Raw genomic sequence first — 112,804 nt, forward strand, 5'->3', positions numbered from 1 at the left:
ACGTCAAATTCTTTGCCGTCAGCGGTTTTCAGTTCCACTTCGTACTCATAGTTATTGAAGTGGTTGTCCAAGTCCGTGTCGGTGATGGTCGCACCCGGGTGCAACTGCAGCGCGGCCTGGTTCATTTCTTCCAAAGGCTTGATTTTGCCGCTCTTGACCAGCTCAGGGATCTGGTCGACGCGAACATCGGCCTGGGCCAGACCAGCGGTGAGGGTCAGGGCAGCGGCAGTGAAGAGGGCAGTCAGGGTTTTCATGAAGTTCTTTCCTTGGGGTGATCTGTTTAAGTGGGATCAGGTTAGCTTGCGCAACTTAATTCACCCTTAATTCCTTTGGGCGCTTCTCGCAGTGTTCAATAACCGTTGTTTTGCAGCAATTGCGCAACACTGGCAGCCGCCGGGCGTTTGTAGAACTTGAGCAGTTCGCTGGCGCGGTTGGTGAAGATGCCGTCGACGCCGGCGTCCATGACTTTCTGGTAATCCACGGCATCGTCGATGGTGTAGACGTGCACCAGCAAGCCCTGATCGTGGGTGTACTGGTTCATCCAGGGTTGCACCAGGTCCGAGTAGCTCTGATCGCCACCCTTGGTCAGCGCGGCAGAAGGGCCGGTGCCGATCGCGCCCTGGGCTTTGGCGTACTCGACCCATTGCTGGAATTCGGCTTTGTCTTTCGGTTGTTGTTTGGCGTAATAAGTGGCTTTGTCTTTGTCACCGGATTCAGCAAACGTCACCTTGGATTTCGGTTCGATGCTGCCTTCGCCGACCCACAGCAGGAGGATTTTCGGCACTTTCGGCATTTCCTTCTCGAGCAGTTCGAGGCTGCTCTTCTCGAAAGTTTGCAGCACAACTTTGCCTTTGCCCTGGCCAACCGCCAGATTGCTCTTCGCCAGTTTCGAACCGGCCGGGCTCAGCCAGCCGCGATCTTGCAATTTATCCTTGAGGTCGCGCTCAATGCCGGGAAATTGCTTCGGCTCTTTGGTTTCGATGTACAGGCCCGGCTTGTGCAGCGGGTTGCCTTGGGCGATGTCGATGATTTCATCGAGGGTCAGGATTTTCAGACCGGCGTAGGAAGGACGCGCGCGATCCGGGTAGGCGGAGTTGAACCAGCTGCCAGCATCCAGGGTTTTCAGCTCGGCGATAGTGAACTCGTTGGCCGGGCGGTCCTTGCGCTCAGGGAATTTGCTGGCGACGTCGGTGGTGCGTTGCAGGTTGTCGTCGTGCAGGGCGAAAAGCACGCCATCCTTGCTGCGTTGCACGTCCATCTCCAGGTAGTCGACACCCAGATCGCGGGCCAGTTTGTAGGCTGCTGCGGTGGATTCCGGTGCATCGAAAGACGCACCACGGTGGGCGATCACTGCCGGGTGCGGGATGCCCGTGCGGGTTGCCAGTGCAGTGGAGCTTGGCTCGCTGGCGGCCTGTGCCTGGCCGAGGCCCAGCATCAGACTCAGCAACAGGGCGCTCTTGGTGAAGGTAACAGGCATGGTCGAGGTCCTTTCGCAGATTTACAAAGACGTATCTTTTAACAACTGAGCGCCGCTTGCGCTATCGCCAGACCGACATAAACGTGTTTAAAGCTGATTTTTTCCGCACTTTTGTGCGGTTCTTTGCAGTACTCTTGGCCCCGGCAATTTCCCCGGCAGAGGGAAATCCATTCGCTTGCCCTGCGTGTAAACCATCGATCACCGGTCCATTACGACCTTTTGTGAGGTTTATCATGCGCATCACTTCCGAGCTCATCTGCCAGGCCGCCGACCAACTCAAAGGCTTCGTCGGCCTCAATCGCAAGACTGGCCAGTACATCGTTCGTTTCAGCGAAGACTCGTTCGGTATGGACGTGGCGGATGACGGCATTATTCCCACCAGTGAATTCGTCTGGACCTCGGGTTCCGGGCAGGCCATGACGCTCAAACGTGAGTTGATTCAGTTGTTGCTGGATCAGAACATCGATGACCGGATCAACATCACCGAACCGTTGCGGGTGTACATGAATCGGCGGGAAGTGCCGGAGATTTCCGCGGTTCGCAGTCTGGTGCAGAGCTGAGTTTTGCGGTGACTGTGCTGGCCCAGTAGGACACCGTAATCCCGAGTCCATCTTCACCCCGAGCCGATTCCACACCCAGGAAACCGGGTTGCTCACGGGCCAGTTCGACCATGCGCCTGGCGGCCTGCTCGTAACCGTGATCACCGTCGGTGCGCAGGGCGGTAAAAATCACTGCGTAGTAAGGCGCTGGCGGCGTCTTGGCGATCATGATTTCTGCCTTGTGCAGGCTGCGATCAACGCACGGACCAGCGGCGGCAGCTTGCCTTTGAGCGCTGCGCGTTCAGGTTGGAACAGCGTCGCGACGAAGAACGGGTGCCCGCGTAATTCCACTGCCCGCAAGTCGCCCGAAGAATCGTGTCCGACGGCGCACAGCTGTTGGGTCAACAACTCACGTTCGAACTCAGGGTTAACGCCGTAGCGGCAGCGATACCCTTCGACAACCTCAGCGCTTTCGTACGCCTCGGCGATCAACGAGCCTTCAACCAGATGAATGCTCTCGACCGCTTCCACCAGCGAACAGGTCAGTGGCGTGAGCAGCGCTCGCGCCGCATCGGGCGATGTCTCGCCATGTTCGGCATCGTCCCAGCCTAGAACATGTCGGGCGTATTCGAGTATGGCGTGTTGAAACCCGCCACAGGTACCCAGGAAGGGTCGCTGCTGTTCGCGGGCAAAACGAATCGCCCGTAATGCACCGTCCATATCGCGGTAAGGGCTGGCGGGCACGCACCAGAAACCGTCGAAGTCAGCCAACGACGCATCGGCGCTGATGCTATCGGTGGCCAGCCACTGGAACTGCACGTCTCGGCCTGCGTGTTCAGCAGCCATGCCGAGGGCGACGGGAATGGCTTGGTGAGCGGTGACGTGCGGGTCGTGATCGCCGATCAGGGCGATGCGGATTGGGCGGGTTTCCATGTGTGCGCTCCACGCTTGTTGATTCCTGGCACCCACTATAGATTGGCGTTCACGCACTCAATATTGGCGTTATCCCAATTGATCAATGCACCGATGCACTATCGACTGGATTATCCCGACCTGTCCCTGATCCTCGCGCTGGTGCGCGGCGGCTCTCTGGCGCGGGCGTCGACGCTGTTGAAAGTCGACGTCTCGACGGTGTTTCGCGCCGTGCGCCGACTGGAAGCCGCGCTGGGCCAGCAGTTGTTCGAAAAGAGCCGCGCCGGTTACTTGCCCACCACCTTGGCGCAGACCCTGGCCGAGCAGGCTGAGCGGGCCGAACAGGCACTGGAGGCGGCGCGCATTGGCGTGGAGCAGGGCGGTGAAGTCATCAGCGGCACCGTGCGCCTGACCTGCACCGATTCGGTCCTGCAAGGTTTGCTGTTGCCGGCGTTGGCGCGGTTCATGCCGTCCTACCCGGCGCTGACTATCGAGTTGAGTACCTCCAACGACTTCGCCAACCTCAGCCGCCGGGATGCGGATATCGCCTTGCGCCTGACCCGCACACCGCCCGAGCATTTGGTTGGCCGGCGATTGGCCCAGGTGTCGTATCGAGTCTGTGCCAGCGCGGCATACCTGAAATCGGTCAATTGCGAAGACCTGGCCTCGCTGACCTGGATCGCCCCGGACGACTTCCTGCCCGATCACCCCACGGTCGCGTGGCGCCGTCAGCAGTTGCCCGGCGTCACGCCGGGTTATCGCTGCAACAGCATGTTGTCGGTGACTGCGCTGGTGCGGGCCGGGCTCGGTGTCGCGGCGTTGCCGGACTTCCTCATCGGTGACGGGCTGCAACCGTTGAGCGAGCCGCTACACGGTTACGACACGGCGCTCTGGTTGCTGACCCGCCCTGACTGCCGCGCCTTGCGTTCGGTGGTGACGTTGTTTGATGAGTTGGGGCGGGCGTTGAAATTGCCTTGATGGGTGTCAGGCCTTCGGCTGATCCTTGCCCACAAAGTGCTGATGCATTTCCGAGGTCAGGCTTTCGATCGGCAGACCTTGTCATTTATTGCAGCCCGATTCAGAGCTGATAGCAGGCCAGGAACATGTCCAGCGCCGACGCCACAACAGTGGTCTGCATCTCGTCTGACAGGCCGGGCAAACCCATGGAAATCTGTGGCCAGAACGCAAAGGATTTGAGCATTCCCTGAATCTGTTGAGCGGCGAATTCGGGGGCGACCGGTTTCAAGCGACCATCAGCCTGGGCGGAGCAGATCCACACGGCCAGGCCTTCTTCACGTTCGCCCATTCGGGCGACCATATTTTGCGCGCGCTCGGGGGAATGGATCGTAGCGGCGATGGCCACTCGCGCCAGGTCGAGAAAATTGTCATCGCCCAGCATCTGCATTTTCGCCATTAGCATCCGGCGCATCTGGTCGCGCAGCGGCAGGCCAGGGTGGTAGGGCGTTTCATGTTCTGCCGTCACCCGCGCCCACAAATGATTGAGGATTTCGTCGAACAACTCTTCCTTGCTGGGGAAATGGTTGTACACCGTGCGCTTCGACACGCCGGCGGTGGCAGCGATCTTGTCCATGCTGGTGATGTCGAAACCGTTGGCACGGAATTTGGTAATCGCGGCTTGAATGATGGCTTCGCGTTTTCGGTCGGTGAGGCGCTCTACGCCTGAAGCTTCCCGTCACGTAGAAGGGCTCTTTCGAAACCATGCGCAGGTAAAGCGCGAAGGCTTTCGCAAAACCCTGCGCATCCTGTGGAGCATGATCTTCCACAAACCGCGTAACACCCGCCCAACCGCACCCGTCCCGGTGCAAACCCTGACTCAGGCAGCGTTGATCGCCGCACCTAACCACAGCGTTTACCGACTCGGGCATTCCACCGTACTGCTGAAAATGCGGGACAAACTCTGGATCACCGACCCGGTCTTCGCCGAACGCGCCTCACCCGTGCAATGGGCCGGTCCCAAGCGCTTCCACCAGCCGCCGATCAGCCTCGAAGAGTTGCCGTCGATCGAAGCGGGGATCCTGTCTCACGACCACTACGACCACCTTGATTATCAAACCGTGCTCAAACTGGCGGACAAGGCCAAGTGCTTTCTGACGCCGCTGGGCGTGGGCGACACCCTGATCAAGTGGGGCGTCGACGCCAGCAAAGTGCGCCAGCTGGATTGGTGGCAGGGCACAGAAGTTGACGGCATCCAGTTCATCGCCACGCCATCGCAACACTTTTCCGGTCGCGGTCTGTTCGATAGCAACAGCACATTGTGGGCCTCGTGGGTGATGATCGACGGCGACACGCGGATCTTCTTCAGCGGCGACAGCGGCTACTTCGACGGCTTTAAACGCATCGGTGAACAGTACGGCCCATTCGACCTGACGCTCATGGAAACCGGTGCCTACAACGTCGAGTGGCCGCATGTTCATATGCAGCCGGAGCAAACCCTGCAGGCGCACATTGACCTCAAAGGTCGCTGGTTGCTGCCAATTCACAACGGTACCTTCGATTTGTCGATGCACGCATGGTTCGAGCCCTTCGACCGGATCCTCGCATTGGCCTGGGAGCGCACTGTGTCGATCACCACAAAGGAAGAAGGGCGTATAGCTTGTAGTGGCTACAAATCTGGATGAAGTTTCCTACATTGCTGGTTCCTTGTGGATGACAGCCGTTTCCCACGGCTTCGGTAGGCTATGCAGCGAGTGAAATGACTCACTCGTGATTAGCCATAACAAGGAAGCTGCAAATGAAGGACGTTTTAAAAAGCCGCATGACGGTACTGGCGCAGATCATTCTGCTATCGGCCACCGGGTCTGCATTTGCTGACAGCAAGGCAACGGCATCAGCCACTCAGACGCTCGAATATGCGAGCGTCAGCGAGCTCGCTGAACGGATGGAGCGCAACGAACTCACCTCCGTAACACTGGTGGAATATTTGCAGGCGCGCATCGACACGTTGGATAAGCAAGGGCCGATGATCAACGCGATTATTGAGCTCAACCCTCATGCCATCGACATTGCCACCGCTTTAGACCAGGAACGTCAGGACGGCAACGTTCGTGGTCCGCTGCACGGCATTCCAGTTCTGCTTAAGGACAACATCGACACTGCGGACCCGATGCAAACGAGCGCGGGCTCATTGGCCATGGTCGGTCAGCCTGCGGCAAACGATGCGTTTGTCGTCAAACAGCTGCGTGAAGCGGGCGCCATCATTCTCGGCAAAACCAACATGAGCGAATGGGCTTACACCCGAGAACTGGGCTTGCCCCACGGCTGGAGTGGTCGAGGCGGCCAAGGTAAAAATCCCCACGTGCTTAGCGGTGAAATCTGTGGTTCCAGTTCCGGTTCTGCTGCAGGTGTAGCCGCTGGCTTCGCACCGTTGGCCATCGGCACTGAAACCAACGGTTCGATCACTTGCCCGGCTTCGGCTAACGGTGTAATTGGCGTCAAGCCAACGTTGGGACTGTTCAGCCGATCGGGTATCGTTCCAATCACGCGTCTGCAGGACACGCCTGGCACCCTCACTCGCACCGTTCGTGACGCCGCACTGATGTTCAATGCTCTGCAGGGCGTTGATGCCATGGATGCCGCAACCAGCGATGCTCCGATGGGAGTCGACTACACCACGCTGCTCGCCACGGATGCATTGAAAGGCAAGAGAATCGGTTACCCAACCGAGTACGTAGGCACGAACGGCAGCGTGCTTAGACCAGGGTTTGAATTCCTGATGGCATTGGCCACACTGGAAGAACAAGGCGCTACCCTGGTGCCGTTGAAAGTCCAACTGCCGGATATCGATGGCTACTTCAACACCCTCATGGCGGGCATGAAACATGAACTGCCCGAGTACCTGGCCAGCCGCTCAGGGTTGCCGATCCAGACGCTTCAACAGTTGATCGACTTCAACGAACTTAATCCGGGCGCTGAAGGCTACGGGCAGCAAATGCTTAAAAACATCAACGAACTGGACATGACCCACGCACAGGCAACCGAACTGTTCGGCACCCTCAATGCCAGCTTCAAGGCTGCCATTGATGAGCAATTGGCTGAGCATAATCTGGATGCATTGTTCGCCGATGCCGATGGCTACTCGCAATTCAGTGCGGCGGTGGCAGGCTACCCTGGCATTACCGTCCCGTCGGGCATGAACAGCGATGAGCTGCCGACCTCCGTGTTCTTTTTCGGTGCGCGTTGGAGTGAGCCCCAACTGCTGGCGTTGGCTTACAGCTATGAACAAGCTTCGTTAGAACGCCAGAATCCGGCTTTTAAAGAGCAGTAAGGTCTGAGGCCAGGCTGGTGATGTTGGCGTTACGGGTCTGGCAGCGCGCTCGAGCAGGGAAAGTCATCTCACCCTTCTAAAGGCGTAATCAAGTTATGCCTTCAGAACGCTTAATCCTCTGCCGTCGGGCCGCTCGCCATCGAGCGGCCCGCGATCTTCGCCACGGTCAGACCACGAGCGTTTCCACCGAGTATTTCATCCAGTTCCCCCGCTGACAGCCCAAGCCTTTGCGCCGCTGCAGCCTTACCCAACTGACCGGTGTCGAGGAGCATACCGATCTTCATCAGGTATTCGACTTTAGCCCTCATCTCCCCCGCATCGGCATCACCTGAAGGCGGATTACGGCGCCTGTCGCATTCATCGATCCCATTCATCTGCTGACACCTCACTCGACCATCGCGTAGTCCGCCCGACCCACCGGATCAGGCGTCGACCCTTTCACATTCATCCCTCTCCCCGGCGCAAATCCCGGGAAGAACACCAGGCCCTCCGATTCAAACCGATACGCCAACGCCAGTCGGGTGACATCCAGTACATCGCGTTCTGCCTCAAATCGCTGAATGGCGTCCACGGAGACACCGGATTCCTCTGAGAGCTCCTCCACACTCCAACCCAGCATCGCTCGGGCCTGAGCGCAATGCGCGGGGGTGAATTGGAAAAGGGCGATACGTTCCAGGGTGATTTTCATCGCAAGAGAGGCCATGGTGTTCTCCGGGCTCGAGAGTGCTGATTCAAAATATACTGTGTTTTTGTACAGTTGTTTTGCGCCCGGATCAAACTCATTTTTTGATCGGTTATATTTTTTCTCTCAGGCAGGAGCGTCGGAGCGACTACGCTATTGCTATGCGGGATCCTGAAAGCTCAGTGGCTTTCAGCCCCCGTCAGCAGCAATGTTTGAACGTCAGCTTTCTGATTTTCAACGCAAGGAAAGGTGGCGTTTCAAAGGCAAGCAGGTGGTATGCGTCACAGGGAAGGCAATCATGAAAAGATTACGTCTGCTGTGTGCCCTGATCGGTTTTACAAGTCTGCCGGTCCTGGCCGATATGGAATCGTCAAACAAAGATGCCTTTGTCACCCACCTGATAAATCAGATGACCCAGGAGGAAAAGATCGGCCAACTGCGGCTGATCGCTATTGATGAAAAGATGACTCCCGAAAGGATGCGCCAAGAGATCACCGCCGGGCGAATCGGGGGGACGTACGGCTCTGTGAGCCGTTACGTAAACCGACCCATGCAGGACGCGGCTCAACAAAGCCGCCTGAAAATACCGATGTTTTTCGGCTGGGACGTGATACACGGCCATCGCACCATTTTTCCCATTGGCCTGGCGCTGGCCTCCAGCTGGGATATGGACGCCATTGAGTTAAGCGGTCGAACGGCGGCGAAAGAAGCCAGTGCGGACGGTATCGATTTGACCTTTGCACCGATGATAGATATCGCCCGTGATCCTCGCTGGGGGCGTACATCCGAAGGCTTCGGTGAAGACACCTATCTGGTTTCGCGCATTGCCAAAGTGATGGTTCAGGCCTACCAGGGCAAAAGCCTAAGTGCACCCGACAGCATCATGGCCAGCGCCAAACACTTCGCGTTGTATGGTGCTGTCGAGGGTGGACGCGACTACAACAGCGTCGACATGGGCCTGGCCAGAATGCACCAGGACTACCTGCCACCTTATCGTTCGGCGATTGAGGGTGGCGCGGGAGCAATGATGGTGGCGCTTAACTCTATAAATGGCGTGCCAGCCGCTTCCAATGCATGGTTGATGCAAGACCTGCTTCGCAAAGCATGGGGCTTCAAGGGGCTGGTCATCAGCGACCACAATGGGATAAACGATCTGGTTCAGCATGGTGTTGCGAAGAATCACCGCGAAGCGGCCATGCTCGCGATCAGGGCCGGTGTTGATATGAGCATGAACGACTTCTCCTATGGTCCGGAGCTACCCGGGCTGCTTGAGTCTGGTGCTGTTTCCCAGAGCAATATCGATAACGCAGTGCGGGAAGTCCTGGGGGCCAAATATGACATGGGGCTGTTCGAAGACCCTTACCGGCGCATCGGCGTTGCCAGTGAAGACCCCGCTGATAACAATGCCGAAAACCGTCTGCACAGAGCGCCGGCCCGTGAGGTGGCACGCAAGACATTGGTGCTGCTGAAGAATGAAAACGAGCTCTTGCCGCTAAAAAAAGAGGGTGTGATCGCGCTCATAGGCCCGTTGGCAAAAAGTACCGTCGACATCATGGGCAGTTGGTCCGCAAGCGGCGTGCCCTCGCAATCGGTGACGATCTACGACGGGCTGAAAAGCGCTATGGATAAGGGCTCGCTGATCTATGCCCGAGGCGTCAATCTCACGGAGGATCAAGAGGTTATTAAATACCTGGGCGCGTCCGAAATCGAGAACGACGCTCGTCCGGCAGCAGAAATGATTGACGAAGCGGTGAAGTCTGCACATCAAGCCGATGTTGTGATTGCAGTAGTGGGTGAGCCCCGCAGTATGTCTCATGAAGCGGCCAGTCGAACCAGCCTCGATCTGCCAGGACGCCAGAGTGAATTGATCACCGCCCTGAAAGCCACCGGCAAGCCGCTGGTACTGGTATTGATGAACGGTCGGCCACTTTCCATCGGCAAGGAGCAGGAGCAGGCCGATGCGATTCTGGAAACCTGGTACAGCGGCTCTGAGGGAGGCAACGCCGTTGCCGATGTCTTGTTCGGTGACTACAACCCCTCCGGCAAGTTACCCATTACCTTTCCACGCTCCGTGGGGCAGATCCCCAATTACTACAGCCATTTGAACACCGGCCGCCCCTACCTGCCGGGTGGGCCTCGCAACTACACGTCTCAATATTTCGATCAATCCCATGGTCCGCTTTATCCCTTCGGCTATGGGCTGAGTTATACCGATTTCAGCCTGACCGACATGGCCCTGTCTTCGACCACACTGAACAAGACCGACAAGCTCGTCGCCAGCGTCATGGTGAAGAATATCGGCCAGCGCGACGGCGAAACAGTGGTTCAGCTGTATATCCGCGATGTCGTTGGCTCCCTCAGCCGTCCGGTCAAAGAACTGAAGAACTTTAAAAAAATCATGCTCAAGGCCGGAGAAGAGAAAGCGGTCCACTTCAGCATTGATGAGAACGACTTGAAGTTCTTCAATGCTCAGTTGGAATACGCCGCCGAGCCGGGCGAGTTCCAGGTGCAGATCGGCCTGGATTCTCAGGATGTGAAGGCGCAGAGTTTTGAGTTGCTGTAAGGCCGAGGCAGTGGCTGATGCTTATGAAGTTTTGAGACAAACATCGTACCTGTTGCGAGGGAGCTTGCTCCCGCTCGGCTGCGAAGCAGTCGCAAATCCGATGCATGCGCTGTGCCTGACCAACGCGGCATGCCCTAATGCCGATAAGTTAAGCCATTTCAGCTGCGACGCATTCCCTGTAGCAGCTGTCGAGCCCCAGCGAGGCTGCGTTCGGCTGCGAAGCAGTCGTGAATCCGGCTAATACGGTCTGTCTGATGTATCGCAATCTCTGATTTTACGACTGCTCCGCAATCGAACGCAGCCTCGCTAGGGCTCGACAGCTGCTACAGCCGAACGCTTAACTACTGGCACTAGCGGAAGTGCCCTCTCTATTTCGCCCCCTCCAACCAAACGGACGGTGCCTGCCCCAGTACGCGGCGGAACATCGTTGAGAACGCCGCCGGGCTGTCATAGCCAAAATCCAGGGCAATCCGCGTCACCGGTTCGCCCACCACCAGCCGCGCCAGAGCCAGCACCACGCAGGCTCGCTGCCGCCATTGGCTGAAACTCAGGCCCGTCTGTTGGCGGAACAGGCGATTGAAAGTACGCAGGCTTATGTGCAACTGATCGGCCCATTGCTGGGGCGACTGATGAGCGTCGGGCCGCTGCACAAAGCCCCGGCACAACGCGAGCAGCCGCGCATCGACGGGCAGCGGAATGTGCAACGGCAGGTGAGTGCTGCGCCCAAGCTCATGCAGCAGCAAGCCGATCAACGTACCATCGCGCCCGCGCTCGTCATACTCCAGCGGGATTTCCACCGCCTCCATCAGCAAATGCCGCATCAACGGCGAAACGCTGATCACCTGGCAGCGATCCCCCAGATCCACCACCGCCGGTTCGATATACACACTGCGCGTGCTCACCCCCAGCATCAGCACCTCATGCGCCACCCCCGGCGGAATCCACACCGCCCGCTGCGGCGGTACCACCCAGTTGCCGTCATGCGTGCTGACCTGCATCACCCCGGTGGCGCCGTATAACAATTGCGCCCGCCGATGTGTATGACGAGGCAACGAATGCCCGTGGGAATAATCCGTACCGATGGCCACCACCGGCCGAGGCGTGTGGTCCAGCAGATCAATCGAAACATTGCGCATCGAACAGCCTCAACGGTTGGCGTAAACGAAAACATTATTGGCTGACTTGCTGAAGCAGACCAAGGCGCATCGTTCTATCGTCGACCGCCCTCAACCAATGGACGACACGCAATGCTCTATCTCCTGCTGGCACTCTTCGGCTGCATGACCGGCATCACCGCGGTGCTGTTCGGCTTCGGCGGCGGCTTCGTCGTCGTGCCATTGCTGTACCGCATGCTCCTGGCCAACCACGGTACAGACGACCCCGTCGGCCAATCGGCAATGCACATTGCTGTGGCAACCTCGACCTGCGTCATGATCGTCAACGCAACGATCGCCACCGGCAAACACCGTCGCGCCGGAAACCTCATTCGCCATTACCTGTGGCCGTTGGGCGGGTTCATCGGCCTGGGCGCGATCGTCGGCGCCGTTTCGGCGATGTGGGTGAGTGGCGAGGTGATTCGCTATGCCTTCATCGCGTACCTGGGCGTGACCATCGCGGATTGCCTGTTACGACGCGGCTTTCTTACAGCGTCCGACACCGCAATCCCACGGCGATTGGGAAAGGCAGAAGTGTCTGGCGGCGGTGTAGGAATCGGCGCCATCGCTACCTTTCTCGGCGTAGGCGGCAGCGTCATGACCGTGCCGTTGTTGCGGCGTTGTGGGTTGAGCATGTCCCAGGCGACGTCCATGGCCAATCCGCTAAGTTTGCCCGTGGCGCTGGCTGGGACGGTGACTTACGTGGCGATGGCTGGGTTCACCGAGTTTGATTTGGGACCGTGGTTTATCGGTTATGTGGATGTACTGGCGTTTGCGGTTTTGACGGTGGGATCGCTGGTGGGGATTCGGCTGGCCACGCCGTGGATTGGGCGGATACCGGATCGAACCCATGCGTGGGTGTATATCGGTTTGCTGATGCTTGTGATGCTGAGTATGTGGGCTAACTAAATCACCCCTTTATTTCAGGGTTGGTATTGGTAAGTTTTTTCGCAAGAATGAGTCTTTGCACTGACCACAATTCTTCGCGGGAGGATGTCATGTCCATCATCGAAAGTGACTGGAAGAAATTCAAAGAACTGCACAAACTTGCGCTCGATCGTTTCTGCCAGGGTGTGCTGGCTGATGCCAAGACAATTGCCCAGCATGACGCGCTCTCGGCTCATGCCAGGTATGGAATGATTTATCGCCTGATGCGTGATCGGGACAAGGACATCGTCCAGACTTTCGACCCCTACAGTCGTTCCAGTGCACCCATAGCTTTGCGATGGATGGTCAAGCACGACTTGCTGACCGATGCGGAGCTGTCGGTTCTTAGCGAAGCAATGTTAGAAGAGGTCGCTGACGTTGTTCGTCAACCCTATAAGCTTGAATGGGTCGAAGAGATCGTGCGAGAGGACTGAAAACGGTTATCACCGGCCCTTTTTAAGAGAACGATAGATGTGGATCTTCAATTGCACCGAAGCGGCAAGTCACTTCTTCAGCCGCGTGCACAAGGGTAAAAAAATCAGCCCGGTGCACAAACCGCCATCGTCCGTCATTGAAGATGACGTGTCTGATGAGTCAACCGAACAGTGGCTGGTTCACGCCGTCACTGTTCAACGCAAGCATGTGTTGTACGTCATTCACGTAAAAACTCGTTATTGCATGATTTTTGCGGACGCGAAAAAAGCGGACATCGAAGGTTTCCTTCAACGTTTTTCCGAGCGTTGGATAAACGGCGTGATTCAGCATGCGGTGCAACACGACATACTTCGTTGGTTCAACGACCAACTGATAGCGGAGCGATTCCAAGAGAGTTGTCGCGAGTACGTGTTTTACAAACGCGGACATCGCGGTGCGCAGAAACACATCAATGACATCGCCTGGGTGTTTGAGGGATGTGCTGCCGAACGAGGTTCTTTACCCCCTGACGAGTTCTCGGCAGGCCGCTTCGATGCCGACATGAACAACTACCCGAGAGGCGGTAAAGAACACAAGAATTACTTCTACCCGGATGAGGAAATGATCGTTCACTGGTTAAGCCGTTACGGCGGGCTTGATGAGCTTGGCATTCAAGCAGCCGGTGAGCGGCACAAGGCAGCGAAACGAGAGATTCGGGAGGTCGTAAGGCAGCTTCAGCAAGCGCATGAGCCGTTGCAGTAAAGCTGTGGAACAGACTACTTACTCTCTAACCCTGGCGCTTCCCGAACAATAAAGTGATCCAGGTTCTCAATATTCGCACTGAACACCCCGAACGTCTGCTCGGGGTTTTTCTTGCTCGGCACCTGCTTCAACTCCGGCGTCACGCCATAGAAAAAGCAAAACAACTCTTTTTCGCTCTCGATAGCGTGTTTGATCTCCTCCAGAAATGCTTTGCGCTTGCGGTAGTTGTCGATCAGCTTTTTGCTCAGGTAAACGTTGACCGAGTAAGGCTTCTTCTTCGCCTCGTCCGGTTGCTTGAACCAGACCTTCTGTTCGAAATCGATGCGAAAACTAGCGCTGTGGTAATCCTCGATTTTTTTGATCTTGCCCCAGTAAATCAGTCCTTTGTTGTCCAGCAGAAACTCGATTTTCTTGAAGAAAGAACTGTAGGACGCCGTGTGCTCGCCAATCTTCAGCGGCATGCGCTTGAGCAGCTCCATGTCCTCGAAGTTCGACACAAAACACTCCACCGGGTGGGCGAAGACACTGGTCTTGTCTGGCGCCGATTCACGGCTCGGGTGTTCGACATCACTGGCCGCTGACGTTGATCCTGGGTCGTCCCGCATGACATCCGTCGCCACTGCCGGGTTTGATGGCTTACGCACATACTCACGCCGAGTCAGCAACAACTCCGATGGGAAGTGCTCCTCGCGACTGTCATCCGTTTCCGCATCGTCTACACCCGACGCCGACGCCTTGATACTGACATAAGGACAATCCGCAACATGGCGGGTGCTGGGCGTGTTCTTGAAGTGCGGTGTACGAACGTAATTCACATTCTTGGCGTTGAACGTCGTCAACACATTCGCCGCATCAAACGCCAAACGGCAGGCATCGTTGGGGCACTGGAAGTGCTCCTTGGCGGAATCGAACTCCATCGTCTCGTCGAAATTCAAATCGCGCACGTCATAGATCGACAGCTTGTCGTCGAGGCTGAGGCAGTAGGCGAGGTCGAATTTCATGGCGGGCTCGGGTCCTTGCAGGCGCGAGCTTGCTCGCGATGGTTGCTAACGATAACGCATAAAACCTGACACCTCGCGGCGTTCTCAGGCTTTCGTCGCAACACCGCCCGGAGCAAGCTCGCACCTACACCCATCAGCGCAATCCAATCCTGCCCACCGGTGCTCAACCCTGGCGGATATCCACCAACCGGGGCTTGGCAATCGACAGGTAATCCTGCGTATCGAGCACCATTGATGCATCCAGCCGACCGGCGTTGAAGGCGATTTCGCCGTAGCCCGTGGTCAGGGACGGGTCGACGATCAATTGAATCCGCGCATCGAAGGTAAACGGAGGGATGGCGCCGATCCTGCACCCGGTCAGTTGCATGGCAGTTTGCGCGCTCACCAGCTCGGCTTTTTTTCCTCCCAGGGCCGCTCCGACTTTCTTCATGTCGAGCCTCTGGTCCCCTGGCAGTATCACCAGGGCATAGGGTTCGGCCTGACCCTTTAGCGCGCAGAGCATGGCTTTCGCGCCTTGGCCGGGTTCGGTGCCACGGAGTTCGGCGACCCGCGCCGACTGGCCCTCGGCATCGTGCATCAACACCCGATAGGAGGCGGCGTGGGCATCGAGTAGCGCCACCAGGCGATCAAACATGGGCTGCATGGGCTTTCCTCAGGTTTTCAGCAACAGGTCGTAGGACAGTTTGCTGATCAGGATCACCAGCAACACCAGAAACAGCGCCCGGACAAAGGGCACGCCTTTACGCACCGCCAGCCAGGTGCCGGTCAGCGCGCCCAGGATGTTGAAGGCCGCCATGGGGAGGGCGATCAGGTACAGCACGTTACCTGTCGGGATGAAGAATATCAGCGCCGCCACGTTGGTCGCGATGTTCACCAGCTTGGCCGACGCCGAGGCGTGCAGGAAGTCGAAGGCGAAGCAGCGGATAAACAGGAAGATCAGGAAGGAACCGGTGCCTGGGCCGAACAGCCCGTCGTAGAAACCGATGGCGCCGCCGATGACGACCGCCAGCCACTTCTGCCGGATACCGATGTACGTGGGGGCGTGCAGGGCGCCGAAGTCCTTTTTCCAGAAGGTGTACATCGCCATCAGCACGATCAATACCAGCACCGCCGGGCGCATGACTGACTGGGGCACGAACGATACCGTGGCCGCGCCGAAGAAGGCCATGACAAAGGCGGCGCAGGCAGCTGGAATCACCAAGCCCCAGTCGATCACCACCTTGCGCACGAAGGACCGGGCCGCGAAAGCGGTGCCGAACGCGGCCGCGACCTTGTTGGTCCCCAGCAGCGCTGCCGGTGGTGCGGCGGGTAGCACGTTGAACAACGCGGGTATCTGGATCAGGCCGCCGCCGCCCACCGCCGCATCGATCAGGCCGGCGGCGAAGGCGAACACACAAAGAATGACAATATCGACCATGAACATCAGGCTCTTGCGATGAAGGGTTGTTGGGGGTTCAGCGCCAGCACGCGGGCCGGGTCGTTAACCCCGAAAACGCGCAGCAGCCAGCGGTCGCGCCCGTCGTAGCGCGGGGTAAAACCTTCCCTGGCATGCAGGGTTTGCTGGTTCTTGAAGATCAGCATGTCCCCCGGTTGCAGCAGGATGGGGCGCGCGACATCGGGGTGATTGGCGGCGGCTTCAAACAGCTGCAGGGCCAACTTCGCGATGGCGCTGGTGGCTGTGACACTGGCCTTGTTGTAACGGCAAAACAGCTCGCCGTTTGCGCTTTTGTACAGCAGGGGCACGTGTTCCAGCACATGGCCTGGCTTGCCGAAGGACACCGGTCGGTGAATGGCGAACTGCGGTTGTGACAAGGCTGTTTCAACCCAGGCGGGCAAACTGGCCAGCACCTCGCTAATGGCAACGATGCGGGTCGGCACATCCGGCTCGCAGCGCAGACCGGTCAGGCACAGGTACTCCGGACAGGCCGACAACGCTGAGACAGGTTCGCAGGTCAAGGGCAGGTGCGGGTTGTCGACGTGCATGCACAGGTCCATGCGCGACCCATAAGAGCTTTTTTCGGCTTCACGCTGGTGCTTGGGCGACACATGGCGGAACACCGTGTCGTCGTTTTCACCCTCGTAGGCCACCGGATGGGTTTGCAGGGTCTGCAGCACCGCCAGGATGCCGCCGGCCACTACCGGCAGTTGCTCGATACCCGGCGCCATGTCGTAGGGGGTGGCGGGCAGGTGCGAGTCCAGGGGCAACCCCCTGACGATCATTGCCTTCTCGGGGGCCTTGGGGAAGTTGCGCAAGCGATCGATTTTTTCACCGCACAGGATGCTCTCAAGCAGCTGCCCCAAGGCCGGCATGCGACGGATACCCGAGGCGCTGTCGGTCACGGCCAGGGAGGCCAGGCCGGCGTGAAGCGCGTGCTGCTCTTCGAACGAGACATGAATCTGCGGTATCGCCTGTCGGGGTGAACTCGCTGATTTACTGCGCTGCCAGTCACGAATATGTTCACCCTCGGTGGGCGTTGATGTCCCGATTATTTCTTCCAGCTTTGCCACGTCCATTTACTCCGGTTTGCCTACATCCCTGTAAATTGAGCGCGAAGGTTAACGGAAGGGCCTTTTTTGTGTTGCAATGCCACGTTGCGATACATGCAATAAGGTGATTAATGGCTCTGGATAAGTTATGGGCGCTTGAAGCCTTCGCGACCGTAGCGCGCAAGCGCAGCTTCGTCGCGGCGGCACGCACGCTGGGGCGCTCCCCCAGTGCGTTGACCCGCGCCGTTCAAGGCCTGGAGGAAAGTGCCGGGGTCAAGTTGTTTAATCGATCCTCCAGCGCCGTAAGCTTGACGGAGGCGGGTGAACGCTTGCTGCCCCACGCCTGCAAAATGCTGGAATTGCAACGTGAGGCGGATGAAGACCTGGCCGGTCTCAGCGGCATGGCGAGCGGATGGGTGCGTTTTTCCGCCCCCGAGTCCCTTGCTCACGGCGTTTTGCCGCAATTGATCGCGCAGTACGCCGAGGGTTATCCAGACGTGAACGTCGACGTGATCTTCACCGATGAGACCCTCGACCCGGTCAAGAGCAAGCTGGACTTCTCGATTCGCGGCGCGTTTGCGCAATCCAGTGACCTGATCGGCTATCCACTCTGGAGTTACTCGCGCCATCTGTACGCCAGCCCCGGCTACCTGCAGCGGCGCGGGACGCCTGAGGCCATTGAAGCGCTGGAGGCCCACTCGCTGATCCTGCACACGGCACCGCGCATCCTCAAGGAATGGAATTTCCGCAGTGAGCAGCAGGCCATCAGCGTTCGGGTCCATCCAGGGTTTCGTTTCAGCTCGGGCGTGGCGGTGTTCCAGGCCGCCCTGGCGGGCATCGGCATCGCCCGCCTGGCGGACTGGCTGGCGGAGCCCGAAGTGCAAGCGGGGCGCCTGCGCCGGGTCTGCCCCGAGTACCGGCTCACCTCCAGCAACGGTGACAGCCCGCAGATGCACGCGGTGTACCCGGCCGGGAACTTGCCGCTGCGGGTGAAGGCACTGCTGGAGGTGATTCGCGGGTTTGGTCACAGCCTTGAGCGCAAGCATGGACCTTAAACCGCGAATTTTTGAAGGAGCACAATCGGGTCCTTGAATGGGCAAGAGTATTAATAGCGGGAGGCGGGGCGGGTTGCACTGACTGTTTTCAATACACCGCAAAATCGGCGGCAACACACCAAACCTGTGGGAGATTCTATGGTTGAGGGGAAGTCCTCAACTGACTTTCGATTAGTATTCGCTTAGCGACTGCTCCGCAGCCGAACGGGAGCAGCTCCCTCGCACGCACAGCCTTCAGTCTGGTTACTCGGGAACTAGCCGCGTGACTCGCTTATAAAGTAGCGCTGTGAACTCGGTTTTTTCGTCGGAGTGGTGGCAGCTCCGATGACAGTTTGGGCATAGCGCCACAGCATTGGAGATGCGATCCGAACCTTTTTCGGCGAGTGGCTTTACGTGGTGAACCTCAAGAAAAGGCAAACCAAGTTTTTGAAACGGAGCGGGCTCGCCACAACCTTCACAATGGCCTTCGGCGTCATTTCGAACCCAGGCTCTCACTTCTGGATCACGAACATATACCGTGCTTGAGCTTGGCACTCGCTTCGGTTTCAGAATGCCCTTTGGCGGTTCCTTTATCTTTTGCTTCTGAAGCGCAGCCGCGCGGCGTTCTAGCGTTTCTTCATCGGCTGTCGGAGCGGTTGGGTCGCCAAGCTGAACGCCTCTTTCAGTAAGCGCTGCTCGAATTGATTGCTCAACATTCGAACCAACGTTTTTGGCAGGCTTGTATCCCTTGATGAATTGCCGATCCATCTTCATCAGAACAGTGGAGATGTTCTGCATCCGGAATTCGACAGATCCCTTGGTGCGGGTTGGTAAGGCGTTTTCGCGCAGAGCAAGATTTTCCTCAGTCTTAACGAATTTCTGGCCACTTAGCTCTAGGGCGAGCATCTTCAGATAGGCATCCACCGCCGCCTTAATCTCAGAAATGCTCCAGTCGCTGTCTTTCTTCTTTACGCTCATACAATCGCCGAGGTTGAAAACCCTCGGACGATACTGAGTGGCCATTACACCTGTCTACGAAAATTCCTACAGAAAAGACCGACGCATCGCTCAAGCGATCCTACAAACACATCGTCGCTCTAACTCACCGAATGCTTCGACGACTGAAACACCTCCACCAGCTTCCGCCACCAAGACCTAACCACCGGCACCCGCCGCCGCGTGCGATTGAGCAACAGATAAGGCATGTCCCGCAGCCGAATCCAGCATTCTTTCTGCAAAACTCGTAATTAGAGACAGGGGCAATGGAAATACAATCTATGCAGTGACGGCCATTTGCCATACTCTGGTTTCGAGGGGTTTGCAGGGGTGGACATCGAAAAATCGCCGATGTAACTCAGGTTGGTTTTATAACAGTAAGCTGCTTGAGTGAGTTATTGCTGGGCTTTTTTATAATATGCATGTTATTCAGGGAGAGATTAAAGTGCAGGATACTTCTTTAGCGATTAGTAGTGTTTACGAAGATGCAAAGGATTTTTTAATTATTGGGTTGACCGGTCGCACTGGTTCTGGTTGCTCTACGGCTGCTCAAAAATTGTGTGGTGGTAGTCTGGATGTGCCTAGTGAAGGTTATGAAGGGCTTACACGTAATGAGTTTAAAAAACATCAAGTTATTAAGAAGTATATAGATGGTAGTAATTGGGCGCCATTTTATAAGATAGAAGCCAGTAGCATAATTACTTATCATTTGATGATGCTTTCAAGTGATGATTTTTTGACGTATTTTTCTAGCGATACATTCGCTCAGCCACTAGATGGAGAGCTTGCTTTAGAGGTTTTCTCGTTTTTTGATAAAGTGCGTGAAAAAAATAAGGATCTTGGAGGTAAAAGAAGTAATCTAGAAAGTCATGAGATTGATGCGTGGTTCGAACTTTATTTTTTTGATTTGCCTGCATTAACTAAACTGGTTATGGGCTCGCTAGGCAGAGCTAAGTTTACTCAGTTTTATCAGCGCGCCGGAGATAATGTAAGAGCCTCAGGAAAAGCTAATGACTCATCATTTGATCCAGATCAGTTATTTAACTTTCCAAAGCATCTGAACTTCTTAATTAAGCTGGCCCATAAAAAAGCTCGCGTAGAGAAAATGCCATGTAGGATTGTGGTTGATGCGATAAGAAATCCGTATGAGGCGTTTTTTCTGAAAAGGCGGTACGCTAATTTTTATCTTGTTTCTATTAATACATCTAATGAAGAAAGGTTGCGTAGCCTTCGGGAATATAGAAAGCTGTCTGATGATGAAATTAAAGTGCTAGATGATAAGGAGTATCCTGAAAAGATATCTGGTTCAAAAAAATTCATCGCTCAAAATATTCAAGAGTGTATTGAAGTATCTGATATACATATTCACAACTCTAAGGATAGTGAATATACGCATAATGATCTAGTCAGCCAGTTGGCTTGGTATGTAACGCTGATGATGCATCCTGGGCTTGTGATGCCAACGTCGATTGAGAACTGCATGCAAATTGCTTATACCGCTAAGCAAAATTCTGGTTGCATATCTCGACAGGTAGGGGCAGTAGTAACGGATGACACGTATAGTGTGAAGTCTGTGGGCTGGAATAGTACACCTCAAGGTCAAATCCCGTGTTTATTAAGAAGTGCAGAGGATTTAATCGAGGGGCGGAATGAGTCGGACTATAGTGAGTATGAATTAAAAAATCCCAGTTTTAGAAAAGCGTTAAATGAAAAATACTCAAACTTAATAGCGACAAACAAAGAGTCGAATAGAAATTTTTCATTTTGTTTTAAAAGTATTCAGAATGAAATAGAAGGTGAGAAAAATCAAGTTCATACAAGGGCGCTTCATGCTGAAGAGAATGCATTTATGCAGATTGCTAAGCATGGAGGTCAGAAATTATTGGGAGGGGTGCTCTTTACTACTGCCAGCCCATGTGAACTTTGTGCTAAAAAAGCTTATCAGTTGGGGTTGAAAAAAATTGTGTATATCGACCCTTACCCAGGGATAGCAACGCAACATATATTGTCTGCCGGAATAAACAAGCCGGACTTGGAGCTTTTTCGCGGTGCGGTAGGTCGTGCGTTTTATCAGTTGTATCAGCCGTTGATGCCATATAAGGACGAGATGGAGTTGGTTTTTCATATTCCTAACTTTCATAATCCAAAAAAGCCTTCGAAGGCGTTTTTAAAGAAAGATAATGAAGCCCTTGTTGAAGCTAATAAGGTTTTGCAAGCGGAGGTGGATGCACTTCGATTGTTGGTAAAAGGGTCGGCTTAGTAATCTAGAGCTTGCTGTAAAAAAGGCTGCCCTAGGCAGCCTTTTTATAACGTTGTCTGTTAAATCAATCCCAGCTCAACGCCCCACCAGTCTGATACTCAATAACCCGCGTCTCAAAGAAATTCTTCTCTTTCTTCAAGTCCATGATCTCGCTCATCCAAGGGAACGGGTTAGTCGTCCCTGGATACTCTTCCTTCAAACCAATCTGCGACAGACGACGGTTAGCGATGAACTTCAGGTAGTCCTCCATCATCGCCGCGTTCATGCCCAACACGCCGCGAGGCATGGTGTCACGAGCGTATTCAATCTCCAGCTGAGTGCCCTGCAGAATCATCTGGCTCGCTTCTTCCTTCATTTCAGCATCCCACAAGTGTGGGTTTTCGATTTTGATCTGGTTGATCACGTCGATGCCGAAGTTCAGGTGCATGGATTCGTCGCGCAGGATGTATTGGAACTGCTCGGCGACGCCGGTCATTTTGTTGCGGCGGCCCATGGAGAGGATCTGGGTGAAGCCGCAGTAGAAGAAGATGCCTTCCAGAACGCAGTAGTAGGCGATCAGGTTGCGCAGCAGTTCTTTGTCGGTATCGACGGTGCCGGTTTCGAACTTCGGATCGGAGATCGAACGGGTGTATTTCAGGCCCCAGGTGGCTTTTTTCGCGACCGATGGGATCTCGTGGTACATGTTGAAGATCTCGCCTTCATCCATGGCCAACGATTCGATGCAGTACTGGTAGGCGTGGGTGTGGATCGCCTCTTCGAACGCCTGGCGCAGGATGTACTGGCGGCATTCCGGGTTGGTGATCAGGCGGTACACGGCCAGCACCAGGTTGTTGGCAACCAGGGAGTCGGCGGTGGAGAAGAAGCCGAGGTTGCGCATGACGATGCGGCGCTCGTCGTCGGTCAGGCCTTCCGGGTCTTTCCAGAGGGCGATGTCGGCGGTCATGTTGACTTCTTGCGGCATCCAGTGGTTTGCGCAACCGTCCAGGTACTTCTGCCAGGCCCAGTCGTACTTGAACGGGACGAGCTGGTTGAGGTCGGCGCGGCAGTTGATCATGCGCTTTTCGTCGACAGCCACACGGGCGGAGGCGCCTTCGAGTTCGGCGAGGCCTTCAGCGATGTCGAGGTTGTCCAGGGCTGCTTTGGCACGGGCGATGGCGGCGGAGTCGGACGCGGTTACAGCGCGGGCTTCTTGAGCAGCGACACCGCCAGCGGTGTCGAGGCGGTCCATGTTGGCTTCAGTGGCGTGGCCGGCGTTGGCGCCTTTTACCACGGTTTCGCCGCTGTCTTCTTTGTCGAATTCGTCCCAGCTCAGCATGACGTGTCGTCTCCTGCGTGAGGGCCAGATGCCCGTGTGAAAACTGATAGGTTGGTTTTTCACACGACCGTACTGGCCGCGTTGGATCTAAAGGAAATCGTTTTTTGCAGCAGTACAACGCAGGCAATAAACAGAATTTTGTACGGGTGTTCTGAGGCCACTGACGGGCGCAGAAAATGTGAACAGCTTCTGCGTGGGCTTCAGACTGGCTTGTTTCCCTGTAAGGGAATATTGCAGGCCCGATTTACGCCGCATTATAGGGAAATTTTCGGCCGCGTGGTGCGACGAAGTGGCACTGAGAAGGGGAGGTAGGGGGCGTTTTTAGGCCGGAGTGAGGGTTTACAGGGCTTTGGCTGCTATCGCGGGTGCATTTTTTTTTTCATTAAATTTGGCTCACAATTATTTTTGTTCAAAAAACAATCAAAAACCGCCTTTTCCACTACATGTTGTGTTTTGAGCCGGTTTTCGGCAGCTCCAGACACAACTAAGCCCGACCAACGTCGGGCTGTGAAGTCGTGCTCATTTGTTAGCTGAGACGAGCCGCACCAACGTGATCTGCACCATCCTCAGCTACCTTGGCTGCGCCGGTGTGATCGAAGCCGTCGGAGCGACTTTGGCAGCACCGGAGCGATCAAAAATTTCAGAAGCAAGTTTGGCAGCGCCGGTGCGATCGGAGCCATCGGCGGCGAAGGTGTTAGCGGGTTTGGGTGATTAGCCGTTAGAGCAGCCGTTACCCATAACGCTGTAGCGCAGAATGTGGCGTTGACCTTTGGAATCGTCGTATTCCATTTTCGCCGGAACAACTTCACAGGTGTTCGGGATTTCGCTCATGGAGATAACTTTGGCGATGTCCAGATGAGTGGAGTAAGTGTATTCCTCGATGGCGGGTTGTTGCTGCGCGACATCAGTCGGGACCTCGTCTGCCATGGCGGTTGCGCACAGGCTGCTGAGGGCCAGAACTAATAAAGCTTTCATTTCAAATTTACCTTTTGGAGGTCGAGTGGGGTCACGCAACCTTTTTGGGGTTGCGTGTAGAACTTAAGTGCTAGGTTTTGGATTAACTGCCTTCGTGGGGGCTGCAACTGGGTTAATCACGTTGCCTTGTTGGCGAGGCTGATTTTAGGCGGGGGGGCTGCATTCATATAGGAGGGCTTTTGATAAACACCTTTGACAGATTTCGTAACAATCGTTGGAAGACAGCTGGCGACGCACGGCGTGTAGCAGCTGGCGAAGCCTGCGTTCGGCTGCGAAGCAGTCGTAAACCCCGCTAAACGCGGTCTGCCTGACATACCGCAATTGCTGATTTTACGACTGCTTCGCAGCCGAACGCAGGCTTCGCCAGCTGCTACAGATTGGTTTATGGCTGGGCTCCGGTACTCTCTGGAAGAGGCGTGGAAGTTGGGCTTGCGGGGTATTCACGACATTTTGTAGGGGCTTGTTACTACCATCGTCGAATGGTTCTATAGGCCCAGCCCGGCTAAAACAGGGTCATACAAAAACAACTATTCCACCGAGGTAAGAAAGATGAGTGCGGCTTCTCTGTATCCCGTTCGTCCCGAGGTAGCGGCCAACACGCTGACCGACGAGGCAACCTACAAGGCCATGTACCAGCAGTCCGTCGTCAACCCGGATGGCTTCTGGCGCGAGCAAGCCAAGCGCCTCGACTGGATCAAGCCTTTCACCACGGTGAAACAGACTTCCTTCGATGATCACCATGTCGACATCAAATGGTTCGCCGACGGCACCCTGAACGTTTCCTACAACTGCCTCGACCGTCATCTGGCCGAGCGCGGCGACCAAATCGCGATTATTTGGGAAGGGGATGACCCTGCCGAAAGCCGCAACATCACCTACCGCGAGCTGCACGAACAAGTCTGCAAGTTCGCCAACGCCCTGCGCGGCCAGGATGTGCATCGCGGCGACGTGGTGACTATCTATATGCCGATGATCCCCGAAGCCGTGGTCGCCATGCTGGCGTGTACCCGGATCGGCGCGATTCACTCGGTAGTGTTCGGTGGTTTCTCGCCGGAAGCCCTGGCCGGCCGGATTATCGACTGCAAATCCAAAGTAGTGATCACTGCCGACGAAGGTATTCGTGCCGGCAAGAAGATCCCGCTCAAGTCCAACGTCGACGACGCGCTGACCAACCCGGAAACCAGCAGCATTCAGAAAGTCATTGTGTGCAAGCGCACCGGTGGCGACATCAAGTGGAACCAGCATCGCGACATCTGGTACGAAGACCTGATGAAAGTGGCGGGCACTGTGTGCGCGCCGAAAGAAATGGGTGCTGAAGAGGCGCTGTTCATCCTTTATACCTCCGGTTCGACCGGTAAGCCGAAGGGCGTGCAGCACACCACCGGCGGTTACTTGTTGTACGCGGCGATGACCCACGAGCGCGTTTTCGACTACCGTCCGGGCGAAGTCTATTGGTGCACCGCCGATGTCGGTTGGGTCACTGGCCACACCTATATTGTCTATGGCCCCCTGGCCAATGGCGCGACCACCTTGCTGTTCGAAGGCGTGCCGAACTACCCGGACATCACCCGGGTGGCGAAAATCGTCGACAAGCATAAAGTCAACATTCTCTACACCGCCCCCACCGCAATCCGCGCGATGATGGCGTCGGGCAAGGCTGCCGTGGAAGGCGCCGATGGCAGCAGTTTGCGTTTGTTGGGTTCGGTCGGCGAGCCGATCAACCCGGAAGCGTGGGATTGGTATTACAAGAACGTTGGCCAGTCCCGTTGCCCGATCGTCGACACTTGGTGGCAGACCGAAACCGGCGCGACCCTGATGAGCCCGCTGCCGGGTGCGCACGCGCTCAAGCCGGGTTCTGCTGCACGACCATTCTTCGGCGTGGTACCCGCGTTGGTGGATAACCTGGGTAACATCATCGAAGGCGTTGCCGAGGGCAACCTGGTGATTCTCGATTCGTGGCCAGGTCAGGCGCGCACGCTGTATGGCGACCATGACCGCTTCGTCGATACCTACTTCAAGACGTTCCGCGGCATGTACTTCACCGGTGACGGTGCGCGTCGTGACGAAGACGGTTACTACTGGATTACCGGTCGCGTGGATGACGTGCTCAACGTGTCCGGTCACCGCATGGGGACCGCCGAGATCGAAAGCGCGATGGTCGCCCACCCGAAAGTCGCCGAAGCGGCCGTGGTCGGTGTGCCACACGACATCAAAGGGCAGGGCATCTATGTCTATGTCACGTTGATTGGTGGCGAAGAGCCGAGCGAGCAACTGCGCCTGGAACTGAAAAACTGGGTCCGTAAAGAGATCGGTCCGATTGCCTCGCCGGATGTCATCCAGTGGGCACCGGGCCTGCCGAAAACGCGTTCGGGCAAAATCATGCGCCGGATTCTGCGCAAGATTGCTACGGCTGAATACGATGGGTTGGGGGATATCTCCACCTTGGCGGATCCGGGCGTGGTGCAGCATTTGATTGATGAACACAAGACCATGAACGTCGCTTAACCCGCCGTTCCTGAGTCATCGAAGCCCCGCCCGGCATTACGCCCGGCGGGGTTTTTTCGTACTGATCGGGGAGCCAATAATTATCGGCTTCACCTGTAGGCGATTTCCCACTGTTACCCGCCACTCTTCAAGTAACTGAATGTGTAACCGTTCGCTCCCATACGGGGCGTTGGGAAACGCAAAGCCCCATCATCAGGCCTCTCCAACCGCCATAATAAAGAAGACCCAACGCTGCGCTTGCCGGATTAGAAGGGTTTGCCAATAATAGGCCCGCAAATTGCAGCATAGATCGGTTTACTGTCTTTTTCTCCTGCATGAAATTGCAAGGCTGTCAACGCGCCCAAACGACTTTCTCGGTGCTTGTGTAATTAGTTGTCGCATTGAAGAAATATCGGCTTCGGGCCTGTCGTTAGAATGCCGATCACTCGCTCGTTGTTGCTCGCGTTGAAAAAAAACACGCGATTCCTACGACGCAGCATCGCTTTGCGGTTTTACTCACTCGCATATTGGGCTGTCGCTCACTCTGCCGTTTTAGCCCTTTACCGATGGAGTCCCAAGATGAAGAAACTCGTGCTGCTTGGCGCCCTGGCACTGTCCGTGCTGTCCCTGCCGACTTTCGCCGATGAAAAGCCTCTGAAAATTGGTATCGAAGCGGCTTACCCTCCGTTCGCTTCCAAAGCGCCGGACGGCAGCATCGTTGGTTTTGACTACGACATCGGCAACGCTCTGTGCGAAGAGATGAAGGTCAAGTGCGTTTGGGTCGAGCAAGAGTTCGACGGTCTGATCCCGGCACTCAAAGTGCGCAAGATCGACGCGATCCTGTCGTCCATGTCGATCACTGAAGACCGCAAGAAGTCCGTGGACTTCACCAACAAGTACTACAACACCCCGGCTCGCCTGGTCATGAAGGCCGGCACGCCAGTCAGCGAGAGCCTGGCTGAGCTCAAGGGCAAAAACATCGGCGTGCAACGTGGTTCGATCCACGAGCGTTTCGCCCGTGAAGTCCTGGCCCCGCTGGGTGCCGAGATCAAGCCTTACGGTTCGCAGAACGAAATTTATCTCGACGTCGCTGCCGGCCGCCTCGACGGCACCGTGGCAGACGCTACGCTGCTGGATGACGGTTTCCTGAAAACCGACGCCGGCAAAGGTTTCGCCTTCGTTGGCCCAGCCTTCACCGACGTCAAATACTTCGGCGACGGCGTGGGTATCGCGGTTCGCAAGGGTGACGCGCTGAAAGACAAGATCAACACCGCGATCACTGCCATTCGCGAGAGCGGCAAGTACAAGCAAATCCAGGACAAGTACTTCGCCTTCGATATCTACGGCAAGTAACAGTCCCGGCGACAAGTCCGAAATGGCGCAAGCAACAGGATCTCTGAGGTTTGCGCCATTTTTTCATCCCAACTTTCGAGGACCTGAATCATGTTGAAAGGCTACGGGGCTGTCATCCTCGATGGCGCATGGCTGACGCTTCAGCTCGCCTTGTCGTCCATGGTCTTGGCCGTTGTTCTGGGTCTGATCGGCGTTGCGCTGCGTCTGTCCCCGATTCGCTGGCTGGCCTGGCTGGGCGACCTGTATTCCACGGTGATCCGCGGGATTCCCGACCTGGTGCTGATTCTGTTGATTTTCTACGGTGGTCAGGACCTGCTCAACCGCGTCGCACCGATGCTCGGTTTTGACGACTACATCGACCTGAACCCGTTGGCCGCCGGTATCGGCACCCTGGGCTTCATCTTCGGTGCGTACCTGTCGGAAACCTTCCGCGGCGCCTTCATGGCGATTCCGAAGGGGCAGGCCGAAGCCGGCATGGCGTATGGCATGAGCAGTTTTCAGGTGTTCTTCCGGGTGTTGGTCCCGCAGATGATTCGCCTGGCGATTCCGGGCTTTACCAACAACTGGCTGGTACTGACCAAGGCCACCGCGCTGATTTCGGTGGTGGGTCTGCAAGACATGATGTTCAAGGCCAAGCAGGCGGCAGATGCTACCCGCGAGCCTTTCACCTTCTTCCTCGCAGTGGCGGCGATGTACCTGGTGATCACCAGTGTCTCGTTGCTGGCATTGCGTCACCTTGAGAAGCGCTACTCGGTAGGCGTAAGGGCGGCTGATCTATGATCTTCGACTACAACGTCATTTGGGAGGCCTTGCCGCTGTACTTCGGCGGTTTGGTGACCACCCTAAAATTGCTTGCGCTGTCGCTGTTTTTCGGTCTGCTGGCGGCCTTGCCGTTGGGGCTGATGCGCGTCTCCAAGAATGCAGTCGTCAACATGACGGCTTGGCTCTTCACCTACGTGATCCGCGGCACGCCGATGCTGGTGCAGCTGTTTTTGATCTACTACGGTCTGGCGCAGTTCGAAGCTGTACGTGAAAGCTTCCTCTGGCCGTGGCTGTCCAGCGCCACGTTCTGTGCGTCCCTGGCCTTCGCGATCAACACCAGCGCCTACACGGCCGAAATCATCGCCGGCAGCCTGCGGGCCACGCCGAACGGTGAGATCGAAGCCGCCAAGGCGATGGGCATGTCACGCTACAAAATGTACAAGCGGATCCTGCTGCCGTCGGCCCTGCGCCGGGCGCTGCCGCAGTACAGTAACGAAGTGATCATGATGCTGCAGACCACCAGTCTGGCGTCGATCGTGACCCTGATCGACATCACCGGTGCCGCGCGTACGGTCAATGCTCAGTTCTACTTGCCGTTCGAGGCGTACATCACCGCGGGTGTGTTCTACCTGTGCCTGACCTTCATTCTGGTGAAGCTGTTCAAACTGGCCGAGCGCCGCTGGCTGGGCTATCTGGCCCCGCGGAAGCACTGATATGGAACGCATCGATCATTCATTGCCGTGGAGCCACCTGGGTAGCGAACGCCAGATTTCGGTGTTCTGTTTCGGTAATAGGGAGCGCAGTGGCGGGCGCAAGGCTTACATCCAGGCCAGCCTGCACGCCGATGAGTTGCCGGGCATGCGCACGGCCTGGGAGCTGAAAAAGCGCCTGACTGAACTCGAAGCCCAAGGCTTGCTGAACGGTGTGATCGAACTGGTGCCGGTGGCCAATCCACTGGGCCTCGGCCAACTGCTTCAGGGCAATCATCAAGGGCGTTTCGAAGCGGGCAGCGGCAAGAACTTCAACCGGGATTTCGTCGAGCTGAGCGCGCCAGTGGCCACCGAGCTGGAAGGGCGCCTGGGTGATGATCCGCACGCCAATATTCAGCTGATCCGTCAGACGATGACCGATGTGCTCGCCGCATTGCCGCCCGCCGCCAGCCAGTTGCAAGGCATGCAGCGCATTTTGCTCAGTCATGCCTGCACCGCTGATGTGGTGCTGGATCTGCATTGCGACGCCGAAGCGGCGCTGCACATGTATGCCTTGCCGCAACACTGGCCGCAATGGCGTTCGCTCGCCGCGCACCTGAATGTGAAAGTAGGTCTGCTGGCGGAAGATTCCGGCGGCAGTTCATTCGACGAAGCTTGTTCGCTGCCGTGGTTGCGTCTGTCGCGTCTGTTCCCAGAGGCGAAGATTCCACTGGCCTGCCTGGCGACTACCATTGAGCTGGGTGGTCAGGCCGACACGGGGCGCGCGGAAGCCTGTGCTTACGCCGAAGGCATTCTGGCGTTCCTCGCCGAGCAAGGCCTGATCAGCGGCGAATGGCCAAAACCTGCGCAAGACGCTTGCGAGGGCATGCCGTTCGAAGGCACCGAATTGTTGTTCGCGCCACACCCTGGCGTGATCAGTTATTTGCGTAAACCCGGTGAATGGATTGAAGCCGGCGACGAGATTTTCGAAGTGATCGATCCGTTATCGGATCGGGTCAGCACGGTGTGTGCTGGTACGTCCGGGGTGCTGTTTGCCATTGAACGGCTGCGTTATGCCCAACCCGGTTTCTGGCTGGCCAAGGTGGCGGGGCGCGAAGCGCTGCGTCACGGGCGCCTGCTCAACGACTGACTGACTGTTTTTGTGAGAACCGACCGCATGTACAAACTTGAAGTCCAAGACCTGCATAAGCGCTATGGCAGTCACGAAGTGCTCAAGGGCGTGTCCCTGAAAGCGGCGGCTGGCGATGTGATCAGCATCATCGGCTCCAGTGGCTCCGGCAAAAGTACCTTCCTGCGCTGCATCAACCTGCTGGAGCAGCCGCACGCGGGCAAGATTCTGCTCAACAACGAAGAGCTGAAACTGGTCGCCAACAAGGACGGCGCACTGAAGGCAGCCGACCCGAAACAGCTGCAACGCATGCGTTCGCGCCTGTCGATGGTGTTCCAGCATTTCAATCTGTGGTCGCACATGACCGCGCTGGAAAACATTATGGAAGCGCCGGTCCACGTGCTCGGCATGTCCAAGGCCGAAGCCCGCGAGAAGGCCGAACACTACCTGAACAAGGTCGGCGTGGCGCATCGTAAAGATGCTTACCCGGGCCACATGTCTGGCGGTGAACAACAGCGTGTCGCAATTGCCCGTGCACTGGCGATGGAACCTGAGGTGATGCTGTTCGACGAACCGACGTCGGCACTCGACCCGGAACTGGTCGGCGACGTGCTGAAAGTCATGCAGGCCCTGGCGCTGGAAGGCCGGACCATGGTGGTGGTGACGCACGAAATGGGCTTCGCCCGTGAAGTGTCGAACCAGTTGGTGTTCCTGCACAAAGGTGTCGTCGAAGAAAACGGCAACCCGCGTGAGGTGCTGGTCAATCCACAGTCCGAACGCTTGCAACAATTCCTCTCGGGCAGCCTGAAGTAATCGCTCCCGTTACGCACCCAATTAGGTCATGCTGCGCCCGCGTGCCAGATGGTCTAATTTGGTTGCAGCCGCTTTCGGCTTCTAACACTGTTTTCGTTTCGGATTGCTCGCCATGACTGCCCATCGAATTGGTTTCCTGATTTGGCCCAGCACTAAAGCACTGACGCTTGCGCTGGCTGAGGAGGCCTTGCGTGTTGCCCAGCGTGTGCATCCGGACGTAGTCTACGAGCTGTCGTTTTTGCAGGCCGAACCGCCGACCGAAGGCGCCTGGCAATTGCCGGGTGAACCGTGGGCCGGCAAGCTCGAAAACTTCCAGAAACTATTCCTGCTCGCCGATGAGCCGCAAACCTCACTCGCGCCGGCACTCAGCAGTGCGCTGAAACAACTGGTGCGTGCTGGCTGTGTGATAGGCGGTTTGTCTGCCGGTGTTTACCCGTTGGCTCAACTGGGTTTGCTCGACGGTTACCGCGCAGCGGTGCATTGGCGCTGGCAGGACGATTTCACCGAACGTTTCCCTAAAGTCATCGCCACCAGTCATCTGTTCGACTGGGATCGCGATCGCCTGACCGCGTGCGGCGGCCTGTCGGTTCTGGATCTGTTGTTGGCCGTGCTGGCCCGCGACCACGGCGCCGAGCTCGCCGGTGCCGTGTCCGAAGAACTGGTGGTCGAGCGCATCCGCGAAGGCGGCGAACGCCAACGCATTCCGCTGCAGAACCGTCTCGGTTCCAGCCATCCGAAGCTCACCCAAGCGGTGTTGCTCATGGAAGCCAACATCGAAGAACCGCTGACCACCGACGAAATCGCCCAGCATGTGTGCGTGTCCCGTCGGCAGTTGGAGCGGATTTTCAAGCAATACCTCAACCGCGTGCCGAGCCAGTATTACCTGGAATTGCGCCTGAACAAGGCCCGACAGATGTTGATGCAAACCAGCAAGTCGATCATCCAGATCGGCCTGTCGTGTGGCTTCTCTTCGGGGCCGCACTTCTCCAGCGCCTACCGCAACTTCTTCGGCGCCACGCCGCGGGAAGATCGCAACCAGCGGCGCAGCAGCAGCCCGTTCGAATTGTCGTCGGTGCCGTCCGAGCGTGGGTGATTCCTTACAAACGCGCCTTACTCGTCGACTTCGGACCCCTGCGAAGACGATATCTGCATCTCGCCGCGATTGATCACGTCTTCCACGCCGAAGTCCACGCCCGTATTCTGGTAGTAGTCGATCAGTCGTAGCAGGGCTTGCTCGGTAAACGGATTGCCTCGAAGGCTAATGTTCTCCGCCACGTCCACCGGTAATTCCATGATGTCGCTCGGGACGTCGGTGATTGAGTTGGTGCTCAGGTCTGCCCAATCCAGTTCAGTCATCTGCAGCAGGGCGTTGGGTATTTCGCTGATGCCAGTGTCATGCAACAGAACTGTCGCGAGGTCCGGCATTTGGCTCAGATCGGGTGATCGTCCCAGTGGGTTGAAACTCAAATCGAGGTAGTCGAGATGTTCCATTCCCGCCAATGCGTTTGCCGACTCCGCTGACAAGCTGATGCGGCAATTGAAAAGTGACAGTGAGCGCAAGCGGCCCATCGTGAACACGGCGTCAGGAATGTTGCCCAGGTCACACTCGCGCAGCCGCAGACTTTTCAGATTGGGGAACGACTTCAGGAATTGTCCAATGCGCGTCACGCCGTCGGAACTTTCCAGTTCCAGCGCCGACACATGCTTGAAGTCAGCATTGAGGGTGGGAAGTTCCCCGTTGATCCGCGGGCTGATGATCAGTTCGAAGGTTGGCTCAAGTGCGTCATCGAAATCATCCTGGTCCGTCTCAATACGCCAGCATCGCTCCAGTAACTGTTTGAATTCGTCACGGTTGGTGTGCTCGATAAGCCGTTGCTGTTCACTGAACGGTTCACCGGTTTGTGGGTGCAGAGGCGGCAAGTCGGCTGTCCATGCAGCCAGATCGATGCTCAGCTGTGCGAGCTCCGCTTCCAGCCTTGTCAGCTCTATTCGGCCGTCTGCCAATGTGCCCGGCAGCTCGTACACATAGTCGCTCGCCTCTTCGACTTCCAGGTTTGGAAAAAGCGCCCTGGCTCGCGCTATATCCGCCTCGGGTGCGAAAACGCCCAGATCGAAGGAGGTCTCGAAGTACTGCTGCTTGATCAGTTCCCTTGCCTGATCGCTGAGCGGATTCTGCGAAAGGTGCACGCCGCGTTTCTCATACACTGGGCTGTCGAAGAATCCGGGAGGCAACTCACTGATGTTGTTGTTCATCAACATGAGGGTGTTGAGCCTGGCATGTTGCAAGGTACTGGCAGGTATTTCCGTCAGCCCGGTATCGCTCAGATCCAGATGAACGAGGTCAGGCATTGTTTCGATGCTGGGTACACCTTCAACCGGATTCCGGTAGAGATCCAGCATGGCCATTTTTTTCATTGAAGACAGTTTTGACCCGGCGATGGTATCGAAATTGATTCCGCAATCGCTGAGGATCAATGTTTCCAGATTCACCATTTGCCCGATGGCATCGGGAAGCGTACCCAGGATGAAACGGCGTAATTCCAATCGGCGAAGACCGGTGAAGTGCTGCAAAAAGCCAGGCATCCCATGCACGGCATGACTGCCGTCAAGGACAAGGGACGACACGTGGCTGAAATCGGCCGTCAGGTTCGGCAGGTCGCCCGGGATCGCTTCACCGAATCGCAGCACATACCGCTCGGTGCCATCCGGCGCATCGAGGTCGCGCTCGGACTGCCGTCGCCAGCTGCGCTGGATTTCCTGGGCCAGCAACCGCCGATTGTGGCGCACTGCCTGTTGTTCCAGATCGCTCAGTGGGAGCCCGGTTTCACGGTGGGCGGTGGGGGCGTCCCTTGTCCATCGCTCAAGATCCCCATGCAGTACATGGAGTTCACTGGCCAGCCGTGACAGCTCCATGCGAGCGCCGTCGGGGTGACGCTGTAGATTGGAGACGACGGAGCGCAGCTGTTCCTGAGTCAGGCTGGGATAAACTTCGCGAACCCTGTCATCAAGCGTTGGTGTAGATCGGTTGCTGCGACCGTAACCCTGCGTGCCACCGGGCAGGCGCATGGTCGTCGGGTCATAGAAGGGTTTTCGACGCGGGTTTTTTGCGAACAGCGTGCGCAACTGCGGTCTATTCACCGCGTGTTCGGCAATGCGTTGCTTGAGCACTTGGCTGTCTTCGGCGCCAAGACCCAGCGCAGCGCGCTCGGCCTCCGGCAACGCCTGCAGGAGGGCGTGATAAAAATCGCCGGGTTGCTCATTGTTTTCATGGACCTGATAGGTGCCGTCGTCTGCCCGAACCAATGTTCTGAGGATTGGCGTGTCGGGCTGGCCAATGCTGTCGCGCAGTGTCCCGTCATAAGAAAAATCCCTGACTTCGATGCGCAGACCAGCGGGCCAGCCAGGCAACGATTCAAGGCTATGCAACGCCAGTCGATGAGTGTCCGTCGTGTCCATGTCTTCCAGGTAAAACCCTTCATAGGCTCTGGCCACACGCACCGCCTCCATGGCTTTGACTGCCACATCCTTGAGGCGTTGAGGGACTCGACCGTTGTGCAGCTGCTTTAGCTCGATGCCGGATGCGTTGCTCACCAGTTCTTGTGCAATATCTGTCGGTAGCCCCTGAATTTCGCCAAGCAGTAGCTGGACCTGACGGTCATCGGTTTTTTCAAGTTCACGGTAGCGAGATTCGAACAGCGACAGTCGATGATTCAGTGCCTGATAGCGTTCGGGATGGTCACTATCGGCCTGTTCAATCAACGCCTGAATATCACGATCGACTTTGAAGCGCTTGATCGTGTCGGTCAGCAGTGAAGGCGGGCGATGGTTCTCGACGTGAGTCTCGCGCACTACATTGTCGTGAAAGCCACTGATGCGCAGGACTTGTTCGCGTTCGGCACTGCTGAACGACTCGACGCTGTGGCCGAGGCGGCGCATCACGGTTTCCCGGTCCCACGTCAAGGGTTGGTCCAGCGCTGTCTGCCAGGCGCCATGATCGTTGTGACGCAGGGGTGGCTGATAAGCATCGGCTCGGTGCGGATGCTGGATTTGAAATCGGCCAGTCTCACTAACCGGGTTTACGGCATAGAGCTTATCTTCGAGGCGCAGCAGCGCTTTGCCCTCATGCTGATACAGGCCTAGCTGATCGGGTTTGGCTTCGGTTGGCAACGTGACTGATTGCTCATAAGGCGCGAGATCCGGCTTCCAGTACCGGGTTCGGCCTCCGGCAGTTTCGACGGGTTTGAGCGGCGAAATCAGCGCTACTGCTTTGCGAGACAACAGGCGGTTGAACGCACCGGCAGCCATGACGCCGCCCACCGCGAATGTTCCGAGCTGAGTCACCGTCTCAATGATGCTCATCAAATGCCCGAAAGCTTCGGTTTTCAGGCTTTCTGCCCAGTCGACAATGCCTTCGAAGGTGTCGTCCAGTACCTGATAGGCCATGTAGGCCAGCATCAACTCACCCATCGGCGGAACAAATGGCAGGGCAATGAACGATGCCACTTCAAGAATTGCAGTGGCGATTTTGCTGAAGGCGTCCCACCACGCCCATCGAGCGTTTCGATCGGCGCGGGCGGTGGAGACGGCGAGGGTGCGGGCATCATTGAGGATCTTGTTCAGTTGCTGGTGATAAAGGTGAGTCCATAGGTTGGTTTTGATCGGGCTCACCGAAAAATCCAGTTTGGGCTTGTCGACCGGTGTGCCCAGCCAGCTGGGCAGGGGATCGCCGTGCTCGCGCTGATGCCAGGTAACGGTGCTGAGACGGCGGTCGAGATCGGCGAAAAAGTAAGCTCTTTCCTGATGACCGACGAATCGGCTGAAGAACGCCTGGTAAGCGGGGGAGCGCAGCTTGCGGGTCAGCTCCGTCAAGAATGCCTGTGCGTCAGGGTACTGTTTGAGCGGATGCTGCGGGTCGTCGGGGATATAGACGATGATCCGCCTTGCCTGCCGTGAGCACTCAAGTCTGGGCGAAAAAATGACGATGCCAGTCAACAATGAAGACATCATCGTCAGGTAATGACACTCCATTGGCTGGCCATCCAGCCGCGTACCCGCGCAGTCTTGTGCGATGCCGAGAATCGAACGGTAAGCGTCGATCGGCAGGTCCTTTCGAATGTGTGCCAGGTGCAGGGCCGTTTGCAGGGCAGCTTTTTGCGTCTTGATGACCTTCGATTTCACTACCGCGCCGGCCACGGGATTGGTCACCCCCAGATTATCGTTGAGGTACGCCTCGTACTGACCACCGATATCCAGTTCCCGACATAACCGAGTGAAGCTCTGAATAGAAAGTTGGCGTTTAATCGCCGGCAACGTATTGAAGTGACCGGTGGGCGAGGGCGCGGTGATAAACGTCGAAGCGGACTCGTAAGCGTCCGGCTCGGTTTCTGAAGGCTGAAAATTGTGCAGGGCTGCATCGAGCAGCGATACCGTCCAGGTGCGCGCGGCGCCGGATTTGATCGGGAGCCACGGGACGTTCCGAGGAGCGTACAGGCGCAGGAAAGTGGTCTTGACGTCCAAGTCGAGGCCGAAGCGGGTTTTCAATGCGTCGCTCAGAAGCGGTTCGGCGAAGTCCCGGGCGTTTTTCAGTTTGTTCAGCATCGCCTCCAGGCGATTGTGCAGGGTCAAGTGTTCCCCGCTGGCCAATTTCAGCGATTGATGTTGCTGACGGGTTGCAGTGGCATGCCAGTCAGGAAATTCCAGCGAGGCGTTCTTTAGCGCGCTGAGCGTCACAGGCGATGCTTTCAATACCCAGTCGGGCAGATTTTTGAACGCGTGGTGATAGTGCGCGTCCGGATGAGCGGCAAGCTCAAATTCGTGCTGATTCATCGCTAGTCCTTTAGCGTTTGGATGGAACCCAAGGAAAACAGACGAAGAAAGGCTGTGTGCGGTACATATTTACCGCACTGGTCTACAAGCCTGCCTATAACCTGTGCCGCCGGTTTAAACTGCGCCTTTGCGACGCTATTTGTCGCATTGCCGTAAACCCGGGCGAAACCTGTGTTTGCGCTATAAGAAGTTGTCGCTTGGCGGCAAGGCCGGGCTGAAAACTGTCCTTACAATCCTCACCAAGCTCGCCAGTTTCAGGCGAGTGTTCCTCATCAGGAGACTCCGATGTCCGTTGAGCACGCTGCGGTACAACGCGCCGATTTCGACCAGGTAATGGTTCCCAACTACGCGCCTGCCGCTTTCATCCCTGTGCGTGGTGCCGGTTCCCGCGTCTGGGACCAGTCTGGCCGCGAGCTGATCGACTTCGCCGGCGGGATTGCCGTTAACGTATTGGGCCATGCGCACCCGGCGCTGGTCAGTGCCTTGACCGAGCAGGCGAACAAGCTGTGGCACGTGTCCAACGTCTTCACCAATGAGCCAGCCTTGCGCCTGGCGCATAAGCTGATCGACGCTACGTTTGCCGAGCGCGCGTTCTTCTGCAACTCCGGAGCCGAAGCCAACGAGGCCGCCTTCAAGCTGGCCCGTCGCGTCGGCTTCGATCGTTTCGGCAGCGAGAAGTACGAAATCATCGCCGCGCTCAATAGCTTCCACGGTCGTACCCTGTTCACCGTGAACGTCGGTGGTCAGTCGAAGTATTCCGATGGCTTCGGTCCGAAGATCACCGGTATCACCCACGTGCCGTACAACGATCTGGCCGCGCTGAAAGCCGCTATTTCCGACAAGACTTGCGCTGTGGTCCTGGAACCGATCCAGGGCGAGAGTGGTGTCATCCCGGCTGAGCTCGAGTATCTGCAAGGTGCCCGCGAACTCTGCACCGCGCACAACGCGCTGCTGATCTTCGACGAAGTGCAAACCGGCATGGGCCGCAGCGGCAAGCTGTTCGCCTACCAGCATTACGGCGTGACGCCGGACATCCTGACCAGCGCCAAGAGTCTGGGCGGTGGTTTCCCGATCGCGGCAATGCTGACCACCGAAGACCTGGCCAAACACCTGGTCGTCGGCACCCACGGCACCACGTATGGCGGTAACCCGCTGGCGTGCGCTGTCGCTGAAGCCGTGATTGACGTGGTTAATACCCCTGAAGTGCTGGCCGGCGTCAACGCCAAGCACGACAAGTTCAAGGCTCGCCTGGAACAGATCGGTGAGAAGTACGGCCTGTTCACCCAGGTCCGTGGCATGGGCCTGTTGATTGGTTGCGTGCTGAACGATGCCTGGAAAGGCAAGGCCAAGGACATCTTCAACGCCGCTGAAAAAGAAGGCCTGATGATTCTGCAAGCCGGCCCCGACGTGGTTCGTTTCGCGCCAAGCCTGGTGGTTGAAGACGCTGATATCGATGCCGGTCTGGACCGTTTCGAACGCGCTGCGGCCAAACTGACTCAAGCCTGATAGACCGTCGACGCCTGACATTTCAGGCGTCGAACCCATTTTTATGCCGGACCCGCTCTCTGTAGGAGCGAAGCTTGCTCGCGAAGGGGTCGTGTCAGCCACCGTCATCAACGGCTGACACACCGCCTTCGCGAGCAAGCTTCGCTCCTACAAGGGTTCGGCTTATTTCCCTCAAAAGAGTTTTGAAAAGGAGTGACACCATGCTGGTGATGCGCCCCGCGCAAATGGCTGATCTGGGCGAGGTACAGCGTCTGGCTGCGGACAGCCCGATTGGTGTCACTTCCTTGCCGGATGACGTTGAACGCCTGAGCGACAAGATCGCAGCAAGCGAAGCCTCGTTCGCCGCCGAGGTCAGCTTCAACGGTGAAGAGAGCTATTTCTTCGTCCTCGAAGACACCGCCACCGGCAAACTGGTGGGCTGTTCGGCTATCGTTGCGTCGGCCGGTTATTCCGAGCCGTTCTACAGTTTTCGTAATGAAACCTTTGTGCACGCCTCTCGCGAGCTGAAGATTCATAACAAGATTCACGTGCTCTCCCAGTGCCACGACCTGACCGGCAACAGCTTGCTGACCAGTTTTTACGTGCAGCCTGAGCTGGTGGGTTCGGCCTGGTCGGAACTCAACTCCCGTGGTCGCTTGTTGTTCGTGGCCAGCCATCCGGAACGCTTTGCCGATTCGGTGGTGACCGAGATCGTCGGTTACAGCGATGAAAATGGCGACTCGCCGTTCTGGGATGCTATCGGCCGCAACTTCTTCGACCTCAACTATGCCGCTGCCGAGCGTCTGTGCGGTCTGAAGAGCCGGACGTTCCTGGCCGAGCTGATGCCGCATTACCCGATCTATGTGCCGCTGCTGCCGGACACCGCTCAAGAGGCGATGGGACAGGTGCACCCACGGGCGCAGATCACCTTCGACATCCTGATGCGCGAAGGCTTCGAGACCGATCATTACATCGATATTTTCGACGGCGGCCCGACCTTGCACGCCCGCGTCTCGGGGATCCGTTCGATCGCCCAGAGCCGTGTGGTCCCGGTGAAAATCGGCGAGCCGGTCAAAGGCGCCGGTCGTCAGTACCTGGTGGCCAACGCCCAGTTGCAGGATTACCGCGCCGTTTTGCTCGAGCTCGATTACGCGCCGGGCAAACCCGTGACCCTGGATCTTGAAGCGGCCGAAGCCCTGGGTGTCGGTGAAGGTGCCAGCGTGCGCCTGGTGGCGGTTTAACGCCTGCTGCCATGCCTGGAAAGAATGCCTGGAAAGAATCCTGGAAAGCAGCGAGTTTCACGGGTGGCGCAAGCGGCCCGTTTGAGGAGATAGCATGATCGTTCGTCCCGTACGCAGCAGCGATTTACCCGCTCTGATCGACCTGGCCCGCAGCACCGGCACCGGCCTGACCACGTTGCCGGCCAATGAAGAACGTCTGGCCCATCGGGTCGGCTGGGCCGAGAAGACCTTCCGCGGCGAAGCCGGGCGCGGTGATGCGGATTACCTGTTCGTGCTCGAAGACGACGACGGCCGTGTGGTGGGTATTTCCGCCATCGCCGGTGCCGTCGGTCTGCGTGAGCCTTGGTACAACTTCCGGGTTGGCCTGACCGTCAGCGCTTCCCAGGAACTGAACATCTACCGCGAAATCCCGACGCTGTTCCTGGCCAACGACCTGACCGGTAACTCCGAGCTGTGCTCGCTGTTCCTGCACGCCGACTACCGCACTGGCCTCAACGGCCGAATGCTGGCCAAGGCGCGGATGCTGTTCATCGCCGAGTTCCCGCAGCTGTTTGGCAACAAGATCATCGCCGAGATGCGCGGCATGTCTGACGAAGCGGGGCGTTCGCCGTTCTGGGAAAGCCTGGGCCGACACTTCTTCAAGATGGAATTCAGCCAGGCCGATTACCTGACCGGTGTGGGCAACAAGGCGTTCATCGCCGAATTGATGCCGAAATTTCCGTTGTACACCTGCTTCCTGTCGCCGGATGCGCGCAACGTGATCGGCCAGGTTCATCCGGACACCGAGCCGGCCCTGGCCATGCTCAAGAGCGAAGGCTTCAGCTATCAGGGCTACGTCGACATCTTCGACGCCGGTCCTGCGGTGGAGTGCGAAACCGGCAAGATCCGCGCAATTCGCGACAGCCAGGCGCTGGTGCTGGCCATCGGCACGCCGGGTGACGACGCCACACCGTTCCTCATTCATAACCGCAAACGCGATGACTGCCGGATCACTGCTGCTCCTGCACGTTTCGCCGCCGGCACGCTGGTGGTCGATCCGCTGACTGCCAAACGTCTTCAACTCAACGCCGGCGATCAAGTGCGCGCCGTTCCGTTGTCCGCTGCCAGGGAGTCGAAATAATGAATTCGCTATACATCGCAGGTGAATGGCTGGCCGGCCAGGGTGAAGCCTTCCAGTCGCTGAATCCGGTGAGCCAACAGGTGCTGTGGGCGGGCGAGGGCGCTACTGCCGCTCAGGTTGAATCGGCCGTGCAAGCCGCGCGCCAGGCGTTCCCGGGCTGGGCTCGTCGTACCCTGGAAGAACGCATTACAGTGCTGGAGGCGTTTGCCGCCGCGTTGAAAAATCACGCTGATGAACTGGCCCGCACCATTGGTGAGGAAACCGGCAAACCCCTGTGGGAAGCGGCGACCGAAGTCACCAGCATGGTCAACAAGATAGCGATCTCGGTGCAGAGCTACCGCGAACGTACCGGCGAGAAGAGCGGCCCATTGGGCGACGCCACCGCCGTGTTGCGCCACAAACCACACGGTGTGGTCGCGGTGTTCGGGCCTTACAACTTCCCTGGCCACTTGCCGAACGGCCACATTGTGCCGGCGCTGCTGGCCGGTAACAGTGTGCTGTTCAAACCAAGCGAACTGACGCCGAAAGTCGCTGAGCTGACGGTCAAGTGCTGGATCGAAGCCGGTCTGCCGGCAGGCGTGTTGAACCTGCTGCAAGGCGCTCGCGAGACCGGAATCGCCCTGGCGGCGAACCCGGGCATCGACGGTTTGTTCTTCACCGGTTCCAGCCGCACCGGCAATCATCTGCACCAGCAGTTTGCCGGTCGTCCGGACAAGATCCTCGCGCTGGAAATGGGCGGTAACAACCCGCTGGTCGTTGATCAGGTCGCAGACCTCGATGCCGCCGTTTACACCATCATCCAGTCGGCGTTCATTTCTGCCGGTCAGCGTTGCACGTGTGCCCGCCGTTTGCTGGTGCCGCAGGGCGCCTGGGGCGACACACTGCTGGCGCGTCTGGTGGCGGTCAGTTCGACGATTGAAGTTGGCGCGTTTGATCAGCAACCGGCACCGTTCATGGGCTCGGTGATTTCCCTTGGTGCTGCGAAAGCCCTGATGGATGCGCAAGAGCATCTGCTGGGCAACGGCGCCGTGGCGCTGCTGGAAATGACTCAACCACACGCTCAAGCCGCCTTGCTGACCCCAGGCATTCTGGACGTGACGGCCGTGGCTGATCGTCCTGATGAAGAGCTGTTCGGCCCGCTGCTGCAAGTGATCCGCTACGCTGATTTTGAAGCGGCGATCGCTGAAGCCAACGACACCGACTATGGCTTGGCGGCCGGTCTGCTGTCGGATTCCGAAGCACGTTATCAGCAGTTCTGGCTGGAAAGCCGTGCTGGCATCGTCAACTGGAACAAGCAGCTGACCGGTGCGGCAAGCAGCGCGCCATTCGGCGGTGTCGGCGCCTCGGGCAACCACCGAGCCAGCGCCTACTACGCGGCAGATTACTGCGCATACCCGGTGGCTTCGCTGGAAACGCCGAGCCTGACCTTGCCTGCCGCGCTAACCCCGGGCGTGAAGCTTTCGTAGGGATTATGTAGCAGCTGCCGAAGGCTGCGTTCGGCTGCGTAGCAGTCGTAAATCGGTATACCGGTGTTTCTGAATCAGAATCGTGGATACCACAATCGCGACTGCTTCGCAGCCGAACGCAGCCTGCGGCAGCTGCTACACAGTTCGCATTCCAGTCATTTTTACTGATGCCTATAACAACAGATTCTCGTGGAGCCTCGCTGATGAAATCCTATGAAGTCAATTTTGACGGTCTAGTGGGGCCGACCCATAACTACGGCGGCCTGTCCTACGGCAATGTCGCGTCCCAGAGCAACAGCCAGCAGTCTTCGAACCCGAAGGAAGCCGCGCTGCAAGGCCTGGCGAAAATGAAATCGCTGATGGAAATGGGCTTTCAGCAGGGCGTGCTGGCACCACAGGAGCGCCCGGACGTGGCAGCCTTGCGTCGCTTGGGTTTCAGCGGCACCGACGCTCAGGTGATCGAGCAAGCTGCCAAAGAAGCCATGCCGCTGCTGGTTGCCAGTTGCTCCGCATCGAGCATGTGGGTGGCCAACGCCGCCACCGTCAGCCCGAGCGCCGACACCGCGGATGGCCGGGTGCATTTCACTGCGGCCAACCTGAACTGCAAATATCACCGCAGCATCGAACACCCGACCACCAGTCGCGTGCTGGGGGCTATGTTCGCTGACCAGAAGCACTTCGCACACCACGCCGCATTGCCAGCCGTGGCGCAGTTCGGGGACGAAGGTGCAGCCAACCACACCCGTTTCTGCCGTGAGTACGGCGAAGCTGGCGTCGAGTTCTTCGTGTTCGGTCGCAGCGCGTTCGACACCCGTTACCCGGCACCGCAGAAATACCCGGCCCGCCAGACCCTCGAAGCCTCCCAGGCGGTTGTCCGCCTGCACGGCTTGAGCGATGACGGCGTGGTCTACGCCCAGCAGAACCCTTCGGTGATCGATCAGGGCGTGTTCCACAACGATGTGATCGCGGTGGGTAATGGCGAGGTGCTGTTCTATCACGAGGATGCGTTCCTCGACACCGAGCAGATGCTCGCTGAATTGCAAAGCAAACTCGCCAAAGTCGGTGGGAAATTTCAGTCGATCTGCGTACCTCGTTCCGCGGTAACTGTCGAAGACGCCGTTCGTTCCTACCTGTTCAATAGCCAACTGCTGTCGCGTCCTGACGGCTCGATGCTGTTGATCGTGCCGGAAGAATGCCGTGGCAACGCGCGTGTCTGGCAGTACCTGCAAGGTTTGACCAGCTCCGGCGGGCTGATTGGCGAAGTGAAAGTGTTCGATTTGAAGCAGAGCATGCAGAACGGCGGTGGCCCGGCTTGCCTGCGACTGCGCGTCGCGCTCAACGAAACCGAACTGGCGGCCGTCAACTCAGGGGTTATCATGACGGCACCGTTGTACGGCACGCTGACCGAATGGGTCGACAAGCACTACCGCGACCGCATGACCGAAAACGATCTCGCGGACCCGCAGTTGCTGCTTGAGTGCCGGACGGCACTGGATGAACTGACGCAAATCCTTAAACTGGGCGCGGTTTATCCATTCCAGATCAATTGAAAGTCGAGAGCGTAAAACATGAGCGATACCCTGCAGCTGATCCTTGAAGACACCGACGGCACGCAACTGGAAACTTCCTGCACCCGCGTCGCGGTCATGTGGCAAGGCAAAGAGCTGTGGATTCAGCAGGATGGCCGCGGCCAACTGCTGATCGGCGTGGACGTTGAAGAAGGTGACGCTGAGTACGCAAACCTGCTGCTGCGCCCATTGGCGACTAATCTGGTAAGTCTGCAACTGGAAATGGAACCGGCTGAAGTCGGTGACGAAGACCACGTGCACGGCCCGGATTGCGCACACGACCACTAAGGAAACCGCTCTATGCTCGCCCTCGGCAAACTGCTTGAACTGACCCTCGCCGGCCGCGAACCGGCGGAGAAGACTCAACTGACTGTCGAAGGCGTACGCATGCGCTGGTTGAGCGAGGGTGCGCTGGAAGTCCGGCCACCGCAAGCGAGCGACCAAGGCCTGGACCTGCTGCTATCGGCCGGCATCCACGGCAACGAAACAGCGCCGATCGAATTGCTCGATCGCCTGTTGCATGACATCGCCCGCGGCGACTTGAAACCGCGCGCACGTATTCTGTTCCTGTTCGGCAACCCGGAAGCGATTCGCAAAGGCGAGCGTTTCATCGAGCAGGACGTCAACCGGTTGTTCAACGGCCGTCACGAACAAAGCAGCGGCTCCGAAGCCCTGCGCGCTTGTGAACTGGAGCGGCTGGCGGCGAGCTTCTTCAGCTTGCCGGACCGTAATCGTCTGCACTACGACCTGCACACGGCCATTCGCGGTTCGAAAATCGAGCAGTTCGCACTGTATCCCTGGAAAGAAGGCCGTCAGCATTCACGCCTGGAACTGGCGCGACTGCGTGCAGCCGGCATGGAAGCGGTGCTGCTGCAGAACAAGCCGTCCATCGTTTTCAGTTCCTACACCTACGACAAGCTCGGTGCCGAGTCCTTTACCCTGGAGCTGGGCAAGGCGCGGCCATTCGGGCAGAACGACGGGGTCAACGTCGATCTGCTGGAAACCCGCCTCAAACAGATTATCGAAGGCAGCGAGCCGGCCCAGACCGAAGAGGCGCTGGACGGGTTGCAGCTGTTTAGTGTGGCGCGAGAAATCATCAAACACAGCGATAGCTTCCGTCTGAACCTGCCAGCGGACATCGAGAACTTTTCGGAGTTGGAAGTGGGCTATTTGCTGGCCGAAGACATCGCCCAAACCCGGTGGATCATAGAGGAGGAGGGTGCCCGGATCATCTTCCCGAACCCCAAGGTCAAAAACGGCCTGCGCGCCGGGATCCTGATTGTGCCGACCACCGACGAAAACCTGGCCTGACAGACACCGCAGCCTCAACATAAAACCCATGTGGGAGCGAGCAAGCTCGCTCCCACAGGTTTTGCTGTTTAGACGGCTACCGCACGCGGTTCGCTACGACGCAATGCACGCATCTTGTGCAGCGTATCCGCGCACGTCTTCGCTGCTTCCTGGCCTTTGTGCACGAAATGCTCGAAGAAGAACTTCTGATGTTCTTCGCCGGCATGGAAGTGGTGCGGGGTCAGGACTACCGAGAATACCGGCACTTCGGTTTCCAGTTGGACCTGCATCAGGCCGCTGATCACCGACTGGGCGACGAATTCGTGGCGGTAGATCCCGCCGTCGACCACCAGACCCGCCGCGACGATGCCGGCATAACGACCGGACTTGGCCAGCAGCTTGGCGTGCAGCGGAATTTCAAAGGCGCCGCCGACTTCGAAGAAGTCGATCTCCGACTCCTGATAACCCTGCGCAATCATTTCGACCACAAAGCCCTTACGGCTCTGATCGACGATTTCTTTGTGCCAGCAGGCCTGGATGAACGCAACGCGCTCGCCCTGATGGTTTTTACTTTTGCTATCGATTGCGGTGGGTTGCATGTTCTGACTCCTGTTTATGTAAAAAACAGGGCATATGAATCGAATGGGATTTAAGGGTACGCACGCTCGCACGAATGCCTGCGGACGGCCCTTTGGCGCCAATCCCGTTCTCTCTTCATCCGGACTATGACCGTCGGCCCCGGGATCACACCGGGTCTGCTGACCTTGCCGCCATCACAGCCATTGCCGTGCCTGTCGCCAAGCGCTCGCGGGCTATGCGCATTGCGCGCAATTACCGCCGGTGGGGAGTTGCACCCCGCCCTGAGAACGTTTTGCCGCCAGATTGTTTGGCGGCGAAGCGTTTTTAACACATATTTCTCACTTGTGCATCGCTGCTATTTGATGATTGCTAGCGATTTTTTCGTCGGTTCGGGAAGCCATTTCCTACTCAAGGGTTGATTATTCGTCGGCATGACCGCAGTAATTCGTTACTGAAAGGGATTTCCCCTGCAAACCGAGGCCAGATTCATGAGCGTTATCGATCTTCGCAGCGACACCGTCACCCAACCGACCGCAGGGATGCTTGACGCGATGGCCGCAGCCGCCACCGGTGATGACGTTTACGGTGAAGATCCGACGGTCAATCGTCTCGAAGCCGAACTTGCAGATCAGTTGGGTTTTGCGGCGGCGCTGTTTGTTCCGACGGGCACCATGAGCAATCTGCTGGGCTTGATGGCCCATTGCGAACGCGGTGACGAGTACATCGTCGGCCAGCAGGCTCACACTTATAAGTATGAAGGCGGTGGTGCAGCGGTGCTCGGTTCGATCCAGCCGCAGCCACTGGAAGTGCAGGCGGATGGTTCGCTGGACCTGGCGCACGTCGCGGCCGCGATCAAACCGGATGACTTCCACTTCGCCCGCACCCGTCTGCTGGCACTGGAAAACACCATGCAGGGCAAAGTCCTGCCGCTGGAGTATCTGGCCCGGGCCCGCAGTTTCACCCGTGAGCACGGGCTGGCGTTGCACCTTGACGGCGCGCGGCTGTACAACGCGGCGGTCAAGCTGGGTGTCGATGCTCGAGAGATCACCCAGTATTTCGATTCGGTCTCGGTCTGTCTGTCCAAGGGCCTGGGCGCGCCGATCGGTTCGGTGCTGTGCGGTTCGGCCGAGTTGATCGGCAAGGCACGGCGTTTGCGCAAGATGGTCGGCGGCGGTATGCGCCAGGCCGGAATTCTGGCGGCAGCCGGCTTGTATGCTTTGGAAAACAACGTTCGGCGCCTGGCCGACGACCACGCCAATGCCCAATGGCTGGCCGAAGGCCTGCGAGCCGCGGGTTACGAGGTCGAGCCGGTGCAGACCAACATGGTTTACGTGCAGATGGGCGGCAAGGCCGAGGCCATCAAGGCATTTGCCGCGGATCGCGGAATCAAGCTCAGCGCTGCCGGGCGCCTGCGAATGGTCACGCACATGGACATCAGTCGTGCGCAAATCGGGCAGGTCGTCACTACATTTGTCGACTTTTCTCGCAACTGACCGTGTTAGCGGTCCAATTGACTGTTTGTAACGTACAAACACACTGTACCTAGTCACTAACGCCGATATAATGCGGCCCTTTGCCGTCGCCTCGTCTGTTGACGTTTCGCACAGGCTTTTGGCCGCAGCCTCCGTGGAAGAACCTAATGAAAAGCGCAGAAATCCGTGAAGCCTTCCTTCGCTTCTTCGAAGAGCAAGGCCACACCCGTGTAGCCTCCAGCTCTTTGATTCCGGGCAACGACCCAACCCTGCTGTTCACTAACGCGGGGATGAACCAGTTCAAGGACTGCTTCCTGGGCCAGGAAAAGCGCGCGTACACCCGTGCAACAAGCAGCCAGAAATGCGTGCGCGCCGGTGGCAAGAACAGTGACTTGGAAAACGTCGGTTATACCGCTCGTCACCACACGTTTTTCGAAATGCTGGGTAACTTCAGCTTCGGCGATTATTTCAAGCACGACGCGATCACCTACGCCTGGACCTTCCTGACCGGTGTCCTGAAACTGCCCAAGGAAAAACTCTGGGTAACGGTCTATGCCTCGGATGACGAGGCCTATGACATCTGGACCAAAGAAATCGGTGTGCCGGTCGAGCGCATGATTCGCATCGGCGACAACAAGGGCGCGCCGTACGCGTCCGACAACTTCTGGACCATGGGCGATACCGGCCCGTGCGGCCCTTGCACCGAGATTTTCTACGATCACGGCGACCACATCTGGGGCGGCCCACCGGGTTCGCCGGAAGAAGATGGCGACCGTTACATCGAGATCTGGAACAACGTATTCATGCAGTTCAACCGTACCGCCGACGGCGTATTGCATCCGCTGCCAGCGCCGTCGGTAGACACCGGCATGGGTCTGGAGCGGATCAGTGCGGTGATGCAGCATGTTCACTCCAACTATGAAGTGGATCTGTTCAAGAACCTGCTGAGCGCTTCGGCCAAGGCGATTGGCTGCAGCAACGACGACCAGTCTTCGCTCAAGGTTGTCTCCGACCACATTCGTTCGTGCGGTTTCCTGATTGCCGACGGCGTATTGCCGTCCAACGAAGGCCGCGGCTATGTACTGCGCCGGATCATTCGTCGTGCGTGCCGTCACGGTAACAAGCTGGGCGCGACCGGTAGCTTCTTCTACAAGATCGTCGCGGCGCTGGTTGCCGAGATGGGCGAAGCGTTCCCGGAACTCAAGCAGCAACAGGCCAGTATCGAGCGCGTGCTCAAGGCCGAAGAAGAGCAGTTCTCCAAGACCCTGGAGCACGGCCTGAAGATTCTCGAGCAGGATCTGCTGGAACTTAAAGGCACCGTAGTGCCGGGCGACGTGGTGTTCAAACTGTATGACACCTACGGTTTCCCGATGGACTTGACCGCTGACATCGCTCGCGAACGCAACCTGACGGTCGACGAAGCCGGCTTCGAGCGCGAAATGGAAGCCCAGCGTGTGCGGGCGCGTTCGGCCAGCTCGTTCGGCCTGGACTACAACACGCTGGTCAAGGTTGACGTGGCGACCGAGTTCACCGGCTACAAGGCCACCAGCGGTTCGGCCAAAATTGTCGCTATCTATAAAGAGGGCCAGTCGGTCGACGTACTCAGTGAAGGTGAAGAGGGTGTGGTCGTTCTCAATCAGACCCCGTTCTATGCTGAGTCCGGCGGCCAGATCGGTGACTGCGGGTATCTGCAGGCCGGCAACAGCCGTTTCGACGTGCGCGATACCACCAAGACTGGCGGTGCGTTCCTGCATCACGGTGTGCTGGCGTCGGGCAGCCTGATGATTGGTGCGCCGGTGGAGACGCATGTTGATGCTGAAGTGCGTCACGCGACTTCGTTGAACCACTCGGCGACTCACTTGCTGCATGCGGCATTGCGTCAGGTGCTGGGCGAGCACGTTCAGCAGAAAGGCTCGTTGGTCGACAGTCAGCGGCTGCGCTTTGACTTCAGCCACTTCGAAGCCATCAAGCCTGAGCAGTTGAAGGCGCTGGAAGACATCGTCAACGCCGAGATTCGCAAGAACTCCGCCGTTGAAACCGAAGAAACCGATATCGAAACCGCCAAGCAGAAGGGCGCCATGGCGCTGTTCGGCGAGAAGTACGGCGACAGCGTGCGCGTACTGAGCATGGGCAGTGATTTCTCCGTCGAGCTGTGCGGTGGTATCCACGCCAGCCGTACCGGCGACATCGGTCTGCTGAAAATCATCAGCGAAGGCGGTGTGGCTTCCGGCGTGCGTCGTATCGAAGCGGTCACCGGCGCCGCGGCGCTGGCATACTTGAACGCTGCTGAAGAACAACTCAAGGAAGCGGCCAACCTGGTCAAGGGTAGCCGCGACAACCTGATCGACAAGCTGTCGGCTGTGCTGGAGCGCAACCGTCTGCTGGAAAAGCAACTCGAGCAGTTGCAGGCCAAGGCAGCCAGCGCAGCAGGCGACGATCTGTCGGCTTCCGCCCTGGACGTCAAAGGCGTGAAAGTGCTGGCCGTGCGTCTGGACGGTCAGGACGGCAAGGCGCTGCTGGCGCTGGTCGATCAACTGAAAAACAAACTCGGCCGCGCAGTGATCCTGCTCGGCAGTGTCCATGAGGAAAAGGTCGTTCTGGTTGCAGGCGTAACCAAAGACCTGACTGGCCAACTCAAAGCCGGTGATTTGATGAAGCAAGCCGCTGCAGCAGTGGGCGGGAAGGGCGGTGGTCGTCCAGACATGGCGCAGGGCGGTGGTGTAGACGCTGGCGCACTGGATGCGGCATTGGCCCTGACTGTTCCATTTGTAGAGCAGGGTTTATAAGGCAGTGTGTCCGGCCCGCAGTCTAGTGGCGGGCCTTAACGCTGTTTGAGTGATTATTTGGGCGCCCTTCATGGGCAGAGGCGGCTTTGAAATGGCTTTGATCGTACAGAAATTTGGAGGCACCTCGGTCGGCACTGTCGAGAGAATCGAGCAGGTCGCCGACAAGGTTAAGAAATTCCGCGAGGCCGGCGATGACCTGGTGGTTGTGCTGTCTGCAATGAGCGGCGAAACCAACCGTCTGATCGATCTGGCCAAGCAAATCAGTGGCGACGGCCAACCGGTTCCTCGTGAGCTGGATGTGATCGTCTCCACCGGTGAGCAGGTAACGATTGCGCTGTTGGCCATGGCGCTGATCAAGCGCGGCGTGCCAGCGGTGTCTTACACAGGCAGTCAGGTGCGGATTCTGACGGACAGCGCTCATAACAAAGCGCGTATCTTGCAGATTGATGAACAGAAGATTCGGGGTGACCTGAAGGCCGGTCGTGTGGTTGTTGTCGCCGGCTTCCAGGGCGTCGACGAACACGGCAACATTACTACCCTCGGTCGTGGCGGTTCCGACACCACGGGTGTGGCACTGGCGGCAGCCTTGAAGGCTGACGAATGCCAGATCTACACCGATGTCGACGGCGTCTACACCACCGACCCGCGTGTGGTGTCCGTGGCTCAGCGCCTGGACAAGATTACCTTCGAAGAGATGCTGGAAATGGCCAGCCTCGGTTCCAAGGTGTTGCAGATCCGTGCGGTGGAATTCGCCGGTAAGTACAACGTTCCGCTGCGCGTACTGCACAGCTTCAAGGAGGGTCCGGGCACCCTCATTACTATTGATGAAGAGGAAACCATGGAACAGCCGATCATTTCCGGCATCGCTTTCAACCGCGATGAAGCCAAGCTGACCATCCGTGGCGTGCCAGACACCCCGGGCGTTGCATTCAAGATTCTCGGCCCGATCAGTGCCGCGAACATCGAAGTGGATATGATCGTGCAGAATGTTGCGCACGATAACACCACCGACTTCACCTTCACCGTGCACCGCAATGACTTCCAGGCAGCGCAAACCGTGCTGGAAAACACCGCTCGCGAGATCGGTGCCCGTGAAGTCGTTGGCGATATCAAGATTGCCAAGGTGTCGATCGTCGGTGTGGGCATGCGCTCCCACGCAGGCGTGGCCAGCCGCATGTTCGAATCCCTGGCCAAGGAGAGCATCAACATCCAGATGATCTCGACTTCGGAGATCAAAGTCTCTGTAGTGATCGAAGAGAAGTACCTGGAACTGGCTGTGCGCGCTCTGCACACGGCTTTCGAACTGGACGCACCGGCCCGACAGGGCGAGTGATGCGTTTACCGAAGGGCGTGGTCTGACCGCGCCCTTTTGTTTTTTGAATGGTGCGACCCGAGGCTGTTCTTTTGCTCGCGCTAGTCAATACTCAGGCGTGTAGGGCTGCGATCGTTCCGGTTGTAGGTCGAGTGCCTTTTTTTTGCAGACTGTTGTCCCTGAAATGAAATGCGTGAGGAGAAAGGTATGCTGATTCTGACTCGTCGGTGCGCAGAAAGCCTGATTATTGGTGATGGCGAAATCACCGTGACCGTGCTCGGCGTTAAAGGAAATCAAGTGCGTATCGGTGTCAACGCCCCGAAAGAGGTTGCTGTCCACCGTGAAGAAATTTACCTGCGTATAAAGAAAGAGAAGGACGAAGAACCAAGCCATTAATTTTTATCGTTTTTTATGTTTGCAAACGGGGAAGAAGCTGGTTAATATACGCCCCGTGTTGCGGAGAGCTGGCCGAGTGGCCGAAGGCGCTCCCCTGCTAAGGGAGTACACCTCAAAAGGGTGTCGGGGGTTCGAATCCCCCGTTCTCCGCCATTATTTGCGTAGTACGTTGTAATCTAGCTTCTTCGGTAAGTGTTTGAAATTACTAGAAAAAGTGCTTTACATAGAGATTAGACGGCCTATAATGCGCGGCAACAAATGCACTCGTAGCTCAGCTGGATAGAGTACTCGGCTACGAACCGAGCGGTCACAGGTTCGAATCCTGTCGAGTGCACCATTTAAGAGTTGTTTGCAGTAATGCGAATGACTTTGCTTCAGCCAGTTGTGATCTGGGATAAAAACACAAATGCACTCGTAGCTCAGCTGGATAGAGTACTCGGCTACGAACCGAGCGGTCACAGGTTCGAATCCTGTCGAGTGCACCAAACACCAAAAAGCCCGCGTTTAACGCGGGCTTTTTGCCGTCTGGGATTTGGCTTTTCCTTTGGTGCATCCTTTCTCATCGAACTCGACGTGTGCGCTACGACCTCGCCTGGTGTCGTAACGGTAGCTCGTCGCTGAATTGCGAATACTGATCTTGTCTGGCTTGCCAAGGGCGCTCTCGACGTCCTGCTGACTCATGCCAGCGACAACCCGCTGATTGATGATGGCTTCGCGGCGTTCCCTGGCGCTGATCAGGTTTCCACATTTGTCCTCGGTCCGGCCGACGACAGTCGGATCTCTCCTTTTGATTTTCATGCCTGATGTTTCACGAATCTCGGCTTCCGGCATGAGAGCGGTTGTGCTGCCTGGCGTGAAGGTGCGCACATCCTGAAGCGAAAGGCTGTCTCCGGCCGCACAGCTCAACGTAGTGAAGGTAATGCGCCCGTTGGCCGCTTCGCAGCGGTGAACGGTCGTGGCCAGCGCCCAGGGCGACGGGCAGAGCAGGGCGATCAAAAAAAAATAATGTGCATTCGATGGCATTAAACGTCCTCCATGACGGTCCATCTCAAGGGTAGTCGCTACATTTTTCGGCTGTGGTGTGTTTTCTTTTCAGGATGAGTCGTCGCAATTTGACGGATCAGGACAGCGCTCAAGTTTGTCTTGCAAGCGCTTGTTTCAGCCACGATTTTTTAACGATTAAAACCGTCGGGCGGTGTATCATTGCGCCCGTCAGCCCCGCCGGGGCTTGTGGAATACCTCCATGGACTTACCCAGTAGTTACTCAGCATCCCTTTTTTCCAATCATGAATTGACTGATTGATCCTTCCGGCGTGCCCCGCTGCTGGGAGTGGAGTTCGCCTATGTCTGAAGTTGAAGTAAAGAAAACGCAGGAAAGCTTGCAGGACCGCCTCGCTCAAGTTGTTGAGCTGCTGCAGCGTCAGCGAGTGGTCGAAGACCTGACTCATCGCCAGGAAGGTCCGCATCACGACCGGGTCGAGAACCTGGTTCACCGGCAAAACCTCGTCGAGTTGCAACGCAAGCTCGATGATTTGCACTCCGCCGACGTCGCCTACATCCTTGAAGCCTTGCCGCTGAACGATCGTCTGACGCTCTGGCAATTGGTCAAGGCCGATCGCGACGGCGACATTCTGCTCGAAGTATCCGATTCGGTTCGTGAAACGCTGATCGCTGACATGGACGATCACGAGCTCCTGGCTGCGGCCAAGGACATGGACGCCGACGAACTTGCTGACCTGGCCTCCGAGCTACCGCGAGACGTCGTCCACGAGCTGATGGAAACCCTCGATGGTCAACAGCGTGAGCGCGTACGCTCTGCGTTGTCCTACGACGAGGATCAGGTCGGTGCGCTGATGGACTTCGAGATGGTGACGATCCGTGAGGACGTCAGTCTCGAAGTGGTTTTGCGTTACCTGCGCCGCCTCAAGGAGCTGCCGAGCCACACGGACAAATTGTTCGTGGTCGATTACGACGGTGTCCTCAAGGGCGTGTTGCCAATCAAGCGATTGCTGGTAAATGACCCGGAAAAACAGGTTGCTGAAGTCATGGCCAGCGACCCGGTGAGTTTTCACCCGGACGAAGACGCCTATGACGCGGCTCAGGCGTTCGAGCGTTACGACTTGGTCTCGGCGCCCGTAGTCGACAAGAACGGCAAGCTGATCGGTCGTCTGACCATCGATGAAATGGTCGACCTGATTCGTGAAGAGAGCGAAAACGAAGTTCTCAACATGGCGGGTCTGCGCGAAGAAGAAGATATTTTTGCGTCAGTCTGGAAATCCCTGCGTAACCGTTGGGCCTGGTTGGCCGTGAACCTGATTACCGCGTTTATCGCATCCCGGGTGATCGGTCTTTTCGAAGGCTCCATCGAGAAGCTGGTGGCGCTGGCGGCATTGATGCCGATCGTGGCCGGTATCGGTGGCAACTCGGGTAACCAGACGATCACCATGATCGTTCGGGCCATGGCGCTGGATCAGGTCAGCACCGGCAATACTTCGCGCCTGATGCGCAAGGAATTGGCGGTAGGTCTGATCAATGGCCTGGTCTGGGGCGGTGTGATCGGCGTGGTCGCCTACCTGCTGTATGGCAGTTGGTCTCTGGGTGTGGTGATGACGGCCGCCATGACGCTTAACCTGTTGCTGGCGGCATTGGCGGGAGTGTTGATTCCCATGACCCTGGCGCGGCTGGGGCGCGATCCTGCGATGGGCGCCAGTGTGATGATCACCGCCATGACGGACAGCGGCGGATTTTTCATCTTTCTCGGGCTGGCGACAATCTTCCTGCTCTGACGTGCTGACGTTAAAAACCCGCCAATTGGCGGGTTTTTTATGCCCGAATTTCAGGCAAAAAAAAGCCAGCGATTAAGCTGGCTTGAGCATTCGGAATGAATCAGGAAGCGTCTGCGGCCATTTCGGTATCATGCGCAATCAGCGAGACAAGAGCGTTCTGCTGACGGTGGGAGAGTTGGCGGAAGCGTTGCAGCAGTTCACGTTCGTGCAATGACAGCTCCGGGCTGTCCAGACGCATACTCAATTCTTCGCCCAACGCGCCTTCCTGAATAAGGCTCTGCTCAAGGCGCGCGATGATTTCGGAGTTCATGCTGCGATGATGATTGCGAGCCACCTCGGCAATGCGTTCACGCATTCCGTCTGGCAGACGTACGACGAACTTGTCAGCCGTACGGCTGGAATAAATTGCCTGTTTCAATGGGCGCATATATTTAACCGGTTAGTTCAGGGGAGCGGTTCTCGGGATTGGCCGCAGGATGTCTGTTAGGACAAGCACTCTGGCCAAATGTTCAACCTGAATTGATAGAGGCTCGCATCATGCCTCAACGCAGCCAGTTCATTGGCGTCAATTCTGTGACAAATATTGAACTGGATAAAGGCTTTATGCCAGCACCCATTATCAGAAATGCGGGCTGGTTTGAAAAGTTTGCTCTAGTCCGTTTGACTGACCGCATCCTCCTGGTCGACAGGTGATGTCCGAAGACGCCTGAAGGTGCATGCTGTGCGGATTCGATCAGTGTTCCTTACTTTGTACAGGATAGTGGCATATGGCCGATTTACTAGGGGCAGACATGCAGTGGGAGGCTATTTCAGGATGGATGGCAGGCTGATTTACTTGATGGGGCCTTCTGGGTCCGGCAAGGACAGCCTCATCGAAGCCGCTCGAGAGCCTTTGCAGGTGCGCAATTGTGGAGTGGTGCGTCGGTTCATCACGCGGTCGGCCGAATCAGTGGGTGAGGATGCGATCGGAGTTTCCCGGGAAGCGTTCGAACGACACAGAGTCGAGGGTGATTTCGCGCTGTTCTGGAACGCGAATGGCCTGGATTACGGTATTCCGATCGAAATAGATCAATGGCTCAATGACGGCCGACATGTCCTCGTCAACGGCTCCCGCGGCCATCTGGCTGAGGCGCTGCACCGGTATCCAACGCTGTTGCCGGTTCTGTTGACGGTCAAGGATCAAGTCCTGCGAGAACGACTGTTGCGCCGTGGTCGCGAGAGTCTTGAGGAGATTGAGGCAAGGCTCCATCGCAATGGGTTATTCACGGCAGAGGGTTCAATTGGTGGCACTCAGATCCATCGACTCGACAATTCAGGCGAACTGTCCACCACAGTTGCCAATCTGCTGAACCTGTTGAGGGTTAACGCAGTACCGGATCGAACTTGATCTTGCGCCCGGCAATCAGTGCCAGCACAAACAGCGCACCGAATACGCCGCTGGCGATCAGGGGCAACGTAATGACAGTGTCCTGTACTACTGACAAATGAAGAATGCCGCTCAGTAAGGCGAGGATGAAAAATCCAGCGGCGGATTTGGACATGCGGTGCTCCTGATGGGGTGATTCAAAATACCAAACGTTCGGAAGACTGAGCTGGCAGCAGGATGCCCTCCTGGCTCACCTCTTGGCTGACAAAGCTGCGCTCATCGCTCATTACCGCCAATTGAGGCGCTTTTTGCAGTTGAAGGTAATGCGGCATGCGTTGGGCAACTGACTCAACACCGCTCTCGGGGACAAAATGAAAGCCCAACAGAGTCGCCAGGGTAATCGCGTTCGAGAGTAAAAGGGCGCTGTTCATTAGGCAGGCCTCCGTTGTTCTGTGGAGAACGACTCAAGCAGCCCGCATGCCAAGAGTCTGACGGCAATTAAATCCTTTAAAAACAACGAATTAAGTTATTTGTTCGAGGTGACTGCATTGCATTTTGCAATGATGGCTTTTTTGAGGTGATGCAATTTGCACGGTAAACAAAGCCACGCTCCGCCAAGGCGTGTGCCTACACTGAAAAAGCCCAAAGGACGACATGACAAAAGCAGGCCTGCCCGTTAACATGCACGCCGTCCATTGCACCGCGTTTTCTTCGTGGTCGACCTGTGTCTCAGTAGCTCAATTGGATAGAGCATCCCCCTCCTAAGGGGAAGGTTGGCAGTTCGAACCTGCCCTGGGACACCATTAATCCAAGCCTCTTTGGTCACCTGTCTGACAGGGCATTTACTCCGCGTCAGCAGGTAGCACCAAGCGGCAAATAAGAGCCCCGCCGGGCGATTTTCCGGCGGGGCTTTTTTACGCGCTATCACCCGACGATCTACAGGGAAAGTCTGTCATTGCTGTGCCTTGCTCCAGACACGCCTTATGGAGTGAAATTGATGCGACGAAGAGGCGCAAAGTTCTGGGTTCAGCATCTGACGATGCTGGGAGGAGTATCTGACCGCCAAGGGGGCATGCTGACACTGATGCGCTCAACGAAGGGCGATCCCTCGATTTGTGGGCTGATCACAAGGAGCGGCTCAGGCACGACATCTCACTCCAGGGCCTTGAGGGCTTCTCGATCACGGAAGCAATTGGTCACGCCGATCAGCATGTCGCCCAACAGTAAACCTTCAAATATTTAGCGCGTACTGAGCGGCATGACTTCTTAAGGGAACGCCACTACTGGCCGATAACCCGAACAGTCATGGTCTTCTTCTTAAATTGCCTGGAAAGCTTCGATGCTGTCGTATCACCAAAAGCGTTTTTTGATCGTCGATGATTTCTCGGATTTCCGCAGTTCCGTCAGGTCCATGCTGCGCGAGCTGGGCGTCAAGGATGTCGACACTGCCGACACCGGAGAACAGGCGCTGCGTATGTGTTCGCAGAAGGCCTACGATTTCATCCTGCAGGACTTTCACTTGGGCGATGGCAAGAAGAACGGTCAGCAGGTGCTTGAAGACCTGATGATCGAGAAGCTGATCAGTCATGAAGCCGTGTTCGTCATGGTCACCGCAGAGACCAGTCAGGCAATGGTGCTCAGTGCGTTGGAACACGAACCCGATGCGTACCTGACCAAACCGTTCAACCGTTCCGGCCTGGCTCAACGTCTGGAGCGGCTAGAGCAACGCAAGACGTTGCTCAAGCCGATCCTGCAAGCCCTCGACCGGGGCAAACCGGTTGAAGTGCTCAATGCCTGCATCGCCCTGTGCAAGCAAGACATCCGCTACTCGCCGTTGTGCCTGCGCTATCGCGCCGATGCCCTGCGCGACCTGAATCAGAACGAAGCGCTGGAGCGTCTCTACAACAGCATCATTGCTGATCGGCCTTTGCCGTGGGCGTTTGCCGGTCTGGGCAAATTGCTGTTCAAGCGCGGCCAGGCCAGTCAGTCCAAGGGCGTCTACGAAAAAGCCCTGAAAGTGTTCCCGATGATGCCGGCGCTCTACGACGGCATGGCCGATGTGCTGATCGCTGAAGGAGACACCAGGGCTGCCCAAAACGTGCTGGAAGAGGCGATCCGATTGTCGCCGCTGGCGGTGCGCCGGCAAGCGCTGCTGGGCAAGTTGGCGATGGCCAACGAAGATTTTGAAACCGCCGCCAAAGCCTATCGTCAGGCCGTGGCGCAGGGCGCGCAGTCACGTTTCAAGGATGCGGAGAGCAACCTGGGCCTGGCCCACGCTTTGATCAGCAAAGGCAGCGAAAAAGGCCTGGATACCCGGACCCGGCTGGAAATCAACACGACGCTGAGTGCGGTGGCCAAGGAAAACCCTACCGATCCTGGTCTGCAGATTCGTGCGCGGCTGATGAAAGCCACCAGCCTGCTGCTTAACGATGCCGAAACCGCCGAGAAGCTTACCGAGCAGGCAATGATGCGCCTCGATGGCATGGAGCAGTTCATGAGTGCCGAAGCGGCGCTGCTGGTGGCCAAGCAACTGCAAATGCTCGGGCAGGCCAGCGCCGGTGCCTCGATGCTGAAAAACTGTGCGGAAATCTACGGCGACGACCCGGCGGTGATGAAGGGCATCGCCAAGTTGACCGACGATCCGAGTATTCTCAATTCCGGCAACGCCGCTGCCGACCTCAACCGTCAGGGCGTGCGGGTATACAAGACCGGCAACCTGGTGGAAGCGCGGCAGGTGTTCCGCAAAGCCTTGGCGATGCAGCCGAAGAACATCAGTATCGCGCTGAACATGGCGCAGTCGCTGCTGCACGGCACCGACACCAGTGCTCCTTCGGCGGAGCTGGAGGAATGTCGGGCCTGCCTGAAAATGGTCGGCCTGATGCCCGATACCGATGCGCGTTATTCCCGTTATCAGAAGCTGCGAAGCAAGGCGTTTGGCGAATGAGCGACCGCGAACAGGCACTCGATTTTTCCACGGTGATTGCCTCCACCGTGCACGACATGAAGAACTCCCTGGCCATGTTGATGCAGGCCCACAGTCAATGGCTGGCGCGCTTGCCGGATCCGCAGCAGCACACTCCGGAGCAGGGCGTCATCGACTTCGAGTTCGCCCACCTCAACGGCATGCTGGTGCAGTTGCTGGGTCTGTACAAACTCGGCGTCAACCAGATGCCATTGCAACCGGCCTACCATGAGCTGGATGACTTCATCGAAGCGCAATTGGCAGCGCACCAAGAAGTGTTCGCCAGTCGCGGCATTATGGCGACCTATGAAGTGGACCCGTTGAGCCCGCTGGGCTTCTTCGACCGGGAGCTGATTGCTTCGGTGCTGGCCAACAGCATTAACAATGCCATTCGTTACGCCCGCCACGCGGTGTTGGTCAGCGTCAGCGATGAAGCCGGGCAATTGGTGCTGACCGTCAACGACGATGGCGAGGGTTATCCTCCCGAGATGATCGAGCGTCAGGCCGATTACGTGCAGGGCATCAACCACAGCAGCGGAAGCACTGGCCTGGGCCTGTACTTTGCCGGGCGGATTGCCGCACTTCATCAGCGCAATGGCGTGGGCGGACGCACCGAAATCAGCAATGGTGGTCCGCTGGGTGGTGGAGTGTTCAACCTCTATCTGCCCTGACCGGTTCTTTTTGTTGGCCGCTGCTTGATATTCCAAACAGGCGGAGCCTATTTTGTACGGGTCGCCGTTCGCGGCTTGCGTAACAAAAAGGATTGCGTCATGACAACCGATGGCCATTGTTCACTCGCGGAGCGATTGACGGGCATTGATGAGATTGAATGTGTCACGCCGGACTTGAATGGCGTACCGCGCGGCAAGGTAATGACCGCCGAAGGCTTTCTCGAGGGGCGGCGTTTGCAGATGGCACGGGGGGTGCTGCTGCAATGCATCATGGGCGGATATCCGCCTGCGCGCTTTTATGGAAGCGATGATGGCGACCTGGCGCTGGTGCCCGATCCCGCACAGATCCATCGCTTGCCCTGGAGCAAACAGCCACGAGCTTTCGCCATTTGCGATGCGGACGAGCTGAGCGGCGAAAGCTCGTCTCTGTCGACCCGCGGCCAACTCAAAGCCGTGATCGCGCGTTATGCGGCCCTCGGCCTGGCGCCGGTAGTGGCGACCGAGCTGGAATTCTTTGTGTTTGCGCCCAACACCGACCCCACTCAACCGTTCCAGCCGCCGCTGGGCCTGGACGGTCGTCGCGAGGACGGTCTTTCGGCGTTCAGTGTCAGTTCCAATAACGGCTTGCGGCCATTCTTCAGTGAAGTCTACGTATGCATGGCGGCCCTGGGCTTGCCGCGCGATACCTTCATGCACGAGATGGGCGTCAGCCAGTTTGAGATCAACCTGCTGCACGGCGACCCGCTGCTGTTGGCCGACCAGACCTTCCTGTTCAAACATTTACTTAAAGAAGTTGCGCTCAAGCATGGCCTGACCGTGGTCTGCATGGCCAAACCCCTGGCACACACGCCGGGCAGTTCGATGCATATTCACCAGAGCATCGTCGAGATCGGCAGCGGGCGTAACGTGTTCAGCGACCAGGCCGGTGAGCCAACCGCAGCGTTCCGCCATTTCATCGCGGGTCAGCAGGCCGGCATGGCGGATTTCACCGCGTTGTTCGCGCCGAACGTGAACTCTTACCAGCGCTTGTGCCATCCCTTCGCATCGCCGAATAATGCCTGTTGGTCCCACGACAACCGTGCGGCCGGTTTGCGTATTCCGGCCAGCTCCCCAGCCGCTCGTCGGGTCGAGAACCGCTTGCCAGGGGCCGATGCAAATCCGTATCTGGCGATCGCCGCCAGTCTTGCCGCAGGGTTGTATGGCATTGAACACAAACTGGAGCCGAGCGAGGCGATCCAGGGCGAATTTGAAGTGCCGGACAATCTTTCGTTGCCGTGTACCTTGCATGCCGCTATTGAGCGTCTGAAACGTAGTCAATTGGCGAAGGAACTGTTTGGCAAGGAGTTCATCGAAGGCTACGTCGCTTCGAAGACCATGGAGTTGACCAGCTTCTTTGATGAAATTACTCCCTGGGAGCGCCGTATCCTGGCTGCTCAGGCCTGACGTTCCATCGTCTTCGGGCTATCTTTTCGGGTAGCCCGATTCTCACTGCAAGGAGCCGCTCGGAACGCCGATGCGCCAAATCTGGAAACCCTTTCGAGCGCTTTATTTTGCCTCGCTGATGATGTTGATCGGCTCTGGCCTGTTGAGTACTTACCTGGCCTTGCGCCTGGCCGCCGACCATGTCGACAGCCTGTGGGTCGGGGCGTTGATGGCAGCCAACTATTTCGGCCTGGTGCTGGGCGGCAAGATCGGCCATCGGCTGATTGCCCGGGTCGGGCATATCCGAGCTTATTCAGTCTGCGCCGGGATTGTCGGCGCGGCGGTGCTGGGCCATGGCCTGGTCGACTGGTTGCCTGCCTGGATCTTCCTCCGGGTCATCGTCGGCCTCGGGATGATGTGCCAGTACATGGTCATCGAAAGCTGGCTCAATGAGCAGGCCGAAGCCAAGCAACGTGGCATCGTTTTCAGCGGCTACATGATCGCCTCGTACCTGGGGCTGGTGTTGGGTCAATTGATCCTGGTCATGCACCCGGCGCTGGGCTTGGAACTGTTGATGTTGGTCGCTCTTTGCTTTGCCCTGTGTCTGGTGCCGGTGGCCCTGACCCAGCGGATTCACCCGGCGGCGTTGCACCCCGCGCCGATGGAGCCGCGGTTTTTTATCAAGCGCGTGCCGCAATCGTTGAGCACGGTGCTTGGGGCAGGGCTGATCGTCGGTTCGTTTTACGGCCTGGCGCCGCTGTACGCCTCGCAGCAAGGCTTGTCCACGGAGCAGGTCGGTCTGTTCATGGGTAGCTGCATTTTCGCCGGTCTGGTGGTGCAGTGGCCGCTGGGTTGGCTGTCCGATCGTTATGACCGGGCACTGTTGATCCGCTGTTTTGCATTTAGCCTGGCGCTGGCTGCATTGCCACTGGCGATCATCAAGCAAGTGCCGCTGGAGGTGCTGTTTATTGCCGGGTTCTTCTGTTCGTTGGTGCAGTTCTGCCTGTATCCATTGGCGGTGGCGTTTTCCAACGACCACGTCGAGGGTGATCGGCGGGTGTCCCTGACGGCGATGCTGTTGGTGACCTACGGTGTCGGTGCCAGTATCGGGCCGCTGGTGGCCGGGGTACTGATGAAAATGTTCGGCAGTCACATGCTCTATGCCTTCTTCAGTTTCTTCGCGTTGGTGCTGGTGTGGCGGATTCGCCCGAAAGCGGTGACCAACCTGCATCAGGTGGACGATGCACCGCTGCATCACGTCGCCATGCCGGACAGCATGTCGAGTTCACCGTTGGTGGCTTGCCTTGACCCGCGTGTCGATGAACAGGTGGTGCAGGACCAGATGCAGAACCCGATCAATCCTGAACCTGAACCTGAACCAGAGCCAGAGCCAGAGCCAGAGCCAGAGCCAGAGCCAGAGCCCGAAACCGATCCACCGCCCGAAGACCCTAACGCGGGTCGCGAGCAAAGTTTTACCGAGGCCAGGCCTTAGATCCAACGCATAAAAAAACGGGCAGTCGCCGCAAGGGACTGCCCGTTTTCTATTGAAACGTCGTATTACATGTCGTCTTTGTCGAAGCGCCGTGCTTCGCGCTGAAGCTGATAGACGAACCGCTCGACCTGGCGCTGCACCAGCCCGCTCATGTTGTGAAAGCGTACGCCGGCGAAGGTGGTGGAGATCCTTTCTTCGAAGTGCAGATAACGCAATTCGACCGGAGCCGTCATGTTGCCAAAGGGCAGGGCGGCGGTGAAGCGGTCATAGACCTGACCCAGTTGCAGGCTGCCCGTGATGTCGCCTTCGAAGCGCAACTTGCAGCCGGTGGCCGAGATGTCCAGGAGCTTGCCACTGATCGGCGACTTGAGTTTTTCTCCGCCCAGATCGACGTTGACCAGTTGTGCCAGCTTCAATGCCGCGCGGAATGCATTACGGCGCTGATGGTAAACCACCTCGGAGGGCAGGGGCCCACGGTAGCAGCGAGCACCATCGGATTCGTCGATGGTCAACGGACCGTTGCTTTCCCAGGCAATACGTACGCCGTCGTGAAAGCCTTCTACCTTGAACGGTTCGCCTGCCAGCAGGAAACGTTCACCGTCGCGGGGAATCATTTCGTCCAGGGCAATCATGTTGCTGTCACGGTCGATGTCTACCAGATAACTCTGGAAGCGCTGGCTGCGCTCATGGAACGTGATGATCAGCGGATCATGGCTGTCTTGCAGCTGACGCAGGTTGCCGGAGATCTCCAGAGGCGTGGTGAGCACCTTGGGTGGCTGCGGAGCATCTTCCGCGCTTAAGGCATTGAACACGGTTCATCGATCTCCAGACAAAATATGACTACGGCTGGCCATTAGTTTGCCAGCATGTTTCGCGTCTTGATAGTGCGTGCTTTTCGGCAGGCTCAAGCCTGACTGAGCGCGCGCGGCTTCGCAAGCATGGAGGTTGATCCGCGTGCATCATAGAGCGCTGGCGGCTCGCCGCCGTTGAGGATTTTCAGCTGATTGGCCGTCGCGGCCTGTTGCACCAGAATCGACTGGCCATTCTTGATGTTGGCCGCCTGGCACTGCGCCAGAAGATCGGTCAGCACATCGCTCCGCTCCAGTAACTGATCGCCAATGCTCGAATGGCTGGCGAGTTGCTCCAGGCCGTTGCGGTTGGTCGGCAGTTTGAGGCTGGCGAGGATTTCACTGCGCTTGCGGCCATGCTGATCGAGCAAAATGATCAATGCCTGTTTCTGCGCCAGAATTTCTTCCAGCAGTGGCATGTCACGACCGTGCAAGGCGAGGGACTCGGCTTGCAGTAACGCCAGCAAATGCTGTGCTGGAGCGAAATCGTCAGTGATCAGTTGCAGTAAATTAGAGTCGTGCATGGCTGGCCTTGGGTTTTAAGCGTCCAAAAGCCTGGCGCGGGCCTTGGCCTAGCGCTGGGCTTCGAAGTTGAGCAGTTTGCTGGCTACACGGTTGCTGTCGACTTTGTAGCTGCCATCGGCAATCGCTGCTTTCAACTCGGCCACGCGGGCGTTGTCGACGGCAGGCTGATCGCGCAGCTTGTCAGTGACCTTCTGCAACTGTTGAGCCTCATTGCTGAGATGTACCGATTCCCCGCTTTTAGCGGTACTGACCTGCTCGGCCGGGGTATTCAGCGGTGCGGATTTGCCAGCTTCGGCGGTTTCCTTCGCGGCGCTGGTCCGTGTACTGCCGGTAAGTGACGGGGAACTGTTTAAACGGCTGAAATCGATGACCATGATAAAAAAACCTCTGGGTATTTGGACGCTTGCCATGTTTTCGGCCATACCCGGAAAAACTTTAGGCCCCGTTATCAATGAGCTTGCGCGCGTCAGCGCTTGCCCTGCATGGGGCACAGTTTAAGGAACAGTCGAGCGGCGCGCCAGTGTTCTACATGGCCACTTCCACTTGGCCGGGCGCGGTGACTTGCGCCTTGATGACCCGCTGGGAGTTGAGGTTTTTCACCCGAATCTGTTCGCGCAAGCCGCCGTTGGACAGCGCTTCGCCCGGCATGCGCACGCTGAGCGTACCGCTGCGGGCGGTAATCACCACCTGGTCGCCCTTACTGATGACTTCTGCCTGTTCCATGTGCACCAGGGTCATGACCTGATCGGCGACCATTGGTCGGGTAAGTTTCTGCCCGATCGCCTGGTCGACAGAAGTCAGGTAACCCTGGTTGATAAGGCTGATGTCGCGCTCGCGCAAGGTCACATCGTCGGGCTCGACGATACCGGCGCGTCGCAGCGGGCGGGTGGTGGTCACAATGTCGCGAAACAGGTGCACTTGAGCGGGTACGAAGACGGTCCAGGGCGACGCGCCCTCGCAGCGAACTTTGACCGTGACGCGGCCTAATGGCTTGGCCGGGCTCTCCAGGGTCGCTGTCAATTCCTTGTCGCACATGGGCATGCGCAGGCGTGGATCGAGCTGGTTGACCTCGATCTCGTAACGGCCTTGCGTTTGACTGGTCGCCAGATAGTCTTCTACGGTGAATTCAAGAAAGCCCTGAGTGACGCCGATAAGCATGTCAGGCAAGGTAACCGCGTCAGCAAGGGCAGGGCTGCCAGCGTTGAACAGGCAAACGGCCGACATCGCGCACATTAATGTGCGGGCATTTGATGTCAGGCGTCGGAAAAATGTCGGTTCTGTGTTCATAAGAGTTAAAAAGCAAGCGCCGTGCCGTTTAGTGATGAATGCGCGTCGCAACACACTTAAGCGTTGGTGTAGGAGTCTGTGCATGGCTGGTGTAATGGATGCGGTAAACCAGCGCACGCAACTGGTAGGGCAAAATCGCCTTGAGCTGTTGTTGTTCCGTCTTGACGGCCAGCAGCTGTATGGGATCAACGTGTTCAAGGTTCGGGAGGTGCTGCAATGCCCCAAACTGACGCTGATGCCAAAATCCAGTCCTGTCGTGTGCGGTGTGGCAAGTATTCGGGGGGCGACCATTCCGATTCTTGATCTGGCGATGGCGACCGGTTCCGGTGCGCTGAAAGATCAAAGCAATCCCTTCGTGATTATCACGGAGTACAACACCAAGACCCAGGGTTTCCTGGTGCGATCGGTAGAACGCATCGTCAACATGAATTGGGAGGAGATTCATCCGCCACCCAAGGGCACGGGACGCGACCATTACCTGACGGCTGTGACTCGGGTCGACAATCAGTTAGTCGAAATCATCGACGTCGAGAAAGTGCTGGCAGAAGTGGCGCCGACACCGGAAGCGATTTCGGTTGGCGTGGTGGATGTCGAGACTCAGCACAAGGCGTTGTCCTTGCGGGTTTTGACGGTCGATGACTCGTCGGTGGCGCGCAAGCAGGTGACCCGTTGCCTGCAGACGGTCGGTGTCGAAGTGGTGGCGTTGAACGACGGTCGGCAAGCGCTGGATTACCTGCGCAAGCTGGTCGACGAGGGCAAGAAGCCGGAAGAGGAGTTCCTGATGATGATTTCCGACATCGAGATGCCGGAGATGGACGGGTACACCCTCACGGCCGAGATCCGCAGCGACCCTCGCATGCAAAAGCTTCACATCATCCTGCATACTTCGTTGTCGGGTGTATTCAATCAGGCGATGGTCAAGAAGGTCGGTGCCGATGACTTCCTTGCCAAATTCCGTCCTGATGACCTGGCATCCCGGGTAGTCAACCGGATCAAAGCAGCAGACATCAGCTAGGGGCCTTCTGCCCCTGGCGGTTAACACGATTTAAGAGGCGGCATCTTTGTCTACGGGTAATTTGGATTTTGAACAGTTCCGGGTCTTCCTGGAAAAAGCCTGTGGCATTTTGCTCGGTGAAAACAAGCAATACCTGGTCTCGAGCCGTCTCAACAAACTGATGGAACAGCAAGGCATCAAGTCCCTGGGTGAGCTGGTCCAGCGCATCCAGACCCAGCCACGCAGCGGTTTGCGCGAGATGGTGGTGGATGCCATGACCACCAACGAAACCCTGTGGTTTCGTGACACCTATCCGTTTGAAGTCTTGAAGAACAAGGTGCTGCCCGCCGCGATCAAGGCCGCCCCTGGCCAGCGTCTGCGGATCTGGTCGGCGGCGTGTTCGTCGGGTCAGGAACCGTATTCGCTGTCGATGTCGATCGATGAGTTCGAGCGCGTGAACATGGGCCAGTTGAAGATGGGCGTGCAAATCGTTGCCACCGACCTGTCCGGCACCATGCTGACCAACTGCAAGACCGGCGAGTACGACAGCCTGGCCATCGGCCGTGGTCTGTCGCCCGAGCGCCTTCAGCGTTACTTCGACCCGAAAGGGCCGGGGCGCTGGGCCATCAAGGCGCCGATCAAGAGCCGGGTGGAGTTTCGCTCGTTCAACCTGCTGGACAGCTACGCGAGCCTCGGCAAGTTCGACATCGTGTTCTGCCGCAACGTGCTGATCTACTTCTCCGCCGAGGTGAAGAAGGACATCCTGTTGCGCATTCACAGCACGTTGAAGCCAGGCGGTTATCTGTTCCTCGGTGCTTCCGAGGCGCTGAACGGTTTGCCGGACCATTACCAAATGGTCCAATGCAGCCCGGGGATCATTTACCAGGCGAAGTGATTCGTTGACGGTATAAAAAAACGGGAGTCCTCAGGGGCTCCCGTTTTTTTTTGCCTGCGATTTTTGGGAGGCGAGCGGCAGAAAAGCGGCAGGCGGCGGAAATCGGTTGCCGCTTTTCTGGCATTGCCACGTTGCCACTGCCCGCATAGCCCCGGTTTACGGCCTTTTTTGAATTGGCACGCCGCTTGCTATGTCTCTGTTACGAAAAATCAGGTCACCCGAAGGTTTCCCGACATGAGCATCAGCTTCGATAAAGCGCTCGGTATCCACGAACAAGCCCTGGGCTACCGCGCTCAGCGTGCCGAAGTCCTGGCCAACAACATCGCCAATGCCGACACCCCGAACTACAAGGCTCGGGATCTGGACTTCTCGAAAGTGCTCGCCGAGCAGAATGAGAAGACCAAGAGCGGCACTTTCGCCTTGAACATGACCAACAACCGTCATATCGAAGCCGAAGGACTGGGCAATGGCGACGAGTCGCTGCTGTATCGCACGCCGATGCAACCGTCGATCGACCAGAACACCGTGGACGCCCAGCTTGAGCAGTCGAACTACGCGGAAAACGCCGTCGGCTTCCAGGCCAGCTTCACCCTGCTCAACAGCAAATTCAAAGGGCTGGTATCAGCCCTGCGCGGAGAGTAAGCCATGTCTCTATCCAGTGTTTTCAACATTGCCGGTAGCGGCATGAGTGCCCAGACCACTCGCTTGAACACCGTCGCCAGTAACATCGCCAACGCCGAGACCGTCTCCTCGAGCATCGACCAGACCTACCGTGCACGGCACCCGGTATTTGCCACCATGTTCCAGGGCGGCCAGAGCGGCGGCAGCGATTCGCTGTTCCAGAGCCAGGACGCGGCCGGTCAAGGTGTGCAAGTGCTTGGCGTAGTCGAAGACCAGAGCAACCTTGAGGCGCGCTACGAGCCGAACCATCCGGCGGCCGACGGCAAGGGCTACGTCTACTACCCGAACGTCAACGTGGTGGAAGAAATGGCTGACATGATTTCCGCGAGCCGCTCGTTCCAGACCAACGCCGAAATGATGAACACCGCCAAAACCATGATGCAGAAGGTCCTGACCCTCGGTCAGTGATAAGGGGCGACTCAGATGAGTATTACCGATACCACCAGTGGCCCTAGCCTCAAAGACATCTTGGCCAACTCTTCGGTCAAGACCAAGACCAACACCAGTGCCGATGGCCTGGCGTCCGCGACGAACAGCGCCACCGGCAAGCAGTCCCTGGGCAAGGACGCGTTCCTGCAACTGCTGGTGACCCAGCTGAAAAACCAGAACCCGCTCGAACCGCAGGACAACGGTGAGTTCGTGGCTCAGTTGGCGCAGTTCAGTAGTCTGGAAGGGATCACTACGCTCAACACCAGCGTGAGCAAAATTGCCGCCAGCAACAGCTCGTCGCAGGCGTTGCAAGCCTCGTCGCTGGTGGGGCGCTCGGTCATCGCACCGGGAAGCAAAGCCGTGGTCGATACCTCGAAGTCGTTTAGCGGTGAGGTCGTGCTCCCGGCGTCGGTGGCGGGAGTTACGGTGAAGATCACGGACGCGGAGGGCAAGCTTGTTCGCACCATCGATCTAGGGGCTCAGGCAACCGGCAATTCCAGCTTCATCTGGGACGGCAAGGACTCTGCGGGTAAAGCCCTGGCGTCGGGCACTTACACCTTCGCGGCATCGACGACCATCGATAGCAAGGCGGTATCGCTGATCACCAACCTGCCAGCAACGGTCAACAGCGTGACCATCAGCCAGACCGGCGGTGAGTTGATGCTCAATCTGGCCGGGCTGGGCAGCATCGCCCTGTCCAAAGTTAAAACCATTGGTATGTAGAGCCGGCTAACACGGCACAAAGGAGTGGAATATGTCTTTCAATATCGGCCTTAGCGGTCTCTATGCAGCCAACAAACAACTGGACGTAACCGGCAACAACATCGCCAACGTCGCGACCACCGGTTTCAAATCGTCCCGTGCAGAATTCGAAGACGTTTATTCGGCCACCAAGCTGGGTTCCGGCAGCAAAACCATCGGTAACGGCGTGCGCCTGGCCAACGTTTCCCAGCAGTTCACCCAGGGCGACGTCAGCAATACCGGCAACGTGCTGGACATGGGTATCAACGGTTCCGGCTTCTTCGTGCTGAACGATAACGGCTCGCTGTCCTACACCCGTGCCGGTACGTTCAAGGTCGACAAGGACGGTTACGTGACCAACACCGATGGCTCTGCGCGTCTGCAGGGTTACGGGGTGGATGCCAATGGCAAGATTATCAATGGCGTTTTGACTGACCTGCGCATTGATACGTCGAACCTGGCACCGAAGACCACCACCACTGTTTCGTCGACAATCAACCTGAACTCCACGGCGCCGATCATCGACCAGGCTCTTCCCGCCAACAAGTTTGACCCGTCGAAGCAGGAAACTTTCACCAAGCAGTTCAGCACCCCGATTTACGACACTCAGGGTAATTCGCACGTCATGGATCAATTCATGGTCAAGACTGGCGCGAACACTTGGCAAACCTACACCTTGATCGATGGTCGCAACCCGAATGGCAGCGACCCGACTCTTGCCGCTTCGCCACCGGTCGCTTCGACCATGGTGTTCGACACCTCGGGCAAGCTGGTTTCGGTGACCACTCCAGCCGTGCCGGCACCGATCGTCAGCCCTGACCTGAAGGTCACAGGCTGGATTCCCGGCAAGGTGACCAATGGTGTGTGGGCAGCCAATGGCGCCGCCGCCGACCCGGCTGGTGTAACTATCTCCATGAGCAATACCAAGCAGTTCAACGCCGACACCGCGCGTTCGATTCCTACACAGAACGGTTACGCCACGGGCCAGATCACCAACTTGACCATCGACGGCAGCGGTGTGATGCTCGCCAACTTCAGCAACAGCCAGACCAAGGCCATCGGCCAGATCTCGCTCGCCAGTTTCACCAACGAGCAAGGTCTGCAGCCAATTGGCGGCACCGGCTGGAAAGAAACCTACGCGTCGGGTATCCCGGGCTACGATGCGCCGAACACTGGTACCTTGGGCGAGATCAATTCCAACTCTCTGGAAGAGTCCAACGTCAACCTGACCAACGAACTGGTTGACTTGATCAAGGCGCAGAGCAACTACCAGGCGAACGCCAAGACCATCTCGACTCAGAGCACCATCATGCAGACCATCATTCAGATGACTTGATGCGGGTTGGCTGAAAGCGCTGCACAAAGAGCCCCTCGCAAGAGGGGCTTTTTTGTGGGCAAGACAAAATCTTAAAGGTGAGGCAAAAGAAAACCCCCGACAAACCAGAGGCCTGTCGGGGGTTTCGAGTAAGCGCCTCGCGGCGCCTACCGGCTCAGCTTATTGGCAAGCTTCGCAATCCGGCTCGTCGATGGCGCAAGCCTTCGGCACTGGAGCAGGACCGGCTGGAGCCGCCAGGACCGAATCTTCACCGTGGTTGCCACCGCTGGAAACAGCGTTCAGCTTACCGGTGTTGATGGTCGACTTCTCGGTGCTGGTCGCGGCCAGGGCACGGAGGTAGTAAGTGGTTTTCAGGCCACGGTACCAGGCCATGCGGTAAGTCACGTCCAGCTTCTTGCCCGAAGCGCCGGCGATGTACAGGTTCAGCGACTGAGCCTGGTCGATCCACTTCTGACGGCGGCTGGCCGCGTCAACGATCCACTTGGTGTCTACTTCGAAGGCGGTCGCGTAGAGCTCTTTGAGTTCTTGCGGGATGCGTTCGATCTGTTGCACCGAACCGTCGTAGTACTTCAGGTCGTTGATCATGACCGAGTCCCACAGGCCGCGAGCCTTCAGGTCGCGAACCAGGTACGGGTTGATCACGGTGAATTCGCCCGACAGGTTCGATTTCACGTAGAGGTTCTGGTAGGTCGGTTCGATCGACTGCGAGACGCCAGTGATGTTGGCGATGGTCGCGGTCGGTGCGATGGCCATGATGTTGGAGTTACGAATGCCTTTTTGTACACGGGCGCGAACCGGTGCCCAGTCCAGGGATTCGTTCAGGTCAACGTCGATGTACTTCTGGCCACGTTGCTCGATCAGGATCTGTTGCGAATCCAGCGGCAGGATGCCTTTGGACCACAGCGAACCCTGGAACGTCTCGTAGGCGCCGCGCTCGTCAGCCAGGTCGCAGGAAGCCTGGATCGCGTAGTAGCTGACCGCTTCCATCGACTTGTCGGCGAACTCGACGGCCGCATCGGAACCGTAAGGAATGTGCTGCAGGTACAGCGCGTCCTGGAAGCCCATGATGCCCAGACCGACCGGACGGTGCTTGAAGTTGGAGTTCTTCGCTTGTGGCACCGAGTAGTAGTTGATGTCGATAACGTTATCGAGCATGCGAACGGCGGTGTTCACGGTGCGTTCCAGCTTGGCGGTGTCGAGCTTGCCGTTGGTGATGTGGTTCGGCAGGTTGATCGAGCCCAGGTTGCAAACGGCGATCTCGTCCTTGTTGGTGTTCAAGGTGATCTCGGTGCACAGGTTCGAGCTGTGAACCACGCCGACGTGCTGCTGCGGGCTGCGCAGGTTGCACGGGTCTTTGAAGGTCAGCCATGGGTGGCCGGTTTCGAAGAGCATGGACAGCATTTTGCGCCACAGGTCTTTGGCCTGGATGGTCTTGAACAGCTTGATCTTGCCTGGGTACTGGGACAGGGCTTCGTAGTACTCGTAACGCTCTTCGAAGGCCTTGCCGGTCAGGTCATGCAGATCCGGCACTTCGGATGGCGAGAACAGGGTCCACGGGCCGTCATCGAAGACGCGCTTCATGAACAGGTCAGGGATCCAGTTGGCGGTGTTCATGTCGTGGGTACGACGACGATCATCACCGGTGTTCTTGCGCAGCTCGATGAACTCTTCAATGTCCATGTGCCAGGTTTCCAGGTAGGCACAGACAGCGCCTTTGCGCTTGCCACCCTGGTTAACGGCTACCGCGGTGTCGTTCACCACTTTCAGGAACGGAACAACGCCCTGGGATTTGCCGTTGGTGCCCTTGATGTACGAACCGAGCGCACGAACCGGCGTCCAGTCGTTGCCCAGGCCGCCCGCAAATTTCGACAACATGGCGTTGTCGTGGATCGCGTGGTAAATGCCCGACAGGTCATCCGGCACGGTGGTCAGGTAGCAGCTCGACAGCTGTGGACGCAGGGTGCCGGCGTTGAACAGGGTCGGGGTCGACGACATGTAGTCGAAGGACGACAACAGGTTGTAGAACTCGATCGCACGGTCTTCCTTGTTCTTCTCTTCGATCGCCAGGCCCATGGCCACGCGCATGAAGAAGATCTGCGGCAGTTCGAAGCGGATACCGTCCTTGTGGATAAAGTAACGGTCGTACAGGGTTTGCAGGCCCAGGTACGTGAACTGCTGATCGCGCTCGTGGTTGATCGCTTTGCCGAGTTTTTCCAGGTCGAAGGTAGCGAGGACCGGGTTCAGCAATTCGAATTGGATACCCTTGGCGATGTACGAAGGCAGGGCCTTGGCGTACAGGTCGACCATTTCGTGGTGAGTGGCGCTTTCAGCGACTTCCAGGAAGCTCAAGCCTTCGGCACGCAGGGTGTCCATCAGCAGGCGAGCGGTCACGAACGAGTAGTTCGGCTCACGCTCGACCAGGGTACGGGCGGTCATCACCAACGCAGTGTTGACGTCGGTCAGGGCCACGCCGTCGTACAGGTTTTTCAGGGTTTCGCGCTGGATCAAGTCGCCGTCGACTTCTGCAAGGCCTTCGCACGCTTCGGTGACGATGGTGTTCAGGCGGCTCATGTCCAGCGGAGCAAAGGTGCCGTCGGCGCGGGTGATGCGGATCGACGGGTGAGCGTTGACCGCTTCCTCGGCCGGCGCGTGGGCGGCGCGTTCTTTCGAACGACCATCACGGTAGATCACGTAGTCGCGCGCCACTTTCTGCTCGCCGGCACGCATCAGGGCCAGTTCAACCTGGTCCTGGATTTCTTCGATGTGGATCGTACCGCCCGATGGCATGCGACGCTTGAAGGTCGCGGTGACTTGTTCGGTCAGACGGGCAACGGTGTCGTGGATTCGCGACGAAGCGGCAGCGGTGCCGCCCTCAACTGCAAGAAACGCTTTGGTGATGGCGACGGTAATCTTGTCATCGGTGTAAGGAACGACAGTGCCGTTACGCTTGATCACGCGCAGCTGGCCAGGCGCGGTGGCGGACAGATCCGAAGTCGAATCAGCGGCCTGCGGCAAGGTGCCCTGCGGGTTCTCGCGAGTTGTGTCGGTTTGCATGGGTGTCTCCACATTCTCTATGTTTGTTTGGGCACCATCACGGTGCCCACCGTTCCGTCCTGAAGCACTACAACCGGCGAGTGCCGGGCATACCAACTTCGGGACAGTCAGGAAGGGGGCTATTGAGCGCCGCTTCCATGCCGAAGTCTTTGGTATCAAGCCATGTGCCTGAGACCGAGTTCCTTGCTGGGTGACAGTTGGGGACTGCAACACCCGTACTGTTTCTCCCCTTGGGCTGAAAAACAGCAGCCATCCGCACGCGCGGTTTGGTCTTTCAAAAATTCGTTTGGTTCAACCGGAAAGAGGCAATAAAAGCGCTTGAAATGGGTGTCTGGTTTGTGTTTGGTTTTTTACGCAAAACCCTACATGTAGGGTTTTTTTCGCGCCGGGCTACAAGATAATGCGTTTGGGGGGGGGATTGCAACGTACTACCTGTGGATAAACCTGTGCGTAAATTGTGTGTGAAAGGTGGAACGGGCGTGTAGGCCGCGACGTAGCTGGAGCGCGCCGTTTTTCACTGATTTTCAATGATTGAAAACGGTCATTTGGATTTTTAAGGGCGCGAACCCTATCACAAAAAGCCGGGTTGTCCGAACGCATTTACCGGCTTGTGTTCTCGGCGAGCGACGTTTATACAATCGGCCAGTGCGTACGCATTCTTATCCTCCCCAATCATTACAAAAAGACGGGCGGATCCTTCCTTATTAGTGTTGTTGGCAAGCAGAGGTCACCGTGGAGCAAGAAGCCTGGCAGGTATTGATTGTCGAGGACGACCAGCGTCTCGCCGAACTGACCCGCGATTACCTGGAAGCCAATGGCCTGCGCGTATCGATCGAGGGCAATGGCGCCTTGGCCGCGGCACGGATCATCAAGGAAAAACCGGACCTGGTGATCCTCGACCTGATGTTGCCGGGCGAAGATGGCCTGAGCATCTGCCGCAAGGTCCGCGACAAGTATGACGGCCCGATCCTGATGCTCACCGCCCGCACCGACGACACCGACCAGATTCTTGGCCTCGACCTGGGCGCCGACGACTACGTGTGCAAACCGGTTCGCCCACGACTGCTGCTGGCGCGTATCCAGGCCTTGTTGCGACGCAGTGAAGCCCCTGAAGTGGCGCCGGAAAAACAACGGCGTCTGCAGTTTGGCCCGTTGGTGGTGGACAACGCACTGCGCGAAGCCTGGCTGAATGACAACGGCATCGAACTGACCAGCGCCGAGTTCGATCTGCTCTGGCTGCTGGTGGCCAACGCCGGGCGCATCCTGTCCCGAGAAGAGATTTTCACCGCGCTTCGCGGTATTGGCTATGACGGCCAGGACCGTTCCATCGACGTGCGTATCTCGCGCATCCGCCCCAAGATCGGCGATGACCCGGAGCATCCGCGGCTGATCAAGACCATCCGCAGTAAAGGTTATCTGTTCGTTCCGGAAGCCTGCACGCTGTGAACTCGATCTTCCTGCGCATTTACGGCGGCATGTGCGCGGCGCTGATTCTGGTGGCGGTACTCGGCGTGCTGGCGTTGCACTTGCTCAACCAGGTGCGCAGCGAGCAATACCGTGAACGCCTGGCCCACGGCACGTTCTCGTTGATGGCCGACAACCTGAACCCGATGAACGAAACCGAGCGCCACCGTGCCTTGCTGGTGTGGGAGCGGTTGCTGGGGATTCCTCTGGCGCTAAAGACCTTTGCCCAGACCGACCTCGACCTCACTCAGCGCACCCGAGTGCTGCGCGGTCAGGCGCTGGTGGAACAGACCGGCCCGCATGCGGCGAAGGTTTACCGGTTGGTCAGCGACAAGGAACAGATGGTGCTGACCGGCGAAGTCCAGCAGATCAGCGAGCAACTGGCCCGGGCGACTATTTACCTGTTGGCCGATGAACTGGTGCGTTACCCGGTGGCGGAGCAGCCCGAACGCCTGGCGCAGTTGAAGCGTGACAAAGGGTTTGGTTTCGACTTGCGGCTGGTGAAGGTCGAGCAGGCGGACATGGACGAGGACCAGCGTCGCCGGGTGTCCGAGGGCGACACGGTGATGGCGCTGGGCAAGGGCGGCGACTCGATCCGGGTGTTTGCTGGCATGGTCGGTACGCCGTGGGTGCTGGAAATCGGTCCGTTGTATCAGATGAATCCTTATCCGCCGGAGTGGCTGGTGCTGATCGCCGCCCTTGGTTTGAGCCTGATCGGTTTGATCGTCTATCTGTTGGTGCGGCAACTTGAGCGCCGTTTGCGTGGCCTGGAAGCGGCCGCCACGCGCATCGCCAAGGGCAGTCTGGAAACCCGCGTTCCGGCACGCGGTGCGGACTCGGTGGGACGGCTGGCCTCGGCGTTCAACGGCATGGCCGAGCACTTGCAGCAGTTGCTGGCGATCCAGCGTGAATTGGTGCGCGCCGTGTCTCATGAGCTGCGCACACCCGTGGCACGACTGCGTTTTGGTCTGGAAATGATCGGCTCGGCCACCACGCCGCAGGCGTTGGAAAAATACCGTGAAGGCATGGACCACGACATCGAGGACCTCGATAAGCTGGTGGACGAGATGCTCACTTACGCGCGGCTGGAGCAGGGCTCACCGGCGCTGAATTTTCAGCGGATCGATCTGGATGCGTTGGTCAATCAGGTGATCGAAGAACTGGCGCCGTTACGCGCCGACGTCACGGTGCAGCGCGGCTTGTGCCTGTCCGCCGCTGACAACGACGACGCGTGGGTCGAGGCCGAGCCGCGCTACCTGCACCGGGCGTTGCAGAACCTGGTGAGCAATGCCATGCGCCACGCTCAATCACGGGTGACCGTCAGCTATCAGGTGGGGCAGCAGCGCTGTCGGGTCGATGTCGAGGATGACGGGCCGGGCGTGCCGGAAATGGCCTGGGAGAAGATTTTCACGCCGTTCCTGCGTCTCGATGACAGCCGCACCCGCGCCTCGGGCGGGCATGGGTTAGGGTTGTCCATCGTGCGGCGAATCATCCACTGGCATGATGGCCGGGCGTTGATCAGCAAGAGCAAAAGCCTGGGCGGGGCGTGTTTCAGCCTGAGCTGGCCGAGGAATCAGGAGAAGCGGTGAGATTGGTGCAGGAGACCTGTAGCAGCTGGCGAAGCCTGCGTTCGGCTGCGCAGCAGTCGTTAAACCATACAACTCGGTGCTTCAGATAAACCGCGTGCGCATGCATTTACGACTGCTGCGCAGCCGAACGCAGGCTTCGCCAGCTGCTACAGGGATCGCGTTCTCAGGCCTTGATGCTGACCACACTCAACAACTGCCCATCCATGACCCCGAACTGCGCATCCAGCTCAGTGCCACTGCGCCACTCGCTGGACAGATCCGTCAGCAACCGCAGTCGCACTTCACCGGTCTCGGTCCACTCCAGCACTTCGGCGTGCTCGAAATAGAAGCGCTGCTGAACGATCGGATAAAGCGCCTTGAACAGGCTTTCCTTCACCGAAAACGTCAGGGTCACCAGCATCGCCAGCTGATCGCGACGGCCGGCGGTCATGCGTTGCAACTCAGGCGCGGTGAGGATTTCCCCGGACAGGCGTTCGGCCCGTTCAGGGTTGAGCAGATTCTCCAGGTCCATCCCCAAGCCGCGCCAGTGGGCTTTCTTGGCGACAATCGCCGCGGCCCGGCCGGTGCTGTGGGTGATCGAGCCCGTGATGTGCGTCGGCCAAACCGGCGCCCGGTCTTCACCAATGGCCGGGACAAAACTCAACCCTTCCAATTGTTGCAACGCAGCCCGGGCGCAAACCCTTCCGGCGAGGAACTCTGCCTGACGCTTGGCGACCGAACGCTGGATGGTAGCCGGCGGCTCGATGGCGCTGCGCTGGAAATCATCGCTGGCCAGTTGCGAGGTATCGAAGCGAGTGCTCAACAGCACCGTACCGGGCAGCGCAAATGGCAGCGGCCAATGGGCATCGAGTGGGGTGCAGCAGACGGGTAGGGCGGGGGCGCGATTCATGTGGGCATTTTGCCGGGTTGCCTTTGTGCTGGGTAGCCCCACACTGATCGTACAACAGCCTGGTCGATTTGATTCAGCTCAGGTTCAGAGTGCGTTCAGGGTGAGTTCAGGGCCGGTTGAGTAACCTTGCCCGTACCTAAAAAGCATGCAGCGCATGAGGAAATTCCCTAATGCGGGCTTTAAGAACCTGCTTCTGGCGTTTACCGTCCTGACCGCGAGTACACACAATGGCATTAAACTCCGTCAGGAAGACCTCATGGGCCGCTACGATCGGTCCTGCCACAGCCAGTCGCCGTGTTAGCCACCGTGAAGTGCGTGCCTTTGGGTGATGCCTTTGAGTAAGTTGTGCCTCTGGAGATGTTGATTTGCCCGGGAGAGCGTTATGAAACTGCTGGTTATCGAAGATGAAGCGCTGTTGCGCCATCACCTGCAAACCCGCCTGACGGATAGCGGCCACGTGGTCGAGTCCGTGGCCAATGCCGAGGAGGCGCTGTACCAGACCGAGCAGTTCAACCATGACCTGGCAGTGATCGACCTCGGATTGCCGGGCATGGGCGGGCTCGACCTGATTCGTCAACTGCGCTCGCGCGGCAAGACCTTCCCGATCCTGATCCTCACCGCGCGCGGCAACTGGCAGGACAAGGTCGAAGGTCTTGCCGCCGGCGCCGACGATTACGTGGTCAAGCCGTTCCAGTTCGAAGAACTCGACGCGCGCCTGAATGCCTTGCTGCGCCGCTCCAGCGGTTTCACCCAGTCGACCATCGTCGCCGGGCCATTGCTGCTGGACCTCAACCGCAAACAGGCGTCCCTCGATGAACAACCGCTGGCGCTGACCGCGTATGAGTACCGAATCCTCGAGTACCTGATGCGTCATCACCAGCAAGTCGTGGCCAAGGACCGCTTGATGGAACAGCTCTACCCTGACGATGACGAGCGCGATCCGAACGTGATCGAAGTGCTGGTCGGTCGTCTGCGCCGCAAACTTGAAGGCCCGGCCGGCTTCAAACCGATCGATACCGTGCGTGGCCTCGGCTACCTGTTCAATGAGCGCTGCAATTGATTCGTTCCCTTCGTGTCCGCTTGATGCTCGCCGCCACCCTCCTGGCGGTGCTGTTCATGCTGGCGTTGCTGCCAGCCATGCAGGGCGCGTTCAGCCTGGCGTTGCAGGATTCGATCGAGCAGCGCCTGGCGTCGGACGTCACCACGCTGATCTCCGCCGCTCGGGTGGAAAACAACCGCTTGCAGATGCCGGCGCAGTTGCCCGATGAGCGTTTCAACCTCACTGACAGCCGTTTGCTCGGCTACGTCTATGACCGCGAAGGGCACCTGGTCTGGCGTTCGAAGGGCACCCAGCAAGAAAACATCAATTACAAACCGCGTTACGACGGACGCGGTAACGAGTTTGCGAGGATCAGCGAAGCCAACGGCCAGGAGTTCTTCGCCTATGACGTCGAGGTCAAACTGCTGGGCGGCAAGAGCGCGGCGTTCAGCATCGTCGCGCTGCAACCGGTGCGGGAATACGACGACACCCTCGAAGGCCTGCGGGAAAACTTGTATCTGGGCTTCGGCGCGGCCTTGCTGGTGTTGCTCGCGTTGCTGTGGATTGGTCTGACCTGGGGCTTGCAGGCATTGCGCCGGCTCAGCCAGGAACTGGACGAAATCGAAAGCGGCACCCGCGAAAGCCTCAGCGAACAACACCCGCGCGAACTGCTGCGCCTGACCGGCTCCCTCAACCGCTTGCTGCACAGCGAGCGCGAACAACGCAGCCGTTATCGCGATTCCCTCGACGACCTGGCCCACAGCCTGAAAACCCCGCTGGCCGTGTTGCAAGGCGTCAGCGAAGACATGGCCCAGCGCCCGGCAGATCGCGATCAGGCCTGGGTGCTGCAATCGCAGATCGAACGCATGAGCCAGCAGATCAGCTATCAGTTGCAACGCGCCAGCCTGCGCAAAAGCGGTCTGGTGCGCCACCAAGTGCGCCTGCGCCCCGTGCTGCAAAGCCTCTGCGACACCCTGGACAAGGTCTACCGCGACAAGCGCGTGCGGGTCGCTTTCGATTTGCCGGAACAGTGTTACGTGCCGATCGAGCAGGGCGCCTTGCTGGAAATGATGGGCAACCTGCTGGAAAACGCCTATCGCCTCTGCCTCGGCGAAGTGCGCATCAGCGTGCGTGAAAGCCTTGGCGGGGTTGAGTTGTGCGTTGAAGACGATGGGCCGGGCGTGCCACCGGGCCAGCGTGCGCGGATTCTGCAAAGGGGCGAACGGCTGGACCGGCAGCATCCGGGGCAGGGGATTGGGTTGGCGGTGGTCAAGGACATCATCGAAAGCTACAGCGCGAAGCTGACGCTGGGGGATTCGCCGATGGGTGGGGCGGCGTTTCGGATTCATTTTCCGGTGGCTTGACCGCGAGTAACCGATCGTTCCCACGCTCCGCGTGGGAATGCAGCCCGGGACGCTCCGCGTCCCATCTACAGCCGAACGCGGAGCGTCCGTTGAGGCATTCCCACGCGGAGCGTGGGAACGATCATTAAGCGGTGTTTAAAACACATCTCCAGACACTCACTCAAGCTACACATCCTTGCGCCGCTGCCTACGACTACGCCAGAATCCGCCGGCTTGTGCGCCTTGGGTCTGGGCTCTATCGTTTGCGGGTCGCTGCCAATTCAGCGTCCGGATTTGACCGTCCGATTCAATCAAGGCGTACCAGTGTCCAAGAAAAGCTTCAGGCTTTTTTGCGGTGGCTGTGCGCGGGACACCTTCGGGTGTGCCGGATACCTTGATTTCCGGTCGGTCAACCCGCGCACAGCTGCCACCTTTTCGTTTGACCGCGAACGGTGGCAGCTCCGCTAATCAAGGAGCATCACCATGTTCAAAGCCACGCCCAACCCTCCGGAAACCGACGACGTTTCCCCCTACGAAACCCCCGATTCCAAAATACTCAACGAAGCCGCCGACCGCGCCCTCGATTACTACCTCAACCCGGCTGCCCACATCAAAGCCCCCCCGCGCACACCCGGCACCATGTTCATCGTCAACCCGGAGCTCGATACCGAAACCCTGCTGGCCCACGCTTGCGAGTCGCTGGCCTCGGCCAATGTCATGACCATGGACCTGGCGGATCATATGGAGGGGCCGAGTCGCAATTCGTTGTTGGGTATTGCGCAAATCATCATGCTGGGCGAGCTGGCGGTAAATCGGGCGTTGGATAACATCGACCAGCAGTAACCGATCGTTCCCACGCTCCCGCGTGGGAATGCAGCCCGGGACGCTCTGCGTCCCTCTCGAGAGCTGGAACGCGGAGCGTCCCTTGAGGCATTCCCACGCGGAGCGTGGGAACGATCATCGGCTCTAGTTTTCTTGCGCGCGGTAGGCGCCCGGCGTCACCCCCGTCCACTTCTTGAACGCCCGATGAAACGCCGAAGGCTCTGAAAACCCCAGCTGCTCGGCAATCTGCTGCAACGACAAATCCGCACGCCCCAGGTGATAAATCGCAATGTCCCTTCGCAGCTGATCCTTCAATTCCTGAAAACTCGACCCTTCTTCCCGCAAATGCCGACGCAAGGTCTGCGGGCTGATGTGCAGGTGCGCGGCCACCGCTTCCAGGTCCGGCCAGCGTGAACTGTCGCGGCTTAGCAACCGGCGTAGTTGACTGCTCAAGCTGTCGCCATCGTCCGGGCGCGACAACAGGTCGGCGGGAGAGCGTTCGAGGAAATGTTTGAGTGTCCGTTCGTCCTGCAACAGCGCCATGTTCAAGTAGCGACTGTGAAACAGCAGGCTGCTCTGTGCCGTGGAAAACTCCAGCGGGCACGGGAACAGCAAATCGTATTCGGCGCCATGTTCCGGTCTCGGGTAGCTGAACGTCGCCTGCTCCAGCCGAATGCGCTGGCCGATCAACCAGCTGCCGAGGCGATGCCACACCATCAACTGGCTCTCGGTGAGGAAATGGTCCGGGTCCTGGAATTTCGAATCATCCAGGCTGAGGCGGATCATTTCGTCTTCGCGGGTCAGGGTCAGACGCGGCCCCTCGGGGAACAGGCTGTAAAACAATAAGCCGCGCTGGAGTGCTTTCTCCAGACTGCGGCAGTGAATCACCGCATGGCACATCATCGCGAAGCTGCCGGTTTTGCTCGGCACCGGCCCGAAACCCAAGTATTCGTCGTCGAGCGCCAGCCACAAACCCTGGATCAACCGGCTGAACTGCTCGGGCGCGATGCGCGCACGCGGTTCGTCAAGCAACTCGGGACTGATCCCCAGTTGTTGCAACAGATCTGAATAGTCATAACCCAACCGGCGCGCACCACCGAGGGCGGCACGGGCGAAATGACTGGCGATGGTGCGTTCACGCATAGAAGGCAGGTCCGTCCATTGAACGGCGGATGGTAGCCGCCGTGGCGTGCGATGAACAAGGCGGATATCCGCCAAATTGTAGGACGAGGTCTGGGCAATGGGCGGAAATCCGCCACATTGCTGTCACCGGCTGGTGACAAGGAAAACCTGTAACCCTGGTGTCAGAAGGCTTGCCGGCATTTTCTCGAAGGTGGCACGGGGCTTGCGATACAAGCCGCAGAGGTCTGCCGTCGCGCAGCTCGACAAAACAAATCCCTCCAGTGCAGGAGGGTTCGCAAATGAGGTGTCGTTGACAACAGACGGATGTTGTCGCGGGACGCTCTTGAGGAACTTTGCAATGACGACTCGTCAGCCCCTGTATAAATCCCTGTACTTCCAGGTGATCGTTGCCATCGCTATCGGCATCCTGCTCGGTCACTTCTACCCGCAGACCGGTGTGGCCCTCAAGCCGCTGGGTGACGGGTTTATCAAACTGATCAAAATGGTCATCGCACCGATCATCTTCTGTACCGTCGTCAGTGGTATCGCCGGCATGCAGAACATGAAATCGGTCGGCAAGACAGGCGGCTATGCGCTGCTGTACTTCGAAATTGTTTCCACCATTGCCTTGCTGATCGGTCTGGTCGTGGTCAACGTCGTGCAACCGGGCGCCGGCATGCACATCGACGTGACGACCCTGGACACCAGCAAAATCGCGGGCTTCATCTCGGCCGGTAAAGACCAGAGCATCATCGCCTTTGTCCTCAACGTGATCCCGAACACCATCGTCGGCGCCTTCGCCAACGGCGATATCCTGCAAGTGCTGATGTTCTCGGTGATCTTCGGTTTCGCCCTGCATCGCCTGGGTGCCTACGGCAAACCGGTGCTGGACTTCATCGATCGCTTTGCTCACGTGATGTTCAACATCATCAACATGATCATGAAGCTCGCTCCAGTCGGCGCGTTCGGTGCGATGGCCTTCACCATCGGTGCCTACGGTGTCGGCTCGCTGGTGCAGCTGGGTCAGCTGATGATCTGCTTCTACATCACCTGCATCCTGTTTGTGGTCCTGGTACTGGGCGCCATCTGCCGCGCGCACGGTTTCAGCGTCATCAAACTGATTCGCTACATCCGTGAAGAACTGCTGATCGTGCTGGGTACTTCCTCTTCGGAATCCGCTCTGCCACGCATGCTGATCAAGATGGAACGCCTGGGCGCGCAGAAGTCGGTTGTGGGTCTGGTGATCCCGACGGGTTACTCGTTCAACCTCGACGGTACGTCGATCTACCTGACCATGGCCGCTGTGTTCATCGCTCAGGCAACTGATACCCCAATGGACCTCACCCACCAGATCACTCTGCTGCTGGTGCTGTTGCTGTCCTCCAAAGGTGCTGCGGGCGTGACCGGCAGTGGCTTCATCGTGTTGGCGGCCACCCTGTCGGCCGTAGGTACTCTGCCGGTGGCCGGTCTGGCGCTGATCCTCGGTATCGACCGCTTCATGTCCGAAGCCCGTGCGCTGACCAACCTCGTTGGTAATGCGGTTGCGACCCTGGTCGTGGCCAAGTGGGTGAACGAGCTGGACGAAGACAAGCTGCAAGTCGAGCTGGCTTCCGGCGGTCGCGGTATCTCCGACGAGCGTGAAGAAGACGACCTGGGTGTGGCTGAAGGGCCAACCCCAATCAACGTCAAATAAGACGGCTGCACTGAAGAAACCCGCTTCGGCGGGTTTTTTCATGCCTGCGATTTGAGCACAACGGTCACTGCGCCTGACGCATAAGGTGATTGCTGCAATGCCAACGGCTGCCTAGTCTGAGGGCATCGTTTACGGAGATCACCCATGCTCGGTCCACTGGCATCCCTCAAGGTTCTGGATTTCTCGACACTGTTGCCGGGGCCGTTCGCCTCACTGTTGCTGGCGGACATGGGCGCCGAGGTGCTGCGCATCGAATCACCGACTCGCATGGACCTGCTGCGGGTACTGCCGCCGCATGATCAGGGTGTTTCCGCCAGTCACGCCTACCTCAATCGGAACAAGCGCAGCCTGGCGCTGGACCTCAAGCAACCTGAGGCGCTGGAGGTGATCAAGCAGTTGCTACAAAACTACGACATCGTGCTGGAGCAGTTCCGCCCCGGTGTGATGGAGCGTTTGGGCCTGGGTTATGACGCCTTGAAAGCGATCAATCCGAAACTGATCTACGTGTCGATCACCGGTTACGGCCAGACCGGTCCCTACAAGGACCGCGCCGGCCACGACATCAACTACCTGGCGCTGGCGGGGCTGGCAAGCTACACCGGCCGCGCCGACAGCGGACCGCTGCCGTTGGGTATGCAAGTGGCGGATATCGCCGGTGGCTCGTTGCACGGGGTGATCGGGTTGCTGGCGGCGGTCATCGCTCGGCAGCAGTCAGGGTTGGGGCAACATCTGGATGTGAGCATGACCGACTGCGCGTTCAGCCTGAACGCCATGGCCGGTGCCGGTTATCTGGCCTGTGGTGAGGAGCCGGGGAGGGAGGATCAGATGCTCAATGGCGGCAGCTTCTACGACTATTACCGTTCGCGCGATGGGCGTTGGTTGTCGGTGGGCAGTCTGGAGCCGGCGTTCATGCAGCAACTCTGCACGGCGTTGGGTCGGCCGGAGCTGGCAGCCCAGGGCCTGTCACCCAAACCCGCCGAGCAACAGGCGCTGAAGAATGCGTTGAAGGTTGAATTCGAGAAACATGACTTTGCCGAGTTGTGCGAGCTGTTTGCCGGCGTCGATGCGTGTGTGGAGCCGGTGTTGAGCCTGGGCGAGGCGGTGCGGCATCCGCAGTTTAAGGCGCGGGAACGGGTGACTGAAGTGCCGCGCGGGGATGGGACGAGTCAGGCGCAGATGGCGTGTCCTTTGAAGTTTTCAGAGGGGTTGCCTGAGCCACGGTTTGTCGGCGCGACGCTGGGGCAGCATACCGATCAGGTGTTGGGGGAGTTGGGGTTTAGCGCTGAGCGCATCGAAGCGTTGCGGCGTGCCAAGGTGATTCTCTAGCGGCTGTACTGGCCTCTTCGCGGGAAAGCCTCGCTCCTACGGGGCAATGCAAGACCGTAGGAGCGAGGCTTGCCCGCGAAGGCGTCCTCAAAAACAGTGAAAATCTAACTACTCGACCCGCATCTCCCCGCTGAACACCAACGTACTCCGACAGCGCCGACACAAATACCGCCGCCCCTGCCTTACCAAGCCATGGCGCTGAGCCGAAAACGGGAAATCACTGCCCGCGCACGGGCATTTGTAGATGTAGCGGGTCACGCTGCGGCGTTTGACGTCGTAGGTGTGGCAGCGATTGGGCGGCAGTTCGTATACGCCGCGCATGATCAGTTGCCACTCTTCACCGTGGGGCGCAATGCAGTCGCCGAACAGTTGATGGGCGATCAGGTGCGCGACCTCGTGGGCCACGGTTTGCTTGAGGAAGTCCTCGGTGTTTTCCCGGTACAGCTGCGGATTGAAGCGCAGCAGGTTCTCGTGCAAATGCGCGACACCGGCTTTTTGACCGCGCAGCTTGAGGCTCACCACGGGGCGTTTGAAAGGTCGTTTGAAAAAGGATTCAGCGAGTTGGTAACAGTCTTCGATGCGGGTATTGAGTTGCTCGGGCATGCTTGATGGATCTCCAGAGACGTCGAGTATGCCGCAACCCTCGGGGCTTGCGAATCGCTCAGGCGCCGAATGGTCGTCGCTTCCTGCTCTTTCTTAGAGAGTAGAAGGCCGCCTTGCGGCGGCCTGTGTTGGCAGATCTAGTTTTTTGGGTGATGTGTAACTAATTTGTATAGACCGGCCCCACGCCGAGTCCCCAGACAATCACTGTGAACGCCATGATGGCCACCAGCACCACCAGGCCTACCGCGAGCACCGAACTTGAAAACAGAAATCCCTCGTCTGATGGAATGTTCATGAAAGTGGGTAGCCCCACATACAGCAGGTACACCGTGTAACAGATGGCCGCGGTGCCGACGATCATCCCCAGCCACATATGTGGGTACAGCGCCGCCAGACCGCCGACGAACAGCGGTGTTGCGGTGTAGGTCGCAAAGGCAACGCAGCGTGCCAGGCTCGGGTTGGCGTCATAGGTGCGAGCCATCCAGTGGATGAACGCGCCCATGACCGCAACACCGCCGAGCATCGCCAGGTATGACATGACCGTCATCCATAGCGCACTCTCCACCGTCAGCATCACCGGCGCTCGACTGCCGATGACCCAGCCGACCTGAGTGGTGCCGATAAACGCCGACACTGCGGGGATCGCCGCCAGTATCAGGGTGTGGGTGAGATACATGTGGCTGATGCTTTCCTCCTGGTCGCCACGGATCTCTTTCCATTCTTGGTCAGGGTGGGTGAAGAGCCCCACTACGTGATGGATCATGCCAGTCACTCCTCTTGTTTTTACCGTCGCCCCCCAGTGGAGCGCCTACGGGCCAAAGTGGCCGAGTAAGGAAAGGTCTGGATATGTGTGTGACCTTATGTCGCAGTATAGAAAGGTCTTCACGGCGCGGGTTGTAGGGTGTTAGAGCAAATTGCGCTGTAAACACGCCTGTTAATCGCCGCAGGGTCTGTCGCTTGGAGGCTCTTCGCCCCCGAAGCGTTTTTGCGTAAAATGCCGACCTTTCGTCACACCTCACGGATTTCGCGTCATGGGCACTCTTACGGTCAACCAGAACAAACTGCAAAAGCGCCTTCGCCGCCAGGCCGGTGAGGCGGTTGCCGATTTCAACATGATTGAAGACGGCGACAAGGTCATGGTCTGCCTGTCCGGTGGCAAGGACAGCTACACCCTGCTCGACGTGCTGATGCACTTTCAGAAGGTCGCTCCGATCAAGTTCGAGATCGTGGCCGTGAACATGGACCAGAAGCAGCCGGGTTTCCCTGAGCTCGTGTTGCCGGCCTACCTCAAAGCGCTGGGCATCGAATACCACATCGTCGAGAAAGACACCTATTCGGTGGTCAAGGAGCTGATCCCGGAAGGCAAGACCACCTGTTCGCTGTGCTCGCGCCTGCGTCGCGGCACGCTCTACACCTTCGCCGACGAAATCGGCGCGACCAAAATGGCCCTCGGTCATCACCGCGACGACATCGTCGAGACTTTTTTCCTGAACATGTTCTTCAATGGTTCGCTCAAAGCCATGCCGCCGAAGCTGCGGGCCGACGATGGCCGCAACGTGGTGATCCGCCCGCTGGCTTACTGCAACGAAAAAGACATCCAGGCCTACTCGGACTTCAAGCAATTCCCGATCATCCCGTGCAACCTCTGTGGTTCTCAGGAAAACCTGCAACGGCAGGTGGTCAAGGACATGCTTCAGGAGTGGGAGCGCAAAACCCCGGGCCGCACCGAAAGCATTTTCCGCAGCTTGCAGAACGTGATCCCGTCACAACTCGCGGACCGCAATCTGTTCGACTTCACCAGCCTGCGTATCGACGAAACCGCGGCATCGCGCTTCGTCAATGTTGTGAATCTCTAATCAAACCTTGGGAGAGGGCATGCGCGATTACAAGTGGCTGCACGAATACTGTCTGAACCGCTTCGGTTCAGCGGCTGAACTGGAAGCCCATCTGCCCGTTCCGAAAACCCCGACGCAACTACGCAAGATCAGCGACGACCGCTACCTCTCGACCATGGCGCTGCGCGTGTTCCGCGCCGGGCTCAAGCACAGTTTGGTGGACGCCAAATGGCCAGCGTTCGAAGAAGTGTTCTTCAAGTTCGACCCGGAAAAAGTCGTGCTGATGAGTGCCGAACATCTTGAGCGCTTGATGCAGGACGCGCGGATCATTCGCCATCTGGGCAAGCTCAAGAGCGTGCCGCGCAATGCGCAGTTCATCCTGGACGAGGCACATGAGAGGGGCAGTTTCGGCGCGTTGATCGCCGATTGGCCGGTCACGGATATCGTTGGGTTGTGGACCTACCTGAAAAAGCGCGGTCATCAATTGGGCGGGTTGTCGGCACCGCGATTCTTGCGGATGGTGGGCAAGGATACGTTTGTGCCGAGCTACGACGTGGTCGCGGCGTTGAATGCGCAGAAGATCGTCGACAAGGTGCCGACCAGCCTGCGGGATCTGGCCACGGTGCAGGGCGTGTTCAATCAGTGGCATGAAGAGAGTGGTGGGCGGCCGATGAGCCAGATTTCGATGATGCTGGCGTACACAGTGAATCATTGACGAAGATGATCGTTCCCACGCTCTGCGTGGGAATGCCGCCCGGGACGCTCCGCGTCCCTGTGACGCGGAGCGTCACTTGATGCATTCCCACGCAGAGCGTGGGAACGATCACTGTGGGGGCCGTCAGGCGGCGGAGGTTTCGCCTTCACCCGCCAACTTGCGGTTCAACTGAAACCGCCACCGCACATACAGCAGCGCCGAGCAGAATACCGCCAGGCTCGCACCCATCTCCAGCAAACCAAACAACTGCCGGTTCGGGTCATACGCCGCCAGTGCGCCCTTGATGAAATACAGGTTCACCACAAAACACATCCATGAATGCCCGCGCGCGCTGCCGACAATCATCCCCGGCGCCAGCAACAGCAGCGGCACCAGTTCGATCAGCAGAATCACCCACGGCCTTGCGCCGTGCAGGTCGGCGACCACCAGGTAGTAGGCGCAAAGCAGCCCCACCAGACCGAAAAAGCACAGCAGGCTGATGACGCGCATCGCTCGAACCCTGGGTTCGAGCCATTCGATGGAGGGCAGAATCTTCGGCTTCTTGGCCACGTTAGCGCTCCAGTTTCTGTGCGGTCTTGGCCAAGCGCAGGCCCAGGGCCCGGCACAGCGCGACTTCATGCTCATTCAAACCGAGTCTGCCATCGGCCCCGGCGTGATGGCTGGCGCCGTAAGGCGTGCCGCCGCCACGGGTTTCCAGCAAGGCCGATTCGCTGTACGGCAGGCCGGTGATCAGCATGCCGTGGTGCAGCAATGGCAGCATCATCGACAGCAGCGTGGTTTCCTGGCCACCGTGCAGGCTCGCGGTGGAGGTGAAAACCCCGGCCGGTTTGCCCACCAAAGCGCCGGTCAGCCACAGGTTGCTGGTGCCGTCGAGAAAGTACTTGAGCGGCGCCGCCATGTTGCCGAAGCGGGTCGGGCTGCCGAGGGCCAGGCCCGCGCAGTTCTTCAAGTCGTCGAGGCTGGCGTACAGCGCGCCTTCGTCGGGGATGTCCGGCGAGACGGCTTCGCACTCGGTGGAAATCGGCGGCACCGTGCGCAGGCGCGCTTCCATCCCGGATTGCTCGACGCCCCGGGCAATCTGTCGGGCCATTTCATTGGTCGAGCCGCTGCGGCTGTAATACAGAACCAGAATGTACGGCGCACTCACGGCAGCAACTCCAGCACATTCTCCGGCGGCCGGCCGATGATGGCTTTGTCGCCGACTTCGAGAATCGGGCGCTCCATGAGTTTCGGGTTGGCGGCGATGGCGGCAATCAATTGCGCCTCGCTGAGGCTGCTGTCGGCCAGGTTGAGGGTTTTGTACTCGTCCTCACCGGTACGCAGCAGTTGCCGGGCGCTGATGCCCAGCTTGGTCAGCAGGCTCTGGATTTGCGCGGCGTCCAGCGGGGTGTCCAGGTAGCGGACCACCGTCGGGGTCAGGCCACGAGCTTCGAGCAGTTCGAGCGCACCGCGGGATTTCGAGCAGCGCGGGTTGTGATAAAGCGTCAGATCGGTCATGTGCGGTTCGCATCTTGCGTAAAGTGACGGCTATTCTAACTGTGCAGCGCGTAATCCAGAACCTTGGTAGGCGATGGGTCGCAGACGCATTCAATTTTCAACAAGGATCACGACATGACTAGGCGACTGGCAGCGGCATTGGCGATCATGGGCACGTTGATGCTGGGGGGCTGCGGTAACGACTATGGCGTCGACCAGAACGGCCAGAAAGTCGCCGCCGAACGTTTGGACAAACAATGGCTGGTGCTCAATTACTGGGCTGAATGGTGCGGGCCGTGCCGAACCGAGATCCCCGAATTGAACACCTTGGCCGATCAACTCAAGGACAGGAAGATTGGGGTGTTCGGGGTCAACTTCGACAACGTGCAGGGTGAAGAGCTGAAAAGCGCCAGCGAGAAGCTGGGGATCAAGTTCACCGTACTGGCTGCGGATCCGGCGGAGCTTTTTGAATTGCCGCGCAGTGAGGCGTTGCCGGTGACTTACATCATCGATAACAAAGGCAAGGTAAGGGAACAGCTGATGGGTGAGCAGACGGCGGCGGGGGTGATGGCGAAGTTGGAGGCGTTGCAGGCGACGAACTGACCGTGACGATCGTACGCTGATCGTTCCCACGCGGAGCGTCGGAACGATCGGTGCGGGAGAATCAACCTTCTTCAAGCCACCAACGCAACGGCTTCCCTTGCGCCGGCCAGAAACGCATCTGCGCGATCGGCGAGACGTCCCAACGCTGAACGTTTTCCAACGCCTGGAGGAAACGCTTTTCCTGCTCCATCAACGCCGGCGCACACAGTTTGCGGGTGCTGCCGACTTTACCGAAGCTCAGCTTGTCGCCTTCCAGGGTGTACGGCGCGAACCAGTGATTGCAGCCGCCGTTGCCATAGGCCCGACCGTCTTCATCGAGGGTGACAGTCAAATGGCTGTAGTCCATCAACGGACGTTCGCCGATCCATTCCAGAATGTAGCTGCGGTTCTGTTGCAATTGAACCGGCTCGGCGGCGCAGCCCAGCAGGCTGGCGCCAACCATCGCGGTCAGAGCAAGGCGTTTCATCACGCGGGCTCCTGGCATTTCGGGCACAGGTGCTTCTCGGCGGCGGTGGTCCAACCCAACTCAGCGATCCGTGCAGTGGCAGCAGGCTTTTCAGCCTTGTTGCCCAGCTTGGCGTCGACCGCGAACTCGAAGCTCAGCTCTTTGGCGCAGCTGTCGCAGTTGACTTTCCAGGTGTGAATCGCCAGTTCTCCGAACACCGGACCACTGGCCACCGCGACCCATTGGCCGGGCGGGTTGATCAGGTGGCGAACCGTTTCGACGGTCAGGCGCATGGACAAGTCCTTGGCACCCTTGAGGGTCACTACCAACACGTCGTTATTACGAATCGAGCCGCCGTTACCGGTGACTTGATAACGCCCCGGCACAAGGGCGCGGCATTCGGTGAGGGTGTGTTGCGGGTTCATCAGGCTGTAGCGGAAATCGTGTTCGACCATGGGTCCTCCAAGTATGCGCGGCATGCTAGCACGGACATCAGCGCAGTATGGCGCGGGCATATGACCTTCGATCTGGTTCAGTCAGCCTTCACCAGGTTCACTGGCGCGCCCGCCGCCCAGGCCGCGATGTTCTGCAGGGTGGTCGCGGCAATCGTGCCCAGCGCTTCGCGGGTCAGGAAGGCCTGGTGAGCGGTGACGATCACGTTCGGAAAGGTCAGCAGCCGCGCCAGCACATCGTCCTGCAGCGGCAGGTCGGAACGGTCCTCGAAGAACAGCTGCGCCTCCTCTTCATACACATCCAGCCCCAGATAACCCAGTTGACCGTCCTTCAACGCGTCGATCAGTGCCGGCGTGTCCACCAGACCACCGCGTCCGGTGTTGATCAGCATCGCGCCGGGCTGCATGTGCGCCAGTGACTCGCGATTGATCAAGTGTTTGCTCTGCTCGTTGAGCGGGCAGTGCAGGCTGATGATCTGCGACTCGGCCAGCAGTTGCGGCAGGCTCAGGTAACGAGCACCGAGGGCTTCGACTTGTGGGTTGGGGAAGGGGTCGTAGGCCAGCAATTGGCAGCCAAAGCCGTTCATGATCTTCGCGAAGGTCGCGCCGATTTGTCCGGTGCCGACTACGCCGACGGTCTTGCCCACCAAGTCGAAGCCGGTCAACCCGTGCAGGGTGAAATCTCCTTCGCGCGTGCGGTTGTAGGCGCGGTGCAGACGTCGGTTGAGCGCCAGGATCAGCGCCACTGCATGTTCCGCCACCGCGTGGGGCGAGTAGGCCGGGACGCGCACAATCGACAATCCCAGAAGCTTCGCCACCGCCAGGTCGACATGGTTGTAACCGGCCGAGCGCAAGGCGATCAGGCGAGTGCCGCCGGCGGCCAGGCGTTCGAGCACCGGTGCGCTGAGGTCGTCGTTAATGAAGGCGCAGACCACCTCGTGATACTCCGCCAGCGCCACCGTATCGAGGCACAGTCGCGCCGATTGAAAGTGCAGCTCGATGCCGGCCGGTAGCTCGGCACTGAGAAAACTGTCGCGGTCGTAGGTCTGGCTGCTGAAAAGAATCGTGCGCATGCGGTCCTCCAACTGACTCGGTCACGCTTTATGTAGCAGCTGGCGAAGCCTGCGTTCGGTCCGGGGTCACGCTCGACCGCAGTCGTCGTAAAATCAGACACTGAGATCTTTCAGGTAAACCGCGGTTACCGGATTTACGACGGCTTCGCCGCCGGACGCAGCCTTCGGCAGCTGCTACAGGGGCCGGTGAGCTTAGCGCTGATGGTGTTCGGCGTCATTGCGCTGCATCAAGCGTTTATTCGGGCATGGGCGGCCAGGCGATTGATGGCCCGGTCGAGGTCTTCCAGCGCGCTGGGGGCTTTCGGGTCCTGTTGCTTGAGCAGGGTTTCGCTGCGCTGGCAGGCGGCGCGCAGTTGCGGGACGCCGCAATAGCGTGTCGCGCCATGCAGGCGATGGACTCGCTCGATCAGGGCGTTCTGGTCGTTGTTTTCCCGGGCGAAGCGAATCGCCTCGCGGTCGGCTTCCAGCGACGCCAGCAGCATCGCCAGCATGTCCGCCGCGAGATCAGCCTTGCCGGCCGCCAGGCGCAAACCTTCCTCGTGATCGAGCACCTGCAACTCATGACCGCCCCCGTGGCTGTCGCTGGAGCGTTCCGGCCCATGATTGCGCAGCGCCAGGCCGGTCCACTTCAGCACCACTTGGGCCAGTTGCCGTTCGCTGATCGGTTTGGTCAGGTAGTCGTCCATACCGCTTTGCAGCAACGCGCGTTTTTCGTTGGCCATGGCGTGGGCGGTGAGGGCAACGATCGGCAGCGGCGTGCAATGCCGTTCATTTTCCCACTGGCGAATCGCTTCGGTGCTTTGACGCCCGTCCATGCCGGGCATCTGAACGTCCATCAGCACCAGATCGAAGGTTTCGGTCTGCACCGCTTTGACTGCCGCGTAACCGCTTTCCACCGCGAGTACTTTGGCGCCCATGTCTTCGAGCAGGGTTTGCACCAGCAGCAGGTTGGCCGGGTTGTCGTCGACGCAAAGCACCTTTGGCGCACGGCTGGACAACGGTTCGTCGGGTTCGCTGCGGTGCTGACGCGGGTTGATCAGGTCGGACAAGGCCCGCCGCAGCTTGCGGGTGCAGGCCGGTTTGGCCTGGAGCTGGCTGTGCGGGTTGGGCACCGAGAGGTGGAACAGCGTCTGTTCGGTGGTCGGGCATAACACCAGCACCTTGCAGCCCAAGTGTTCGAGGTCCCAGATGTGCTGGTTGAGGCGCTCCGGAGGCATGTCATTGCTGGTGATGCCGAGCACCGCCAGGTCGATCGCCTGATCGGTCTGATGCGCGCTGGTCACGCCATTGGCCAGGCTTTCCAGGGTATTGAACGGGGTGACTTCGAGGCCGCAGTCTTCCAGTTGATGTTGCAATGCCTGACGGGCCAGTTCGTGATTTTCCAGTACCGCCACCCGGCGCCCGAGCAACGGCGGACCGGGCAGGTCTTCGGCGTCGTCGCGGGTTTTGGGCAGGCTCAGGCTGATCCAGAATTCCGAACCTTCGCCAGGCGTACTGTCGACACCGATCTCGCCGCCCATTTGTTCGATCAGGCGTTTGGAAATCACCAGCCCCAGACCGGTGCCGCCCGGTTGCCGGGACAGCGAATTGTCGGCCTGACTGAAGGCCTGAAACAAGGCGCGCACGTCCTGGTTCGACAGCCCGATGCCGGTGTCCTGAATGCTGATGCGCAGTTGCACGCTGTCTTCATGCTCTTCTTCGAGCATGGCCCGGGCGACGATGGTGCCTTCTCGGGTGAACTTGATCGCGTTGCTGACAAGGTTGGTCAGGATTTGCTTGAGCCGCAGCGGATCACCCACCAGCGACAACGGCGTATCGCGATAAACCAGGCTCACCAGCTCCAGCTGCTTGGCGTGGGCGGCCGGGGCGAGGATGGTCAGCGTGTCCTGGAGCAGGTCGCGCAAGTTAAACGGAATATGGTCGAGCACCAGTTTGCCGGCCTCGATTTTCGAGAAGTCGAGAATCTCGTTGATGATCCCCAACAGGCTGTCGGCGGATTTTTCGATGGTGCCCAGATAGTCGAGCTGGCGCGGGGTCAGCTCGCTTTTTTGCAGCAGGTGCGTGAAGCCGAGAATGCCGTTGAGCGGCGTACGGATTTCATGGCTCATGTTGGCCAGGAACTCGGATTTGATCCGGCTCGCTTCAAGGGCTTCCTTGCGCGCCAGGTCCAGTTCGATGTTCTGGATCTCGATGGTTTCCAGGTTCTGGCGCACGTCTTCGGTGGCTTGGTCGATGCTGTGCTGCAATTCTTCCTGCGCATTCTGCAGGGTGCCGGCCATGCGGTTGATGCCGGACGCCAGTTCATCCAGCTCCTGGCTGCCGAGGGGCGGCAGACGGGTTTCCAGATGACCGTCCTTGAGTTGCGCCACCGCTTGCTTGATCTGGCTCAGCGGCCGATTGATGGTCCGGCCCATACGCAACGCCAGCAGTGCCGCACCGGCCAGGCCTGCGCCGATCAACAGCAGGCTGGCGAACAGGCTGCGGTAACCGCGCAGCAGCATGCCGGTGTGGGACAGTTCGAGTTCGACCCAACCCAGCAGGCGGTCGGCTTCATCGGGAATCACGTCACCGGCCAGATTGCGGTGCTTGCCAAACACCGGCAGCAAGTAACGCGTCGCGTCATTACCGCTGCGGCGCAGCATCTGCGAACTGTTGCCGACCGGCGCCTGATTGAGCATGGTCGGGCCGGCATGGGCCAACAGGGAGCGGTCGGGCGCGAGGAACGAAACGGCGCGCACGTCTGTTTGTTCGAGGGATTGGGTGGCAATGCGTTCCAGCAGGTCGGTGTTCTTGTCGCCCATGGCTGGGGCCACCAGAGGCGCCAGTTGTTCGGCGATCATCTCGCCACGCTGCATGAGCTGGGTTTGCAGGTCGGATTGCTGCATCCAGGTGAAATAGCCGCCCAGAATCAATGCCATCAGGCTGGTCGGCAACAGGGTCAGCAATAGCACGCGGCCTTTAATTCCCAGTTTCTTGAGCACGCATCTCTCCTGCATCCAGCTATTTAATGACCTGCACGTACGTCCGGCACGCGCCACTTGCGCAGTGTAGCGATTTGCAGGCGGGCAATCTTCGTAAAATTGATGTCGGCATTCGTCGGCTCGATCGCCACTTTTACGTCATGGGCAAAGCTTGGGTTGCCCACCGCGAGGCAATCTTGAATAATCGCCAACTGAGAATTATTTGCAGATACTCATGACTCCCATCTCTGTTGCCCACCCCCGAATTCTTTCCATCGAAGACGACCTCGTGCTCGGTGCTTATGTTCATGAGCACTTGGGACGTTGCGGTTTTCAGGTGACCTGGTGCCAGAACGGTCAGGAAGGTCTGACCATCGCCCGCCAGCAAGCCTTCGATCTGGTGTTGATGGATATTCTGCTGCCGGGCCTGGACGGGCTGAACGTGCTGACACAGTTGCGCCAGAGCCATTCCACCCCGGTGGTGCTGATGTCGGCGCTCGGTGCCGAGGCAGATCGCATCAGCGGCTTTCGACTAGGCGCCGATGATTACCTGCCCAAACCCTTCAGCATGGTTGAGTTGCGGGTGCGCATCGAAGCGATCCTGCGGCGGGTTGCGCTCGACCGCCGGCCAGCGCCGGCACCGTTTGCCCCGTCGACGGGCAGCCTGAGTTTCGACGATGAACGCTGTGATGTCTTTTATGGCGAACACGTTGCCGGCCTGACCCGCAGCGAGTACCGGTTGCTGGAAACGCTGAACTGCAACGGCGATGAAGTCCTGAGCAAAGCCTTCCTTTATCAACATGTCTTGCAGCGTGGTTATGCGCCCCATGACCGCAGCCTCGACATGCACATCAGCCAGATCCGTCGCAAGCTCAAAGCCATCGGTTATACCGAGCGGGAAGTGCGCACGGTCTGGGGCAAGGGTTACGTATTGAGTGCTGTCGATGAAATGGTCTGACTTGCCAGGCAGGCATTCGCTGTTCTGGAAGCTGGCCTGTTTGTTGGTGGCGTTCTGTCTGCTGATGATCTGGCTCAGTTGGTCCTGGGGCCGCTACATGGAACAGAAAAACCTGTTCCTGTCCAACGAGGCCCGGGACACGCTGACCCGCTACGCCGCCGAGGCCGAGCAGGCGTGGAATAAGCGCCAGAGTGCAGACGTCGATGCCTGGTTGCAGAGTATCGGCCATCGCGAGTCGGCTTGGGTCGGTGTGATTGGCGGCGATTTGCAGTCATTGAGCAGTTACCCGCTGACGGAAAAAGAAATCCAGCGCCTGACCTTTTTGCGCGGCCTGGACTGGCCGACAAGTCGCCACAGCAAAGGCCGACCGTGGCTGCGCGTGCCTTTTCCCAACGATCCGTCCGCCGGCAGTCTGGTCATCGAACTGCCCCAGCGTTTTATGCCCGGCCGCTACCGGGTGTTCTGGCGGGTGATCACCAACGGCGTGATTCCCGGACTGTTCACCTTACTGTTGTGCGTCGGTCTGTATCGGTTGCTGGTCGTGCCGTTGAACAGTCTGCGAGAACAGGCCAATGCCTGGCGTGCCGACCAGTTGAGCGTGCGCCTGTCGAGCCAAACCACCAACCGCTCGGATGAGTTGGGTGAACTGGGGCAGGCCTTCGATCACATGTCCGAGCGCCTGCAAAGCACAGTGGCCCTGCAACAACAACTGCTGCGCGACCTGTCCCACGAATTGCGCACGCCACTGAGCCGTCTGCGGGTGGCCAGCGAAAGCGAGCAGGGGTTGACGCAGTTGCGTGAACGCATTGGTCGAGAGGTCGATGGCATGCAACGGCTGGTGGAGGACACCCTGCAACTGGCCTGGCTCGACACCGAGCGCGCACCATTGCCCGACGAAGCCATCCAGATCCAGGCGTTGTGGGAGATGCTTACGGAAAATGCCTGCTATGAAAGTGACTGGCCGGCGAGCCAGTTGCAGTGTGCGGTGGATGCGTCCTGCTGGGTGCGCGGCAATCTCAATACGTTGGCCCAGGCGCTGGAAAACACCCTGCGCAATGCCATTCGTCATTCACCGCAGGGCGGCGTTGTGCGTCTGGGTGGGCAGCGTGATGGCGATTTCTGGCATTTGTGGTTGGAGGATGAGGGCGGTGGGGTGGCAGAGACAGATCTTGAACGGATCTTCTGTCCGTTCATTCGGCTCGACGGTTCGCGGCCGGGGGATGGTGGATTTGGCTTGGGGTTGAGCATTGCGAGGAATGCGGTGCAGCGGCAGGGCGGGAGTTTGTGGGCTGAGAACACTGAGACCGGGTTGCGGTTGAATATGCGGTTGGTGGCTGATATTGATGGTGTGAGTGATGACGCTATCGCGAGCAAGCTCGCTCCCACAGTGGAGGTGTGTCGGCCACAAATGGTGTGATCACCCCGATCCCCATGTGGGAGCGAGCTTGCTTGCGATGAGGCCCTCCGGTCACCATCACGAAAAAGTCTCACCACTGGTGAGACAATTCCCTGGTCGCACAACCTGATCATTTTTACCCAGAGCAAACTCCGTTCAAAGGCGCACATATCGGACTCAGCGTCACCCAATCGGCAATAGTGTCAGCGCTGCTGACACTATTGCCCTGGACCAAAAACCGTCAGAGAAAGTCGCCCCACTGGTGCGACAATTATCCTAGTCGCACAACTTGATCATTTTTCAGCCAGAGTCAACGCTCGGAAGAGCGTGAGTTCTTCCTGTGTATGTGCAGGAATTGTGTTCGAAGCGCGAGATTTAACCACTCAATAACGCGTTGACTTCAATAATATCGGCTTCACTTAAGGCCCCGACTGTGGCCTTAAGCTGTAGCTGAGCCAGCAGGGTGTCATAACGTGCGCGAGATAACTGTTGAATGATGTCACTCAATTTCCCTTGAGCCTCCAACACATCGATACCTACTCGCATTCCTACTTTGTAGCCGATGGTATTGGAGGCCAGTGCCGAATGTGCGGACGACTTCGCAGCCTCAAGTGCATTAACCTGCGCCATTCCATCCACCACACCCGACCAAGCCTGTCTGGCTGCGAACACAGCAGCGCGGCGTGCATCCTCCAATTCAAACTCGGTTTTTTCCTGCATTGCCATCGCTTGCCGAGTAGCAGAGCCAATTTTGCCCCCGCTATAAAGTGGTATGTTCAAACGCAGCCCGATACTAGATGAGTCGGTACGATTGATATTGGCATTCGGGTTTTGCTGCATGTTTTGACCGATTACCAGATCAACAGTCGGAAAATGTTCTGCTTTTCGGATATGTACTTCGCTACCGGCGATATCTAGGAGTAGCTCTTGAGTTTGCACGCCAAGATTATCCCGCCGAGCCGCCGCTACCCATGTGGCAAGCTCAAGTGGTTGCGGAGGTGAAAGAGCCACGCTGTCGTGGAAGCCTTTCAGTGCGCTGGGATTCTGCCCAGTGATTCGAACTAAAGCGAATTGAGCTAGATCAAGATCACTGCTAGCTTTGATAAACTGCGCCGTACTTCGATCAAAACTGGCTTGAGCCTCATGTACATCGATAATGCTGACGTTGCCAATTTCAAACATTTTTTTGGCGCTCGCCAATTGCTCTGTATCCACGGTGCGCAGATCTCGAACCGCCTCAAGTACGTCAGTTGCATTTAGGATCTCAAAGTAGGCTTGAACAACACGCAGCAGCAAGTCCTGCTCCGCGCGTTCGAACTCAATTTGCGCGTGCACACGATGAAGCTCTCCCTGCTGAAACTGCATCCAATTCTGCCAACGAAAGACTGGCTGTATTAGCTGTATGCCGTAACTACGATTTTGTCTTTTGTGTTGAAGGATTAGTTGTAATTTGTCCCTGCTGTGAAAGCATTTTGAACCTGGCCGCCTAGCATTCCGCTGTAGTAACCAATATGGGCGCCAACAGCGGTTGATGCTGCTATTTGACCCGCTCCTAAACCTGCTGGTCCCAAGATAAATCCTCCGACTGCGCCGGTCGCGATAGCTCCGACAAGTCCTTCAGCACGCCTGCCCCCGATAGAAATCCGACCTTATTCCCATAAACCATAAGCACCGCACTTTGCGTGATATGGCCTGCCGACGTTTGCCGGTATGATAGGCGCCCCCGCAGTCTGGATTGCGAATACGCCATGACCTTGCAGTACCCAACCATCGCCGATTGCGTCGGCAACACCCCGCTGGTCCGTTTGCAGCGCCTGCCTGGCGCCACCAGCAATACCCTTTTGCTCAAGCTCGAAGGGAATAACCCGGCGGGTTCGGTCAAGGACCGGCCGGCGTTGTCGATGATCACTCGCGCCGAGTTGCGCGGGCAGATCCACGCCGGCGATACGCTGATCGAAGCGACCTCGGGTAACACCGGGATTGCGCTGGCGATGGCCGCCGCGATCAAGGGTTACAAGATGATCCTGATCATGCCGGACAACTCCAGCGCCGAACGTAAAGCCGCCATGACGGCTTATGGCGCCGAGCTGATTCTGGTCACTCAGGAAGAGGGCATGGAAGGCGCCCGCGACCTCGCCCAGCGAATGGAAGCGGAAGGCCGCGGCAAGGTGCTGGATCAGTTCGCCAACGGCGACAACCCCGAAGCGCACTACACCACCACCGGCCCGGAAATCTGGCGTCAGACCGAAGGTACTATCACGCATTTCGTCAGTTCGATGGGCACCACCGGCACCATTATGGGCGTCTCGCGCTACTTGAAAGAGCAGAACGAGAGCGTGCAGATCATCGGTCTGCAACCGATGGAAGGCTCGGCGATTCCAGGCATCCGTCGCTGGCCGCAGGAATACCTGCCGAAGATCTACCAGGCCGAGCGCGTGGACCGGATCGTCGACATGGCGCAAAGCGAAGCCGAAGACGTGACCCGTCGCCTGGCCCGCGAAGAAGGCATCTTCTGCGGCGTGTCCTCGGGCGGTGCCGTGGCAGCCATGCTGCGCCTGTCCCAGGAAGTTGAAAACGCGGTGATCGTCGCGATCATCTGCGACCGAGGCGACCGTTATTTGTCGACCGGCATTTTCGACGCGCCCAACTGATGGCCAAGCAAGAGAGAGGCCTGCGCTTCCAACCCACGGGCGGCAGCAAGGCCCCGCAAATCCCGACGGGTAAAAAGCAGCGTTTGAGCATCGAGCGTCTGGCCAATGACGGTCGCGGTATCGCTTTTTTTGAAGGTCGCACCTGGTTCGTCATCGGCGCATTGGCCGGTGAAGAAGTCGAAGCACGTGTGTTGGGCGCCCACGGCAAAGTGGTCGAGGCGCGCACCGAGCGCGTCTTCCTGGCCAGCGAACTGCGCCGCCCGGCACCGTGCCCGCATGCCGGTCGCTGTGGTGGTTGCAGCGTGCAACATCTGCCGCACAACGAACAACTCGCCCTGAAACAGCGCATGCTCGCCGAGCAGTTGTCGAAGGTTGCCGGTGTCGTACCCGAAGAATGGGCCGCGCCGTTGAGCGGTCCGGAATTCGGTTACCGTCGTCGCGCCCGAGTGGCGGTGCGCTGGGACATGAAAGCGAAAAAACTCGAAGTCGGTTTCCGCGCGGCAGGCAGTCAGGACATCGTTGCGATCAACGAATGCACGGTGCTGGTACAGCCCTTGCAGCCGATCATGACCCGCTTGCCGGAAATGTTGCGGCGCTTGAGCAAACCTCAAACGCTGGGGCATGTGGAATTATTTGCCGGATCAAAGCTGGCCGTTTTGCTGCGGCACATGGCGCCGCTGTCCGACGCCGACATGACGATCCTCAAGGATTTCTGCGCCTTCCATGAAGCCCAACTGTGGCTGCACGGTGACGGCGAACCGCAACCGGTCGAGGCTGGCCAGGCGCTGGGTTATCGACTTGAACAGTGGGACTTGAACCTGGCCTGGCGGCCGGGGGATTTCATTCAGGTCAACGCCGGGGTCAACGAAGCGATGGTCGCCCAGGCGCTGGACTGGCTCAAGCCTGTGTCGGATGAGCGGGTTCTGGATCTTTTTTGTGGTTTGGGTAACTTTGCACTGCCGCTGGCCAAGGCCGTTCGTGAAGTGGTGGCGGTGGAAGGTGTGCAGGCGATGGTCGAGCGTGCCGCTGCAAACGCTGCTAGCAATAATCTGAATAACGTAAAGTTTTTTCAGGCCGATTTATCCCAGCCTTTGACCGATGCCGAATGGGCGCGCGAAGGCTTTTGTGCGGTACTCTTGGACCCACCACGTGACGGTGCTTTCGAGGTTGTGCGCAAGCTGTCCTCCCTGGGCGCCAAGCGGTTGGTGTACGTGTCGTGCAACCCGGCAACGCTGGCGCGCGATACGGTCGAATTGATCAAGCAGGGCTACCGGTTAAAACGTGCCGGGATTCTCGATATGTTTCCTCAGACGGCACATGTCGAGGCCATGGCGTTATTTGAAGCGAGCTAGGACGGCTCGTCTGGTCCGACTGGCCCGCCCGTGCCGCGCTCGCATTAGCCCCGCGAGCGTTCACGGGTAACGAAAGGTCAGCGATTTGACGCATTGAATCTGCGTCGTAGGGAAGGTAAGCAAGATGGTACAGGTGAGAGCACACCAGCCGATCAACACCGACGGCAGTATCAATCTCGAGGCTTGGCTCGATCACGCGGTCAGTGTCGATCCGGCACTGGATCGCGAAGCCTTGAAGGAAGCGTGCGAGTTCGCTCGTGCGTCTGAACAACAGGCCAATGCGGCGAAAAATCTATGGTCCGAAGGGACCTCGAGTTTCCGCACAGGCCTTGAGATCGCCGAAATTCTCGCCGACCTCAAACTCGATCAGGATTCGTTGGTTGCCGCGATCCTGTATCGCGGCGTGCGCGAAGGCCAGATTGAGTTGCCGGCGATCAGCCAGCGGTTCGGTCCGGTGGTCGCCAAACTCATCGACGGCGTGTTGCGCATGGCGGCGATCAGTGCCAGCCTCAGCCCCCGTCAATCCCTGGTGCTGGGCACTCAGGGCCAGGTCGAAAACCTGCGCAAGATGCTGGTCGCCATGGTCGACGACGTTCGCGTTGCGCTGATCAAACTGGCCGAACGCACCTGCGCGATCCGTGCGGTGAAAACCGCCGATGACGAAAAACGCAACCGCGTCGCCCGCGAAGTTTTCGATATCTACGCGCCTTTGGCTCACCGTCTCGGTATCGGTCACATCAAGTGGGAGCTGGAGGACTTGTCCTTCCGTTACCTTGAGCCCGACCAGTACAAGCAGATTGCCAAGTTGCTTCATGAACGGCGCCTGGATCGCGAGCGCTTCATCGCCGACGTGATGAGCCAGCTGAAGAATGAGCTGACCGCCACCGGCGTCGATGCCGACATCAGCGGCCGGGCCAAACACATCTATTCGATCTGGCGCAAAATGCAGCGCAAGGGTCTGGAATTCAGCCAGATCTACGACGTGCGTGCCGTTCGCGTGCTGGTGCCGGAGATGCGCGATTGCTACACCGCGCTCGGTATCGTCCACACCCTGTGGCGGCACATCCCGAAAGAATTCGACGACTACATCGCCAACCCGAAAGAGAACGGCTACCGCTCGCTGCACACTGCGGTGATCGGCCCCGAGGGCAAGGTGCTGGAAGTGCAGATCCGCACCCACGCCATGCACGAAGAAGCCGAGCTGGGCGTTTGTGCGCACTGGCGCTACAAGGGCACCGACGTCAAATCCGGTTCCAATCACTACGAAGAGAAAATCTCCTGGCTGCGTCAGGTCCTCGAGTGGCACGAAGAGCTCGGCGACATCGGCGGCCTGGCGGAACAGTTGCGGGTCGATATCGAGCCGGACCGGGTCTATATCTTCACCCCGGACGGTCACGCCATCGACTTGCCGAAGGGCTCGACGCCGCTGGACTTTGCCTACCGCGTGCACACCGAAATCGGTCACAACTGCCGCGGCGCGAAGATCAACGGGCGCATCGTGCCGCTCAACTACAGCCTGCAAACGGGTGAGCAGGTCGAAATCATCACCAGCAAGCACGGCACCCCGAGCCGCGACTGGCTGAACTCGAATCTGGGTTACATCACCACCTCGCGGGCACGGGCGAAGATCGTTCACTGGTTCAAATTGCAGGCGCGCGATCAGAACGTCGCGGCCGGCAAAACCTTGCTCGAGCGCGAACTCAATCGCCTCGGTCTGCCAGCGGTGGATTTCGACAAGCTGGCCGAAAAGGCCAACATGAAAACCGCCGAGGACATGTTCGCCGCCCTCGGTGCCGGCGATTTGCGCCTGGCACAACTGGTCAATCTGGCGCAGCAACTGGTCGAACCGGAACGCGGCAACGAGCAACTGGAACTGATCCCGCGCAAGGCCACCGGCTACAAACCGGGCAAGCGCGGCGATATCCAGATCCAGGGCGTCGGCAACCTGATGACCCAGATGGCCGGCTGCTGCCAGCCGCTGCCGGGGGATGCGATCGTCGGTTACATCACCCAGGGCCGTGGCGTGAGCATTCACCGTCAGGACTGCGCCTCGGTGCTGCAACTGGGCGGGCGCGAGCCCGAGCGGATCATCCAGGTCAGCTGGGGCCCAGTGCCGGTGCTCACCTATCCGGTGGACATCATCATCCGTGCCTACGACCGGTCCGGTTTGCTGCGTGACGTCTCGCAAGTGCTGCTCAACGAGCGGATCAACGTGCTGGCGGTGAACACCCGCTCGAACAAAGAGGACAACACCGCGTTGATGTCCCTGACCATCGAGATTCCGGGCCTGGATGCACTGGGGCGGTTGCTGGGGCGGATTTCCCAGTTGCCGAACATTATCGAAACCCGCCGTAACCGGACGCCGTGAAACCGATGTACAGCCTTGAAGACTTGCTGCACCTGATGAGCCGTCTGCGCGACCCGCAGTTCGGCTGCCCGTGGGACATCAAGCAAACCTACGAAACCATCGTCCCGCACACCCTTGAGGAAGCCTACGAAGTCGCCGACGCCATCGAGCGCGGTGACTTCGATCACTTGCAGGGTGAGTTGGGCGATTTACTGTTTCAGGTGGTTTATTACAGCCAGTTGGCCCGGGAAGAAGGGCGCTTCGAATTCGCCGGCGTCATCGACAGCATCACCCGCAAGTTGATCCGTCGTCATCCTCACGTGTTTCCTACCGGTGATCTGTACGCGCCGCTGGATGTTCCGCGGTTGAGTGAAGAGCAGGTCAAGCAACGCTGGGAAGAGATCAAGGCTGAAGAACGTGCCGAGAAATCATCCGCGCCTGAACAACTGTCCTTGCTCGATGACGTACCCGCCGCATTGCCGGCGTTGTCCCGTTCCGCGAAGTTGCAGAAGCGTGCAGGGCAGGTAGGTTTCGACTGGCCGGACGCCTTGCCGGTGCTGGATAAAGTCCGCGAAGAGCTTGATGAAGTACTCGAAGCCATGGCCGACAATGACTCGGCAGCGATTGCCGATGAAGTCGGTGATCTGTTGTTTTCCGTAGTCAATCTGGCGCGTCATCTCAAGGTCGATCCGGAAACTGCACTGCGTGGCGCCAACAGCAAGTTCGAAAGACGCTTCCGTTTTATCGAACAGGCATTGCGCGATACCCACCGTCCCATAGAAGATTGCACCCTCGAAGAGTTGGACGCCTTGTGGGGCGAAGCCAAACGTCAGGAAAAGAATTTGCCCAGCTGCGGTTGAGCAGTTGCCTAAGTGAGTAATAAGCACCATGAGCATTTCCCTTCGCGACCAGTTGCTCAAAGCAGGGCTGGTCAACCAGAAGCAGGCCAAACAGGTCGGCAAAGAGAAGCAGAAGCAGCAGCGTCTGGCCCACAAAGGTCAGATCGAACTTGATGACTCCCAGCAGCGTGCCGCCCAGGAAGCCATGGCCGAGAAGGTCAAGCGCGACCAGGAGCTGAACCGCCAGCAGCAGGAGAAGGCAGAAGCCAAGGCCCGCGCCGCCCAGGTCAAGCAATTAATCGAAGTCTCGCGTCTGCCGAAGCTGACGACCGAGGATTACTACAACTTCGTTGACGACAAGAAGGTCAAGCGGATCTCCGTTAACACGCTGATGCGCAACAAGCTCAGCAGCGGTTCGCTGGCGATCGTGCACCATGCCGGCGGCTACGAAGTGATACCGCGTGAAGCGGCCCTGAAGATACAGGAGCGCGATCCACAGCGGATCGTGCAGCTGAACGTCAAGACCGAAGAAGTCGCTACCGAGGACGATCCGTACGCGGCCTATCAGATCCCTGACGATCTGATGTGGTGAGCCGTTAAAGGCTGCAACAACGACAAACCCCGCGTATGGCGGGGTTTGTCGTTTTCAATGCTGTCATTGCTTATGCGGATTGGAGCTCTCGTTGCTGCTCCAGTTTTTCCAGTTCGGCCTTGTAGCTGTGGGCGTCGGTTTCGGAGTGGAACATCCCCACCAGCATGTCTTGTTGGTGCACGTCCCAGATCCGGATACCGGCGGCTATACCTTCATGGGATTTATGTGAATCGTCGCGTTCAGTTACTTTTACAGTCATCTGCTAGCTCCAATCTCTGTTATCTGCAGCAAGGCGTGTGCAGGACTCTGTTATATGTTTGGTTAGCTGGCTAAGTAAACGACTGAGTTTGGTAACGGAATTTTGCAAAAATAGAGAAAGTCCTGCAGCCCGCCAAATACGCGACATTCGGTCGCAGGGCGTTGAGTTTTATGACAAAAGCTTCATGTTCGCGACGATGAAAACGGCGGATTGAAACCGGTACCTGTAGGAGCCAGGCTTGCCGGCGAAGGCGTCCTTGGGTGCGCCTTCGCCGGCAAGCCTGGCTCCTACAAAAGCAAAAGCAAAGGCATAAAAAAAACGCCCCGAACCAGTCGGGGCGTTTTTATGTGCAGTGAAGCGGCGGGGTATTACTTACCCTGCCAGCGCTTCAGTACCAGCGTGGCGTTGGTGCCGCCGAAGCCGAAGCTGTTGCTCATCACGGTGTTGATGGTGGCGTCTTCGCGAGTCTTGGTCAGGATCGGCATGTCAGCCACTTCCGGGTCCAGTTCGTCGATGTTGGCGGAACCCGCCATGAAGTTGCCTTCCATCATCAGCATGCAGTAGATCGCTTCGTGAACGCCGGCGGCGCCCAGAGAGTGACCCGACAGGCTCTTGGTGGAGCTGATGGCCGGAGCCTTGTCGCCGAACACTTCACGTACACCTTTCATCTCCGCGACGTCGCCGACCGGAGTCGAAGTGCCGTGGGTGTTCAGGTAGTCGATCGGAGTGTCAACGGTGGACATGGCCATCTGCATGCAGCGGATGGCGCCTTCGCCGCTTGGGGCAACCATGTCGTAGCCGTCCGAGGTCGCGCCGTAGCCGACGATTTCCGCGTAGATCTTCGCGCCGCGGGCCAGAGCGTGTTCCAGCTCTTCGACCACGACCATGCCACCACCGCCGGCGATGACGAAACCGTCGCGCTTGGCGTCGTAGGCACGGGAAGCTTTTTCCGGGGTTTCGTTGTACTGACTGGACAGTGCGCCCATGGCGTCGAACAGGAACGATTGGCTCCAATGTTCTTCTTCACCGCCGCCGGCGAACACGATGTCCTGCTTGCCCATCTGGATCTGCTCGACCGCGTTACCGATGCAGTGAGCACTGGTGGCGCAGGCGGAGGAGATCGAGTAGTTCACACCCTTGATCTTGAACGGCGTGGCCAGACAGGCCGAAACGGTGCTGCCCATGGTCCGCGTGACGCGGTACGGGCCAACGCGTTTCACGCCTTTCTCGCGCAGGATGTCCAGCGCTTCCATCTGGTTCAAGGTCGACGCGCCACCGGAACCGGCGATCAGGCCCGTACGCACGTTGGAAACCTGCTCGTCGGTCAGGCCGGAATCGGTGATCGCATCTTTCATGGCCAGGTAGGCGTAAGCCGCCGCGTGGCCGACGAAGCGATAGATCTTGCGATCGATCAGCTCTTCGAGGGGAAGGTCGATGGAGCCGGAAACCTGGCTACGCAGACCCATTTCGGCATATTCCGGATTGAACCGGATGCCAGGGCGGCTTGCACGCAGGTTAGCGGAGACGGTCTCTTTGTCATTGCCCAAGCACGAAACGATGCCCAGACCAGTGATAACGACGCGGCGCATGCGGATAACCCTTAGAAGTTTTCAGTGGAGGTAAACACGCCGACCCGGAGGCCTTCGGCGGTGTAGATTTCGCGGCCGTCGACACTGACCGAACCATCGGCGATGGCCAGGTTCAGCTTGCCCTTCAGCACGCGCTTGATCTGAATGTTATAGGTCACTTTCTTGGCGGTCGGCAGGACTTGGCCGAAGAATTTTACTTCGCCCGAACCCAGCGCACGGCCACGCCCCGGCAAACCTTGCCAGCCGAGGAAGAAGCCGACCAGTTGCCACATGGCGTCGAGGCCCAGGCAGCCTGGCATCACCGGATCACCTTCGAAGTGGCAGGCGAAGAACCACAGGTCCGGGGTGATATCCAGCTCGGCGACCAATTCACCTTTGCCGTACTTGCCACCCTCTTCGCTGATATGGGTGATGCGATCCACCATCAGCATGTTGGGGGCGGGCAGTTGCGCGTTACCTGGGCCGAACAGCTCACCGCGACTGCAGCGCAGCAGGTCTTCCCGAGTAAAGGCGTTTTGTTTGGTCATGCGAGCTCCTCAATAATCCCATGCGGCAGGTGGGGCAAATCTTCCCGGCTGATCGAAGCGTTCATGCCTCGAGTCAGCAGCCTACTCATAGACTATTGCGTTGTGGTGAAAGTCACAGCACCAAGGACATGAATGTACACTTGTGCACTGAAATTATTATTCAAGCCCCTTTTCGGGCTTGTTCGGGTGCCTAAGACTGCCGCACTTTCGCCTTTCACGCCAGTCGCAGATAGCCGAAAGGCCTGCACTACTGCACCCAGCGCTGCAGAATTTGCTGCAGATCCGTGCGTTTGAAGGGCTTGGCCAGGTAATCGTTCATTCCCGCCGATAAACAGGCTTCGCGGTCGCCCTGCAAGGCGTTGGCGGTCAGTGCGATGATCGGCAAGTCAGCGCAGCCGGGCAATTGGCGAATCTGTCGGGTGGCTTCATAGCCATCGATGATGGGTAGTCGGCAGTCCATCAGAATGGCTTCGAAAATCAGACTCTCGGCACTGCGCACCGCCTGCGCCCCATCGGTGGCGACGCTGACAGTAAAGCCCAGACTGCGCAACATTGCTTCGATGACCGTCTGGTTGACCGGATTGTCTTCCACCAGCAACACGTTGCGCCCCTCGCCATCACCGTTGCCAGTCGGTGTGCGCGGTGCCAGCACCGGCAGCGTCTGTTTATAGAGTGCCAGCGGGATTTCCAGGGTGAACACCGAGCCGCGACCTTCCTCGCTCTGGGCGCGTAATGTGCCGCCCATGCGTTCAGCCAGCGTGCGAGCAATCGGCAGGCCCAGCCCGGTGCCGCCGTAACGCCTCGAAATAGAACTGTCGGCCTGCTGGAAGGCGTTGAACATCAATTCCAGGCTTTCGGCCGAAATACCAATCCCGCTGTCGCGCACGGTGCAGGTGAACCACAGCAGTTCATGATCCAGCGACTGCCATTGCGGTTCGATGCTGACACGGCCCTGTTCGGTGAATTTCAGCGCATTGCCAATCAGGTTGACCAGGATCTGCCGGATGCGCGTCGGATCGCCCTGAACCTGCAACGTGCGCATGTCCTCGGGGATCAGTAGCGTCAGGTTTAACCCGCGTTGCACGGCGCTGTGCGTGAACGACTGGGCGCAACTGCCGATCAGGTCCGCGAGGTTGAACGGAATGTGCTCCAACTCCAGTTCCGAGCGTTCGATGCGCGAGAAATCGAGAATGTCGTTGATGACTTTGAGCAGGTGTTCGGTGGACTCCGAGGCGAGCGCCGCGTATTCGACCTGTTCCTCGGTCATCGCGGTGGTTTCCAGCAGTTGCAGCATGCCCAGCACGCCATTCATCGGCGTGCGCAGTTCGTGGCTCATCATCGCGAGGAAATCGGATTTGGCGGTGTTGGCCTTTTCCGCTTCCTCGCGCGTCTGGATCAACTGCGCCATCGCTTGATGCTGTTCGCGGCTGGCTTGTTCGAGGCCGTCGGCGAGGTTGTTGATGTGTTGCGACAGCGCGCCCAGTTCGGTGTCGTCGACGATCGGCAACGGGGTTTTGTAGTCGCCGTCCTGAATCGCCTTGACCGCGTTGCTGATGTCGCGGATCGGTTGCGAGAGGCTGGCGGCCAGTCGCCGGGCGATCAGAAAAGTAAACAGCAGGGCGAACAGCGCCAGGATCCCGGCCTTGAACAGGATTTCCTGTTGACGCTGGCTGAAGGCGTCATTGGACAGGCCGACGATCACCCGTCCCAGGTAGTCCTCGGCGGGGGCCGTGTTGGCGACTTTGCTGCCCTGGAAGAAATCATTGTGCAGCGCGATTCGTTGCAGCCGCACCGGGGCCTGGAACACTTCAACCTGGTGCGAGCGGTCGTGGTTTTCCGACGGTTGCTCGACGTACACCAGAATCCGGTTGGCGCTGTCCTGGACCTCCAGAAAGCGCACATTGGGCGTGGCCAGGGTGGCTTTGAGCAAACTGTCGAGCACCTCGTTGTTGCCCGAGATCACTCCGTATTCGGTGGCCGGTGCCAGTTGGTTGGCGATCAGCTGCCCGGTGTGGTTGAGCTCCTGGCGCAGGTCCTGGATCCGCACGAAGGTGAAGAAGCTGATCAACAGCAACGTCAGCAACAGGGCAGGGCCGAGACTGATGATTTGTGTGCGGGTGTTGATGTCCCAACGGCGACGGAAGGTCATGGGCGGTTTTCTCCTTCGGCCAACTGTGTTGCGACAGAGGCTTCATTCATCTGTTCAATCCCTAATGAACGAGCCACTTGTGGGTTGCTTAAAACTTTGAAGTGTTGCGGGTAGTGAGTACGTGGCCACGTGGCGGGTGGCCGGTCGAGCAGTTCGTCGAGTATCGCCAGCCAATCGCTCTGATCGCTGTAAGTGCTGGCCAGGCTTCCCGCCCTGACAAACCCGGCGTTAGGACCGATCAGCGCCAGTTGCCGTGCATAGCTGCTGAGCAACAGGTTCTTCGCGGTTTTCGGGTTGTACAAGTCGGGATCATCAAGGCCCAGCAACACGTCGCTGTTTTTCAGCAAGGTCTGCAGCGGTCGGCTGTCGTTGGTGTTATCCCAGCGCTCGGTGACCACCTCAAGGCCCAGGGAGTGGGCGGCCTGATGCAGTTCTTTCAAGAGGAATTCGCTGTGGCTGTCGAAGAGCACGCCGACCCGTCTGGCCTGAGGCAGGAGCAGTCGGGTCAGGCGCAATTGTCGCTTCAGGGGCGGGTCGCTCCAGAGCAGGCTGAGGCGCGGGGGCAGGGTGGCGCCCAGATGCTGATGGGCTTGCAGGCGGCTGACGCGCAGCACCAGCGTCGCCGGGCCTTGGGCGTCTTGCAGGCGCCAGTCGAGGCTCGGCAGGTCGAGCAGAATCAAGCGGGTGCTGGCGGGCAGTTTGCCCGGCGCCGGCAGACTGGCCAGTGGCTGGAAGCGCACGTTATCGGCAGGCCGCAATTCACTCAGGGCCTGAGTGAAGGATTGCATGCCCGGGCTGTCCTCGGCGCCGGTCAGCAAAATGTCCGCGGCGGTGGCCTCCAATGGACTCAGCAGGCCGGCAAACACCAGGCACAACCCGGCCAGCAGGCGGCCAAGGATTGGCGTCTTCGGTGTCTGGCAATGCAGCATCTTAGAACGCCAGCTCCGCGCTGAAGTAAAGCACCCGGCGCTCGTCGTAGTTATTGTCGACGAAGGTCGTGGGCTGGCTGTCGAGGCGTTGCTGGAGCACGCCGGCCAATTCCAGGCTGGCCTTGCCCAGGCCGATGTGTTTGGCGATGCGTGTGTCGACCCGTTCGAAGCGATAGCCGTTCAGGGTATCGTCACCATAGTAGAAGAACGCGCTGTTCCAACCATGGCCCCAGTTGCGCAGCCAACCGAGGGAACCGCTATTTCGGGCAGTCTGGTGCGCATCCTGTGGGTTGCTCGCCTCGGCGTCGACGTAGGCATACGTCAGGCGCAGGCGATCGGCGCGGCTGACTCGCCAGTCGAGCTGGGTTTCGGTCCCGGAGAAGCGCGAGCTGTTCGAGTTGCTGGCGATGTACTGATTGTTGCGCAGCGGTTCGCTGATCATTGCGGTGATTTCGTCGTAGAACAGCTTCACATCGACCGCCAGTCCCCACTCGGCAAAGTAGCCGTTGTAGCCCAGCTCCCGGGAGCGCATGTGCTCCTGTTCGAGGTCGCCGGGGCCGCGGGTCTTGACGAAGTAGCGGGCACTGGACTGGCCATAGGCACTGGGTCGCAGGTGGGTCACCCGGTAACTCCAGTTGACGTTGTTTTCGAACATGTCCGGCGAGCGGATGGCTTCCGAGTACACTGCCCGCAAGCCATGGCGCGGGTTGATCAGGTAGTTGATCGCCACCCGAGGGGTGAGCGAACTGCCGATCAATTGCGTGTCTTCGAACATCGCTCCGCCCTGCAGCAACCAATGCTCGGTGGCGCGCCACTCGAGTTGGCCGAACGCCCGCCAAGTGGTGTCGTCGAGGGTGCCATTGAAGTAAGTCTCGGAATCTGCCCGGTCGTAACGATAATTCATACCGCTGACCAGCCGCAGATGATCGGACAGGCTGAGGGTGTCCTGCACTTCGAGGTCGTAGCGCGACTCCCGGGCGCTTTGGTCGATGTCACCGCAGAGGGTTTGTCGGGCGCCGTTTCTCCACTGGTCCAACACTTGATTGGCCAGTGCTCGCTGGGCCGGGTCACCGGCGGGCGCGCCGAGGCCGGTGTAGCGCTCCATGTTGCGCGCCAGGCGTTCGGTGTAATTGGGGTTGAGCTGCCAGAGCTCGGTCAACTGCGGGCTGAACGAAACCTCGGCATCGCAGGCACGCCAGGTTTGCTGACGATCCCAGTGTTGCGCCGAGCCTTGGATATAAAGGCTGTGATCGGGATTGATGTCGAGGTTCCAGCGCAGCGAGCCCGCGTAGTCCTTGGCGATGACGTCGGAATTGTTCCCGGCAGCGGTAATCCCCGAGAAGACCGGGCGGTAGGTATACGGCCGCTGGTTGGTCCCGTCCTTGGCATTCAATTGCCAATCGATGCTCTGGTTTTCAGTGAGCGTCTGGCTGACCGCGAGGTTGAAGCGATTCAAGCGGCGGCTGTCGCGGTAATCGGCGCCGTTACGGTCCGAGTCGAAGCCGTCGTCTTGTTGACCGGACAGTGACAGGCGCAGGTCGCCGCCGTCCCAGCCCACACCCTGGCTGGCGTAAAAGTCGTCGATGCCGCGCTGCCCGCGGGTGATTTTCAGCCGCGTGCCGTGGCTGGCGGCCGGATTGCGTGTGATGATGTTGACCACCGCCATCAGCGCATTGGCGCCATAGCTGACGGTGTTCGGGCCGCGGAAAACTTCGATGCGTTCGATGTCTTCCATGGCCACCGCAATGTCACTCCAGTCCACCGTGGCCAGACCTGCGCGGTACACCGAGCGGCCATCGATCAACACTTGCAGGCGTCGCGCTTCGGTCGCGTTGGTGCCGTGATAATTCACCGCCGCCTGGTTACCGCTGATGTTGCCGACCATCATCCCCGGCACCAGTCGCAGCAACTCGCTGATGTCACGGGCACCACTGGCGTTGATCAGTTCGCTGTCGATCACCGTCATGCTTCCCGGCACTGCGGCCGGCGATTGCTTGAGCCGCGTCGCGGTCAGCACTTGCGGCAGCGGCTCGCTGTCCAGAAACAAGTCGTCGGCGAGCAATGGCGAGCTGAAGATCAGCGCCAGTACCAGCGGCGAGCGAGGTGATGGGGAACCAAATGACACAACACATCCTTGATCGCGAACAATTGGCCCGCATGTTAACCGAGCGCAATGACTTTTCCAGTCACGTTGTGGGCATTTTCGTCGGTTTTCTTGGTCTTCTTCCTACAAGTGCCGGTAATTGATACGGGGACTGGCCGCCACTGGGCCGCTCCGTATAATGCCGTCATCGCCACTGGTATGGATTAACGGATTGCATATGACTGAACAGCGCCCAATTGCGGTCCTGGGAGGCGGAAGTTTTGGTACCGCCGTGGCTAATCTGCTGGCCGAGAACGGGCATCAGGTGCGGCAGTGGATGCGTGACCCTGAACAGGCCGAAGCCATTCGGGTCAATCGCGAGAACCCGCGTTACCTCAAAGGCATCAAGATTCTTCCGGCCGTCGAGCCTGTCACAGACCTGCTGGCCACTCTGGAAGCTTGCGACCTGTGCTTCGTCGCGCTGCCGTCCAGTGCGCTGCGCTCAGTGCTGGCTCCGCATGCCGCACGTTTGAGCGGCAAGTTGCTGGTGAGCCTGACCAAAGGCATCGAAGCCCACACCTTCAAACTGATGAGCGAAATTCTCGAAGAGATCGCCCCGCAAGCGCGCATCGGCGTGCTGT

General features: G+C 58.4%; 103 protein-coding genes, 4 tRNA genes, 2 pseudogenes and 1 riboswitch (2 of these 110 running past the window's edge). Of the genes and pseudogenes, 63 read left to right on the top strand and 46 right to left on the bottom strand.

Annotation, left to right across the window (positions count from 1 at the left end):
• Together ACYZT3_RS07540 and ACYZT3_RS07545 are read right to left on the bottom strand one after the other, a co-directional pair.
• Window positions 1-254 carry the 5' portion of a PepSY domain-containing protein gene (locus ACYZT3_RS07540; protein ID WP_462031806.1) on the bottom strand. The gene continues 52 nt to the left of window position 1, outside the view, so only the first 254 of its 306 coding nucleotides appear in the window; it begins with the start codon at window positions 252-254; its stop codon lies beyond the left edge, outside the window.
• A gap of 95 nt (window positions 255-349) precedes the next feature.
• Window positions 350-1,477, bottom strand: a complete 1,128-nt coding sequence (locus tag ACYZT3_RS07545; RefSeq protein WP_282375521.1) for a glycerophosphodiester phosphodiesterase — start codon at window positions 1,475-1,477, stop codon at window positions 350-352.
• A gap of 233 nt (window positions 1,478-1,710) precedes the next feature.
• Here ACYZT3_RS07545 and ACYZT3_RS07550 point away from each other — a divergent pair, with 233 nt between their 5' ends.
• Window positions 1,711-2,037, top strand: a complete 327-nt coding sequence (locus tag ACYZT3_RS07550) for a DUF2025 family protein (protein ID WP_282375523.1) — start codon at window positions 1,711-1,713, stop codon at window positions 2,035-2,037.
• A gap of 16 nt (window positions 2,038-2,053) precedes the next feature.
• On the opposite strand, the pseudogene ACYZT3_RS07555 reads toward ACYZT3_RS07550, so the two are convergent.
• Both ACYZT3_RS07555 and ACYZT3_RS07560 read right to left on the bottom strand, forming a co-directional pair.
• Window positions 2,054-2,245: pseudogene (locus ACYZT3_RS07555) on the bottom strand (antibiotic biosynthesis monooxygenase family protein); the annotation flags it as partial.
• The gene (locus ACYZT3_RS07560) at window positions 2,242-2,949 is read right to left on the bottom strand and encodes a CTP synthase C-terminal region-related (seleno)protein (RefSeq protein ID WP_462031807.1); all 708 of its coding nucleotides are present in this window, start codon (window positions 2,947-2,949) and stop codon (window positions 2,242-2,244) included. The gene ACYZT3_RS07560 and the pseudogene ACYZT3_RS07555, both read right to left, overlap by 4 nt.
• Window positions 2,950-2,964: 15 nt before the next feature.
• On the opposite strand from ACYZT3_RS07560, the gene ACYZT3_RS07565 reads away from it, so the two are divergent.
• Window positions 2,965-3,906 (top strand): LysR family transcriptional regulator, encoded by a 942-nt coding sequence (locus ACYZT3_RS07565; RefSeq protein WP_462032346.1) that lies wholly within the window; start codon window positions 2,965-2,967, stop codon window positions 3,904-3,906.
• A 100-nt stretch (window positions 3,907-4,006) separates the two neighbouring features.
• Here ACYZT3_RS07565 and ACYZT3_RS07570 read toward each other — a convergent pair whose 3' ends face one another.
• The gene (locus ACYZT3_RS07570; protein WP_462032347.1) at window positions 4,007-4,573 is read right to left on the bottom strand and encodes a TetR/AcrR family transcriptional regulator; all 567 of its coding nucleotides are present in this window, start codon (window positions 4,571-4,573) and stop codon (window positions 4,007-4,009) included.
• On the opposite strand from ACYZT3_RS07570, the gene ACYZT3_RS07575 reads away from it, so the two are divergent.
• Both ACYZT3_RS07575 and ACYZT3_RS07580 read left to right on the top strand, forming a co-directional pair.
• The gene (locus ACYZT3_RS07575; RefSeq protein WP_462031808.1) at window positions 4,569-5,567 is read left to right on the top strand and encodes an MBL fold metallo-hydrolase; all 999 of its coding nucleotides are present in this window, start codon (window positions 4,569-4,571) and stop codon (window positions 5,565-5,567) included. The two genes, ACYZT3_RS07570 and ACYZT3_RS07575, sit on opposite strands and share 5 nt — an antisense overlap.
• 113 nt (window positions 5,568-5,680) lie before the next feature.
• Complete coding sequence (locus tag ACYZT3_RS07580) at window positions 5,681-7,213, top strand: amidase family protein (protein WP_462031809.1); 1,533 nt, start codon at window positions 5,681-5,683, stop codon at window positions 7,211-7,213.
• 110 nt (window positions 7,214-7,323) lie between these two features.
• Here ACYZT3_RS07580 and ACYZT3_RS07585 read toward each other — a convergent pair whose 3' ends face one another.
• Together ACYZT3_RS07585 and ACYZT3_RS07590 are read right to left on the bottom strand one after the other, a co-directional pair.
• A complete protein-coding gene (locus ACYZT3_RS07585; protein ID WP_282375534.1) occupies window positions 7,324-7,587 on the bottom strand; it encodes a helix-turn-helix domain-containing protein in 264 nt (87 codons plus the stop codon).
• 11 nt (window positions 7,588-7,598) lie between these two features.
• Window positions 7,599-7,916 carry a helix-turn-helix domain-containing protein gene (locus ACYZT3_RS07590; protein ID WP_282375537.1) on the bottom strand — a complete coding sequence of 106 codons (318 nt, stop codon included), beginning with the start codon at window positions 7,914-7,916 and terminating at the stop codon, window positions 7,599-7,601.
• Between the two features lie 277 nt (window positions 7,917-8,193).
• On the opposite strand from ACYZT3_RS07590, the gene bglX reads away from it, so the two are divergent.
• Window positions 8,194-10,458, top strand: a complete 2,265-nt coding sequence (gene bglX, locus ACYZT3_RS07595) for a beta-glucosidase BglX (RefSeq protein ID WP_282375539.1) — start codon at window positions 8,194-8,196, stop codon at window positions 10,456-10,458.
• Window positions 10,459-10,826: 368 nt separating this feature from the next.
• Here bglX and ACYZT3_RS07600 read toward each other — a convergent pair whose 3' ends face one another.
• Window positions 10,827-11,594 (bottom strand): AraC family transcriptional regulator, encoded by a 768-nt coding sequence (locus tag ACYZT3_RS07600; RefSeq protein ID WP_282375540.1) that lies wholly within the window; start codon window positions 11,592-11,594, stop codon window positions 10,827-10,829.
• Window positions 11,595-11,705: 111 nt separating this feature from the next.
• Between ACYZT3_RS07600 and ACYZT3_RS07605 the strand changes: the two genes are divergently transcribed.
• The 3 genes from ACYZT3_RS07605 (at window position 11,706) to ACYZT3_RS07615 (ending at window position 13,715) form a co-directional block, all read left to right on the top strand.
• Window positions 11,706-12,521, top strand: a complete 816-nt coding sequence (locus ACYZT3_RS07605) for a sulfite exporter TauE/SafE family protein (RefSeq protein ID WP_282375541.1) — start codon at window positions 11,706-11,708, stop codon at window positions 12,519-12,521.
• Window positions 12,522-12,610: 89 nt separating this feature from the next.
• A complete protein-coding gene (locus ACYZT3_RS07610; RefSeq protein ID WP_282375543.1) occupies window positions 12,611-12,973 on the top strand; it encodes a hypothetical protein in 363 nt (120 codons plus the stop codon).
• 37 nt (window positions 12,974-13,010) lie between these two features.
• Window positions 13,011-13,715, top strand: a complete 705-nt coding sequence (locus ACYZT3_RS07615) for a DUF6933 domain-containing protein (RefSeq protein ID WP_462031810.1) — start codon at window positions 13,011-13,013, stop codon at window positions 13,713-13,715.
• A 14-nt stretch (window positions 13,716-13,729) separates the two neighbouring features.
• On the opposite strand, the gene ACYZT3_RS07620 is transcribed toward ACYZT3_RS07615, so the two are convergent.
• The 4 genes from ACYZT3_RS07620 to ACYZT3_RS07635 form a co-directional block, all read right to left on the bottom strand.
• Entirely contained in the window at window positions 13,730-14,716 is a 987-nt protein-coding gene (locus tag ACYZT3_RS07620) for a hypothetical protein (protein WP_462031811.1), read from the bottom strand.
• 163 nt (window positions 14,717-14,879) lie between these two features.
• A complete protein-coding gene (locus ACYZT3_RS07625; protein WP_282375546.1) occupies window positions 14,880-15,359 on the bottom strand; it encodes a YbaK/prolyl-tRNA synthetase associated domain-containing protein in 480 nt (159 codons plus the stop codon).
• Between the two features lie 9 nt (window positions 15,360-15,368).
• Window positions 15,369-16,133 (bottom strand): sulfite exporter TauE/SafE family protein, encoded by a 765-nt coding sequence (locus ACYZT3_RS07630; RefSeq protein WP_282375762.1) that lies wholly within the window; start codon window positions 16,131-16,133, stop codon window positions 15,369-15,371.
• A 5-nt stretch (window positions 16,134-16,138) separates the two neighbouring features.
• Window positions 16,139-17,230 (bottom strand): TauD/TfdA family dioxygenase, encoded by a 1,092-nt coding sequence (locus ACYZT3_RS07635; protein ID WP_462031812.1) that lies wholly within the window; start codon window positions 17,228-17,230, stop codon window positions 16,139-16,141.
• 104 nt (window positions 17,231-17,334) lie between these two features.
• On the opposite strand from ACYZT3_RS07635, the gene ACYZT3_RS07640 reads away from it, so the two are divergent.
• Window positions 17,335-18,258 carry a LysR family transcriptional regulator gene (locus ACYZT3_RS07640; RefSeq protein WP_282375550.1) on the top strand — a complete coding sequence of 308 codons (924 nt, stop codon included), beginning with the start codon at window positions 17,335-17,337 and terminating at the stop codon, window positions 18,256-18,258.
• A 243-nt stretch (window positions 18,259-18,501) separates the two neighbouring features.
• Here ACYZT3_RS07640 and ACYZT3_RS07645 read toward each other — a convergent pair whose 3' ends face one another.
• Together ACYZT3_RS07645 and ACYZT3_RS07650 are read right to left on the bottom strand one after the other, a co-directional pair.
• Window positions 18,502-19,215, bottom strand: coding sequence for an HNH endonuclease (locus tag ACYZT3_RS07645; protein WP_282375553.1), 714 nt, complete (start codon window positions 19,213-19,215; stop codon window positions 18,502-18,504).
• A 119-nt stretch (window positions 19,216-19,334) separates the two neighbouring features.
• A pseudogene (locus tag ACYZT3_RS07650) lies at window positions 19,335-19,472 on the bottom strand (BRO-N domain-containing protein); the annotation flags it as partial.
• Window positions 19,473-19,678: 206 nt separating this feature from the next.
• Between ACYZT3_RS07650 and ACYZT3_RS07655 the strand changes: the two are divergent.
• The gene (locus ACYZT3_RS07655) at window positions 19,679-21,493 is read left to right on the top strand and encodes a deaminase (RefSeq protein WP_462031813.1); all 1,815 of its coding nucleotides are present in this window, start codon (window positions 19,679-19,681) and stop codon (window positions 21,491-21,493) included.
• A 64-nt stretch (window positions 21,494-21,557) separates the two neighbouring features.
• On the opposite strand, the gene ACYZT3_RS07660 is transcribed toward ACYZT3_RS07655, so the two are convergent.
• Together ACYZT3_RS07660 and ACYZT3_RS07665 are read right to left on the bottom strand one after the other, a co-directional pair.
• Window positions 21,558-22,808, bottom strand: a complete 1,251-nt coding sequence (locus ACYZT3_RS07660) for a ribonucleotide-diphosphate reductase subunit beta (protein WP_150657174.1) — start codon at window positions 22,806-22,808, stop codon at window positions 21,558-21,560.
• Between the two features lie 711 nt (window positions 22,809-23,519).
• Complete coding sequence (locus ACYZT3_RS07665; protein WP_282375559.1) at window positions 23,520-23,783, bottom strand: DUF2790 domain-containing protein; 264 nt, start codon at window positions 23,781-23,783, stop codon at window positions 23,520-23,522.
• Between the two features lie 549 nt (window positions 23,784-24,332).
• Here ACYZT3_RS07665 and acs point away from each other — a divergent pair.
• From acs to argR, 7 genes are all read left to right on the top strand, one after another.
• Window positions 24,333-26,288: an acetate--CoA ligase gene (gene acs, locus ACYZT3_RS07670; protein WP_282375561.1), complete on the top strand. Its 1,956-nt coding sequence runs from the start codon at window positions 24,333-24,335 to the stop codon at window positions 26,286-26,288.
• Between the two features lie 558 nt (window positions 26,289-26,846).
• Window positions 26,847-27,620, top strand: coding sequence for an ABC transporter substrate-binding protein (locus ACYZT3_RS07675; RefSeq protein WP_462031814.1), 774 nt, complete (start codon window positions 26,847-26,849; stop codon window positions 27,618-27,620).
• Window positions 27,621-27,710: 90 nt separating this feature from the next.
• On the top strand, window positions 27,711-28,400 hold the full coding sequence (locus ACYZT3_RS07680; protein WP_282375564.1) for an ABC transporter permease: 690 nt from the start codon (window positions 27,711-27,713) through the stop codon (window positions 28,398-28,400).
• Window positions 28,397-29,095: an ABC transporter permease gene (locus tag ACYZT3_RS07685; protein WP_282375566.1), complete on the top strand. Its 699-nt coding sequence runs from the start codon at window positions 28,397-28,399 to the stop codon at window positions 29,093-29,095. The genes ACYZT3_RS07680 and ACYZT3_RS07685 overlap by 4 nt, the downstream gene beginning before the upstream one ends.
• A 1-nt stretch (window position 29,096) precedes the next feature.
• Window positions 29,097-30,221, top strand: coding sequence for a M14 family metallopeptidase (locus ACYZT3_RS07690; protein WP_282375570.1), 1,125 nt, complete (start codon window positions 29,097-29,099; stop codon window positions 30,219-30,221).
• Between the two features lie 27 nt (window positions 30,222-30,248).
• On the top strand, window positions 30,249-31,013 hold the full coding sequence (locus ACYZT3_RS07695; RefSeq protein ID WP_282375573.1) for an ABC transporter ATP-binding protein: 765 nt from the start codon (window positions 30,249-30,251) through the stop codon (window positions 31,011-31,013).
• Between the two features lie 112 nt (window positions 31,014-31,125).
• A complete protein-coding gene (gene argR / locus ACYZT3_RS07700) occupies window positions 31,126-32,106 on the top strand; it encodes a transcriptional regulator ArgR (protein ID WP_282375575.1) in 981 nt (326 codons plus the stop codon).
• Window positions 32,107-32,123: 17 nt separating this feature from the next.
• Here the strand turns inward: argR and ACYZT3_RS07705 are convergent, their stop codons facing one another.
• Window positions 32,124-36,839: a dermonecrotic toxin domain-containing protein gene (locus tag ACYZT3_RS07705; protein WP_462031815.1), complete on the bottom strand. Its 4,716-nt coding sequence runs from the start codon at window positions 36,837-36,839 to the stop codon at window positions 32,124-32,126.
• A gap of 285 nt (window positions 36,840-37,124) precedes the next feature.
• Between ACYZT3_RS07705 and ACYZT3_RS07710 the strand changes: the two genes are divergently transcribed.
• The 7 genes from ACYZT3_RS07710 to astE all read left to right on the top strand — a co-directional run bounded on the left by ACYZT3_RS07710 (window position 37,125) and on the right by astE (window position 45,030).
• Window positions 37,125-38,345 carry an aspartate aminotransferase family protein gene (locus ACYZT3_RS07710; RefSeq protein WP_462031816.1) on the top strand — a complete coding sequence of 407 codons (1,221 nt, stop codon included), beginning with the start codon at window positions 37,125-37,127 and terminating at the stop codon, window positions 38,343-38,345.
• A gap of 200 nt (window positions 38,346-38,545) precedes the next feature.
• Window positions 38,546-39,565: an arginine/ornithine succinyltransferase subunit alpha gene (gene aruF, locus ACYZT3_RS07715; RefSeq protein WP_282375582.1), complete on the top strand. Its 1,020-nt coding sequence runs from the start codon at window positions 38,546-38,548 to the stop codon at window positions 39,563-39,565.
• Window positions 39,566-39,659: 94 nt separating this feature from the next.
• Window positions 39,660-40,685, top strand: coding sequence for an arginine N-succinyltransferase (astA, locus tag ACYZT3_RS07720; protein WP_461969345.1), 1,026 nt, complete (start codon window positions 39,660-39,662; stop codon window positions 40,683-40,685).
• Window positions 40,682-42,151 carry a succinylglutamate-semialdehyde dehydrogenase gene (astD, locus tag ACYZT3_RS07725; RefSeq protein WP_462032348.1) on the top strand — a complete coding sequence of 490 codons (1,470 nt, stop codon included), beginning with the start codon at window positions 40,682-40,684 and terminating at the stop codon, window positions 42,149-42,151. The genes astA and astD overlap by 4 nt, the downstream gene beginning before the upstream one ends.
• 203 nt (window positions 42,152-42,354) lie before the next feature.
• Window positions 42,355-43,701, top strand: a complete 1,347-nt coding sequence (astB, locus tag ACYZT3_RS07730; RefSeq protein ID WP_282375585.1) for an N-succinylarginine dihydrolase — start codon at window positions 42,355-42,357, stop codon at window positions 43,699-43,701.
• Window positions 43,702-43,719: 18 nt separating this feature from the next.
• Entirely contained in the window at window positions 43,720-44,007 is a 288-nt protein-coding gene (locus tag ACYZT3_RS07735) for a hypothetical protein (RefSeq protein WP_033056735.1), read from the top strand.
• Between the two features lie 12 nt (window positions 44,008-44,019).
• Window positions 44,020-45,030 (top strand): succinylglutamate desuccinylase, encoded by a 1,011-nt coding sequence (gene astE, locus ACYZT3_RS07740; protein WP_462031817.1) that lies wholly within the window; start codon window positions 44,020-44,022, stop codon window positions 45,028-45,030.
• 68 nt (window positions 45,031-45,098) lie between these two features.
• Here the strand turns inward: astE and ACYZT3_RS07745 are convergent, their stop codons facing one another.
• A complete protein-coding gene (locus ACYZT3_RS07745; RefSeq protein ID WP_462031818.1) occupies window positions 45,099-45,608 on the bottom strand; it encodes a 6,7-dimethyl-8-ribityllumazine synthase in 510 nt (169 codons plus the stop codon).
• Between the two features lie 102 nt (window positions 45,609-45,710).
• Window positions 45,711-45,881: riboswitch (FMN riboswitch) on the bottom strand.
• Window positions 45,882-46,076: 195 nt separating this feature from the next.
• Here ACYZT3_RS07745 and ltaE point away from each other — a divergent pair.
• From ltaE to ACYZT3_RS07780, 7 genes are all read left to right on the top strand, one after another.
• Window positions 46,077-47,081: a low-specificity L-threonine aldolase gene (gene ltaE, locus ACYZT3_RS07750; RefSeq protein WP_462031819.1), complete on the top strand. Its 1,005-nt coding sequence runs from the start codon at window positions 46,077-46,079 to the stop codon at window positions 47,079-47,081.
• Between the two features lie 146 nt (window positions 47,082-47,227).
• On the top strand, window positions 47,228-49,846 hold the full coding sequence (gene alaS, locus ACYZT3_RS07755; RefSeq protein ID WP_282375595.1) for an alanine--tRNA ligase: 2,619 nt from the start codon (window positions 47,228-47,230) through the stop codon (window positions 49,844-49,846).
• Window positions 49,847-49,937: 91 nt separating this feature from the next.
• Window positions 49,938-51,179, top strand: coding sequence for an aspartate kinase (locus tag ACYZT3_RS07760; protein WP_129437628.1), 1,242 nt, complete (start codon window positions 49,938-49,940; stop codon window positions 51,177-51,179).
• A 186-nt stretch (window positions 51,180-51,365) separates the two neighbouring features.
• Window positions 51,366-51,554 (top strand): carbon storage regulator CsrA, encoded by a 189-nt coding sequence (csrA, locus tag ACYZT3_RS07765; protein WP_002554426.1) that lies wholly within the window; start codon window positions 51,366-51,368, stop codon window positions 51,552-51,554.
• Window positions 51,555-51,616: 62 nt separating this feature from the next.
• Window positions 51,617-51,707: transfer RNA gene (locus ACYZT3_RS07770), tRNA-Ser, on the top strand.
• 107 nt (window positions 51,708-51,814) lie between these two features.
• Window positions 51,815-51,891 (top strand) — tRNA-Arg (locus ACYZT3_RS07775).
• Window positions 51,892-51,962: 71 nt separating this feature from the next.
• Window positions 51,963-52,039 (top strand) — tRNA-Arg (locus ACYZT3_RS07780).
• Window positions 52,040-52,058: 19 nt separating this feature from the next.
• Here ACYZT3_RS07780 and ACYZT3_RS07785 read toward each other — a convergent pair.
• Complete coding sequence (locus tag ACYZT3_RS07785; protein WP_462031820.1) at window positions 52,059-52,577, bottom strand: cell envelope protein SmpA; 519 nt, start codon at window positions 52,575-52,577, stop codon at window positions 52,059-52,061.
• Between the two features lie 320 nt (window positions 52,578-52,897).
• Between ACYZT3_RS07785 and mgtE the strand changes: the two genes are divergently transcribed.
• Window positions 52,898-54,340 (top strand): magnesium transporter, encoded by a 1,443-nt coding sequence (gene mgtE, locus ACYZT3_RS07790; protein ID WP_462031821.1) that lies wholly within the window; start codon window positions 52,898-52,900, stop codon window positions 54,338-54,340.
• A gap of 100 nt (window positions 54,341-54,440) precedes the next feature.
• Here mgtE and ACYZT3_RS07795 read toward each other — a convergent pair whose 3' ends face one another.
• Entirely contained in the window at window positions 54,441-54,767 is a 327-nt protein-coding gene (locus ACYZT3_RS07795; protein WP_023966649.1) for an Arc family DNA-binding protein, read from the bottom strand.
• A gap of 110 nt (window positions 54,768-54,877) precedes the next feature.
• On the opposite strand from ACYZT3_RS07795, the gene ACYZT3_RS07800 reads away from it, so the two are divergent.
• Window positions 54,878-55,033 (top strand): hypothetical protein, encoded by a 156-nt coding sequence (locus ACYZT3_RS07800; protein ID WP_282375601.1) that lies wholly within the window; start codon window positions 54,878-54,880, stop codon window positions 55,031-55,033.
• 121 nt (window positions 55,034-55,154) lie between these two features.
• On the top strand, window positions 55,155-55,727 hold the full coding sequence (gene phnN / locus ACYZT3_RS07805; RefSeq protein WP_282375602.1) for a phosphonate metabolism protein/1,5-bisphosphokinase (PRPP-forming) PhnN: 573 nt from the start codon (window positions 55,155-55,157) through the stop codon (window positions 55,725-55,727).
• Here phnN and ACYZT3_RS07810 read toward each other — a convergent pair.
• Window positions 55,702-55,881 (bottom strand): PA3371 family protein, encoded by a 180-nt coding sequence (locus ACYZT3_RS07810; protein WP_282375604.1) that lies wholly within the window; start codon window positions 55,879-55,881, stop codon window positions 55,702-55,704. The genes phnN and ACYZT3_RS07810 overlap by 26 nt on opposite strands.
• 22 nt (window positions 55,882-55,903) lie before the next feature.
• The gene (locus tag ACYZT3_RS07815) at window positions 55,904-56,137 is read right to left on the bottom strand and encodes a hypothetical protein (RefSeq protein ID WP_282375606.1); all 234 of its coding nucleotides are present in this window, start codon (window positions 56,135-56,137) and stop codon (window positions 55,904-55,906) included.
• 295 nt (window positions 56,138-56,432) lie between these two features.
• Here ACYZT3_RS07815 and ACYZT3_RS07820 point away from each other — a divergent pair.
• The 5 genes from ACYZT3_RS07820 to ACYZT3_RS07840 all read left to right on the top strand — a co-directional run bounded on the left by ACYZT3_RS07820 (window position 56,433) and on the right by ACYZT3_RS07840 (window position 62,253).
• Window positions 56,433-56,509: transfer RNA gene (locus ACYZT3_RS07820), tRNA-Arg, on the top strand.
• A gap of 536 nt (window positions 56,510-57,045) precedes the next feature.
• Window positions 57,046-58,650, top strand: a complete 1,605-nt coding sequence (locus ACYZT3_RS07825) for a response regulator (protein WP_282375609.1) — start codon at window positions 57,046-57,048, stop codon at window positions 58,648-58,650.
• Window positions 58,647-59,339: a sensor histidine kinase gene (locus ACYZT3_RS07830; RefSeq protein ID WP_282375611.1), complete on the top strand. Its 693-nt coding sequence runs from the start codon at window positions 58,647-58,649 to the stop codon at window positions 59,337-59,339. The genes ACYZT3_RS07825 and ACYZT3_RS07830 overlap by 4 nt, the downstream gene beginning before the upstream one ends.
• A 201-nt stretch (window positions 59,340-59,540) precedes the next feature.
• Window positions 59,541-60,782 carry a glutamine synthetase family protein gene (locus ACYZT3_RS07835; protein WP_462032349.1) on the top strand — a complete coding sequence of 414 codons (1,242 nt, stop codon included), beginning with the start codon at window positions 59,541-59,543 and terminating at the stop codon, window positions 60,780-60,782.
• Window positions 60,783-60,852: 70 nt separating this feature from the next.
• Window positions 60,853-62,253, top strand: a complete 1,401-nt coding sequence (locus ACYZT3_RS07840; RefSeq protein ID WP_462031822.1) for an MFS transporter — start codon at window positions 60,853-60,855, stop codon at window positions 62,251-62,253.
• Window positions 62,254-62,318: 65 nt separating this feature from the next.
• Here ACYZT3_RS07840 and ACYZT3_RS07845 read toward each other — a convergent pair whose 3' ends face one another.
• The 4 genes from ACYZT3_RS07845 to flgA form a co-directional block, all read right to left on the bottom strand.
• The gene (locus ACYZT3_RS07845) at window positions 62,319-63,065 is read right to left on the bottom strand and encodes a flagellar brake protein (RefSeq protein WP_282375614.1); all 747 of its coding nucleotides are present in this window, start codon (window positions 63,063-63,065) and stop codon (window positions 62,319-62,321) included.
• 92 nt (window positions 63,066-63,157) lie between these two features.
• A complete protein-coding gene (locus ACYZT3_RS07850; protein WP_282375615.1) occupies window positions 63,158-63,625 on the bottom strand; it encodes a flagella synthesis protein FlgN in 468 nt (155 codons plus the stop codon).
• A gap of 48 nt (window positions 63,626-63,673) precedes the next feature.
• Complete coding sequence (gene flgM, locus ACYZT3_RS07855) at window positions 63,674-64,000, bottom strand: flagellar biosynthesis anti-sigma factor FlgM (protein ID WP_282375616.1); 327 nt, start codon at window positions 63,998-64,000, stop codon at window positions 63,674-63,676.
• A 151-nt stretch (window positions 64,001-64,151) separates the two neighbouring features.
• Window positions 64,152-64,913 carry a flagellar basal body P-ring formation chaperone FlgA gene (flgA, locus tag ACYZT3_RS07860; protein WP_282375617.1) on the bottom strand — a complete coding sequence of 254 codons (762 nt, stop codon included), beginning with the start codon at window positions 64,911-64,913 and terminating at the stop codon, window positions 64,152-64,154.
• Window positions 64,914-64,995: 82 nt separating this feature from the next.
• On the opposite strand from flgA, the gene ACYZT3_RS07865 reads away from it, so the two are divergent.
• The 6 genes from ACYZT3_RS07865 (at window position 64,996) to flgE (ending at window position 69,989) form a co-directional block, all read left to right on the top strand.
• Window positions 64,996-65,928, top strand: a complete 933-nt coding sequence (locus tag ACYZT3_RS07865; RefSeq protein ID WP_282375618.1) for a chemotaxis protein CheV — start codon at window positions 64,996-64,998, stop codon at window positions 65,926-65,928.
• 46 nt (window positions 65,929-65,974) lie between these two features.
• Complete coding sequence (gene cheR, locus ACYZT3_RS07870; RefSeq protein ID WP_008147958.1) at window positions 65,975-66,802, top strand: protein-glutamate O-methyltransferase CheR; 828 nt, start codon at window positions 65,975-65,977, stop codon at window positions 66,800-66,802.
• A gap of 234 nt (window positions 66,803-67,036) precedes the next feature.
• The gene (gene flgB / locus ACYZT3_RS07875; RefSeq protein ID WP_282375620.1) at window positions 67,037-67,444 is read left to right on the top strand and encodes a flagellar basal body rod protein FlgB; all 408 of its coding nucleotides are present in this window, start codon (window positions 67,037-67,039) and stop codon (window positions 67,442-67,444) included.
• Between the two features lie 3 nt (window positions 67,445-67,447).
• Window positions 67,448-67,891, top strand: a complete 444-nt coding sequence (gene flgC / locus ACYZT3_RS07880) for a flagellar basal body rod protein FlgC (RefSeq protein ID WP_282375622.1) — start codon at window positions 67,448-67,450, stop codon at window positions 67,889-67,891.
• A 15-nt stretch (window positions 67,892-67,906) separates the two neighbouring features.
• On the top strand, window positions 67,907-68,635 hold the full coding sequence (gene flgD, locus ACYZT3_RS07885) for a flagellar hook assembly protein FlgD (RefSeq protein ID WP_462031823.1): 729 nt from the start codon (window positions 67,907-67,909) through the stop codon (window positions 68,633-68,635).
• A 31-nt stretch (window positions 68,636-68,666) separates the two neighbouring features.
• A complete protein-coding gene (gene flgE, locus ACYZT3_RS07890; protein ID WP_282375624.1) occupies window positions 68,667-69,989 on the top strand; it encodes a flagellar hook protein FlgE in 1,323 nt (440 codons plus the stop codon).
• Window positions 69,990-70,148: 159 nt separating this feature from the next.
• Here the strand turns inward: flgE and ACYZT3_RS07895 are convergent, their stop codons facing one another.
• Entirely contained in the window at window positions 70,149-73,043 is a 2,895-nt protein-coding gene (locus ACYZT3_RS07895) for a ribonucleoside-diphosphate reductase subunit alpha (protein ID WP_282375625.1), read from the bottom strand.
• Between the two features lie 732 nt (window positions 73,044-73,775).
• Here ACYZT3_RS07895 and ACYZT3_RS07900 point away from each other — a divergent pair.
• Together ACYZT3_RS07900 and ACYZT3_RS07905 are read left to right on the top strand one after the other, a co-directional pair.
• A complete protein-coding gene (locus tag ACYZT3_RS07900; RefSeq protein ID WP_074879161.1) occupies window positions 73,776-74,489 on the top strand; it encodes a response regulator in 714 nt (237 codons plus the stop codon).
• The gene (locus ACYZT3_RS07905; protein ID WP_462031824.1) at window positions 74,486-76,096 is read left to right on the top strand and encodes an ATP-binding protein; all 1,611 of its coding nucleotides are present in this window, start codon (window positions 74,486-74,488) and stop codon (window positions 76,094-76,096) included. The genes ACYZT3_RS07900 and ACYZT3_RS07905 overlap by 4 nt, the downstream gene beginning before the upstream one ends.
• 163 nt (window positions 76,097-76,259) lie before the next feature.
• Here the strand turns inward: ACYZT3_RS07905 and ACYZT3_RS07910 are convergent, their stop codons facing one another.
• Window positions 76,260-76,985 carry a 4'-phosphopantetheinyl transferase family protein gene (locus ACYZT3_RS07910; protein WP_282375627.1) on the bottom strand — a complete coding sequence of 242 codons (726 nt, stop codon included), beginning with the start codon at window positions 76,983-76,985 and terminating at the stop codon, window positions 76,260-76,262.
• Window positions 76,986-77,367: 382 nt separating this feature from the next.
• Here ACYZT3_RS07910 and ACYZT3_RS07915 point away from each other — a divergent pair, with 382 nt between their 5' ends.
• The 3 genes from ACYZT3_RS07915 to ACYZT3_RS07925 all read left to right on the top strand — a co-directional run bounded on the left by ACYZT3_RS07915 (window position 77,368) and on the right by ACYZT3_RS07925 (window position 80,210).
• Complete coding sequence (locus tag ACYZT3_RS07915) at window positions 77,368-78,045, top strand: response regulator (RefSeq protein ID WP_282375628.1); 678 nt, start codon at window positions 77,368-77,370, stop codon at window positions 78,043-78,045.
• The gene (locus tag ACYZT3_RS07920) at window positions 78,042-79,388 is read left to right on the top strand and encodes an ATP-binding protein (RefSeq protein ID WP_282375629.1); all 1,347 of its coding nucleotides are present in this window, start codon (window positions 78,042-78,044) and stop codon (window positions 79,386-79,388) included. The genes ACYZT3_RS07915 and ACYZT3_RS07920 overlap by 4 nt, the downstream gene beginning before the upstream one ends.
• 462 nt (window positions 79,389-79,850) lie before the next feature.
• Window positions 79,851-80,210: a DUF6124 family protein gene (locus ACYZT3_RS07925; RefSeq protein ID WP_282375630.1), complete on the top strand. Its 360-nt coding sequence runs from the start codon at window positions 79,851-79,853 to the stop codon at window positions 80,208-80,210.
• A 123-nt stretch (window positions 80,211-80,333) separates the two neighbouring features.
• Here ACYZT3_RS07925 and ACYZT3_RS07930 read toward each other — a convergent pair whose 3' ends face one another.
• On the bottom strand, window positions 80,334-81,332 hold the full coding sequence (locus tag ACYZT3_RS07930; RefSeq protein ID WP_462031825.1) for an AraC family transcriptional regulator: 999 nt from the start codon (window positions 81,330-81,332) through the stop codon (window positions 80,334-80,336).
• Between the two features lie 337 nt (window positions 81,333-81,669).
• Here ACYZT3_RS07930 and ACYZT3_RS07935 point away from each other — a divergent pair, with 337 nt between their 5' ends.
• Window positions 81,670-83,004: a dicarboxylate/amino acid:cation symporter gene (locus ACYZT3_RS07935; protein WP_282375632.1), complete on the top strand. Its 1,335-nt coding sequence runs from the start codon at window positions 81,670-81,672 to the stop codon at window positions 83,002-83,004.
• Window positions 83,005-83,148: 144 nt separating this feature from the next.
• On the top strand, window positions 83,149-84,330 hold the full coding sequence (locus ACYZT3_RS07940) for a CaiB/BaiF CoA transferase family protein (RefSeq protein ID WP_462031826.1): 1,182 nt from the start codon (window positions 83,149-83,151) through the stop codon (window positions 84,328-84,330).
• Window positions 84,331-84,438: 108 nt separating this feature from the next.
• Here the strand turns inward: ACYZT3_RS07940 and ACYZT3_RS07945 are convergent, their stop codons facing one another.
• The gene (locus ACYZT3_RS07945) at window positions 84,439-84,933 is read right to left on the bottom strand and encodes a SprT family zinc-dependent metalloprotease (protein ID WP_282375634.1); all 495 of its coding nucleotides are present in this window, start codon (window positions 84,931-84,933) and stop codon (window positions 84,439-84,441) included.
• 160 nt (window positions 84,934-85,093) lie between these two features.
• Window positions 85,094-85,696, bottom strand: coding sequence for a Yip1 family protein (locus tag ACYZT3_RS07950; protein ID WP_282375635.1), 603 nt, complete (start codon window positions 85,694-85,696; stop codon window positions 85,094-85,096).
• 268 nt (window positions 85,697-85,964) lie between these two features.
• On the opposite strand from ACYZT3_RS07950, the gene ttcA reads away from it, so the two are divergent.
• Together ttcA and ACYZT3_RS07960 are read left to right on the top strand one after the other, a co-directional pair.
• On the top strand, window positions 85,965-86,789 hold the full coding sequence (ttcA, locus tag ACYZT3_RS07955) for a tRNA 2-thiocytidine(32) synthetase TtcA (protein ID WP_462031827.1): 825 nt from the start codon (window positions 85,965-85,967) through the stop codon (window positions 86,787-86,789).
• 19 nt (window positions 86,790-86,808) lie between these two features.
• Window positions 86,809-87,483, top strand: coding sequence for a DNA-3-methyladenine glycosylase I (locus tag ACYZT3_RS07960; RefSeq protein ID WP_282375637.1), 675 nt, complete (start codon window positions 86,809-86,811; stop codon window positions 87,481-87,483).
• A 123-nt stretch (window positions 87,484-87,606) separates the two neighbouring features.
• Here the strand turns inward: ACYZT3_RS07960 and ACYZT3_RS07965 are convergent, their stop codons facing one another.
• From ACYZT3_RS07965 to arsC, 3 genes are read right to left on the bottom strand one after another with little or no spacing between them, the layout of a single operon-like run.
• Window positions 87,607-88,032: a DUF2069 domain-containing protein gene (locus tag ACYZT3_RS07965; RefSeq protein ID WP_449646215.1), complete on the bottom strand. Its 426-nt coding sequence runs from the start codon at window positions 88,030-88,032 to the stop codon at window positions 87,607-87,609.
• A gap of 1 nt (window position 88,033) precedes the next feature.
• Window positions 88,034-88,630, bottom strand: coding sequence for an NAD(P)H:quinone oxidoreductase (gene wrbA / locus ACYZT3_RS07970; protein WP_282375639.1), 597 nt, complete (start codon window positions 88,628-88,630; stop codon window positions 88,034-88,036).
• On the bottom strand, window positions 88,627-88,980 hold the full coding sequence (arsC, locus tag ACYZT3_RS07975) for an arsenate reductase (glutaredoxin) (protein WP_123369215.1): 354 nt from the start codon (window positions 88,978-88,980) through the stop codon (window positions 88,627-88,629). The genes wrbA and arsC overlap by 4 nt, the downstream gene beginning before the upstream one ends.
• Before the next feature lie 114 nt (window positions 88,981-89,094).
• On the opposite strand from arsC, the gene ACYZT3_RS07980 reads away from it, so the two are divergent.
• Window positions 89,095-89,562: a TlpA disulfide reductase family protein gene (locus ACYZT3_RS07980; RefSeq protein WP_462031828.1), complete on the top strand. Its 468-nt coding sequence runs from the start codon at window positions 89,095-89,097 to the stop codon at window positions 89,560-89,562.
• Between the two features lie 61 nt (window positions 89,563-89,623).
• On the opposite strand, the gene ACYZT3_RS07985 is transcribed toward ACYZT3_RS07980, so the two are convergent.
• The 5 genes from ACYZT3_RS07985 to ACYZT3_RS08005 all read right to left on the bottom strand — a co-directional run bounded on the left by ACYZT3_RS07985 (window position 89,624) and on the right by ACYZT3_RS08005 (window position 94,704).
• Window positions 89,624-90,028: an META domain-containing protein gene (locus tag ACYZT3_RS07985; RefSeq protein ID WP_282375641.1), complete on the bottom strand. Its 405-nt coding sequence runs from the start codon at window positions 90,026-90,028 to the stop codon at window positions 89,624-89,626.
• Entirely contained in the window at window positions 90,028-90,462 is a 435-nt protein-coding gene (locus ACYZT3_RS07990; RefSeq protein ID WP_282375642.1) for a hypothetical protein, read from the bottom strand. The genes ACYZT3_RS07985 and ACYZT3_RS07990 overlap by 1 nt, the downstream gene beginning before the upstream one ends.
• Before the next feature lie 77 nt (window positions 90,463-90,539).
• Window positions 90,540-91,532, bottom strand: coding sequence for a 2-hydroxyacid dehydrogenase (locus tag ACYZT3_RS07995; protein ID WP_462031829.1), 993 nt, complete (start codon window positions 91,530-91,532; stop codon window positions 90,540-90,542).
• A 227-nt stretch (window positions 91,533-91,759) separates the two neighbouring features.
• Window positions 91,760-94,513: a response regulator gene (locus ACYZT3_RS08000; RefSeq protein WP_282375644.1), complete on the bottom strand. Its 2,754-nt coding sequence runs from the start codon at window positions 94,511-94,513 to the stop codon at window positions 91,760-91,762.
• Between the two features lie 23 nt (window positions 94,514-94,536).
• The gene (locus ACYZT3_RS08005) at window positions 94,537-94,704 is read right to left on the bottom strand and encodes a hypothetical protein (RefSeq protein ID WP_282375645.1); all 168 of its coding nucleotides are present in this window, start codon (window positions 94,702-94,704) and stop codon (window positions 94,537-94,539) included.
• Between the two features lie 23 nt (window positions 94,705-94,727).
• On the opposite strand from ACYZT3_RS08005, the gene ACYZT3_RS08010 reads away from it, so the two are divergent.
• The gene (locus ACYZT3_RS08010) at window positions 94,728-95,450 is read left to right on the top strand and encodes a response regulator transcription factor (RefSeq protein WP_282375646.1); all 723 of its coding nucleotides are present in this window, start codon (window positions 94,728-94,730) and stop codon (window positions 95,448-95,450) included.
• The gene (locus tag ACYZT3_RS08015; protein WP_282375648.1) at window positions 95,437-96,867 is read left to right on the top strand and encodes a sensor histidine kinase; all 1,431 of its coding nucleotides are present in this window, start codon (window positions 95,437-95,439) and stop codon (window positions 96,865-96,867) included. Before ACYZT3_RS08010 ends, ACYZT3_RS08015 begins: the two co-directional genes overlap by 14 nt.
• 354 nt (window positions 96,868-97,221) lie before the next feature.
• On the opposite strand, the gene ACYZT3_RS08020 is transcribed toward ACYZT3_RS08015, so the two are convergent.
• The gene (locus tag ACYZT3_RS08020; RefSeq protein WP_462032350.1) at window positions 97,222-98,424 is read right to left on the bottom strand and encodes a TolC family outer membrane protein; all 1,203 of its coding nucleotides are present in this window, start codon (window positions 98,422-98,424) and stop codon (window positions 97,222-97,224) included.
• Between the two features lie 170 nt (window positions 98,425-98,594).
• Here ACYZT3_RS08020 and cysM point away from each other — a divergent pair, with 170 nt between their 5' ends.
• The 5 genes from cysM (at window position 98,595) to ACYZT3_RS08045 (ending at window position 104,627) form a co-directional block, all read left to right on the top strand.
• Window positions 98,595-99,497, top strand: a complete 903-nt coding sequence (gene cysM, locus ACYZT3_RS08025; RefSeq protein WP_131060350.1) for a cysteine synthase CysM — start codon at window positions 98,595-98,597, stop codon at window positions 99,495-99,497.
• On the top strand, window positions 99,497-100,849 hold the full coding sequence (gene rlmD / locus ACYZT3_RS08030) for a 23S rRNA (uracil(1939)-C(5))-methyltransferase RlmD (RefSeq protein WP_282375650.1): 1,353 nt from the start codon (window positions 99,497-99,499) through the stop codon (window positions 100,847-100,849). The genes cysM and rlmD overlap by 1 nt, the downstream gene beginning before the upstream one ends.
• A gap of 124 nt (window positions 100,850-100,973) precedes the next feature.
• Window positions 100,974-103,217 (top strand): GTP diphosphokinase, encoded by a 2,244-nt coding sequence (gene relA, locus ACYZT3_RS08035; protein WP_282375651.1) that lies wholly within the window; start codon window positions 100,974-100,976, stop codon window positions 103,215-103,217.
• Between the two features lie 5 nt (window positions 103,218-103,222).
• Window positions 103,223-104,056 carry a nucleoside triphosphate pyrophosphohydrolase gene (gene mazG, locus ACYZT3_RS08040; RefSeq protein WP_282375766.1) on the top strand — a complete coding sequence of 278 codons (834 nt, stop codon included), beginning with the start codon at window positions 103,223-103,225 and terminating at the stop codon, window positions 104,054-104,056.
• 28 nt (window positions 104,057-104,084) lie between these two features.
• Window positions 104,085-104,627 (top strand): DUF2058 domain-containing protein, encoded by a 543-nt coding sequence (locus ACYZT3_RS08045; protein ID WP_282375653.1) that lies wholly within the window; start codon window positions 104,085-104,087, stop codon window positions 104,625-104,627.
• Window positions 104,628-104,697: 70 nt separating this feature from the next.
• Here ACYZT3_RS08045 and ACYZT3_RS08050 read toward each other — a convergent pair whose 3' ends face one another.
• From ACYZT3_RS08050 to ACYZT3_RS08075, 6 genes are all read right to left on the bottom strand, one after another.
• Entirely contained in the window at window positions 104,698-104,886 is a 189-nt protein-coding gene (locus ACYZT3_RS08050) for a hypothetical protein (protein ID WP_282375654.1), read from the bottom strand.
• Between the two features lie 368 nt (window positions 104,887-105,254).
• Window positions 105,255-106,475, bottom strand: coding sequence for a beta-ketoacyl-ACP synthase I (gene fabB / locus ACYZT3_RS08055; RefSeq protein ID WP_462031830.1), 1,221 nt, complete (start codon window positions 106,473-106,475; stop codon window positions 105,255-105,257).
• Window positions 106,476-106,486: 11 nt separating this feature from the next.
• On the bottom strand, window positions 106,487-107,002 hold the full coding sequence (fabA, locus tag ACYZT3_RS08060; RefSeq protein WP_042560484.1) for a 3-hydroxyacyl-[acyl-carrier-protein] dehydratase FabA: 516 nt from the start codon (window positions 107,000-107,002) through the stop codon (window positions 106,487-106,489).
• Window positions 107,003-107,249: 247 nt separating this feature from the next.
• Window positions 107,250-109,151 (bottom strand): ATP-binding protein, encoded by a 1,902-nt coding sequence (locus tag ACYZT3_RS08065; protein ID WP_282375658.1) that lies wholly within the window; start codon window positions 109,149-109,151, stop codon window positions 107,250-107,252.
• A complete protein-coding gene (locus tag ACYZT3_RS08070) occupies window positions 109,148-110,080 on the bottom strand; it encodes an ABC transporter substrate-binding protein (RefSeq protein WP_462031831.1) in 933 nt (310 codons plus the stop codon). The genes ACYZT3_RS08065 and ACYZT3_RS08070 overlap by 4 nt, the downstream gene beginning before the upstream one ends.
• 1 nt (window position 110,081) lies before the next feature.
• Window positions 110,082-112,205 carry a TonB-dependent receptor plug domain-containing protein gene (locus ACYZT3_RS08075; protein ID WP_462031832.1) on the bottom strand — a complete coding sequence of 708 codons (2,124 nt, stop codon included), beginning with the start codon at window positions 112,203-112,205 and terminating at the stop codon, window positions 110,082-110,084.
• A gap of 196 nt (window positions 112,206-112,401) precedes the next feature.
• On the opposite strand from ACYZT3_RS08075, the gene ACYZT3_RS08080 reads away from it, so the two are divergent.
• On the top strand, window positions 112,402-112,804 hold the beginning of the coding sequence (locus tag ACYZT3_RS08080) for an NAD(P)H-dependent glycerol-3-phosphate dehydrogenase (RefSeq protein WP_282375661.1). 623 nt of this gene lie beyond the right edge of the window; only the first 403 of its 1,026 coding nucleotides appear in the window; its start codon is at window positions 112,402-112,404; the stop codon falls past the right edge of the window.

The sequence above is a fragment of the Pseudomonas sp. MDT1-16 genome (genome assembly GCF_054898115.1).

Excerpts from the sequence above, each read along its gene's own strand:
- ACYZT3_RS07545 (WP_282375521.1), bottom strand. The coding sequence starts at position 1,477 with ATGCCTGTTACCTTCACCAAGAGCGCCCTGTTGCTGAGTCTGATGCTG.
- ACYZT3_RS07550 (WP_282375523.1), top strand. The coding sequence starts at position 1,711 with ATGCGCATCACTTCCGAGCTCATCTGCCAGGCCGCCGACCAACTCAAA.
- ACYZT3_RS07560 (WP_462031807.1), bottom strand. The coding sequence starts at position 2,949 with ATGGAAACCCGCCCAATCCGCATCGCCCTGATCGGCGATCACGACCCG.
- ACYZT3_RS07575 (WP_462031808.1), top strand. The coding sequence starts at position 4,569 with ATGATGGCTTCGCGTTTTCGGTCGGTGAGGCGCTCTACGCCTGAAGCT.
- ACYZT3_RS07580 (WP_462031809.1), top strand. The coding sequence starts at position 5,681 with ATGAAGGACGTTTTAAAAAGCCGCATGACGGTACTGGCGCAGATCATT.
- ACYZT3_RS07585 (WP_282375534.1), bottom strand. The coding sequence starts at position 7,587 with ATGAATGGGATCGATGAATGCGACAGGCGCCGTAATCCGCCTTCAGGT.
- ACYZT3_RS07590 (WP_282375537.1), bottom strand. The coding sequence starts at position 7,916 with ATGGCCTCTCTTGCGATGAAAATCACCCTGGAACGTATCGCCCTTTTC.
- bglX (WP_282375539.1), top strand. The coding sequence starts at position 8,194 with ATGAAAAGATTACGTCTGCTGTGTGCCCTGATCGGTTTTACAAGTCTG.
- ACYZT3_RS07600 (WP_282375540.1), bottom strand. The coding sequence starts at position 11,594 with ATGCGCAATGTTTCGATTGATCTGCTGGACCACACGCCTCGGCCGGTG.
- ACYZT3_RS07605 (WP_282375541.1), top strand. The coding sequence starts at position 11,706 with ATGCTCTATCTCCTGCTGGCACTCTTCGGCTGCATGACCGGCATCACC.
- ACYZT3_RS07610 (WP_282375543.1), top strand. The coding sequence starts at position 12,611 with ATGTCCATCATCGAAAGTGACTGGAAGAAATTCAAAGAACTGCACAAA.
- ACYZT3_RS07615 (WP_462031810.1), top strand. The coding sequence starts at position 13,011 with ATGTGGATCTTCAATTGCACCGAAGCGGCAAGTCACTTCTTCAGCCGC.
- ACYZT3_RS07620 (WP_462031811.1), bottom strand. The coding sequence starts at position 14,716 with ATGAAATTCGACCTCGCCTACTGCCTCAGCCTCGACGACAAGCTGTCG.
- ACYZT3_RS07625 (WP_282375546.1), bottom strand. The coding sequence starts at position 15,359 with ATGCAGCCCATGTTTGATCGCCTGGTGGCGCTACTCGATGCCCACGCC.
- ACYZT3_RS07630 (WP_282375762.1), bottom strand. The coding sequence starts at position 16,133 with ATGGTCGATATTGTCATTCTTTGTGTGTTCGCCTTCGCCGCCGGCCTG.
- ACYZT3_RS07635 (WP_462031812.1), bottom strand. The coding sequence starts at position 17,230 with ATGGACGTGGCAAAGCTGGAAGAAATAATCGGGACATCAACGCCCACC.
- ACYZT3_RS07640 (WP_282375550.1), top strand. The coding sequence starts at position 17,335 with ATGGCTCTGGATAAGTTATGGGCGCTTGAAGCCTTCGCGACCGTAGCG.
- ACYZT3_RS07645 (WP_282375553.1), bottom strand. The coding sequence starts at position 19,215 with ATGAGCGTAAAGAAGAAAGACAGCGACTGGAGCATTTCTGAGATTAAG.
- ACYZT3_RS07660 (WP_150657174.1), bottom strand. The coding sequence starts at position 22,808 with ATGCTGAGCTGGGACGAATTCGACAAAGAAGACAGCGGCGAAACCGTG.
- ACYZT3_RS07665 (WP_282375559.1), bottom strand. The coding sequence starts at position 23,783 with ATGAAAGCTTTATTAGTTCTGGCCCTCAGCAGCCTGTGCGCAACCGCC.
- acs (WP_282375561.1), top strand. The coding sequence starts at position 24,333 with ATGAGTGCGGCTTCTCTGTATCCCGTTCGTCCCGAGGTAGCGGCCAAC.
- ACYZT3_RS07675 (WP_462031814.1), top strand. The coding sequence starts at position 26,847 with ATGAAGAAACTCGTGCTGCTTGGCGCCCTGGCACTGTCCGTGCTGTCC.
- ACYZT3_RS07680 (WP_282375564.1), top strand. The coding sequence starts at position 27,711 with ATGTTGAAAGGCTACGGGGCTGTCATCCTCGATGGCGCATGGCTGACG.
- ACYZT3_RS07685 (WP_282375566.1), top strand. The coding sequence starts at position 28,397 with ATGATCTTCGACTACAACGTCATTTGGGAGGCCTTGCCGCTGTACTTC.
- ACYZT3_RS07690 (WP_282375570.1), top strand. The coding sequence starts at position 29,097 with ATGGAACGCATCGATCATTCATTGCCGTGGAGCCACCTGGGTAGCGAA.
- ACYZT3_RS07695 (WP_282375573.1), top strand. The coding sequence starts at position 30,249 with ATGTACAAACTTGAAGTCCAAGACCTGCATAAGCGCTATGGCAGTCAC.
- argR (WP_282375575.1), top strand. The coding sequence starts at position 31,126 with ATGACTGCCCATCGAATTGGTTTCCTGATTTGGCCCAGCACTAAAGCA.
- ACYZT3_RS07705 (WP_462031815.1), bottom strand. The coding sequence starts at position 36,839 with ATGAATCAGCACGAATTTGAGCTTGCCGCTCATCCGGACGCGCACTAT.
- ACYZT3_RS07710 (WP_462031816.1), top strand. The coding sequence starts at position 37,125 with ATGTCCGTTGAGCACGCTGCGGTACAACGCGCCGATTTCGACCAGGTA.
- aruF (WP_282375582.1), top strand. The coding sequence starts at position 38,546 with ATGCTGGTGATGCGCCCCGCGCAAATGGCTGATCTGGGCGAGGTACAG.
- astA (WP_461969345.1), top strand. The coding sequence starts at position 39,660 with ATGATCGTTCGTCCCGTACGCAGCAGCGATTTACCCGCTCTGATCGAC.
- astB (WP_282375585.1), top strand. The coding sequence starts at position 42,355 with ATGAAATCCTATGAAGTCAATTTTGACGGTCTAGTGGGGCCGACCCAT.
- ACYZT3_RS07735 (WP_033056735.1), top strand. The coding sequence starts at position 43,720 with ATGAGCGATACCCTGCAGCTGATCCTTGAAGACACCGACGGCACGCAA.
- astE (WP_462031817.1), top strand. The coding sequence starts at position 44,020 with ATGCTCGCCCTCGGCAAACTGCTTGAACTGACCCTCGCCGGCCGCGAA.
- ACYZT3_RS07745 (WP_462031818.1), bottom strand. The coding sequence starts at position 45,608 with ATGCAACCCACCGCAATCGATAGCAAAAGTAAAAACCATCAGGGCGAG.
- ltaE (WP_462031819.1), top strand. The coding sequence starts at position 46,077 with ATGAGCGTTATCGATCTTCGCAGCGACACCGTCACCCAACCGACCGCA.
- alaS (WP_282375595.1), top strand. The coding sequence starts at position 47,228 with ATGAAAAGCGCAGAAATCCGTGAAGCCTTCCTTCGCTTCTTCGAAGAG.
- ACYZT3_RS07760 (WP_129437628.1), top strand. The coding sequence starts at position 49,938 with ATGGCTTTGATCGTACAGAAATTTGGAGGCACCTCGGTCGGCACTGTC.
- csrA (WP_002554426.1), top strand. The coding sequence starts at position 51,366 with ATGCTGATTCTGACTCGTCGGTGCGCAGAAAGCCTGATTATTGGTGAT.
- ACYZT3_RS07785 (WP_462031820.1), bottom strand. The coding sequence starts at position 52,577 with ATGCCATCGAATGCACATTATTTTTTTTTGATCGCCCTGCTCTGCCCG.
- mgtE (WP_462031821.1), top strand. The coding sequence starts at position 52,898 with ATGTCTGAAGTTGAAGTAAAGAAAACGCAGGAAAGCTTGCAGGACCGC.
- ACYZT3_RS07795 (WP_023966649.1), bottom strand. The coding sequence starts at position 54,767 with ATGCGCCCATTGAAACAGGCAATTTATTCCAGCCGTACGGCTGACAAG.
- ACYZT3_RS07800 (WP_282375601.1), top strand. The coding sequence starts at position 54,878 with ATGCCTCAACGCAGCCAGTTCATTGGCGTCAATTCTGTGACAAATATT.
- phnN (WP_282375602.1), top strand. The coding sequence starts at position 55,155 with ATGGATGGCAGGCTGATTTACTTGATGGGGCCTTCTGGGTCCGGCAAG.
- ACYZT3_RS07810 (WP_282375604.1), bottom strand. The coding sequence starts at position 55,881 with ATGTCCAAATCCGCCGCTGGATTTTTCATCCTCGCCTTACTGAGCGGC.
- ACYZT3_RS07815 (WP_282375606.1), bottom strand. The coding sequence starts at position 56,137 with ATGAACAGCGCCCTTTTACTCTCGAACGCGATTACCCTGGCGACTCTG.
- ACYZT3_RS07825 (WP_282375609.1), top strand. The coding sequence starts at position 57,046 with ATGCTGTCGTATCACCAAAAGCGTTTTTTGATCGTCGATGATTTCTCG.
- ACYZT3_RS07830 (WP_282375611.1), top strand. The coding sequence starts at position 58,647 with ATGAGCGACCGCGAACAGGCACTCGATTTTTCCACGGTGATTGCCTCC.
- ACYZT3_RS07835 (WP_462032349.1), top strand. The coding sequence starts at position 59,541 with ATGACCGCCGAAGGCTTTCTCGAGGGGCGGCGTTTGCAGATGGCACGG.
- ACYZT3_RS07840 (WP_462031822.1), top strand. The coding sequence starts at position 60,853 with ATGCGCCAAATCTGGAAACCCTTTCGAGCGCTTTATTTTGCCTCGCTG.
- ACYZT3_RS07850 (WP_282375615.1), bottom strand. The coding sequence starts at position 63,625 with ATGCACGACTCTAATTTACTGCAACTGATCACTGACGATTTCGCTCCA.
- flgM (WP_282375616.1), bottom strand. The coding sequence starts at position 64,000 with ATGGTCATCGATTTCAGCCGTTTAAACAGTTCCCCGTCACTTACCGGC.
- flgA (WP_282375617.1), bottom strand. The coding sequence starts at position 64,913 with ATGAACACAGAACCGACATTTTTCCGACGCCTGACATCAAATGCCCGC.
- ACYZT3_RS07865 (WP_282375618.1), top strand. The coding sequence starts at position 64,996 with ATGGCTGGTGTAATGGATGCGGTAAACCAGCGCACGCAACTGGTAGGG.
- flgB (WP_282375620.1), top strand. The coding sequence starts at position 67,037 with ATGAGCATCAGCTTCGATAAAGCGCTCGGTATCCACGAACAAGCCCTG.
- flgC (WP_282375622.1), top strand. The coding sequence starts at position 67,448 with ATGTCTCTATCCAGTGTTTTCAACATTGCCGGTAGCGGCATGAGTGCC.
- flgD (WP_462031823.1), top strand. The coding sequence starts at position 67,907 with ATGAGTATTACCGATACCACCAGTGGCCCTAGCCTCAAAGACATCTTG.
- flgE (WP_282375624.1), top strand. The coding sequence starts at position 68,667 with ATGTCTTTCAATATCGGCCTTAGCGGTCTCTATGCAGCCAACAAACAA.
- ACYZT3_RS07895 (WP_282375625.1), bottom strand. The coding sequence starts at position 73,043 with ATGCAAACCGACACAACTCGCGAGAACCCGCAGGGCACCTTGCCGCAG.
- ACYZT3_RS07910 (WP_282375627.1), bottom strand. The coding sequence starts at position 76,985 with ATGAATCGCGCCCCCGCCCTACCCGTCTGCTGCACCCCACTCGATGCC.
- ACYZT3_RS07915 (WP_282375628.1), top strand. The coding sequence starts at position 77,368 with ATGAAACTGCTGGTTATCGAAGATGAAGCGCTGTTGCGCCATCACCTG.
- ACYZT3_RS07925 (WP_282375630.1), top strand. The coding sequence starts at position 79,851 with ATGTTCAAAGCCACGCCCAACCCTCCGGAAACCGACGACGTTTCCCCC.
- ACYZT3_RS07930 (WP_462031825.1), bottom strand. The coding sequence starts at position 81,332 with ATGCGTGAACGCACCATCGCCAGTCATTTCGCCCGTGCCGCCCTCGGT.
- ACYZT3_RS07935 (WP_282375632.1), top strand. The coding sequence starts at position 81,670 with ATGACGACTCGTCAGCCCCTGTATAAATCCCTGTACTTCCAGGTGATC.
- ACYZT3_RS07940 (WP_462031826.1), top strand. The coding sequence starts at position 83,149 with ATGCTCGGTCCACTGGCATCCCTCAAGGTTCTGGATTTCTCGACACTG.
- ACYZT3_RS07945 (WP_282375634.1), bottom strand. The coding sequence starts at position 84,933 with ATGCCCGAGCAACTCAATACCCGCATCGAAGACTGTTACCAACTCGCT.
- ACYZT3_RS07950 (WP_282375635.1), bottom strand. The coding sequence starts at position 85,696 with ATGATCCATCACGTAGTGGGGCTCTTCACCCACCCTGACCAAGAATGG.
- ttcA (WP_462031827.1), top strand. The coding sequence starts at position 85,965 with ATGGGCACTCTTACGGTCAACCAGAACAAACTGCAAAAGCGCCTTCGC.
- ACYZT3_RS07960 (WP_282375637.1), top strand. The coding sequence starts at position 86,809 with ATGCGCGATTACAAGTGGCTGCACGAATACTGTCTGAACCGCTTCGGT.
- arsC (WP_123369215.1), bottom strand. The coding sequence starts at position 88,980 with ATGACCGATCTGACGCTTTATCACAACCCGCGCTGCTCGAAATCCCGC.
- ACYZT3_RS07980 (WP_462031828.1), top strand. The coding sequence starts at position 89,095 with ATGACTAGGCGACTGGCAGCGGCATTGGCGATCATGGGCACGTTGATG.
- ACYZT3_RS07985 (WP_282375641.1), bottom strand. The coding sequence starts at position 90,028 with ATGAAACGCCTTGCTCTGACCGCGATGGTTGGCGCCAGCCTGCTGGGC.
- ACYZT3_RS07990 (WP_282375642.1), bottom strand. The coding sequence starts at position 90,462 with ATGGTCGAACACGATTTCCGCTACAGCCTGATGAACCCGCAACACACC.
- ACYZT3_RS07995 (WP_462031829.1), bottom strand. The coding sequence starts at position 91,532 with ATGCGCACGATTCTTTTCAGCAGCCAGACCTACGACCGCGACAGTTTT.
- ACYZT3_RS08010 (WP_282375646.1), top strand. The coding sequence starts at position 94,728 with ATGACTCCCATCTCTGTTGCCCACCCCCGAATTCTTTCCATCGAAGAC.
- ACYZT3_RS08015 (WP_282375648.1), top strand. The coding sequence starts at position 95,437 with ATGAAATGGTCTGACTTGCCAGGCAGGCATTCGCTGTTCTGGAAGCTG.
- cysM (WP_131060350.1), top strand. The coding sequence starts at position 98,595 with ATGACCTTGCAGTACCCAACCATCGCCGATTGCGTCGGCAACACCCCG.
- rlmD (WP_282375650.1), top strand. The coding sequence starts at position 99,497 with ATGGCCAAGCAAGAGAGAGGCCTGCGCTTCCAACCCACGGGCGGCAGC.
- relA (WP_282375651.1), top strand. The coding sequence starts at position 100,974 with ATGGTACAGGTGAGAGCACACCAGCCGATCAACACCGACGGCAGTATC.
- mazG (WP_282375766.1), top strand. The coding sequence starts at position 103,223 with ATGTACAGCCTTGAAGACTTGCTGCACCTGATGAGCCGTCTGCGCGAC.
- ACYZT3_RS08045 (WP_282375653.1), top strand. The coding sequence starts at position 104,085 with ATGAGCATTTCCCTTCGCGACCAGTTGCTCAAAGCAGGGCTGGTCAAC.
- ACYZT3_RS08050 (WP_282375654.1), bottom strand. The coding sequence starts at position 104,886 with ATGACTGTAAAAGTAACTGAACGCGACGATTCACATAAATCCCATGAA.
- fabB (WP_462031830.1), bottom strand. The coding sequence starts at position 106,475 with ATGCGCCGCGTCGTTATCACTGGTCTGGGCATCGTTTCGTGCTTGGGC.
- fabA (WP_042560484.1), bottom strand. The coding sequence starts at position 107,002 with ATGACCAAACAAAACGCCTTTACTCGGGAAGACCTGCTGCGCTGCAGT.
- ACYZT3_RS08065 (WP_282375658.1), bottom strand. The coding sequence starts at position 109,151 with ATGACCTTCCGTCGCCGTTGGGACATCAACACCCGCACACAAATCATC.
- ACYZT3_RS08070 (WP_462031831.1), bottom strand. The coding sequence starts at position 110,080 with ATGCTGCATTGCCAGACACCGAAGACGCCAATCCTTGGCCGCCTGCTG.